This is a genomic window from Prevotella melaninogenica (genome assembly GCF_018128065.1).
Lineage (GTDB): Bacteria > Bacteroidota > Bacteroidia > Bacteroidales > Bacteroidaceae > Prevotella.
Map to the genome: position 1 here is coordinate 944,558 of NZ_CP072360.1, position 115,343 is coordinate 1,059,900.

The 115,343-nt window shown below is 41.3% G+C and carries 102 protein-coding genes and 3 pseudogenes (1 of these 105 cut by a window edge); 60 read left to right on the forward strand and 45 right to left on the reverse strand.

Going from position 1 to position 115,343, the window contains the following annotated elements; translation table 11 throughout:
- Window positions 1–474: the 5' end (the start) of a hypothetical protein gene (locus J5A56_RS09605; RefSeq protein ID WP_211815507.1), read on the reverse strand. The gene continues 876 nt to the left of window position 1, outside the view; the window shows 474 of its 1,350 coding nt (coding positions 1–474); the start codon lies at window positions 472–474; its stop codon lies beyond the left edge, outside the window.
- Between the two features lie 116 nt (window positions 475–590).
- Window positions 591–1,469, reverse strand: coding sequence for an ISL3 family transposase (locus tag J5A56_RS09610; RefSeq protein ID WP_081691306.1), 879 nt, complete (start codon window positions 1,467–1,469; stop codon window positions 591–593).
- Window positions 1,470–2,228: 759 nt separating this feature from the next.
- Here J5A56_RS09610 and J5A56_RS09615 point away from each other — a divergent pair.
- The 12 genes from J5A56_RS09615 to J5A56_RS09670 all read left to right on the forward strand — a co-directional run bounded on the left by J5A56_RS09615 (window position 2,229) and on the right by J5A56_RS09670 (window position 16,481).
- Entirely contained in the window at window positions 2,229–3,188 is a 960-nt protein-coding gene (locus J5A56_RS09615; RefSeq protein WP_021672815.1) for a DUF4468 domain-containing protein, read from the forward strand.
- 133 nt (window positions 3,189–3,321) lie between these two features.
- A complete protein-coding gene (locus J5A56_RS09620) occupies window positions 3,322–3,552 on the forward strand; it encodes a hypothetical protein (RefSeq protein ID WP_021672813.1) in 231 nt (76 codons plus the stop codon).
- Window positions 3,553–5,949 (forward strand): putative porin, encoded by a 2,397-nt coding sequence (locus J5A56_RS09625; RefSeq protein ID WP_021672812.1) that lies wholly within the window; start codon window positions 3,553–3,555, stop codon window positions 5,947–5,949. It begins immediately after the preceding gene.
- 24 nt (window positions 5,950–5,973) lie between these two features.
- Entirely contained in the window at window positions 5,974–6,915 is a 942-nt protein-coding gene (gene menA / locus J5A56_RS09630; protein WP_021672811.1) for a 1,4-dihydroxy-2-naphthoate octaprenyltransferase, read from the forward strand.
- A 72-nt stretch (window positions 6,916–6,987) separates the two neighbouring features.
- The gene (locus J5A56_RS09635) at window positions 6,988–7,632 is read left to right on the forward strand and encodes an HD domain-containing protein (protein WP_021672810.1); all 645 of its coding nucleotides are present in this window, start codon (window positions 6,988–6,990) and stop codon (window positions 7,630–7,632) included.
- A 16-nt stretch (window positions 7,633–7,648) separates the two neighbouring features.
- Entirely contained in the window at window positions 7,649–8,116 is a 468-nt protein-coding gene (locus tag J5A56_RS09640; RefSeq protein WP_021672809.1) for a nucleoside deaminase, read from the forward strand.
- A 92-nt stretch (window positions 8,117–8,208) separates the two neighbouring features.
- Complete coding sequence (locus J5A56_RS09645; RefSeq protein WP_036920335.1) at window positions 8,209–8,679, forward strand: hypothetical protein; 471 nt, start codon at window positions 8,209–8,211, stop codon at window positions 8,677–8,679.
- Window positions 8,680–9,274: 595 nt separating this feature from the next.
- Window positions 9,275–10,582, forward strand: coding sequence for a hypothetical protein (locus J5A56_RS09650; protein ID WP_021672136.1), 1,308 nt, complete (start codon window positions 9,275–9,277; stop codon window positions 10,580–10,582).
- Window positions 10,583–10,631: 49 nt separating this feature from the next.
- Window positions 10,632–11,996, forward strand: coding sequence for an imelysin family protein (locus tag J5A56_RS09655; RefSeq protein WP_021672137.1), 1,365 nt, complete (start codon window positions 10,632–10,634; stop codon window positions 11,994–11,996).
- A gap of 185 nt (window positions 11,997–12,181) precedes the next feature.
- A complete protein-coding gene (locus J5A56_RS09660; protein WP_021672138.1) occupies window positions 12,182–13,876 on the forward strand; it encodes a di-heme oxidoredictase family protein in 1,695 nt (564 codons plus the stop codon).
- Between the two features lie 78 nt (window positions 13,877–13,954).
- Complete coding sequence (gene ccsA / locus J5A56_RS09665) at window positions 13,955–16,120, forward strand: cytochrome c biogenesis protein CcsA (protein WP_021672139.1); 2,166 nt, start codon at window positions 13,955–13,957, stop codon at window positions 16,118–16,120.
- 190 nt (window positions 16,121–16,310) lie between these two features.
- Window positions 16,311–16,481, forward strand: coding sequence for a hypothetical protein (locus J5A56_RS09670; protein ID WP_211815508.1), 171 nt, complete (start codon window positions 16,311–16,313; stop codon window positions 16,479–16,481).
- A 172-nt stretch (window positions 16,482–16,653) separates the two neighbouring features.
- On the opposite strand, the pseudogene uvrB reads toward J5A56_RS09670, so the two are convergent.
- A pseudogene (gene uvrB / locus J5A56_RS09675) lies at window positions 16,654–18,698 on the reverse strand (excinuclease ABC subunit UvrB).
- 149 nt (window positions 18,699–18,847) lie between these two features.
- Here uvrB and J5A56_RS09680 point away from each other — a divergent pair.
- Genes J5A56_RS09680 through J5A56_RS09690 form a run of 3 tightly spaced genes read left to right on the forward strand, consistent with a single transcriptional unit; the run spans window position 18,848 to window position 20,501 of the window.
- Complete coding sequence (locus J5A56_RS09680; RefSeq protein WP_021672884.1) at window positions 18,848–19,672, forward strand: outer membrane protein assembly factor BamD; 825 nt, start codon at window positions 18,848–18,850, stop codon at window positions 19,670–19,672.
- Window positions 19,673–19,703: 31 nt separating this feature from the next.
- Entirely contained in the window at window positions 19,704–20,045 is a 342-nt protein-coding gene (locus J5A56_RS09685; protein ID WP_021672885.1) for a DNA-directed RNA polymerase subunit omega, read from the forward strand.
- Window positions 20,046–20,048: 3 nt separating this feature from the next.
- Entirely contained in the window at window positions 20,049–20,501 is a 453-nt protein-coding gene (locus J5A56_RS09690) for a DUF4293 domain-containing protein (protein WP_021672886.1), read from the forward strand.
- Between the two features lie 150 nt (window positions 20,502–20,651).
- Here the strand turns inward: J5A56_RS09690 and udk are convergent, their stop codons facing one another.
- Genes udk through J5A56_RS09705 form a run of 3 tightly spaced genes read right to left on the reverse strand, consistent with a single transcriptional unit; the run spans window position 20,652 to window position 23,016 of the window.
- Window positions 20,652–21,278, reverse strand: coding sequence for a uridine kinase (gene udk / locus J5A56_RS09695; RefSeq protein ID WP_021672887.1), 627 nt, complete (start codon window positions 21,276–21,278; stop codon window positions 20,652–20,654).
- A 52-nt stretch (window positions 21,279–21,330) separates the two neighbouring features.
- Window positions 21,331–21,915 carry a uracil-DNA glycosylase family protein gene (locus tag J5A56_RS09700; protein WP_021672888.1) on the reverse strand — a complete coding sequence of 195 codons (585 nt, stop codon included), beginning with the start codon at window positions 21,913–21,915 and terminating at the stop codon, window positions 21,331–21,333.
- Between the two features lie 57 nt (window positions 21,916–21,972).
- A complete protein-coding gene (locus tag J5A56_RS09705) occupies window positions 21,973–23,016 on the reverse strand; it encodes an endonuclease/exonuclease/phosphatase family protein (RefSeq protein ID WP_021672889.1) in 1,044 nt (347 codons plus the stop codon).
- Window positions 23,017–23,310: 294 nt separating this feature from the next.
- Here J5A56_RS09705 and J5A56_RS09710 point away from each other — a divergent pair, with 294 nt between their 5' ends.
- From J5A56_RS09710 to J5A56_RS09730, 5 genes are all read left to right on the forward strand, one after another.
- A complete protein-coding gene (locus J5A56_RS09710) occupies window positions 23,311–25,890 on the forward strand; it encodes a hypothetical protein (RefSeq protein ID WP_021672890.1) in 2,580 nt (859 codons plus the stop codon).
- Between the two features lie 20 nt (window positions 25,891–25,910).
- Window positions 25,911–27,146 (forward strand): DUF5689 domain-containing protein, encoded by a 1,236-nt coding sequence (locus tag J5A56_RS09715; protein ID WP_021672891.1) that lies wholly within the window; start codon window positions 25,911–25,913, stop codon window positions 27,144–27,146.
- A 23-nt stretch (window positions 27,147–27,169) separates the two neighbouring features.
- Window positions 27,170–28,513: a choice-of-anchor J domain-containing protein gene (locus tag J5A56_RS09720; protein ID WP_021672892.1), complete on the forward strand. Its 1,344-nt coding sequence runs from the start codon at window positions 27,170–27,172 to the stop codon at window positions 28,511–28,513.
- Between the two features lie 325 nt (window positions 28,514–28,838).
- The gene (locus tag J5A56_RS09725) at window positions 28,839–29,090 is read left to right on the forward strand and encodes a type B 50S ribosomal protein L31 (RefSeq protein WP_004361523.1); all 252 of its coding nucleotides are present in this window, start codon (window positions 28,839–28,841) and stop codon (window positions 29,088–29,090) included.
- 176 nt (window positions 29,091–29,266) lie between these two features.
- Entirely contained in the window at window positions 29,267–30,193 is a 927-nt protein-coding gene (locus J5A56_RS09730; protein WP_021672893.1) for a DNA/RNA non-specific endonuclease, read from the forward strand.
- A gap of 536 nt (window positions 30,194–30,729) precedes the next feature.
- Here J5A56_RS09730 and J5A56_RS09735 read toward each other — a convergent pair.
- The 9 genes from J5A56_RS09735 to J5A56_RS09775 all read right to left on the reverse strand — a co-directional run bounded on the left by J5A56_RS09735 (window position 30,730) and on the right by J5A56_RS09775 (window position 41,228).
- Window positions 30,730–32,619 carry a DUF349 domain-containing protein gene (locus J5A56_RS09735; protein ID WP_036920379.1) on the reverse strand — a complete coding sequence of 630 codons (1,890 nt, stop codon included), beginning with the start codon at window positions 32,617–32,619 and terminating at the stop codon, window positions 30,730–30,732.
- A gap of 156 nt (window positions 32,620–32,775) precedes the next feature.
- Complete coding sequence (locus tag J5A56_RS09740) at window positions 32,776–33,702, reverse strand: magnesium transporter CorA family protein (protein ID WP_021672896.1); 927 nt, start codon at window positions 33,700–33,702, stop codon at window positions 32,776–32,778.
- 543 nt (window positions 33,703–34,245) lie between these two features.
- Window positions 34,246–35,277 carry an AMP-binding protein gene (locus J5A56_RS09745; protein WP_021672898.1) on the reverse strand — a complete coding sequence of 344 codons (1,032 nt, stop codon included), beginning with the start codon at window positions 35,275–35,277 and terminating at the stop codon, window positions 34,246–34,248.
- 67 nt (window positions 35,278–35,344) lie between these two features.
- A complete protein-coding gene (locus J5A56_RS09750; RefSeq protein ID WP_036920386.1) occupies window positions 35,345–36,382 on the reverse strand; it encodes an o-succinylbenzoate synthase in 1,038 nt (345 codons plus the stop codon).
- A 9-nt stretch (window positions 36,383–36,391) separates the two neighbouring features.
- A complete protein-coding gene (locus J5A56_RS09755; RefSeq protein WP_021672900.1) occupies window positions 36,392–36,943 on the reverse strand; it encodes a four helix bundle suffix domain-containing protein in 552 nt (183 codons plus the stop codon).
- A gap of 155 nt (window positions 36,944–37,098) precedes the next feature.
- Window positions 37,099–37,926, reverse strand: a complete 828-nt coding sequence (menB, locus tag J5A56_RS09760; RefSeq protein ID WP_021672901.1) for a 1,4-dihydroxy-2-naphthoyl-CoA synthase — start codon at window positions 37,924–37,926, stop codon at window positions 37,099–37,101.
- Between the two features lie 83 nt (window positions 37,927–38,009).
- Window positions 38,010–39,671 carry a 2-succinyl-5-enolpyruvyl-6-hydroxy-3-cyclohexene-1-carboxylic-acid synthase gene (menD, locus tag J5A56_RS09765; protein WP_021672902.1) on the reverse strand — a complete coding sequence of 554 codons (1,662 nt, stop codon included), beginning with the start codon at window positions 39,669–39,671 and terminating at the stop codon, window positions 38,010–38,012.
- Between the two features lie 93 nt (window positions 39,672–39,764).
- Window positions 39,765–40,811: an isochorismate synthase gene (locus J5A56_RS09770; protein ID WP_021672903.1), complete on the reverse strand. Its 1,047-nt coding sequence runs from the start codon at window positions 40,809–40,811 to the stop codon at window positions 39,765–39,767.
- Window positions 40,812–41,228 (reverse strand): PaaI family thioesterase, encoded by a 417-nt coding sequence (locus J5A56_RS09775; protein WP_021672904.1) that lies wholly within the window; start codon window positions 41,226–41,228, stop codon window positions 40,812–40,814.
- 452 nt (window positions 41,229–41,680) lie between these two features.
- Between J5A56_RS09775 and lysS the strand changes: the two genes are divergently transcribed.
- The 4 genes from lysS (at window position 41,681) to J5A56_RS09795 (ending at window position 46,843) form a co-directional block, all read left to right on the forward strand.
- Window positions 41,681–43,417 (forward strand): lysine--tRNA ligase, encoded by a 1,737-nt coding sequence (gene lysS, locus J5A56_RS09780; RefSeq protein WP_021672905.1) that lies wholly within the window; start codon window positions 41,681–41,683, stop codon window positions 43,415–43,417.
- A gap of 150 nt (window positions 43,418–43,567) precedes the next feature.
- A complete protein-coding gene (locus J5A56_RS09785) occupies window positions 43,568–44,563 on the forward strand; it encodes an NAD(P)H-dependent glycerol-3-phosphate dehydrogenase (RefSeq protein ID WP_036920404.1) in 996 nt (331 codons plus the stop codon).
- A gap of 6 nt (window positions 44,564–44,569) precedes the next feature.
- The gene (locus J5A56_RS09790) at window positions 44,570–45,925 is read left to right on the forward strand and encodes a glucose-6-phosphate isomerase (RefSeq protein WP_021672907.1); all 1,356 of its coding nucleotides are present in this window, start codon (window positions 44,570–44,572) and stop codon (window positions 45,923–45,925) included.
- A gap of 180 nt (window positions 45,926–46,105) precedes the next feature.
- On the forward strand, window positions 46,106–46,843 hold the full coding sequence (locus tag J5A56_RS09795) for an HAD family hydrolase (protein ID WP_036920405.1): 738 nt from the start codon (window positions 46,106–46,108) through the stop codon (window positions 46,841–46,843).
- Window positions 46,844–47,165: 322 nt separating this feature from the next.
- On the opposite strand, the gene rsgA is transcribed toward J5A56_RS09795, so the two are convergent.
- The 4 genes from rsgA to rsmA form a co-directional block, all read right to left on the reverse strand.
- Window positions 47,166–48,110, reverse strand: a complete 945-nt coding sequence (gene rsgA, locus J5A56_RS09800) for a ribosome small subunit-dependent GTPase A (RefSeq protein ID WP_021672909.1) — start codon at window positions 48,108–48,110, stop codon at window positions 47,166–47,168.
- Window positions 48,111–48,308: 198 nt separating this feature from the next.
- Window positions 48,309–48,869, reverse strand: coding sequence for a ribosome recycling factor (gene frr / locus J5A56_RS09805; RefSeq protein WP_021672910.1), 561 nt, complete (start codon window positions 48,867–48,869; stop codon window positions 48,309–48,311).
- A 168-nt stretch (window positions 48,870–49,037) separates the two neighbouring features.
- Entirely contained in the window at window positions 49,038–49,517 is a 480-nt protein-coding gene (locus J5A56_RS09810) for a GAF domain-containing protein (protein ID WP_021672911.1), read from the reverse strand.
- A 7-nt stretch (window positions 49,518–49,524) separates the two neighbouring features.
- On the reverse strand, window positions 49,525–50,343 hold the full coding sequence (gene rsmA, locus J5A56_RS09815) for a 16S rRNA (adenine(1518)-N(6)/adenine(1519)-N(6))-dimethyltransferase RsmA (RefSeq protein WP_021672912.1): 819 nt from the start codon (window positions 50,341–50,343) through the stop codon (window positions 49,525–49,527).
- 78 nt (window positions 50,344–50,421) lie between these two features.
- Here rsmA and J5A56_RS09820 point away from each other — a divergent pair, with 78 nt between their 5' ends.
- The 3 genes from J5A56_RS09820 (at window position 50,422) to J5A56_RS09830 (ending at window position 54,055) form a co-directional block, all read left to right on the forward strand.
- On the forward strand, window positions 50,422–51,450 hold the full coding sequence (locus J5A56_RS09820) for a lysylphosphatidylglycerol synthase transmembrane domain-containing protein (RefSeq protein WP_021672913.1): 1,029 nt from the start codon (window positions 50,422–50,424) through the stop codon (window positions 51,448–51,450).
- Between the two features lie 65 nt (window positions 51,451–51,515).
- Entirely contained in the window at window positions 51,516–52,970 is a 1,455-nt protein-coding gene (locus J5A56_RS09825) for an aminoacyl-histidine dipeptidase (protein WP_021672914.1), read from the forward strand.
- Between the two features lie 209 nt (window positions 52,971–53,179).
- On the forward strand, window positions 53,180–54,055 hold the full coding sequence (locus J5A56_RS09830) for a hypothetical protein (RefSeq protein WP_021672915.1): 876 nt from the start codon (window positions 53,180–53,182) through the stop codon (window positions 54,053–54,055).
- 76 nt (window positions 54,056–54,131) lie between these two features.
- Here the strand turns inward: J5A56_RS09830 and J5A56_RS09835 are convergent, their stop codons facing one another.
- From J5A56_RS09835 to J5A56_RS09850, 4 genes are all read right to left on the reverse strand, one after another.
- Entirely contained in the window at window positions 54,132–54,710 is a 579-nt protein-coding gene (locus tag J5A56_RS09835) for a hypothetical protein (RefSeq protein ID WP_036920406.1), read from the reverse strand.
- Window positions 54,711–55,380: 670 nt separating this feature from the next.
- Entirely contained in the window at window positions 55,381–55,803 is a 423-nt protein-coding gene (locus J5A56_RS09840) for an RNA-binding S4 domain-containing protein (protein WP_021672917.1), read from the reverse strand.
- A gap of 31 nt (window positions 55,804–55,834) precedes the next feature.
- Window positions 55,835–56,407, reverse strand: a complete 573-nt coding sequence (pth, locus tag J5A56_RS09845) for an aminoacyl-tRNA hydrolase (RefSeq protein ID WP_036920389.1) — start codon at window positions 56,405–56,407, stop codon at window positions 55,835–55,837.
- Window positions 56,408–56,439: 32 nt separating this feature from the next.
- A complete protein-coding gene (locus tag J5A56_RS09850) occupies window positions 56,440–57,042 on the reverse strand; it encodes a 50S ribosomal protein L25/general stress protein Ctc (protein WP_021672919.1) in 603 nt (200 codons plus the stop codon).
- Between the two features lie 263 nt (window positions 57,043–57,305).
- Here J5A56_RS09850 and nusB point away from each other — a divergent pair, with 263 nt between their 5' ends.
- The 5 genes from nusB to J5A56_RS09875 all read left to right on the forward strand — a co-directional run bounded on the left by nusB (window position 57,306) and on the right by J5A56_RS09875 (window position 60,929).
- A complete protein-coding gene (gene nusB / locus J5A56_RS09855; RefSeq protein WP_021672920.1) occupies window positions 57,306–58,382 on the forward strand; it encodes a transcription antitermination factor NusB in 1,077 nt (358 codons plus the stop codon).
- Window positions 58,383–58,532: 150 nt separating this feature from the next.
- Window positions 58,533–58,862 carry a preprotein translocase subunit YajC gene (yajC, locus tag J5A56_RS09860; protein WP_021672921.1) on the forward strand — a complete coding sequence of 110 codons (330 nt, stop codon included), beginning with the start codon at window positions 58,533–58,535 and terminating at the stop codon, window positions 58,860–58,862.
- A 31-nt stretch (window positions 58,863–58,893) separates the two neighbouring features.
- A complete protein-coding gene (locus tag J5A56_RS09865; RefSeq protein ID WP_021672922.1) occupies window positions 58,894–59,904 on the forward strand; it encodes a CdaR family protein in 1,011 nt (336 codons plus the stop codon).
- Window positions 59,901–60,464: a dephospho-CoA kinase gene (coaE, locus tag J5A56_RS09870; protein WP_021672923.1), complete on the forward strand. Its 564-nt coding sequence runs from the start codon at window positions 59,901–59,903 to the stop codon at window positions 60,462–60,464. The genes J5A56_RS09865 and coaE overlap by 4 nt, the downstream gene beginning before the upstream one ends.
- Before the next feature lie 27 nt (window positions 60,465–60,491).
- Complete coding sequence (locus J5A56_RS09875) at window positions 60,492–60,929, forward strand: DUF5606 family protein (protein WP_021672924.1); 438 nt, start codon at window positions 60,492–60,494, stop codon at window positions 60,927–60,929.
- 709 nt (window positions 60,930–61,638) lie between these two features.
- On the opposite strand, the gene J5A56_RS09880 is transcribed toward J5A56_RS09875, so the two are convergent.
- On the reverse strand, window positions 61,639–62,469 hold the full coding sequence (locus J5A56_RS09880; RefSeq protein WP_036920407.1) for a DUF4846 domain-containing protein: 831 nt from the start codon (window positions 62,467–62,469) through the stop codon (window positions 61,639–61,641).
- A 518-nt stretch (window positions 62,470–62,987) separates the two neighbouring features.
- Window positions 62,988–63,395 carry an Hsp20/alpha crystallin family protein gene (locus J5A56_RS09885; protein WP_021672926.1) on the reverse strand — a complete coding sequence of 136 codons (408 nt, stop codon included), beginning with the start codon at window positions 63,393–63,395 and terminating at the stop codon, window positions 62,988–62,990.
- Window positions 63,396–63,768: 373 nt separating this feature from the next.
- Between J5A56_RS09885 and J5A56_RS13555 the strand changes: the two genes are divergently transcribed.
- A complete protein-coding gene (locus tag J5A56_RS13555) occupies window positions 63,769–63,927 on the forward strand; it encodes a hypothetical protein (protein ID WP_249112082.1) in 159 nt (52 codons plus the stop codon).
- Between the two features lie 83 nt (window positions 63,928–64,010).
- Window positions 64,011–66,548, forward strand: a complete 2,538-nt coding sequence (locus J5A56_RS09890; RefSeq protein WP_249112084.1) for a choice-of-anchor J domain-containing protein — start codon at window positions 64,011–64,013, stop codon at window positions 66,546–66,548.
- Window positions 66,549–66,858: 310 nt separating this feature from the next.
- Here the strand turns inward: J5A56_RS09890 and J5A56_RS09895 are convergent, their stop codons facing one another.
- Window positions 66,859–67,200: a DUF488 domain-containing protein gene (locus tag J5A56_RS09895; RefSeq protein ID WP_021672928.1), complete on the reverse strand. Its 342-nt coding sequence runs from the start codon at window positions 67,198–67,200 to the stop codon at window positions 66,859–66,861.
- A 4-nt stretch (window positions 67,201–67,204) separates the two neighbouring features.
- Window positions 67,205–67,729, reverse strand: coding sequence for a hemerythrin domain-containing protein (locus J5A56_RS09900; protein WP_021672929.1), 525 nt, complete (start codon window positions 67,727–67,729; stop codon window positions 67,205–67,207).
- A 143-nt stretch (window positions 67,730–67,872) separates the two neighbouring features.
- Between J5A56_RS09900 and J5A56_RS09905 the strand changes: the two genes are divergently transcribed.
- On the forward strand, window positions 67,873–68,544 hold the full coding sequence (locus tag J5A56_RS09905; protein ID WP_021672930.1) for a Crp/Fnr family transcriptional regulator: 672 nt from the start codon (window positions 67,873–67,875) through the stop codon (window positions 68,542–68,544).
- 50 nt (window positions 68,545–68,594) lie between these two features.
- The gene (locus tag J5A56_RS09910) at window positions 68,595–69,530 is read left to right on the forward strand and encodes a calcium/sodium antiporter (RefSeq protein ID WP_021672931.1); all 936 of its coding nucleotides are present in this window, start codon (window positions 68,595–68,597) and stop codon (window positions 69,528–69,530) included.
- Between the two features lie 263 nt (window positions 69,531–69,793).
- On the opposite strand, the gene J5A56_RS09915 is transcribed toward J5A56_RS09910, so the two are convergent.
- Window positions 69,794–70,630 carry a peroxiredoxin family protein gene (locus J5A56_RS09915; protein ID WP_021672933.1) on the reverse strand — a complete coding sequence of 279 codons (837 nt, stop codon included), beginning with the start codon at window positions 70,628–70,630 and terminating at the stop codon, window positions 69,794–69,796.
- Between the two features lie 254 nt (window positions 70,631–70,884).
- Between J5A56_RS09915 and J5A56_RS09920 the strand changes: the two genes are divergently transcribed.
- From J5A56_RS09920 to J5A56_RS09945, 6 genes are all read left to right on the forward strand, one after another.
- Entirely contained in the window at window positions 70,885–71,577 is a 693-nt protein-coding gene (locus tag J5A56_RS09920) for a queuosine precursor transporter (protein ID WP_021672934.1), read from the forward strand.
- A gap of 80 nt (window positions 71,578–71,657) precedes the next feature.
- Window positions 71,658–72,113, forward strand: a complete 456-nt coding sequence (gene queF / locus J5A56_RS09925; protein ID WP_021672935.1) for a preQ(1) synthase — start codon at window positions 71,658–71,660, stop codon at window positions 72,111–72,113.
- A gap of 1,026 nt (window positions 72,114–73,139) precedes the next feature.
- Window positions 73,140–74,750: a CTP synthase gene (locus J5A56_RS09930; protein ID WP_021672937.1), complete on the forward strand. Its 1,611-nt coding sequence runs from the start codon at window positions 73,140–73,142 to the stop codon at window positions 74,748–74,750.
- Window positions 74,751–76,682: a membrane protein insertase YidC gene (gene yidC / locus J5A56_RS09935; RefSeq protein ID WP_021672938.1), complete on the forward strand. Its 1,932-nt coding sequence runs from the start codon at window positions 74,751–74,753 to the stop codon at window positions 76,680–76,682.
- Window positions 76,683–76,684: 2 nt separating this feature from the next.
- A complete protein-coding gene (locus J5A56_RS09940; protein ID WP_021672939.1) occupies window positions 76,685–78,844 on the forward strand; it encodes a S9 family peptidase in 2,160 nt (719 codons plus the stop codon).
- A 160-nt stretch (window positions 78,845–79,004) separates the two neighbouring features.
- Window positions 79,005–80,627, forward strand: a complete 1,623-nt coding sequence (locus J5A56_RS09945) for an MFS transporter (RefSeq protein ID WP_021672940.1) — start codon at window positions 79,005–79,007, stop codon at window positions 80,625–80,627.
- 707 nt (window positions 80,628–81,334) lie between these two features.
- On the opposite strand, the gene J5A56_RS09950 is transcribed toward J5A56_RS09945, so the two are convergent.
- The 6 genes from J5A56_RS09950 to J5A56_RS09975 form a co-directional block, all read right to left on the reverse strand.
- Window positions 81,335–81,844 (reverse strand): Lrp/AsnC family transcriptional regulator, encoded by a 510-nt coding sequence (locus J5A56_RS09950; protein ID WP_021672941.1) that lies wholly within the window; start codon window positions 81,842–81,844, stop codon window positions 81,335–81,337.
- Between the two features lie 94 nt (window positions 81,845–81,938).
- Window positions 81,939–82,415, reverse strand: coding sequence for an ExbD/TolR family protein (locus J5A56_RS09955; protein WP_021672942.1), 477 nt, complete (start codon window positions 82,413–82,415; stop codon window positions 81,939–81,941).
- Window positions 82,412–82,957: an ExbD/TolR family protein gene (locus J5A56_RS09960; RefSeq protein WP_021672943.1), complete on the reverse strand. Its 546-nt coding sequence runs from the start codon at window positions 82,955–82,957 to the stop codon at window positions 82,412–82,414. The genes J5A56_RS09955 and J5A56_RS09960 overlap by 4 nt, the downstream gene beginning before the upstream one ends.
- Complete coding sequence (locus J5A56_RS09965; RefSeq protein WP_021672944.1) at window positions 82,954–83,469, reverse strand: hypothetical protein; 516 nt, start codon at window positions 83,467–83,469, stop codon at window positions 82,954–82,956. Before J5A56_RS09965 ends, J5A56_RS09960 begins: the two co-directional genes overlap by 4 nt.
- A 22-nt stretch (window positions 83,470–83,491) precedes the next feature.
- Complete coding sequence (locus J5A56_RS09970) at window positions 83,492–84,337, reverse strand: MotA/TolQ/ExbB proton channel family protein (RefSeq protein ID WP_021672945.1); 846 nt, start codon at window positions 84,335–84,337, stop codon at window positions 83,492–83,494.
- A 113-nt stretch (window positions 84,338–84,450) separates the two neighbouring features.
- Window positions 84,451–85,263, reverse strand: a complete 813-nt coding sequence (locus tag J5A56_RS09975; protein WP_021672946.1) for a hypothetical protein — start codon at window positions 85,261–85,263, stop codon at window positions 84,451–84,453.
- A 141-nt stretch (window positions 85,264–85,404) separates the two neighbouring features.
- Between J5A56_RS09975 and J5A56_RS09980 the strand changes: the two genes are divergently transcribed.
- The 3 genes from J5A56_RS09980 (at window position 85,405) to J5A56_RS09990 (ending at window position 88,849) form a co-directional block, all read left to right on the forward strand.
- Window positions 85,405–87,183, forward strand: coding sequence for an oxaloacetate decarboxylase (locus tag J5A56_RS09980; protein ID WP_036920393.1), 1,779 nt, complete (start codon window positions 85,405–85,407; stop codon window positions 87,181–87,183).
- Between the two features lie 90 nt (window positions 87,184–87,273).
- Window positions 87,274–87,807 (forward strand): HD domain-containing protein, encoded by a 534-nt coding sequence (locus tag J5A56_RS09985; protein WP_036920408.1) that lies wholly within the window; start codon window positions 87,274–87,276, stop codon window positions 87,805–87,807.
- A gap of 151 nt (window positions 87,808–87,958) precedes the next feature.
- Entirely contained in the window at window positions 87,959–88,849 is an 891-nt protein-coding gene (locus tag J5A56_RS09990; protein ID WP_021672949.1) for an RluA family pseudouridine synthase, read from the forward strand.
- A gap of 419 nt (window positions 88,850–89,268) precedes the next feature.
- Here the strand turns inward: J5A56_RS09990 and J5A56_RS09995 are convergent, their stop codons facing one another.
- Window positions 89,269–89,724 (reverse strand): DUF6078 family protein, encoded by a 456-nt coding sequence (locus tag J5A56_RS09995; protein WP_021672950.1) that lies wholly within the window; start codon window positions 89,722–89,724, stop codon window positions 89,269–89,271.
- A 602-nt stretch (window positions 89,725–90,326) separates the two neighbouring features.
- On the opposite strand from J5A56_RS09995, the gene J5A56_RS10000 reads away from it, so the two are divergent.
- The 4 genes from J5A56_RS10000 to guaA all read left to right on the forward strand — a co-directional run bounded on the left by J5A56_RS10000 (window position 90,327) and on the right by guaA (window position 93,898).
- A complete protein-coding gene (locus tag J5A56_RS10000) occupies window positions 90,327–90,875 on the forward strand; it encodes a glutathione peroxidase (RefSeq protein WP_021672951.1) in 549 nt (182 codons plus the stop codon).
- A gap of 184 nt (window positions 90,876–91,059) precedes the next feature.
- A complete protein-coding gene (locus J5A56_RS10005) occupies window positions 91,060–91,371 on the forward strand; it encodes an MGMT family protein (RefSeq protein ID WP_021672952.1) in 312 nt (103 codons plus the stop codon).
- A 151-nt stretch (window positions 91,372–91,522) separates the two neighbouring features.
- A complete protein-coding gene (locus J5A56_RS10010; protein ID WP_021672953.1) occupies window positions 91,523–92,329 on the forward strand; it encodes a nucleotidyltransferase family protein in 807 nt (268 codons plus the stop codon).
- A 24-nt stretch (window positions 92,330–92,353) separates the two neighbouring features.
- Window positions 92,354–93,898: a glutamine-hydrolyzing GMP synthase gene (gene guaA / locus J5A56_RS10015; RefSeq protein WP_021672954.1), complete on the forward strand. Its 1,545-nt coding sequence runs from the start codon at window positions 92,354–92,356 to the stop codon at window positions 93,896–93,898.
- 503 nt (window positions 93,899–94,401) lie between these two features.
- On the opposite strand, the gene mscL is transcribed toward guaA, so the two are convergent.
- Window positions 94,402–94,821: a large-conductance mechanosensitive channel protein MscL gene (gene mscL, locus J5A56_RS10020; protein ID WP_021672955.1), complete on the reverse strand. Its 420-nt coding sequence runs from the start codon at window positions 94,819–94,821 to the stop codon at window positions 94,402–94,404.
- A 274-nt stretch (window positions 94,822–95,095) separates the two neighbouring features.
- On the opposite strand from mscL, the gene gap reads away from it, so the two are divergent.
- The 6 genes from gap to J5A56_RS10050 all read left to right on the forward strand — a co-directional run bounded on the left by gap (window position 95,096) and on the right by J5A56_RS10050 (window position 103,361).
- Complete coding sequence (gene gap / locus J5A56_RS10025; protein ID WP_021672956.1) at window positions 95,096–96,124, forward strand: type I glyceraldehyde-3-phosphate dehydrogenase; 1,029 nt, start codon at window positions 95,096–95,098, stop codon at window positions 96,122–96,124.
- Between the two features lie 109 nt (window positions 96,125–96,233).
- The gene (gene miaA / locus J5A56_RS10030; RefSeq protein WP_021672957.1) at window positions 96,234–97,202 is read left to right on the forward strand and encodes a tRNA (adenosine(37)-N6)-dimethylallyltransferase MiaA; all 969 of its coding nucleotides are present in this window, start codon (window positions 96,234–96,236) and stop codon (window positions 97,200–97,202) included.
- On the forward strand, window positions 97,196–98,134 hold the full coding sequence (locus tag J5A56_RS10035; protein ID WP_021672958.1) for a diacylglycerol/lipid kinase family protein: 939 nt from the start codon (window positions 97,196–97,198) through the stop codon (window positions 98,132–98,134). The genes miaA and J5A56_RS10035 overlap by 7 nt, the downstream gene beginning before the upstream one ends.
- 518 nt (window positions 98,135–98,652) lie before the next feature.
- A complete protein-coding gene (locus tag J5A56_RS10040; RefSeq protein WP_021672959.1) occupies window positions 98,653–100,596 on the forward strand; it encodes a glycogen debranching enzyme N-terminal domain-containing protein in 1,944 nt (647 codons plus the stop codon).
- 14 nt (window positions 100,597–100,610) lie between these two features.
- The gene (locus J5A56_RS10045) at window positions 100,611–101,879 is read left to right on the forward strand and encodes a glycosyltransferase family 4 protein (RefSeq protein ID WP_021672960.1); all 1,269 of its coding nucleotides are present in this window, start codon (window positions 100,611–100,613) and stop codon (window positions 101,877–101,879) included.
- Between the two features lie 48 nt (window positions 101,880–101,927).
- Window positions 101,928–103,361, forward strand: coding sequence for a glycoside hydrolase family 57 protein (locus tag J5A56_RS10050; protein ID WP_021672961.1), 1,434 nt, complete (start codon window positions 101,928–101,930; stop codon window positions 103,359–103,361).
- A gap of 873 nt (window positions 103,362–104,234) precedes the next feature.
- Here J5A56_RS10050 and J5A56_RS10055 read toward each other — a convergent pair.
- Genes J5A56_RS10055 through J5A56_RS10065 form a run of 3 tightly spaced genes read right to left on the reverse strand, consistent with a single transcriptional unit; the run spans window position 104,235 to window position 106,092 of the window.
- Window positions 104,235–104,804 carry a UpxY family transcription antiterminator gene (locus J5A56_RS10055; protein WP_021672962.1) on the reverse strand — a complete coding sequence of 190 codons (570 nt, stop codon included), beginning with the start codon at window positions 104,802–104,804 and terminating at the stop codon, window positions 104,235–104,237.
- Window positions 104,805–104,828: 24 nt separating this feature from the next.
- Entirely contained in the window at window positions 104,829–105,398 is a 570-nt protein-coding gene (locus tag J5A56_RS10060) for an anthranilate synthase component II (RefSeq protein WP_021672963.1), read from the reverse strand.
- A gap of 28 nt (window positions 105,399–105,426) precedes the next feature.
- Window positions 105,427–106,092: a phosphoribosylanthranilate isomerase gene (locus J5A56_RS10065; RefSeq protein WP_021672964.1), complete on the reverse strand. Its 666-nt coding sequence runs from the start codon at window positions 106,090–106,092 to the stop codon at window positions 105,427–105,429.
- 253 nt (window positions 106,093–106,345) lie between these two features.
- On the opposite strand from J5A56_RS10065, the gene J5A56_RS13765 reads away from it, so the two are divergent.
- Both J5A56_RS13765 and rpe read left to right on the forward strand, forming a co-directional pair.
- Window positions 106,346–106,474 (forward strand): hypothetical protein, encoded by a 129-nt coding sequence (locus tag J5A56_RS13765; RefSeq protein ID WP_021672965.1) that lies wholly within the window; start codon window positions 106,346–106,348, stop codon window positions 106,472–106,474.
- Window positions 106,475–106,481: 7 nt separating this feature from the next.
- A complete protein-coding gene (rpe, locus tag J5A56_RS10070) occupies window positions 106,482–107,138 on the forward strand; it encodes a ribulose-phosphate 3-epimerase (RefSeq protein WP_021672966.1) in 657 nt (218 codons plus the stop codon).
- A gap of 102 nt (window positions 107,139–107,240) precedes the next feature.
- Here rpe and J5A56_RS10075 read toward each other — a convergent pair.
- Window positions 107,241–107,836, reverse strand: a pseudogene (locus tag J5A56_RS10075) (sigma-70 family RNA polymerase sigma factor).
- Window positions 107,837–107,955: 119 nt separating this feature from the next.
- Complete coding sequence (locus tag J5A56_RS10080) at window positions 107,956–108,444, reverse strand: DUF6359 domain-containing protein (protein WP_021672967.1); 489 nt, start codon at window positions 108,442–108,444, stop codon at window positions 107,956–107,958.
- A gap of 439 nt (window positions 108,445–108,883) precedes the next feature.
- On the opposite strand from J5A56_RS10080, the gene J5A56_RS13560 reads away from it, so the two are divergent.
- Both J5A56_RS13560 and J5A56_RS13565 read left to right on the forward strand, forming a co-directional pair.
- A complete protein-coding gene (locus J5A56_RS13560) occupies window positions 108,884–109,207 on the forward strand; it encodes a hypothetical protein (RefSeq protein WP_021672968.1) in 324 nt (107 codons plus the stop codon).
- Window positions 109,208–109,234: 27 nt separating this feature from the next.
- Window positions 109,235–109,381, forward strand: coding sequence for a hypothetical protein (locus J5A56_RS13565; protein ID WP_021672969.1), 147 nt, complete (start codon window positions 109,235–109,237; stop codon window positions 109,379–109,381).
- Window positions 109,382–109,838: 457 nt separating this feature from the next.
- Here J5A56_RS13565 and J5A56_RS10090 read toward each other — a convergent pair whose 3' ends face one another.
- The 4 genes and pseudogenes from J5A56_RS10090 to J5A56_RS10105 all read right to left on the reverse strand — a co-directional run bounded on the left by J5A56_RS10090 (window position 109,839) and on the right by J5A56_RS10105 (window position 113,753).
- Window positions 109,839–111,407, reverse strand: coding sequence for a peptide chain release factor 3 (locus J5A56_RS10090; RefSeq protein WP_021672970.1), 1,569 nt, complete (start codon window positions 111,405–111,407; stop codon window positions 109,839–109,841).
- Window positions 111,408–111,537: 130 nt separating this feature from the next.
- Window positions 111,538–112,422, reverse strand: coding sequence for a dTDP-4-dehydrorhamnose reductase (gene rfbD / locus J5A56_RS10095; protein WP_021672971.1), 885 nt, complete (start codon window positions 112,420–112,422; stop codon window positions 111,538–111,540).
- 12 nt (window positions 112,423–112,434) lie between these two features.
- A pseudogene (locus J5A56_RS10100) lies at window positions 112,435–113,042 on the reverse strand (DUF4924 family protein).
- Window positions 113,043–113,066: 24 nt separating this feature from the next.
- Entirely contained in the window at window positions 113,067–113,753 is a 687-nt protein-coding gene (locus J5A56_RS10105; protein ID WP_021672973.1) for a LysE family translocator, read from the reverse strand.
- A 129-nt stretch (window positions 113,754–113,882) separates the two neighbouring features.
- Here J5A56_RS10105 and J5A56_RS10110 point away from each other — a divergent pair, with 129 nt between their 5' ends.
- Window positions 113,883–114,884 carry an ROK family protein gene (locus J5A56_RS10110; protein WP_021672974.1) on the forward strand — a complete coding sequence of 334 codons (1,002 nt, stop codon included), beginning with the start codon at window positions 113,883–113,885 and terminating at the stop codon, window positions 114,882–114,884.
- Window positions 114,885–115,343 lie beyond the last annotated feature (459 nt).

Here is a 115,343-nt window from a genome sequence, read left to right on the forward strand (position 1 = left end):
ATTAAAAACTCCTTTTTCAAGAACAAGATGATATTGCTGAACGCATATACCAAACTTTATTTGCAGCAACTTATAATCGTCATCAGTGTCCAATCTATGATTATATAGATAGTCGTGGATTAAAAGTAATTGTTCTAATGATTCTTTTCTTTGATTGTTCTCCCAGTATGTAACGGCCAATTCTCCTCGCATTTGCATCTGTTGATATTCTGTCAATGCTGTATCAAATGAAGGATCATTGATGACATTCTGAAGACAACAAACAGAATCAGGATGGTCTTCCTTTTGAGAATATATATTAGCCGTCGCTGTACTTGCAAACATTACTTCATCAGGACAAAGTGACAATGCGCCGTTTGAACATACTGTTGCCCAACATTTAATAGCATTTTTGTATTCTTCTATATCATCATAATAGCATGCTAAGGCATTATTTATGATTCTTCCGGAATTTGGAGTGATATCATTTAACATCTGATTATCAATAACTTTTGTGAGTTCTATTCTTCCAAATCCCTTTGTTTACTGAATATTAAAGAATATAAAGTGCTAAAATAAAGGCTACAAAATCTATACTTATCTTACATGGGCTATCCACACCACAAAAAGCTTATATTTAAGGGTTTACAACTCTTTTCATCAACAAGGAAGCCTGAAAAGTATAATGCCATCACTCGAAATTCCGGAAGACGCTTATTTATATCTTTCTCCATGCTATAGACTTTACGTCTGATATCGTCAAGTCTCTCGTTCATTAACTTCACTACATGGAAATGATCAAACACATGTACTGCATCGGGACAGTTCTCCATAACAGAGGCTATGAAAGCCGCAGACAGGTCTGTTGCCACATGTTTTATCTTTATATTCTTACGTTTGACTTTCCGCCAGAATTTCTTCAGAGCTTTCGTACCCTTTCCATTGCCAACATAGATTACCCTGCCACTGTCCAAATCCACGACTATTGTCTTATAGACATGTCCTTTCTTAACAGCAAACTCATCTATACCAATATTCTCTACACCATCTAAAGATGGAGGGCTATAATGACGCTCAAGGTAAGAGGAGTGTATTTCCTTTACCGTATCCCATGACACACCCAGATGGTGCGATACATCCTGAAGCGTCATGCCACGAAGTAAATCCACTACATACTTGGCAAAGCGATGAGTATAGCTGCGACTGCCAGTAACAAAGGGAATATTCTCCTGCTGATCGAAATCACATTCCTTACATTTATAGCGTTGCACCTTCATGCGGATAGTTACTCGCTTGCCATTTATGGGAAGTCCAACAAAGTCCCGCAGGCGATACCCATTTTTCACAACAGAGCAAGCCCCACAACAAGGGCAACATCTTATTCGCTCTTTTGCTTGTACATGCAAAATAATTCTGTTACCTTTGTATTTTTCACAAGTGCATTCGTGGGTGTAAAGCCCCCAGGCATGATATAGGAAACTGCTGTTCATCTTTGTACATTTGTTTGTGCTTATTCAAATATACAATATTTACAGCGGTTTCTTTTTTATTTTATCTGTTTATCACTCCAAATTCCTGAAGAACCAAAAATCTTTTGTAAAAGCCGATAACAGGAAGTAGTTCCTCCCTCTTACCGCTCCCTCAGGGGGGGAGAATGCGAGATACTCCAATCTTTTAATGTAGAAGATGGGTGAAAAGAGGGTGAAAAAGTTTGCTTAGTTTGTATGGGTCATGACTAAAAAATCGCAGCAAAGGGTTGAAAAAACATTACAATTTTTCGAGTATAATCCCTTTAATAAAGGCGAAAAATACGTATAAAAGTGAGTTTGTAACTGTTAGTAAATCAGTATGTTATAAAACAGCTTTTCAAAAGGTGCTTAGTTGGATTTCAAAAGGGCGTTACTAAGGGTCTTAAAGGGCATCTTTTGCAAACCAATTAGGCGTCTTTAAGAAGCTAAAAGAGCATGAATTGCGAAAGTTGGAATATGAAAATATAGGACAAATTATGCCTCTATAAATATTCGTTCTTTTGTTACTTTGTCTTTGTATTACCCTATTTTTGTTCTTTTGTTACTTTGTCTTTGTAATACCTTGTCTTCCGTTTCATCTGTTATTTTGTCTTTATAATACCTTGTCTTCTATTATTCTGTCTCAATAAAAAAGATAAAAACTTATCGAAAGGTTCGATAAAGCAAACAATATTTTGTATCTTTGCTTGTTAAATTATCATTAGATAAAAGTTTGTGATTATGAAGAAATATTTGATATTCTTGTTTTTGTGCCTTCCTATGATGGCTGCGGCACAGACAACGCTAACTCCAGAACAGAAGTTGGAACAGGCACAACGCCAGTTAGAGGAGGCTAAGGCAGCTTTGGAACAGGCGAGGGCAAATGCTGCAAAAGCGAAGGCTGAGGCTGAAGCAAGAGCCAAGAAAGAAGCTGAGGATAAGGCGAAAGCAAAGGATATAGAAAAGAAGATTGCCGATATGAAGGCTGAGGCTGAACGCTTGTCACGTGAGGCTGCGGCACTCAGTGAGGCTGCTAATAAGGCGCAGACGACTACGGCTGCACCTGCTACAAAGGCAGAGACTAAGCCTACCACTCCTGTTGCAAATACTTCTTCAGATGCGTGGGTGGTTCCGTCTACACCAGCTACGGCTGCTGCTCGTGCCAATAAGAGCATGAATACAGACAGCAAAGCAAACAAGGATATTTATCTTCAGAAGGGAATCATACCTGAGGTGAATGGTCAGGTGGTATGGTCTGAAACCATTAACGTACCGGGTGCTACGGCAGACGAGCTTTATGACAAGGCGTTTGCTTATCTTACAGAACTCACGCAGGGCGACAATCAGTTGAGTGGTAGTAAGGTTGCCTTGGTCAACAAGGGTGAGCATAGTATCGTGGCAACGATGCGTGAGAAATTGATTTTCTCATCTTCGTTCCTTTCTTTGGACTATACTCAGTTCAATTATGTACTTCAGGCAACTTGTCGTGACGGACAGGCAACATTGACAATGAACCGTTTGGTTTATCATTATGATGTTCAGGGCAATGTGTCTGATTTGTCAGCAGAGCAGTGGATTACCGATACGTATGCTGTGAACAAGAAGCACACGCGCCTTTTGCCAGTGTCTGGTAAGTTCCGTCGTGCTACGGTTGATCGTAAGAATAGTATCTTTGAAGGCTTCGCTCAGGCTTTGAAGTAAGACAAAGAAAAGATTTTTTGAGGGCGTGTCGGTGGTGATTGATAAGGATAACCGAAGCATGTATGCATGGCTGTTGCCTGTTGAGCCAAACGAGATAAAGACATAGCCCTTATAACACAATAAAGAATAGAAAATGGAAATGCAGAATAGTACGGCGCGTCGTCCTGAACGTCGTCGTAATAAACGTGAGGTAACAGATAGATTCTTGCCCATTCGTCAGTGGCTTAACATCATCTTTATGTTAGGGGCGATAGTAGGTGTAGCAATCTATTTCTTATCTGATAATACAACGATTGGTATCATTATTATTCTTGTTTCGATGGTCTTTAAGATGGTCGAAAGTATACTCCGTATTATTCGTTAGATGAAGAGATATACCTTCTTACTTGCCCTCTTTGTATTAGTGGCGAATGCTGCTATGGCACAGACTGATGATACCTCTACCTTTGACGATGGTACTTTCACTGCTGATGGATATAGAAACAACAGGAAAGCAGGTCGCTCTGATTCTATACAAAGTCAGCATAAAGAGATTCCACGTGGACTAAAGGTGTGGACAATAGATGAACGTTTCGGTGACCGCAAGCCTGCTGTTCCCGATACGTTGTCGTATATGTATATGAATGCCGACCTCACTTATGGAAAGCGAGGACAGTATAACACTTTGGGAAACCTTGGGTCTCCACGTCAGAATCGTATCTTTATCGATCGTCGTGCGACATCAGAATTCTTCTTTCTCGACCCGTATGATATGTTTATCGTGCAGCCACAAGACTTTCAGTTTACTTCAACGCTTTCGCCAATCACGATTCTTTCCTATAATAGCGCTGGTGACAGAAATAACGGAGAGGACCGATTTAAGGCAATCTTTGCGGTGAATGCAGGTAAGGAATGGGGCTTTGGCTTTAAGTTCGACTATCTGTATGGACGTGGATATTATAGCAATCAGAGTGCTTCTCACTTTAACTATTCAATGTGGGGAAGCTATTTAGGTGAACGCTATCAGGCGCATTTGCTACTTTCTCTGAATCATCAGAAGGTGACGGAGAATGGTGGTATTGCCAATGATGCTTATATAACACATCCAGAGTCATTCCGTGAAAACTTTAGTGAAGATGAAATTCCAACCGTCTTGAAGCAGAATTGGAATAGAAATGATAATCAGCATGTGTTCTTCAATCATCGTTATAGCCTCGGTTTCTTCCGTAAGGTGGCAATGACAGAAGAGGAGATTAAGGCAAAGCAGTTTGCTCTTAAATCTCATAAAGCACAAGAAGCACAGCAGGATAAAGATAAAGCTCGCCGTCGTGCAAAGGCAAAGGGCGAGAAGTTCGATGAGGAAGCTTACGATAAGGAGAAGCGTTCTGCGGGGCGTCCTGATGATGCTGTCGTCGCTGGTGATGTGTCACAAGCTAAGTCGTCTGCTGAAAGGACGAATGTTAGTGATCGTATGACGGTCAATTTAGAGGACTCTACTCAGATGGCAGATCTCAAGAAGCAGGATGCTTTGGCTAAGGATTCGACCCAGAAATGGATGAAAGATGAATATGTTCCAGTGACAAGCTTTATCCATACAGCACGTTTCGATAATTATCGTCGCACCTATCAGGCATACAATACTCCGACAGATTTCTATGCACAAAACTACTTCAACTATGGCACAGCAGTTAATGATACTATTTATGATAGAACAAAGCATTGGTCATTGAAGAATACCTTTGCGGTTGCTTTGCTTGAAGGATTCAACAAGTGGGCGAAAGCTGGATTGAAAGCTTTCCTTTCCTATGAGCTGCGCCATTATACTCTTCCTTCAATGATAACGCCAAGTGGCTCTACTGTTGCCTTCTTTAATGGCGACCAGACATGGAATCAACACGATGTTTCTGTGGGTGGTCAGTTGTTGAAGACCTTGGGTAAGACGTTCCATTATGACGTCAGTGCTGAGGCTTGGTTGGCAGGAAGCAAGGCAGGACAGTTCCATGTTGATGGGCATGCCGAGCTTGGTTTCCCACTCTTGGGTGATACTGTTCAATTAGCTGCAACAGCTTTCTTCCATCGCTCTGCCCCATCGTTCTATATGGAGCAGTACTATGGTAAGCATTACTGGTGGGATAATAGCCTTGACCAGCAGATACACTCTCGTATTTTAGGTGAGTTCTCTTTGAAGAAAACACGTACCAAACTGCGTGTGGGATATGATGTTCTCAAGAACTATACTTACTTTGGAATACAGAACGACCGTGTGAAAAGCGGTGATAACTACCTTGTTCAGCATAACGACTTGAATGTACGTCAGTCAAGTAGTCCTATCAACTTGCTTACATTACAGCTCCAACAAGACTTCCGTTTGGGTATTTTAAACTGGCAGAACGTACTGACTTTGCAGAAGTCAAGTAAGGAAGATATACTCCCAGTGCCGACTTTCAATGCTTATAGTAATCTGTTTATACGATTCAAGATAGCACGTGTGTTGGATGTTGATCTTGGTGTTGACGGCCGTTACTTCACAAGTTATTATGCTCCAGAGTATATACCGGGAATTGGTGCCTTTGGAATACAAGAGACGGATGCGAGCCGTACAAAGATTGGCAACTATCCACTTCTCAACGCTTATGCAAACTTCCAACTCCAGCATACTCGCTTCTTTGTGATGTTCAGTCATGTAAACAGTGGAGAAGGAGGTAGATATTTCTACACACCTCACTATCCGTTGAACCAGCGTGTATTCCAGTTCGGTATTAGCTGGAACTTCTTTAACTAATCAAATAGATATTAATATAATACGGTGATTTCAGAAAACGACAATATAAAGACTAACAGCCTTTCGGCATGGATACTTGCTGCGCGTCCAAAGACGCTCACGGGAGCAATGGTACCCGTAATGATTGGAACTGCTTGGGCTTGGAAGCTAAGTGGCGGAGAGAACTTTCGAGTACTCCCTGCCATTCTTTGTTTTCTCTTTGCCTTTCTGATGCAGATAGACTCCAACTTCATCAATGACTACTTTGATTGTCTGAAAGGAAATGATGATCGTGCCACTCGTTTAGGTCCGAAGAGGGCTTGTTCAGAAGGTTGGATAACCCTCCCTGCTATGCGTATTGGGCTTGTCGTCACTTCGTTGTTGGCTTGTCTTATTGGTATTCCGCTCATCTTCTTTGGCGGTTGGCAGATGATTGTCATCGGTTTCCTCTGCGTTCTCTTTGCTTTTCTTTACACCACCTATTTCTCTTATCTTGGTTTAGGCGATGTCTTGGTGCTTGTCTTCTTCGGTATTGTACCAGTCGTCTTCACCACTTATGTCATCCTTCCAAACCACTCTCAGGCTATTTGCTTTGATGTCATTATGTCAGGTGTTATCTGCGGTTTGGTGATAGATACGCTGCTTGTTGTTAATAACTATCGTGATAGGGACAATGATAAACGTGACGGAAAGATGACCCTCATTGTGAGAATAGGTGAGGAAAAGGCAGAAAAGCTTTATTTAGCTTTGGGGCTTATGGCATTTATTCAGTTGTCTCTCCTTCTCTCTTTAGAAGATAGGCATAATCTTCTTACCTTTATTCTCTTGGTCATCATCTTTGCACCTTATAATATCTTACATTACAAGACAGCCATGCAGATGAGGAGAATAAAGAAAGGTAAGGATCTAAATCTCATCTTGGCACAAACCGCTCGGAATATGCTAATCTATGGTATAGCAACCACGATTGCGATAATTGTTTCATAAAACCTTCCTCAATCCCCTCACTCAACCCCTCATTTCATCATCACCCAACATTTAACACCTATCACCCACTCTATGCAACAGCCAAATCTCGAAATAATGAACTTTGTGGAGCGGCAAATTCTCCCACGCTATAATGACTTTGGTAAGAGCCACGGACTTGGACACGTGCAGCGTGTCATTAAGAGTTCGCTTGCTTTGGCAGCTGTGACGGGTGCTGATGTAAATATGGTATATATTATTGCTGCCTATCATGACCTTGGTATGGCAGGACCACGAGCCATTCATCATATCACCAGTGGAAAGATTCTCATAGCCGATGTACGATTGCGGAAATGGTTTTCAGCCGAACAGCTAAAGATAATGAAGGAAGCTGTTGAAGACCATCGTGCCAGCAGTTCACGTACACCACGCAGCATCTATGGCAAGATAGTTGCTGAGGCTGACCGTGACCTTGAGCCTGAGGTAGTCTTCTCACGTGCTATTCTCTTTGGTATTGAGAACTATCCAGAGAAGAATGACGAGCAGATGTGGCAACGTTTCCGCAACCATATGAAAGAGAAATATGGTAGGTCTGGCTATCTAAAGCTTTGGATTTCAGGCTCACCGAATGCTAAGAACCTTGAGACAATCCGCAAGACGATTGACGATGAAGCGGAGCTGCGAAAGGTGTTTGACCGAATTTATCGACAGATATGCGAACAAGACAAAAATAACTAACAAATAATCAATTGAAATGACAAAAGAAGAATTAATGCGGAGAGCGATAGAACTCTCTGCTAACAGTCTACGTAATGGCGGTGGCCCATTTGGTGCTGTTATTGCTCGCAAGGGCGAAATCATTGCAGAAGGGAGCAATGGTGTGACAATCTACAACGACCCTACAGCGCATGCGGAGGTTTCTACAATCCGTAAGGCATGCCAAAAGCTTAACACCTTTGATCTCACAGGTTGTGACATCTATACCTCCTGTGAACCTTGTCCGATGTGTCTCGGTGCCATCTATTGGGCACATCTCGATAAGATTTACTATGCCAACGACCGCAAAGATGCTGCCGACATCGGCTTTGATGATGACTTTATCTATCAAGAGATAGAGGTAAAACCACAATATCGCAAGAAACCATCTGAAATCCTTTTACGTAATGAAGCGATAGAAGTCTTCAAGCAATGGACTGCAAAGACTGATAAAACGGAATATTGATAATTCCTAAATAAGAAAGTCAATGTAAACACATTATGGTTTACATTAGCTTTTTTGTTTATAAGAGTACCACTACAAGCAAGTTTTTGAAGATGAAGATAAGAATGTGGAAGACAAGGAAGATGGCACTGTTCGTCACGGTGTTTCTCTCAACGTTGACAATAGAATTCTTCTTAGTATTTATGCATGGCTGTTCTGATGGCGAAGGACTTGCCTTTGACATAGATAAACAAGCATTCTTTGTGAAGCAAGGTTGTGTCTGTGGAGGTAACTTATCACTTCTTGGTGAAGGTGATGTAGATGAACTCTGCATCGTTTACAACAAGAATGTACATGCCTTTTGGTATGACAGTTACAATCCATCTGTCCTTGAGATAAATAATCTCCCCTCTTGCTGTAATGTCGTCTTACGTGGCGACACTTTGTCTCTTCGTCGCCTTCCCTTACGACCAAATACCTCCTATGACGTTTACCGCATGTCAGGTTGCCGCAGTACTTATCCCCTTACTATCAAGACAGACAGACAGGGTAAAGTAGTCAGTGCAGGAAGAGAATTACAATAAAATAATATTGATAGGTCAATAATTCACACAAACCTTTGTCATTTGTATCTAATAATATCTGTTTAATACTCGCTCTTTGTTTGAGCTAAACAAGTTTCTACACACCTCCTGCGTATTCTTAGTATTACAACATTTTGCTCACAATTCATCCCCTGTCATCCTTATATCATGGTGAATTTTACCCTCCGCACATGTGGTGTTAACCCTCCGTACCATATGTGCTAAGTATCAGCACAACATGTGCAGAGTATCAGCACAACAGCAAATGATGGTAAACATTCACGAATGTTGTATGAAATAAGACCTTAAAACATCCTTTTCCGTTGGCTAAAGTGTTAAAGAGTAAACCTAAACTGACCAAATAACTTCTTTTTATGAATACAACAGATATTATTCTAATCGGGGCAAACAACCCACACGATTCGTTATAGAGCCAAAATTATTATCATTTTACCTAAAAATAACGACCCATATACCAAACAAGAGAAATATAAAACACAACGAAAGGAATAATATCACTAAATATGGGTATTGCGAATTTCTGCGGTTACCATTACTTTTCTACCCACATTATTAATATTACAATTAGATGTCAATGAATAATTTTACGCTCGGATTGTTTTTAGGAGTTTCCTTACTTGCAAATAACACTAATGTAAGTGCCCAGGTTAATGCAGCAGACTCAGTAATGAACCATGCAAAAGGGAACAAGCTTAGCCTTGGTGGATATGGCGAAGCAGCTTATTCACGCAACTTCTATAGTGACAATGGTAATCGTTATACTACACCAGGGCTCTATAAAAAAGACCCCAGTCACGGAAGATTTGATATTCCACATGCAGTAATCTATTTGGGTTATGACTTCGGTAAAGGATGGTCACTGGGAACCGAGATAGAATTTGAACATGGGGGAACAGGTTCAGCAATTGAATACGAAGCCGATGAAGCCATAGAGTTTGAACACGAAACAGAGAAAGGTGGAGAGGTTGAACTTGAACAATTCTGGCTGCAAAAATCATTCGGAAAAGCTTTTAACATCAAGGCTGGACATATCGTTGTACCTTTTGGACTCGTAAATGCTCATCATGAGCCTCTAAACTTCTTCACCGTATATCGCCCAGAAGGTGAGAACACCATTCTCCCATGTACATGGCATCAAACAGGTGTATCTTTCTGGGGACGCTCTGGCGACTTACGTTATGAGGCACAGATGATTGCAGGATTAGATGCCTACCACTTCAGTCGTGCCAATTGGATAAAAGGAGGAACCTCAAACCCATTTGAATTTGAGGTTGCCAACAAGTATGGTTTCCTCGCACGTGTAGACAACTATACCATTCCAGGACTTCGTATTGGTATTAGTGGATATGCTGGTCAGGCCATGCATAATAACGTACCACACGACAGTGAGAAGGGAGAAAAGAAGAAGATTAAGGGTAATGTCTATTTGGGTAGCTTAGACTTCACCTATAACAAGTATAACTGGATAGCACGTGGAAATGTCGATTATGGCTATGTTAGCAATGCTAAACAGATTTCACAACTATCTTATCCAAATGTACAATACGTGAAGCCTTATGAGTCTGGTAATGGGAAATACTTTGGTAGCCATGCTATGGCTATGATGCTTGAGGTGGGATATGATATCTTCTCACAGATTCACAAGATGCGAGCAGACAATCAGAAACTTTATCTCTTCGGTCATTTTGAACATTATGATTCATACGTTCATGGCACAACCAAGAAGTGGACCAATAAAACTATTCTTGCAACGGGTATCAACTACTATCCTATTCCACAGATTGCTATCAAAGCAGAATATAACTACCGCAACCTGAAAAAGGGATATAATGACGAACCATCAATTAATATTGGTATCGCCTATGAAGGTTTCTTCCTCTAAAGGAGTTTAAACAAAGGATAACATAAGTATCACATAAAGTATATTTACAATGAAAAAGGTAACAAAACTTGCGATGTTCTTTCTTGCAGGAACATTGGCTATGGGATTCGTTTCATGTGGTAGCGATGACGAAGAATCTTATGATTACTCATCGCTTATTACAGATGTAGAGCAAGCAAATCTCGAGAAAGCTCAGAGTGAAAGTAGTGCTAATGCTAACAAAACAGAAATGGGTCGAGTGGTTGCCAACTACCTCGAAGCTGTTGTGAAGCCAACCTATTTGGACTTAGCAAAGAAGACGGATGACCTCTATAATGCATGTCAAAACCTCTACGCAAAGCGTAAGGCTGGTACACTGACCCAGAATGACATTGATGCAGCTTGTACAGCTTTCAAAGAAGCACGTAAGGATTGGGAGCAGAGTGAGGCTTTCTTATATGGTGCAGCTTCTGATAACGAAATTGACCCACATATTGATTCATGGCCACTCGACCACGATCAGCTCACAAAGGCACTGAACGACGCCAAGATAATTGCAGGTATCAATGGCGAGAACCCTACGAAATTTATCTATGACAATAATGGTAATTTCGATTCAGTATTGGGCTTCCACGGATTAGAGTTCATTCTCTTCCGTGATGGAAAGAACCGTACAGTGGCTTCTTTCAATGCAGAGAAAGAAACTGCAGCTGGTTTGACAAGCGTGACAACAGTCAACGAAGCAGCTTTTGCAGCAGCTGTTGCTGGTGACCTTCGTAACATGACCTATCTTCTTGAATATGGCTGGTTAGGAATAAGCATACCAGCTGCTCATTTGCAACAGCTTTCTAATGCAATGTGGGTTATCAATGGAACACGTCACAAGGGACTATCTTCAAAGATGATACCTTATCGTGATTATTCTAAGTTTACAACAACAGAAAAAGGTTGGTTCTCAACGTGGCACGAGACACTGAACAATATCTTTGTTGGTGGTTGTTCAAATATCTGTGAGGAGGTTGCTTCTCAGAAGCTCGGTCAGGCTTATCGTAAAGCAACAGGAACAGGAACTGATGAAGATGCTGCCAACTATATCGAGTCTCCTTATAGCAAGCGTTCTTTCCAGGATTATCAGGACAATATCTACTCTATCAAGAATAGCTTGTATGGAATGCGGGGCACAGAGAATGTTTCAACTCCTGCAGCCAACTCTATCATGACTTTCTTAAAGAACAATCGCTATCCTAAATATGATAACTTGAATAATGCTCTCAACGAGGCTATTCAGGCTTTGGAGACTGCAAAGAAGAGTGGCATTGCCTTCATTGACAACCCTGGTCATGCACAGGTAAAGAACTGTATAGAAAAGGTTGAAGCACTCAATCAAGCACTCAGTGAAGCTGCTGAATGGATTCATAAGCAATCAGATAAGTAATAAGCCAAACATACTTTGTCTTAACATATAGTAGACAATAAATAGTAGACAATAAAAGGAGGGTGAAACTGTATCGAAAGCATATTGATAATAGTATCTACAATGTGAATAGTTTTACAAGAAGATGATATAATATGAACTTCGATACAGATTCAGACCTCCTTTTAATCATAACTTAAAACATTATGAAGTACTTCAATTACAGTAAACTGTTATTTACTTCAGCTGCGTTTTGCATGTTTGCAGCCTGCTCTGACGATAATGTCAGTCCAGATATGCCACCGTCTAAAGAATCTGAAGCAAAATATGTTGGTCAAGCTGTAGGTAACTTCTCTGCAGAAGAATGGTATCCAGGTGGTAAGTTAGGAACAACAGAGAATACATCTTCTAATTGTTATGAAGATAATACGCCTGCCATCGACGAACAGGGATTGACAGATCTCTTTAATCAAGGCGACCTCATGGCAAGTGCCAAATACACCCTTAACACTGAGCCATATAAAGGATGGGGACCAGTCGCATCTCGTCGTTCTTGCGAGTATTGCCATTCTGGAGGCTACGCTCACGGACATAGTCGCGATAACATGGATCCAGTAAAGGGCAATGGCTACATTGTTTCGGTTTATACTCCAGATGCTCCAGGCAGCAACAATGGTACACCTATTGATCAGCTGACAACTTTCACAATGTTACAAGCTGTAGAGCCATTCCTTCCCCCTGTTGATCCAAAACAGATAAAGATTACATGGCATGATGTAACATCTATGGAAAGTGGACTTCCCATGCAGTTCCCTGACGGTGAGAAGTTCAGTCTTCGCTACCCTTCTGTTGCTATCCCACAATCAGCCTTTAATACAGATCCTAAGCCAAGCAACTATGAAGTAAGACTGATTGCTTCTTGTAATTTCCAGGGACTTGGTCTGATTGACGCTATCTCTAATGAAGATTTGAAGAAGCAGTATGAGGCAGAAGGAAAATATGTAGAGTTAAATCCAGAGTTCTGGGACAACACAACGAAGACGCTGAAGGACGATGCCTGGGCAAGCGATTACTTTGGTAACAAGTTTATCAAGCGTTTCAACTATGACTTATTGGATGGTTGTCTTGAGAATGATGTTGCTTTATGGGACGAGTTGAACGTATTGCGTTCAGATATCAAGCACATCTGTTCTACTGAGGCATGGGCAAAGGCTATGTCTGAAAACAACAATGTGATTGACTACATACAGCAACATGGTAGCAACCCATTATCTTATGTACATCCATACTATAACGATGGTACTCGTGAAGGTATCAAGAAAGCTGTAGGTTATCTGCTTTCTCCAAGCGATGATGTTGATTTGTATAACAACCCTTACTTCAACTTTAAGCCAGAGATGACCGATGATGCTTATCATGCATTCATGGTATGGCACAGAGGTATAGCCATTCCGAGAGCAAGAAACTTGAATGATATGGATGTTCAGAGAGGTAAGGAACTCTTTACAGGAAACTTGGGTTGTGCAAGCTGTCACCGTCCTTCATGGACTACAGGTGCAGATAACCATGGTTCATCAAAGATTATTGGCAATAAACAGCTGCCTAAGTATGCTAATCAAAAGATCTATCCATACTCTGACTTCATACAGCATAAGCTCGACATGAAGAATGATATACATGGTTCATGGTGCCGTACAACACCATTATGGGGTAGAGGACTTTCACTCATCAACTCTGGTGCAGAGGACCGATTGCATGATGCTCGCGCTCGCAATGAGATAGAAGCTATCATGTGGCACGCTTACAGCAAGAACAGTCAGGCTTACAAAGCTGCGATAAAGTTCTATAATCTGTCAAAAGCAGACAGAGATGCTGTGGTTAAGTTCATCCGTTCAATCTAATAGAACTTAGTTAACAAAAACAATTATAGAAGGAGATGAGCCTATACGAAAGACTCATCTTCTTTTATCATTTTACAAATGCGAACAAAAAAGATACTTGCAGTTATATACATCCTCCTTGTCATAGTGATGGCAATGGCGACTATCTTAGGAAAATACACAAGTTTGGAATACGTTTCAGACAATATCTTCGGAGCGTGGTGGTTTTGCCTACTATGGGCGGCAGGAACTGCTGTGGGAATCGTTTATTTCATCCGAAGGAAGATTCGGCGCCCAATCATTGTGACGTTACATCTCTCATTTGTCATCATACTACTGGGAGCGTTGCTTACTCACCTTACCGCTCATAGAGGTATGATTCATCTACGTCAAGGAAAGACCACTCAGACCTATATTACTAAGGAAGGAAACAAGGCTGAATTGCCGTTTGGCATTCTTCTTAACAAGTTCAATGTCACTTATCATGCAGGTAATATGGCTGCAATGGATTATGCCTCGCACATCACAATTATTCATAACAGAAAACAAGAACAGTACCAAGTCTCTATGAATAATATCTATTCAGGATATGGAACACGCCTCTATCAAAGCAGTTATGATGAGGATTTGAAAGGCAGTTATCTGTCAGTTAATTCTGACCCGTATGGTATTCCCATGACATATACGGGCTATAGTCTACTCTTCTTTGCACTTATCGCTATGCTCGTTGACTCTAAGGGAAAATTCCGTCGCTTATTACGCAAAGAGACCATGGTGCTATTGATGCTCATAGCAGGATATGTCTCAGTGCAAGCACAGCCCTCATTGCGACGTCAAACAGCCGACGAATTCGGAAAAATATTGATAGTGTATAATGGCAGAATCTGCCCTGTGGAAACCTACGCTATTGACTTCACCAAAAAGTTGTACGGTAAAAAGAATTATAAGGATTTTACACCTTGTCAAGTCTTAACGGGTTTTATGTTCTGGGGAGAAGAGTGGATGAAGGAACCAATCCTACGTTTGAAAGGAAGCGAACTACGAAGTAAACTGAATATGAATGAGTATATTGCACCTATCAACCTGTTTGGGAAACAGGGTTACATACTCGGTCCATATCTTCAAGATGCACAGGGGCAGGAAAATGATAATGTATCGAAACAGCTTCTTGATACAGACGACAAGATGATGCTTCTGATGAATCTGACACAGGCGAAATCACTAAAAATATTTCCTTATATGGAAAAAAATGAGTCTGTTGACTGGTTCTCACCAAACGACAAATTCCCTGCTTCTATGTCAAAAGCACAACAACAATACATCCGCTCTATTCTCCCTTTAGCAGCACAGCTGGCTAAACAAGGGAAAACGGATATGGTTAACGAACTCATTCAGAAGTTGAGGAAGTATCAATATAGATACGGTGGCAATACTATCCCATCAAACAATGCTATCCGTGCAGAAAATATTTACAACAAATATCCATTTACCACCTTACTATTCATCTTCAATCTGACGGCTGGATTGCTTTCCATCCTCTTTTTTACAAAGAAAAGGAGGTATAAGGTTTTCACATGGTTAATGGCACTATCGTGGATATTTCTAACCTTTACGATGGCTCTCAGATGGATGATTAACGGAACCATCCCTCTTGCCAACGGCTATGAGACCATGCTACTACTTTCTTGGATAATTATGCTTGTGGCAGTCCTCACAACACGAAAGATGCAGCTCATGACAACCTTTGGCTTGCTTATGAGTGGTTTTATGCTCCTTGTAAGTCATCTCGGAGAAATGGACCCAAGCATAACACCGCGTATGCCTGTATTGAACAGTCCACTACTTAGCATACATGTTAGTATCATCATGATATCATATGCCTTACTATCGCTAACATTTATTTGTGCCATTACTTATTTCTGTACCTATAATAGCAAGCGAGAAGGAATTAAATCTGTTAATAGACAACTGACATCGCTCTCCCAGATATTCCTTTATCCTGCTATCACAACATTAGGATTAGGAATCTTTATCGGTGCAATATGGGCAAACATCAGTTGGGGAAATTATTGGGGATGGGACCCTAAAGAAACATGGGCGTTGATTACTTTCATGATCTATGCTATTCCTATACATAGCGATAGTTTTTCTTCTTTGAGAAATCCCAAGCGCTATCATCTATTTATGTTATTGTCATTCCTCAGTATCCTTATGACTTATTTCGGCGTAAACTATATTCTTGGAGGTATGCATTCCTACGCCTAACCACTTATGGATGCTTACGAAGCAAAGATAGAACCTAATGTGTGGTTAAGGCAGGTATTAGCAAAACCCTTGCTGGACATGGAGGATGAGGAATTGATTAAACTGCTCCCCATAAACTATAAATAGCATAGAACCCTTATATGAAACCAGTCATATAAGGTTTTTTTGTAAAGTGGCAAGACGGTGAATTTTGGATGCTTACCATTCTCTTTATAAAAACCCGATTGAGGAATTAGAAAGAGTTTTTAATTCTGAACTTAGAGATATTGAGACTGCAAAGAAAATGATTAAATTATTAGTAGCTTACTCAAAAGAGGAGATACCGCTAACAAAAGAAAATGAAGATTTTATCGGATTATAATATATCACTGCAAAATGGAGTCATCTTTATTTATTAATCTAATAATCATCTATTTAGAGTTTAAGTACACTATAATTTAGAATTTAAAAGAAAGTCTATCTTTTACATTAAAACTTCGGGGGTATCTCGCATTCTACTCCCCTCTCCACTCGGAGAGGGACTGGGGGTGAGGCTATTTCCCCTCCAACTCCTTCTGCAAACGTATTATCTCATCACGATACTGCGCTGCCTGCAGGAAGTCGAGGTCTTTTGCAGCCTGCTTCATAAGGGTAGTTGTATTAGCAATACTCTTCTCCAACTGCGCCTTGCTCATCTTCGCAACAATTGGATCAGCAGCAAAGAGAATACCATTGTTTGGTTCAACATATGCCTGTCCGACATTCCTACCGATAGCAGCAGTCTGTGCAGTAAGAATCGATTCACCACCCACTGGCAGTGTTCCCTTGATAGCCTTGACAATCTGCTTCGGCGTAATATGATGCTCTTCATTATACTTCAACTGTTTCGTACGCCTACGCATCGTCTCGTTGATGGTCTTCTGCATACTCTCCGTGATGTTATCGGCATACATAATCACCTTCCCATTCACGTTACGCGCTGCACGTCCTGCCGTCTGTGTCAAACTTCTATGACTGCGGAGGAAACCTTCTTTGTCGGCATCGAGAATGGCAACCAAAGAAACCTCTGGCAAATCCAATCCTTCACGCAACAAGTTGACACCCACAAGGACATCATATACACCCGCACGGAGGTCGTTAATAATTTTAATACGGTCAAGGCTGGCTACATCACTATGAATATAAGCCGTACGAATATCGTGATTCAGCAAGTATTCGGTCAATTCCTCCGCCATTCGTTTGGTCAGTGTCGTCACTAACACACGCTCTTCCTTCTCTGCACGGATAACAATTTCGTTCATCAAATCGTCAATCTGATTCTCCGATGGACGTACATCAATCTCTGGATCGAGCAAACCAGTAGGACGGATAAGCTGCTCAACGACAACGCCTTCAGACTCTGCCAACTCAAAGTCAGCTGGGGTTGCCGACACATAGATAATCTGATGAATTAAAGCATGAAACTCTTCAAAACGCAGCGGACGGTTGTCAAAGGCTGCAGGAAGACGGAAACCATATTCCACAAGATTTTTCTTTCGGGCACGGTCGCCACCATACATGGCAGAAATCTGCGGTACACTCACGTGGCTCTCATCAATCACCATCAGGTAATCCTCTGGGAAGAAATCCAACAAACAGTAAGGGCGCATTCCCGCCTCTCTACCATCAAAGTAGCGTGAATAGTTCTCAATACCAGAGCAATGACCGAGTTCCTTAATCATCTCAATGTCATACTCTACACGTTCCTTGATGCGTTGTGCCTTGATGTTATCCCCAATCTCGGTGAAGAAGTCTACCTGCTTCACCAAGTCATCTTGTATCTGTCGGATAGCTCCTTCGGTCTGTTCCTTAGACGTAACAAAGAGGTTGGCTGGATATATTTCGTAAGCATCAAAGGTAGCAAGGCGATGAAAGTCGACAGCATCCACCTCTTCGATTGAGTCTATCTCATCATCCCACCACGTGATACGCAGAACATTGTCATTATAAGCCATCGCAATATCCACCGTATCGCCCTTCACACGGAAGTTTCCACGCTGTAATTCGATGTCATTACGCATATAAAGAGCATCTACCAAGCGCCTTAAAAATCATTACGATCGATGACTTGCCCCTTCTTGATAGAGATAACATTCTCCTTCATCGCAATCGGTGCTCCCATACCATAGATACACGAAACGGAAGACACGACAATAACATCCTTACGACCTGACAACAAAGAAGATACAGCAGACAAACGCAGCTTATCAATCTCGTCATTAATAGCAAGATCTTTCTCAATATAGGTATCCGTCACTGGCATATACGCCTCTGGTTGATAATAATCATAATAGGAAACATAATACTCCACGGCGTTATCAGGAAAGAAAGCCTTCATCTCCTCATAAAGCTGTGCAGCCAAAGTCTTGTTATGCGACAAGATAAGTGTGGGTTTATTGACATTTGCAATTACGTTAGCAACAGTAAAAGTCTTACCCGAACCCGTCACACCCAACAGCACCTGACTCTTATCGCCACGCTCCAATCCGTCCGTAAGTTCTCTGATTGCCTCAGGCTGGTCGCCCGTTGGTTTATATTTCGATGTTAATTTGAAGTTCATTTTCTACACGTCAAGTGAATCAATCTTTGATTGCAAAGATACAAAAAACCGCTGATAGTATATAATTAATAGTGATTTTTTGCTAAAAATGCAAACCACCTTTGCGTATTTATAGAATAATATGTAACTTTGCACTTCAAAGTCAAATTATGAAGAAAAGAATTCTTATTGGCCTTTGTGCCGTTTTACTGTTGACAAGTTGCGCACACGAATATAATCAAGTCTACAAGACAACAAACAACGATTATAAATACGAATTTGCAAAGGAATGCTTTGCAAAAGGAAAGTATGGCTTTGCCGTACCTCTTTTGCAAGACCTTGTGACTATCGAGAAAGGTACTGATAACGCACAGGAATGTCTCTATATGCTTGCTATGGCGGAGTATGGTTTGAAAGATTATCAAGCTGCTTCAGAAACATTCAAGAAGTATTACCAGACCTATCCACGTGGTCAGTATGCTGAAATGGCATCGTTCTACATCGGACAGAGCCTCTTTGAAGGTACGCCAGAACCACGTCTCGACCAGACTCCTACCGTTGCAGCCATCGCAGCTTTCCAAGAGTATTTGGACATTTTCCCAAATGGCAAGATGAAAGGAACAGCCCAGCAACGTCTCTTTGCTTTGCAGGATAAACTTATTCGCAAGGAGTATCTCAATGCAAAGTTATATTATAACCTCGGCTCTTACTTTGGTAACTGCACCAGCGGTGGTAATAACTATGAGGCTTGTATCATCACTGCACAGAATGCTTTGAACGATTATCCTTATAGCGACTTACGCGAGAACTTCGCTATCCTTGTTATGAAGAGTAAGTTTGAACTGGCGCAGATGAGTGTCGAGGAGAAGAAGATACAACGTTTCCAGGATGCTGAAGACGAGTGCTACGGATTTATCAACGAGTACCCAGAATCAAAGGAGCGTAAGACTGCTGAGGAATATATCAAGAAGTGTAAGCAAATTACAAAAGATTAAAGAATACAGATTTATAAAATATAAATAAAGAATGGATTACAGGAAGTCAAAAGCACCGTCAAATACGGTAACCCGAGATGTTCAGGAACTTTGGAAAGATACTGGTAACATCTATGAGAGTGTTGCTATCATAGCAAAGAGAGCAAACCAAATCTCGGTTGAAATAAAGCAGGACTTGAGTAAGAAACTTGCCGAATTTGCTTCTTATAACGATTCTCTTGACGAGGTATTTGAGAACCGTGAGCAGATTGAAATTAGCCGTTATTATGAGAAGCTGCCAAAGCCAACTTTGTTAGCTACTCAGGAGTTCATTGATGGTGACGTTTACTGGCGCGATCCTTCTAAGGACGCAATGAATGAGGAAGAAGATTAAACCATGATACAAAGGAAACAAACGGTATTCCTGTTTCTTGCATTGCTCACGACGATCGCTTGCCTCTGCCTACCTGTGGGTAGCTTTGAACCAAAGGGTATGGGTGCGGAGAATATGTTAATGAATCTCTGGATAAGCGATGCAAACGGTGGAAAGGACTTTAACGTATGGGCGTTGTTTGCCATTCTCTTAGTGACCTGCCCTATCAACCTCTTCGCCATCTTCGACTATCATAACCGCAAGCGTCAGGCTCGTTTCTGCGCATTCTCCATGCTGATGATTATTGGCTGGTACGTGGTCTATGGTGTGTTCAGCCAAGTGTTGATGACTGGCTTCAACTTCCATATTGAGTTTGCAGTCTGTCTTCCAGCCGTTGCTTTTATCCTCTTGTGGCTTGCACGTCACTCCATCCTTGCTGATGAAGCTTTGGTAAGAGCAGCTGACAGAATCAGATAAAATAAAATATTCTAATAAAAAAGCGACAGCATCAAAGGTTATTCCCTTGATACTGTCGCTTTTTTATTATTAGGCTTATTTGCCTAATTGGACTAATAAGCCTAATAAACTCGAAAAAAAAGACAGGCAATCGCCTGTCTTTACTTATTCTTAATCCTTTGGCATTAAGCCTTCTATATACTTACAAAGGATATTGATACCCTTTACATTCTCACCTCCTTGTGGAATGATGATATTAGCATAACGCTTGGTCGGCTCAATAAACTGTTCGTGCATTGGCTTCAACACTTCCAAATAACGGTCGACAACCATCGATACCGTACGACCACGGTCTATCGTGTCACGCTGAATGTTACGAATAAGACGCTCGTCGGGGTCACAATCAACGAAGATCTTTAGATCCATCATCTCACGCAAACGTCTGTTGCTCAAAGCCATAATACCCTCAACGATAATTACTGGTTTTGGCTCAACGTGGATTGTCTCTGGCAAGCGGTTGCTGAGGATATAACTATAAGTAGGCTGTTCAACAGCTCTTCCCTCACGCAGCTCATTTACTTGCTTAATCAGTAGCTTCCAATCGAAGGCATCTGGGTGGTCGAAGTTGATTGCCTTGCGTTCTTCATCAGTGAGTCCTGTTGTGTCATTATAATAGGAATCTAATGGTACGACAGCTACATAATGAGGAGGAAGACTATCAACTATTTTCTTCACAACGGTGGTCTTCCCAGACCCCGTACCACCAGCTATTCCTATGATTGTTACTTTATTCTTCATCTTTGTTTTTTTATTATTGGACTGATTGGGCTAATAAGGCTAATAAATCCAATTACTCTAAAATCCCTAAATCTCTAAACATCTTTTCGTAATACTCTGCTTTCTTCTCAACCTTCATCGGATAAGCACGGCTACTACTTGGCTCACGGTAAAGGCGTAGCGTACGATTCTCAAAGCAGAACTCCTTATGGTCGCCCATCTTCATTTTACGTGCATCAATGCCATAATGCTCTGTAAAGACCGTTGTTGCCAACTGACCAGCTGCTAATACAGCCTTACAATCTGGCAAAACTCGAAGCATTCCATCAAGGTCAGCTTGCTCTATGATTTCCAAATCTTTATCAGAAGCCGTACCCGTTGTACGATGAATTCGCAAGGCTGTATCAAAGATTGCAATCCCTTTCTCCTTTAAGAACGGCTTAAGCAAGTTGAGCTTATAAGTTTTTCTTTCCTCATCCACAAAGTAGAGCTTATCCCCGAAGAAGATGTAACCAAAAATACGCCACATATCATTTGTGTAATTAGGATAATACCACTCCATACACCAACGTTTTGGTGCTGGTGGGAAGGTTCCTAACAGCAGCAACTTTGCGTTAGAAGGGAGCCACGGATCAAAAGGATGTACTTCAATTTCCATTGTTTTATTATCAAATTGGGCCAATTAGCCTAATTGGTCTAATTAGCCTAATAATCCTTACTGCTCCTTAACAAAATAAGTTACAACAGGCAAGTGGTCTGAATAACCATCAAGCCACACACCTCCTGCCGTGGTACGCTTGGTATTACCCTTATATTTACCAGACTCCTGCATAAGATAGTCGCGACGGAAGATTTGGTTCTTCCAGTACTTCAATCCAGAGAAGTCTTTTTTGCCATCTTTATTCAATAGGTTTGGACTTAAGATAATCTGGTCGAAGAGATTCCATTTACCTTGATACTGCAAGGTTCCTGTTCCCTCCTTCACAAGGATATTATACCAAGGATTATACATATCGTCTGGACCAACTTCGTTAATTTCTGCCTTTGCAGACAGGCACTCATACATACTTTTGTTGGTTGGGTCATCATTCATATCACCCATAACGAGCACCTTCACCTTTGGATCTTCACGAAGCAGCGAGTCCTTCAACGCTTTTACCTGCTTTCCACCAATCTCACGATAGTGAGAACCTGCACCACGACTTGGCAAATGACACACAATAACTGTCACGTGTTCGCCAGCCAACGTACCACTAACCGTGAGGAATCCACGAGTTGCACGAGCACTATCCTGAGGAAGGTCGTAGATATAAGGCACCAACTTTGTGTCTCTTACAGTAAAGAGTTTTGGATTATAGATCAAAGCGCAGTCAATACCACGATGGTCAGGACCTTCAATATGCACATACTTATAGCCACGTGCAGCCAACTCTGGCTGGGCTGTAAGGTCACGCATGACATGGTCGTTCTCAACCTCGGCTAAGCCAATGACGGCACAACCAACTTTTGGGAGGACATCCGTACCCATCTCTGCCAATACCGTTGCCATATTATGCAACTTATGGTTATACTTCATCTCGTTCCACTGATAACTACCATTTGGTGTGAAATCGTGGTCATTTTTCCCTTTATCATGTGTTGTATCAAACAAGTTCTCCACGTTATAGAAGCCTATAGCATAAACAGAAAACTTCTTCTGGGCAGAAGCTGACGTACCGAAAAGCACGGCACAGAAAAGAAATAATAGTAACTTTCTCATTATTATTTTATGTTGTTATTTTTATCAAAGGATTAAAACGAGGGCTTGTATTTTCCTGTAAATCAGCTATAACACACATAAAAAGCATAAGCAAGCATGCCCTCCAATCTAAATTACGGACACACAGCACCTATAACTGAACTACTTCACACAGTCACGTTTATTTTGCAAATATCGGTAAATAATCCGACATTTACGCATAATTCTCGAAAAAATCATCAAAAAGACTTTCTATTTCCAAATTTATTTCGTTACTTTGCAAACAAAGTATAACACCTAATTAATGTAATAACTATGCAGAAAAAGCTAAAACTTGCCGTTTTAGCACTATGTAGTTCGTCTATGATGGTTGCGCAAAATACTGACCCCAAGACGAACCAGCAGGCGCAGACGGCGAACGCTATGGATGAATCGGCATTCACCTTCACTGAAGCGCAGTTAGGTGAGAATAATGACATGAACGAAAATGTAACGATTCTCAACTCAAACAGTAACGTCTATGCTTCACAAGTAGGTTTCTTGTATTCACCTCTACGTTTTCGTTATCGTGCACTGAACCAGAAATATAACGATGTTTATATCAATGGTGCACCTATGAACGATATGGAAACAGGACAGTTCCGTTACTCTATGGTTGGTGGCATCAACCAACAGACACGTAACGTTGACTATGCACTTCCTTTTGAGAATAATAACTTCTCAATGACAGCTTTGGCAGGAAGTAATAATTATGACTTCCGTGCTGGCTCAATGGCAGGCGGACATCGACTTACGCTTTCTGCTGCAAACCGCAACTATACCCTCCGTGGTATGTATAACTATGCGAGTGGATTCAATGCTAAGGGATGGGCTATTGCTGCCAGCGTCGCTTATCGTTGGGCAAACCGTGGTTACGTTGAAGGTACTTTCTACAACTCATTATCTTACTACTTCGGTGTTCAAAAGAAGTGGAACAATGGTCACTCATTGGCTTTGTCAACATGGGGTAACCCAACTGAACGTTCTACACAGGGTGCAAGTACAGACGAGGCTTATTGGCTTGCTAATGACTATCAGTATAATCCTTATTGGGGCTATCAGAATGGTCATAAGCGTAACAGCCGTGTTGTAAACGATTTCGCACCTTCTGCCATCCTTTCTTGGGATTGGGATATCAATAAGAGAATGAAGTTGACAACAAACCTTTATGCTCAGTACTCCATGTATAAAAGCACTAAGCTGAACTATAATAACAGCGAGAATCCACAGCCTGACTACTGGAAGAACCTTCCAAGTAGCTATTATAACGTGTGGGACCAGAGCGATGCGCGCTATCGTTCAGCACAGGCTTTCTCTGATTGGCAGACTGCTGTTAATTGGTGGGGCAACAAGGCGAACCGACAGATTCAGTGGGATAGACTCTACTATGCTAACCGTCAGGCTGCTGCTAACGGAGAGGATGCACTTTACTACTTGCAGGCTAAGCACAATGATGCGCTGACAACAAGATTTTCTTCTACTCTTACAAATCGTATTGGCAAGAACAACGTTTTCAATGTTGGTCTTTCACTTGGTCAGACTTTTGCCCGCCATTATCAAACAATGGAAGATCTCTTGGGCGCAAAGAGTTTCCATAACATCAATACTTACGCTCTTGGTACCTATGCAGCTACTGACCCACGTGTACAATATGATCTCAACTCACAGGGTACAGAAGGCTTAGGTAAACTCGTATATGAGGGCGATAGGTTCGGTTACGATTACAATATCAACGTTCGCCGTGGTCAGCTCTGGGCAAACTACGCTGAAACATTTGGCAAACTTCACTATATGGTAGCTGGTAAGATCGCCTATGACAATATGTATCGTGTTGGTCACATGCGTAATGGTATGTTTGCAGACAACTCTGCAGGCAAGAGCAAGCATGCAGACTTCCTTACAGGTGGTTTGAAGTCAAATGCAACGCTTACACTCGGTGGTGGCAATACACTCTCTCTCGGGATGGGTTATGAGCACCGCGCACCAAACGCTAACGCTGCTTTTGCGGCACCAGAGATGAATAACGACTTCATTCTTAACCTTCGTAACGAGCGTGTCTTCTCAAGCGAACTCAGCTATCAGTATGCTGGCAGCTGGCTTCACGCAAACGTCAGTGGTTACTACAACCACATGACAAACGTAACCGAGTGGCAGAACTTCTACTTTGATGATGTTAACTCTTTTACCTACGTTAGCATGACAAATATGAAGAAGAATTACTATGGCATTGAGTTAGGGCTCGATTTCAAACTCACAAGTTTCCTTAACTTCAAGACACTCGGTACTTGGAGCGAGGCTAAGAATGCTAACAATGCTGACGTTGTCTACTTGAACTCTACTAAGAGTACCTACAACAAGGATGTGGTTTACAACAAAGGTATGCACGAGTCAAGCACTCCTCTGAGCGTTTACAGCGCAATCCTCAGTTATCACAAGGGTGGTTGGTTCATCGATTTGAGCGGAAACTACTATGATCGTATCTACCTCTCTTACGCACCAAGCCTCCGTTATGGCAACACACTCCGCACAATGGGTACTGCGCTTGGCGGAATGGATGCTAATGGCAACTATACTCCTTACGCACAGACTGAGGGACATGGTGGCTTTATGCTCGATGCTTCTATCGGTAAGAGTCTTTACCTCCGCCATGGAAGTTTGTCAATCAACTTGATGATTACCAACTTACTGAACAATCAGAAGATTGTAAGTGGTGGTTATGAGCAGGGCCGCAGCAACTACACTGTCAATAAGACGACTGGAGCTGCTACAACTCGTGCTTACGACTTCTACCGCAACCCTAAGAAGTATTACGTAAATGGTATCAATGGTATGTTGAACGTAGCTTACAAATTCTAAGACTAAATATAGAAACGATTATGAAGAAACTTAAATATTTAATAATGGCAGCAGTCTGCGTCCTCTTCGCATCTTGCATGGGTGAGAGCTATGCAGAGCCAGCAGAAACAGGTTCTGCTCCATACGGCAATAAAGAACTGACCGAAACAAATGTCATATCTATTGCACAGCTGAAGAGTAACTATGCTAACTATATCGCTACTGATTACCGTAATGGTATCAGCTATGCAAAGGTGACGGACGATATCAAAATAAAGGGTGTCGTCACAAGTTCTGACGCTGCTGGAAATATCTATCAAGAGATAGCATTGCAAGATGCAACAGGTGCTATTATCGTAAGTGTCGCACAGGGTGGTCAGCATGGTCCTCTCCCAATTGGCACCGAGATTCTTGTAAGCCTGAAAGATCTTTACGTAGGCAACTATGGTAAGCAGGCGCAGATTGGTGTTCCTACGGTCAACGCTGCTGGTGCAACATCTATTGGTCGTATTAGCCGTGCTACTTGGGATCAGCACTATAAGATTCTCTCAACGGGCAATAAGGTTGAACCAACGGAGTTCGCTTCTGGTTCCACCCCAACAACTTGGAATATTGATACTGATGGGGGTAAACTTGGTATTATTCGCAACGTAAGTTTCAAGAGTAGCAACAATAGCAAGGTTACTGACACCTTTGCTGACGCTAATGGCGGTGCTGGTAGTGTAAGCTGGACTTTGAATGAGCAGGATGGCAAGAAGGTAATCGTCTACAATAGCAACTTTGCTAAATTTGCTAATAATAAAGTTCCAACTGGTAAGGTTGATATCGTTGGTATCTTCAAACGTTTTAATAACCAGTGGGAAATCATTATTCGCTCTCTCGATGATATTAAATCTGCTGAGAAAGTCGACCCATTCAAGGGACTTCCTGGTAAAGGGGATGGTACACAGGCTAACCCATTAGACATCACACGTGCATTGGCTTATGCTAAGTTGAACAAGAAAGATGCTACTACTTACTATATCAAGGGTATCATCTCACAGATTGATGAGGTCTCAACCCAATATGGTAACGCTCGTTACTACCTCTCTAACGATGGCACTTCTACTGAGCAGTTGCAGGTATTTCGTGGATTATACCTTAATGGTGATAAATTCACAGACCCTTCACAGATAAGTGTTGGCAAGAAAGTGGTTATCCTCGGTACCTTGGATTTCTACGAAGCAACCTCAACTCCACAGGTTGGTCGCAACAGTAAGATTATCTCAATTAATTAACAAGACAAATAACAATACAGAACATGAAAAAGATTTTTTATTCAATGATGGCGCTGGCGATGACAGCAACAGTCTTCACAAGTTGTGAGAATGTTCCAGCACCATACAGCGTTAATTTCGAAGAGAACAATAATAATACGAATACACCTACCACTCCAGCTTCTGGGACGGGTGTAGAGGCTGATCCATTCAACGTTGCTGCAGCTTTGAAATATATCGATGCTGGACAGGACCTTGACAAGCAGGTTTATGTCTCTGGCACTATTGTTAGCGTAAAGGAGATTGATGCTGCCAACTATGGTAATGCTACTTATCTTATCTCTGACGACGGAACAACTAACGGACAATTGACTGTATACCGTGGCTTTGCGCTTGGTAACAAGAAGTTTACTGCTAACGACAAACTCAATGCAGGCGACAAGGTTGTTGTCTATGGTAAGCTTGTAAACTACAAGGGGCAGAAGCAGTTTGCACAAGGTAGCTATATCTACTCTCTTAATGGTAATAAGGCTGCTCAGCCAACACCTACAGCTGACTTGAACACTGAGTCTACCGCATGGACTGTTACTGAAGCTGTACAGAAGATTCAGGCTAACCAGACTGCTACGGGCGAGGCTTATGTAAAGGGTGTTATCTCTGAGGTAGTCTCTTATAACGAAAACTATAAGAGTATCACTTACTATATCTCTGATAACGGTACAGATAAGACGCTCCAGGTATTCTCTGGTAAGGGTCTCAATGGTGCTGACTTCGCTGCAAAGACTGATCTTCAGGCTGGTCAGACTGTAATTGTGAAGGGTAACCTTAAGGCTTTCACCAATAAGCAGGGAAAGGTTATCATGGAGATTGACAAGAACAATAAGATTATCTCTATCAGCGGTGCTTCTACTCCTCAGCCTGCTGCTACTGGTATTACCGCTAAGTTTGAGACTGGTATGGATAACTTTACTATCAACAACATTACACTCCCAGCAGACCTTTCTTTCGTATGGAAGCATGATGCAAGTAACAAGTACATGAAGGCTTCTGCATTTAAGAAGCCTAACAACTATGCTGCTGAGAGCCGTCTTACATCTCCTGCTTTCAGTCTTGCTGGTAAGACTTCTGCTACACTTTCTTTCAAGCATGCAGCAAGATACTTTGCAAATGCTGCTAATGAGTTTAAGGTACAGGTGTCTACAGATGGTACAACATGGCATAACGTTGCTGTTTCAGCTTATCCTACAGGTGCTGACTGGAATTTCATCGATGCTACATGCGACCTCTCTGCTTATGCAGGCAACGCAACGGTTTACATTGGCTTCCTCTACACAAGCACTGCTACTAAGGCGGGTACATGGGAAATCAAGGACGTAGAAGTTAAGTAAATTCCCTTATCTTATCTACGTGCGAAGGCTCCGCACCAATGGTGCGAATGGTAAACACCAATGGTGCGGAGGCTTATGACACACGGAATTACTAAGTATAAGGAAACTTATTGGTTACGAAATGACCTAAAGGGAAGCAAAAATTTATACCGTAGATATTTTTAGTTGTATCACTCGAAATGACGAATGAGCCTAAAAAACAGCTTAAAATATTTGGCTACCTACAGAATTATTCGTAATTTTGCATCCTGAAAAGTGTCTGTATCCTTTTTAGTTAAAGGAAAGACTACAGCAAGTATATTATTAACAATTAGATAACAATAAAATGAAACAAGGTATTCATCCAGAAAACTATCGCCCCGTCGTATTTAAGGATATGTCCAACGGCGATATGTTCCTTACAAAGTCTACATGCAAAACTTCAGAGACAGTAGAATTTGAAGGCGAAACTTACCCAGTGGTAAAAGTCGAAATCTCAAGCACCTCTCACCCATTCTACACTGGTAAGAGTAAGCTTGTCGATACAGCAGGTCGCGTTGACCGCTTCATGAGCCGTTACGGTAAGTTGAAGAAGTAATCGATAATACCCTTCGACATTATTACATACAAAGTGCGAACAAACGTAGTTGCATATACGTTTGCTCGCACTTTTTCTTTCAACAAGACTATATTGTATAGCCCTTATTGAAAACTTAAAATAAAGAGAAAACCCAAAGATACTAAAACTTATCATACCCTGTCAAAGACAAAAGAATGAATAAAATAGCACGAAATAAAACAGTATGGGCATTAATAGCCCTTATAGCCGTTACTTTCACTTCCTGTAACAAGGAAGATGATTCTACAGACACGAGAAGAACAGAAGTTACAAGAAATAACACAAACTCAAATTTCAAAGACATACGTACGGCAACACATCGATTGGAATTCCCGAAACTAAAAGGCGGTAGTAGTACTATTCTTACCCATAAACTAAACAATGGGGAAATAAACTATAGTGTAGAATGGGACATTGAGAAGAAATCAAATAGATGGACTTGCTATCAGATATATGCTAACAATGCACAACACGTTGTCAAAAGAAAGGACCAGCAGAGTGCAAACCTGTACCCAATGGACCCACTATGGACAATTAACTCCTTTTTTAGTTTCGACCCATACCGTGGCTCTGGTTATGACCATGGACATCTATGTCCCTCACAGGATAGAGTGAATAGTCGAGAATCTAATGACCAGACTTTCTATCTTAGTAATATGCAACCGCAAGTCCACGGCTTTAATGCGGGTATATGGGAACTGATGGAGAGAAAAATGAGATCTTATATAGCCTATACAAGTGGATTAAAGGATACCTTATTCATCTGCCGTGGCGGTACGATTGACAAGCAAGAACAATATATCTATATCAGAAGCAAGTTTATAGTTCCTAAATATTTTTTCTCCGCTGCCCTGATGAAATACAAAGTTAGAGGACAAGGTGACTGGCAGTATAAAGCCATCGGGTTCTGGTTTAAACATGAGAGTAACAATAGTACATCTCTAATACCATATGTTGTCAGCATCAAAGAACTTGAAGAGTCAACAGGAATCGACTTTTTCTGTAACTTACCTGACAACATTGAACGTGAGGTAGAATCAAAGACAAAAGAGCAGATGATTCTCACCTGGAACATTAGATAGATTGCCCATCTGTTTAAAATGTAAAGAGTACATTAAGAAAGCATCTTAAGCCATCCTTAATATGTTCTTCTTTTTGTTCTACAAAGTCTTGACCAACACAAATAATGATACATCTATCTGAGATTTGTTTAATGCGTAGTTTATTAACCTCATTGACAATAACAGTCCTATTATCGTATGTATTCAAAATTAGCCGTTTTTGACTCAGTAGGAAAAAGATGGAGAAAATAATACACAAAAAGCTAATTATAAAAAATCCTTCCAAACATTGGAACGAAAAGTATTCCAAATAAGTGAGATGTTATTAAAGATAATCAAAGAATAGTTTTATTTCAGCTTGCTGTCACTTTTAACATTTCAGGTATCTTACTGTAATTCTTCTACGATGCAAATGACAGGAAATATTTCAATTAAAGAAATTTGGAGATAAAAAGAAAGGGGGCAATTCTGCAATGAATTGTCCCTTTTCTTGAATCTATATTTCCTCAATCAAACCTTATATTATAATGGATTGAAATTGATAGGATGATTCTGTTTTATTTGTTTTCAGCATCGATAGCCTTAATCTTCTGCTTCACCTCATCCATATCATCTTTGAGTTTCTGGATACGGCGATTCATTTCGTCAATAAGAGTATTACCCTTCTTTGAACTGATGTTAAGGAAGCCAAGATTGTTCTCGTAAGTGTTTACTTCCTGCTTCAACTGCTCATAGCGGCGGAGCAGACGACCACGCTCGTTATCGAGTGCGTCAACACCACGGTCGGCAACCTTCTTGAGGTTGTTGCGGAAGTTGTCAACTCGTTTGCGTGTCGCAGATATATGAAGATCTTTATAAATCTTATCCAATACCTCGTGGTACTCCTTGTAGAGTTTATCTTTCTCTTTATAAGGAACATGCCCAACCTTATTATATTGCTCAGTCAGCTGCTGTACCTTCTCGTGAAGATTTTCGCCAGTCTGCTCAACGAGTTCTTTAAGTTGGCTAATAATGTCACGTTTTTTACTTAGATTTTGATGCTCCTCATTGCGAGAATCGGCGTGAACAGCGTTACGAGCTTCAAAGAAGTGGTTGCAGGCAGCGAGGAAGTCGTTCCAAAGCTGGTCACCAATTTTCTTAGGAACCATACCGATAGTCTTCCACTCTTTTTGCAAAGCAATGAGTTTATCGGATGTTGCTTTCCAATCAGTAGAATCGCTCAATGCTTTAGCCTTTTCAACAAGCACCTTCTTCTTCTCTGCATTCTCTGCAAATTGTTCTTTGAGTTGCTTGAAGAATTCACCCTTACGACCAAAGAACTCGTCACATGCTGCACGGAAACGCTCAAAAATCTTAACGTTCATCTTCTGTGGAGCGAAACCAATGGTCTTCCACTCCTGCTGGATAGCAATGATTTCCTTAGTGAGTTTCTCCCAATCAGCTGATGTCTTATTCTCTTTTTTGGCAATTTCTTCAGCCTTTTCACAGAGGATAGTCTTCTTTTTCAGGTTCTCCTCCTCGCGTGCTCGAAGTGTTTCAAAATGCTGTTGGTGACGTTTGTTGATAACTGTGCTGGCTGCTTTGAAGCGTGTCCAGATTTGTTCACGAAGTTCCTTAGCGACAGGACCAGTCTCACGATATTCCTGATGAAGTTCCTGTAACTGGTGGAATGCACTTATAATATCTGTTTCATCTGCCAACTTCTCGGCTGCCTCACAGAGTTTTGTTTTCTTCTCAAGATTCTTCTTGAAGTCGTATTCGCGTGCCTCACGGTTAAGGTTCAGCATATCGTAAAACTGCTCAACATAAAGCTGAAAGTTACGCCAAAGTTCGTTAGCCTTCTCAGCAGGGATCGTTTTGATTTCTTTCCATTCATGTTGAAGCTTCTTGAATTGGTCAAAGTTCTTGTTAGCCTCATCAGGAGTAGTAATCATCGCTTTTATCTGTTCGATGATTGTTTCTTTCTTCTTGAGGTTCTGCTGTTTCTCCTCCTCAAGTGCGAGGAAAGCTTTCTGGCGTTTTTCCTTGATGATAGTCATCTCTGCCTTGAAGATTTCTTCGTCCTCGTCAGGTAGTACCTGATATTTCTCCGGGTCACCACCATTGTCAAGATAAGCCTTCTGCTGTGCTTCACGTTCAGCAAAATGTAACTTGTAGAAAACTGTTTTCAAGTGTTCTACTTCTGCCTTCTCTGGCGTTTTGTCACTGTCAACGATAGCCTTTAGACGCTCTATAATCTCCTTCTTAGAGTTATAAGCTTTTGTCGCAAGGTCTTCTTCCTCATTTTTAGGCTGTGTCTCAACTGGCTGATTGAGGCTTTCTGCTGCTGCATCAGCATTGATATTCTGCGCTTCACGGTTATCCGTTGTAGCGTTGGTAGTAGCTTTCTCAGACAGCTTAACTTCTTCTGTACCCTGATTCAGGGCATTCTCTTGAGAGTCCATCATTTCACTTTTTGTTTGTGATTTGGGTTTTTCCACATTTAAGGTTTCAGACTATTGCATTGATGTGCAGTAGCCTTCTACCAATAACATATCAACTGCAAACTTAGATAAAAAGTTTGAAAGTACCTAAATTTTAGGTTGTTTTTTTATTTCTTTCTGCTAAAGTAGGCGTTTACGGCGCAAAATCCACCATGATGCAGCCGAAACAACAACTGATAAGAACATCGCCACAGGGAATCCCCATGGATTTGTTTCCATACCATTGACAAGGTTCATACCGAAGAGTGAGGATATAAGCGTTGGCAACATCATTACAATTGACACCGAGGTAAGCGTACGCATCACAGTGTTCATATTGTTGTTGATAATGCTTGAGTAGGTATCCATCGTAGATTCAAGAATGTCAGAGTAGATACTCGTTGTTTCTCGTGCCTGTGACATCTCAATGTTTACGTCTTCAATGAGGTCGGCATCTAATTCATCAATCTGCAACTTAAACTTTAGCTTTGCTAACAGGTTCTCATTGCCACGAATAGATGTGATGAAATAGGTAAGCGAATCCTGTAGACGACTCAGTCCAATCAGACTTTCGTTGTCTACGCCTTTATCTAAGTTGCGCTTAGCTTTTTCAATCAAAGTGTTGATTTGCTTCAATCGTTTCAAGTACCAAACAGAAGAAGAAAGGAAGAGGCGGAAGATAAGATCTACATAGTCTGTAAAGCCCTCATTTCTCTTTTGCTGATAGCTGACGAAGTCGAGCATCATATTCGTCTCGAAGTTGCAGACCGTGATGGTCACATCTTTCTTGTGAATGATACCTAAAGGTACTGTCGTATAAGGTGTTCTTGATCGAATTTCCTTTACGTAAGGGATACGGAGGATAATCAGCATCCATCCATCATCATATTCATAACGTGCTCGCTCATCGGTATCGCTAATGTCCGATAAGAAGTAGTCGGGGATATGAAAAGTGTCTTCGAGTTCTTGCTGATCCTGCTCTGTTGGGCAAGTTACCTGAATCCAGCAGTTTGGCTGCCATTCTTTAATGGTATTCAGGGTTCCGTTAATGTTCCAATATGTCTTCATTAGCTAATCTCCATAGTTAAACAATAGTGTGGGGATTAGCAACTTTCTGTTGTAATCCTCACGCTTACAGATTGTAATTTTCCGCGTGATAATCGTCCATTTGATAATTACGTATTGGTTTTGTGACTGCAAAATTAGCTAAAAAAATCGGTTGTGGCAAACAAAAGGGTAAGTTTTTCTTTGGTAGCGAAAAGCTGAGAAGCATGTGGAGAAAAAGATGTTTAGAAATACGGTCGCGAGTAGGCTGTTAATGATTTGGTTGTTAAGTGTTATCTGCAGATACGATAGTCTGCTCTTTACGAAACTTGATGGTTTTGTCTTTATTCTTACCTTACATTTTGAGTTAGTGCTGTTTAGCAGAAACCTTATACATCGTTTAGACCTTACTGTCTTATTTATTCAATACGTTGTAGTGTCTATGATGAGTGTCTTACTCCCTTTATAAGTGATGTGTTGATGCTTAGCACATGTTGTGCGCACCGTATGCACGTGTTGTGCTTACGATGAACACCATTTGTGTATATTGTTAGTGTGGGTGTTAGGTTATACTTTTAATTTACATAACTGACGTATTAAAGTCTTTATCTCGGCTCTTGCTGGTTTTCCGTTTCCTGTCTTGGGAATAGAAGAAGTGTAGAAGATGAAACGAGGTTGCCAGAACTTTGGAAGACATCGTTGGCATAGTGTTTTGATAGCCTCGGTATCGGTTTGTGTAGTAAGTAAGACAACAGCTTCTCCAAAACGCTCGTCTGGGCAGCTCGTTATGGCAAAGTCGGTTGTAAGGAAAGACTTTAGGCGGTTTTCTACTTCCTCAATCTGAATCTTTATACCACCAGAGTCAATCACATTATCTTTTCGTCCAAGGATACGGAAACAAGCCGTTTCAATTCCCTCTTCCGTTTGAGAACGTCGAATTTCAGCCCTATCGTTAGTTACTAATGGATGAGAACAAACGGCAGGAGCATCAATAACAAGGCAATCTTCCTCATTGAGCCATACTTTCACACCGTCAAAGGGTTTGTACCATTCGTTAGCTTCGCATCCATTCAGACGTCGGAGTGCAATATGTGAGAGTGTTTCCGTCATTCCGTAGGTACTCCATACGGCATTGGGAAAATCCTGTAAAGCAGCTGACAGTTTATCATCAATAGCACCACCGCCTATAATAAGATGACGGATTTGGCGTAAACGCTCACGCTCTATAGGTATTTGCAGAGAGTTATAGACCTGCAGTGGCACCATTGCAGCAAAGGTTATCTCCTCGTTTTTGCTGCCTGCTTCAGCTAAGGAAGAATCAGCGAGAGGGTGACCAGAGGGCGTAACGCTTAGCAGATGTAGGTTTCGTTCAATGCTTCTTACCACTACCATCTTTCCTGCAATGTAGTCGAGTGGCATGCAGAGTAGGGCGGTATCGCCAGTCTTCAAACCAAGGAAATCGCAGGTAATGCGGGCAGAATTGAGCATACGTTGCTTCTCTACCCACAGCGGTTTGGGTTTACCAGTTGAGCCACTGGTGTGGACAAGGAGTTGTGGATTATCATTATGCCATTCTGAAAGGAATTCCTGTAGTGTCATTGTTGTTTTATTTTATACTATTAGGCTAATTAGGTTAATTGGGCTAATTAGCCTAATAATAAATTTCTTAATCGCTTATCCAAAGCTGGTCGCCTCTGATTTCTAATGGCATTGGAATGTTGTCAGTGAAGAGTTGTCCTGTACCTAAACCCTGAGGTGTGGTGATATTTGGACCATAGATGTCGGCAGTGAGTTGGGCGATAGCATTCAGTCCGATGTTACTCTCAAGTGCTGAGGTTATCCATGAACCTATGTTACGTTCCTTTGCCATTGCAATCCATTCTCTTGTACCTATCATACCGCCATGCAGACTTGGCTTGAGAATGATGTATTGAGGGCGAATAGTATCGAGTAATAACGCTTTTTCTGTAGGGTTATTGATACCGATAAGTTCCTCGTCAAGGACTATTGGTAGGGGAGTATCGGCACATAATCGTGCCATCTCTTCCCATTGGCGTTGGCGGATGGGTTGCTCAATGGAGTGGATGTCATATTTCGCTAATGCTTCCAGACGCTGCATGGCATCCTTAAGGGCAAACGCCCCATTTGCATCAACACGTAGTTCGACCTGCTCTCGTGTAAAGGCTTGACGGATATGGCGTATAAGGTCGAGTTCTTTCTCAAAGTCAATCGCACCAATCTTTAGCTTTACACAGCGGAAACCAGCCTTGAGCTTCGCTTCTAATCGCTGATACATCTCCTCGAAAGTTCCCATCCATACAAGTCCGTTGATAGTTATTCCTTCCTCACCTCGTCCGAAAGGTGTGTTGAAAAGATTAATACTACCTTGAGCATCTAACTGAGCTTTAGCCGTTTCTAATCCAAAGAGCATTGAAGGGTAAGGGCGCATCGCCTCGAAATCAATGACGCCTGTACGGCAGAAGACATCACAAAAGCCACGTAACCTCTGCTCATAATCCTCGTCAGGCATAGCATCGCAAGATAGGTCGGGGAGTGTTGCGCATTCCCCAATGCCTGTCACTCTTGGCTGATTGCTATCAGTCATCGTGATGTAATAACTTTTCCTCGTTGTGTAGATACCACGTGAGGTGCCCGCAGGGTGTAGGAAGTGGAGGGTGCGGGAGGAGATATTGATGTTGTACATTATTTCTTCTTATTGTTTATTTCTATATTCAATCCTTGCTCTTGTCATTTGCTCGCGTATTCCACCATGCTTAACGAAATCATCTTTTATATGATTTAAATACTTTCTTAGTAGTACATCCTCTTGATAAATCAGTGTTATGGCAATATTTGCTATCGTTTCATCTGTACGTATTTGAATGGCATTGCGATAAAAAGCAGACTCGTTATGCTTGGCACATACACGTCGTGTAATGATTGCATTCTTATCATTTACATTCCACTTTATAAGATTTCGTACGCGAAGATAATCTTCGTAATCAATTAAAAGTTCTTGAAGACTGGCACGTGCAACATTTACTAACTTTATTTCTGTTTCTGCAGAGGTTGTAGATGCTGCACATCCTTCTGCAATATTTTGCTTCCCTGAGTGGGCTGCTTGTATCATTTGATCTATCGTTCTGTCGTTTCTATCTAAAAAATGGTGGGCAAAGTAATAGGTAATATCATAAATGCATTCTGCTTTCTGATAAGCTATCAGGTTGCGATAGTTGCCCTTTTGTGACAAGAAAGATGTTTCCATGATTGTTTCTTAGTTGTTGGTAATAAAGGTTCTGTTAGAGTTATTGGCCTAATAAGGCTAATTAGCTAAATTGTTGATAAGTTCTATAGTCTTTGTTTACTAAATGGTTTCATTGGGCTTATTAGCCTAATTAGGCCAATAAGTCCAATAACTAATTATGGGAACTGCGGATACTTATCAAAGTCTGGCTTGCGTTTTTCAAGGAAAGCCTTGCCGCCTTCCTGTGCTTCGTCAAGTGTGTAGTAGAGCATAGTAGCGTCACCTGCAAGCTCTTGGATACCAGCTTGACCATCAAGTTCGGCGTTAAAGCCAGCTTTCATCATACGGAGTGCTAATGGAGAACGCTCTATCATCGTCTCAGCCCAGTCTATACACTCATCTTCGAGACGGTCGAAAGAAACCACCTTGTTGACCAATCCCATTCGTTCTGCTTCTACAGCAGAGTACTGACGACACAAGAACCATATCTCACGAGCCTTCTTCTGCCCCACGATACGAGCTAAATAAGATGCACCGAAACCAGCATCAAAGGAACCAACCTTTGGTCCAGTCTGTCCGAAGATGGCATTGTCTGATGCTATTGAGAGGTCGCATACTACGTGAAGAACGTGTCCACCACCAATTGCATAACCGTTTACCATTGCGATGACAGGCTTTGGAAGACGTCGAATCTGCATCTGTAAGTCAAGCACGTTGAGACGTGGAACACCGTCAGTACCTATATATCCGCCATGTCCCTTTACGTGCATATCACCGCCAGAGCAGAATGCTTTGTCACCTGCGCCAGTGAGAATGACAACTCGTATATCAAGGGCTTCACGACAATAGTTGAAAGCCTGCGACATTTCCCACACTGTTTTTGGTGTGAAGGCATTGCGGTAACGAGGGCGATTGATTGTTACTTTTGCTATGTGGTTATACTCCTCAAAGAGGATTTCCGCAAAGTTAAAGCCTTCAATAGGCTTCCATTCTCTTTTCTCCATAGGGTCTTTTTGTTTATGATTAAATATAAGGAACTTGCCAAGTCAGCTCTAAAATGAATATAGACTGTGGCAAGTTCATTTTGTTAAAATGCTTGATAATAATCTTTCAGGGCTTGGGCATCCTCCTCTGCGTTTGTGAATACTTCTAAAAGTACTGGTCCTTCCTCTGAATTGAAGAACTTATCAAGATTCTCGTAAAGTTCTTTCTCGTTACGTGCAGAGAGATAGACGATGTCGTGTGTTTGACAGATTCCTTCTGCAGAGGTTGTGTGTTGGGCAGCAATAGCACTATCTCGATAAGGTGAAAGCTCCAGTCCAGGGAGCTGATGGAAGATACCTCCACCGCCATTGTTAAGTAAGAGGATAGACAGGTTAGGCGAAAGAGATTCGTTCCATAATGCATTCTGATCGTAAAAGAAGCTCAAGTCGCCAATAACACAGTAGACATCCTCTTCTTCTTGGTGGGCAATGGCATAGCCAACAGCCGTTGACAACGAGCCTTCAATACCATTCACACCTCGATTGACATAGAGATATTGATCAGAGAAGATGTTGCCAAGGCGTACAGCCGAGCTGTTGCCATAGAAAAACTCTCCATCAATAGCTTCTTCTCTCATCTTCTCGTGAAAAGCCTTAACAGCTAACATTTGTGAGAAACGTGGTTTTATTGTCCCTCGAATCGCTAAGGCTTTATCGAAAGCCTTGCTCCAAAGCGAAACAAAGTCTTTCTTTTGAACGTCTTCAGTTTCATAGGCAAAGATACCGATAACATCTTCGACTCGTCCTTGGATAATGTCAGTAGCGTTCATAAAAGTATCACAACATGCGCCACTCTCATTTACGATGATTGATGTTTTGCACGTACACTTACGCAAGAACTGACGGAGTCGTTTGCTAACGATGGTTCCGCCTATATATAAAAGGTGGTCAGGGCGATATGCTTCATCTTCCCCAATCATCTTCAGTACTTCATCGATGGGTTGTGCAGGACCGATATCGTCATCTGCCAACTTCTCTTGAATAACGACAGCAACCTTTTTCAATGTCTCAATTGCCTCAATCAAATTGCCCACAACTTCAGGAATTAGCTGACCAAGAACAATCATTGGTTTCGTTCCACTGAAGAAGTTTGTAGCCATTTCATAGACATAGGTATCATCAGTTGAAGCTGGATGCAGGGATATCATGCGCTCATCAGGAAGTTGAGGAACATTATATTCAAAGAGGGGCTCGCTGATGGGTACGTTAATATGCACTGGACCACCACCATTCAGACGTGTTGCATGCAATGCTTCATTGACCAAACGGTTACAATACCAGCGTTCCTCCTCGTTGTGCGGTTCAGGCAGTGTAACACTCTTGCGGACGTTTGGTTCCAAGACCCGATGTTGTTGAATTGTCTGTCCATCCTGTTGTTCAATCCATTGTGCTGGTCTGTCGGCTGAAATGATAATCAACGGACGGTTCTGATAATAGGCTTCAGCAGCAGCAGGTGCCAAGTTGAGTAAGGCAGAACCCGATGTGACACAAACGGCAACAGGTTCATTATCAGCCAGTGTCATACCTAAAGCGACGAAACCAGCTGTCCTTTCATCAGTGACGGGATAGCACTCAATATCAGGACAAGCACAGAGGTTGTGCACAATAGGCGAGTTACGAGAACCCGGACATACAACGGCTTTCTTGACACGTTCCTTTACGAGTAAGGCTGTGAGGATGTTAACGTTTTCTTTGTTGCTATACATTTGGGTGGTGGGTGTTGAATGTTGGGTGTTGAGGGTTTGGGTTATTGGGCTAATAAGACTAATAAGCCTCATAAGCCCAATATGCCTATAAATCTAATTATGCTTTAACAACTGGCGAATAGTGTCAAGTTTGGCTTCTGTTTCCTGCCATTCATTCTCTTCAATACTTTCCTTTAAGAGTCCGCCACCAGCATAAAGGCGACAAGTAGAACGAGAGAGTTGCATACAACGGAGGGTGACATAAAGTTTTGCCGTACCATTATCGCCGAGCAAGCCACTGAATCCACTGTAATAACTGCGGTTCAGTTGTTCGTTATGAAGGATAAACTGCTGTGCCTCATCCTTTGGCATACCGCATACTGCAGGGGTAGGGTGGAAGGCTGTAAGGAATGTTCCGAGCCTCTCTGTGTCCTCCAAACGGAAAGTGAAATCAGTCCGAAGATGTGCTAAATGTGCTGTGCGTGCAGTATAAGGTTTGCTTTCTGTTATTTCAGCTGCAAACGGTTGCAAGCAAGCACGGATATAGTCAGCAACGAGTTGTTGCTCTTCTTGATTCTTAGTAGACCACTTCATATCCTCACCTTCATACTTCATCGTACCTGCTAACGCCATTGTCTGGTAGCCGTCGGCATCGCCACAGAGCAGAATCTCAGGGCTTGCGACAAGCCACATGCCAGTCTCTGCGGTATAGAAAAGGGCGATATAAGAGTGTGGATATTTCTCGCAAGCTTTGAGGAAAATGCTTCGAGGACTTGCGCTCTCGTCTTTTGTTTCTACAACCGAGCGTGTCAGTACTAATTTACGAAATGTATTGAACTCTAATTCTTTATGGAAACGACAGAATGCATCGTGATAAACCTCGCGAAGCGATGACGTTTCATCAGTCAGCACCGTCTCGTCTTGCCATTCAGGAATAGCCTCAAAGCCCTTGCTACCGTCTAATGGAAGAACAGTAGAAGAACCCTTCTGTCCGTTCAGCAAGTAAAGTGTGTTGCTATCGTCGCAGTAGAAAGGAGCAATAACGAACCCCTTGCGCCCATTAAGGGATGCAAGTGAAAGGATAGCCGTTGGCTTTTCTGGTTGTGAGTAGCAATGACAAACCTTCTCGAAAGGCTCACGATAGATAAAGAAAGAATCCATTTACTTCTCTTGTGGGGCTATGACGTAGTTGGTAACTTGTACGCTTGAGATGAGTTCGTCTTCACCATTCTTGATATCAATATTCCATACGTGTAGCGTATGCCCTTTGTGAATCAGTTTTCCGTAAGCCGTAACTGTTCCACCGTATGGCATCGCCTTGACGTGGTTGCCATGTACATTGATGCCCATTGCCATTTTCCTAGGGCATAACGCCATCGAGCCGATACCTGCAAGGTTCTCTGCCAATGCCAATGAAGCACCCCCTGCGAGGAAGCCGAAAGGTTGTTTGTTACGGTCGTCGACAGCCATTCTTGCCTTCAACGTGTCGTCTTCTGGCGTAGAAATGAACTCCATACCGAGTGTGCGGCTCAGCCCGTCTTCTTGATGAATACTATTTATGATGTGCTCTATGTTCATAATCTAATCAACTTAATGTTATGCAAAGATAATAAAAGTTGGATAGATATCAAAATCATAGTAGGTTTAATAGGTAGTTAAATATAGGCAAAAGTCATGTTTGGATGCTTTTGAGTTTAGCTATAGACTTCTTTAAGCTAAGCGATAGACTTTTAAATGATAACATTTCCGTTTTTTGCGAGTGTATTAACGCTCCGCACGTATGGTGCTAAGGCTTTGCACATGTTGTGCTGTTGGTTAGTACCCTATGTGCTAACGGCTAAATAGTTTGCAATAAACAGTCAAGAAAGGAGCAAGTGTTGGGATGTAATACCGATATAGATGTAATAAGCGACATTATGATTTGGGTTTAAGAAAACTCTAATGCCATAAAAAAGAAAAAACCAGCCATAGTTTGCGAATTATTTAGTAAATTTGCAAACTATAAGAATATATTCGATTTAATAATAAATATGAACGTTTTAGAATTATCTGAGCAGGAAATTGGTCGCCGCCAAAGCCTGCAGGAATTGCGTGAGATGGGGATTGATCCTTATCCAGCAGCAGAGTTTCCAACGAATGCTTACTCTACTGATATTAAAGAGCAGTTCAAAGAGGACGAACAGCGTGAGGTTGTAATCGCTGGGCGTATGATGGGACGCCGTGTTATGGGCAAGGCTTCCTTCGCAGAGTTACAGGATAGCAAGGGTAGAATCCAGGTTTATATCACTCGTGACGACATCTGTCCGGGTGAGGATAAAGAATTTTATAATAAGGTCTTCAAGAAGTTGCTTGACATTGGTGACTTCATCGGTGTTAAGGGTGTAGTGTTCAAGACACAGATGGGAGAAATTTCTGTTCATGCGAAGGAGATTACTCTTTTGTCAAAGAGCTTGAAGCCACTGCCTGTTGTTAAGTATAAGGACGGTGAGGCGTACGATAAGTTTGAGGACCCAGAGCAGCGTTATCGTCAGCGTTATGTTGACCTCGTTGTGAACGATGGTGTGAAAGATACTTTCTTGAAGCGTGCTACCGTATTGCGTACAATGCGTAAGTTCTTCGATGAGGCTGGTTATACTGAGGTAGAAACTCCTACCTTGCAGAGTATTGCTGGTGGTGCAAGTGCGCGCCCATTCATTACTCACTTCAATGCTCTCAACGTTGATATGTATATGCGTATCGCAACAGAGCTTTATTTGAAGCGTCTGATTGTTGGTGGCTTTGAGGGTGTATACGAAATCGGTAAGAACTTCCGTAACGAGGGTATGGACCGTTTCCATAATCCAGAGTTTACTTGTATGGAGCTTTATGTACAATACAAGGACTACAACTGGATGATGTCTTTCACTGAGAAACTTCTTGAGAAGATTTGTATAGAGGTAAATGGTAAGCCAGAGGTACAGGTTGGTGACAAGGTTATCAGCTTCAAAGCACCATTCCGTCGTCTACCTATCCTCGATGCAATCAAGGAGAAGACAGGTTTCGATCTCTATGGTAAGACAGAGGAGGAAATCCGTAATATTGCTGTTAACGAGTTGAAACTCGAAGAAATTGATGAGAGCTTCGGTAAGGGTAAACTGATAGATGAGATCTTCGGTGAGTTCTGTGAGGGTACATATATCCAACCAACCTTCATCACTGACTATCCAGTTGAGATGTCACCACTGACAAAGATGCACCGTTCTAAGCCAGGACTGACAGAGCGTTTTGAGTTGATGGTAAATGGAAAAGAGTTAGCTAATGCTTATTCAGAGCTGAATGACCCAATTGATCAGGAAGAACGTTTCATCGAACAGATGCGTTTGGCTGACAAGGGTGATGATGAGGCGATGATTATCGACCAAGATTTCCTCCGCTCTTTGCAGTATGGTATGCCTCCAACTTCTGGTATCGGTGTTGGTATTGACCGTTTGGTAATGCTGATGACTGGTAAGGAATACATCCAGGAAGTATTGCTCTTCCCACAGATGAAGCCAGAACCAAAGATTCCACAGTCTTCTGTTAAGGAATGGGCTGAACTCGGTGTTGCTGAAGACTGGGTATATGTTTTGCGTAAGGCAGGCTTCAACCTCATCTCTGATATCAGAGACGAGAAGGCACAGGGCTTGCAGCAGAAGCTCGGAGAAATCAACAAGAAGTATAAGCTCGGTTATGAGAAGCCTTCTGTTGATGAGATTCAGCAGTGGATTGATAAAGCTAAGGAAATGTAAAAAGTAAAAGGGTAAAAAAGTAAAAAGGATAGGAAGGAGGAAAGAGAAGAAATAATATGGGAAATATTATTGATGCAAGGGTGTTAAGTTATAATACATTGCTCATATCTTTTACCTTATTACCTTTTTACTTTATTACTTTTAATGACTATGTTCGACATCGGTAAAATAGCAATCATTGGAAGCGGTAGCTGGGCAACGGCTATCGCCAAGATTGTTGTAGAGCAAACGCATCATATCGGTTGGTACTTCCGACGTGACGATAAGATAGAGGAGTTTAAACGGAGAGGACACAATCCATCTTACCTTACAAGCGTGAGGTTTAATTTGAATGAGGTGATGCTTACTTCAGATATCAATAAGATAATTCAGGAGTATGACACCTTGGTGTTTGTTACTCCTTCTCCTTATCTGAAAGCGTTACTGAAGAAGGTGAAGACAAAGCTTAATACAAAGCTAATCTTGACGGCGATAAAGGGTATTGTTCCTGATGAAAACCTTGTCTGTTCAGAGTATTTTCACGAGGCATACGATGTGCCATATGATAATCTCGCAGTCATTGGAGGTCCGTCTCATGCAGAGGAGGTGGCAATGGAACGCCTCACCTATCTTACTGTTGGCTGTTCTGACGTTGAGAAGGCACGTGCCATTACGGAGGTGTTAATGTCAAGCTATGTCAAGACGAAGACTTCTCCAGATGTCATTGGAATTGAGTATGCATCCGTTCTGAAGAATGTTTATGCCATTTCAGCAGGTATTTGTTCAGGCTTGAAGTATGGTGATAACTTCCAGGCAGTATTGATGTCGAATGCAATGCAAGAGATGGAACGATTCCTCAATACTATTAATCCAATTCAACGGTCCATTATTGACAGCGTATATCTTGGTGACCAGTTGGTGACGGGATATAGTAAATTCTCGCGAAACCATACCTTTGGTACGATGATAGGAAAGGGGTACAGCGTTAAGTCGGCACAGATAGAGATGGAGATGATAGCTGAGGGTTATTTTGGAACAAAGTGTATGAAAGAGATTAATCGTCGTCTGCACGTTAATATGCCAATTCTCGATGCTGTATATAACATCCTCTACGAGCGTATCAGTCCACAAATAGAAATAAAATTATTAACAGATTCATTTAGATAAACACAAATGGAAAGTATTAAGTTAGACATCACAAAAGCCGCCCAGTTTTTGAATCCGGGCGCAGTAGAGGCTTATGCCCCACACGTTGCTGCAGCTCAGGAAGCTTTGGAAAAAGCTACTTGTCCTGGTAATGACTTCCTTGGATGGTTGCATTTGCCATCAAGTATTACCCCAGCGTTCCTTGCTGAGATTCAGGCGGTTGCCAATACACTCCGTGAGAAGTGTGAGGTGGTTGTTGTAGCAGGTATCGGTGGTTCTTACCTCGGTGCTCGTGCAGTCATCGAGGCTTTGGGTAACAGCTTTGCTTGGCTTGTAAATAACAAGAAGAACCCAACGATTCTCTTTGCAGGTAACAACATCGGCGAGGATTATCTCGCTGAGTTGACAGACTACTTGAAGGATAAGAAGTTTGGTGTTATCAATATTTCTAAGTCTGGTACAACAACAGAGACAGCACTTGCATTCCGTCTTTTGAAGAAGCAGTGTGAGGAACAGTTGGGTAAGGAGGCTGCAAAGGATGTGATTGTTGCAATCACTGACGAACATAAGGGTGCTGCACGTGCTGCCGCAACGAAAGAAGGGTACAAGACATTTATCATTCCTGACAACGTTGGTGGTCGTTTTTCTGTACTTACTCCAGTAGGTTTGTTGCCAATCGCAGTCGCTGGTTTCGATGTGCAGAAGCTTGTTGAAGGTGCACAGGTAATGGAGAAAGAGACTTTTAACGATGTTCCTTTCGCAAACAACATTGCTGCTCGTTATGCTGCTGTTCGTCAGGGTCTCTACTCACAGGCAGGTAAGAAGATTGAGATTGTTGCTAACTTCCAACCAAAGCTCCACTTCTTTGCTGAGTGGTGGAAGCAGCTCTACGGAGAGAGCGAGGGTAAAGATCATAAGGGTATCTTCCCTGCAGCTTGTGACTTCACAACCGACCTTCACTCAATGGGTCAGTGGATTCAGGAAGGTGAGCGTTCTATCTTCGAGACTGTAATCTCTATTGAAGAGCCTAATGCAAAGGTACTCTTCCCACACGATGAGGAGAACCTCGATGGCTTGAACTTCCTCGCAGGTAAGCGTGTTGATGAGGTGAACAAGATGGCAGAACTTGGTACACGTCTTGCACACGTTGATGGTGGTGTTCCTAACATCCGTGTGAGCGTTCCTAAGTTGAACGAGTATTATCTTGGTCAGCTCATCTACTTCTTTGAGAAGGCTTGTGGTATTAGCGGTCTTATTCAGGGAGTGAATCCTTTCAACCAGCCAGGTGTTGAGGCTTACAAGAAGAATATGTTTGCGCTCCTCAATAAGCCAGGCTATGAGGCTGAGAGCAAAGCGATTCAGGAAAGACTGACTAAAGAATAAGTAGCCCCACTCAACCTCCCCGAAAGGGGAGGAGTACTTAGCGGAATATAGTTAGAGGTCGCGTGGGTAGGTTTCAAGGGGAGTACTATTTTTATAATATTCTTAATGTATCCTCAAGTTCTTCACATTGTGTAGAGGGACTTGAGGATAATAATATATAATAAGGTGAAGAAAACAGCTATGTCGTCTCAATCTCAACAAAACATACAGTCCGTAGAGGGTACACGGAGAAATCCAAAAGTTGTCCTCTTTGATATGGATGGTGTCCTTTACGATTCAATGCCCAACCATGGTGTTGCATGGCAGCGTGCAATGAAGGAGTTTGGTATTCATTTTACGCTTGAAGATTCTTACGCAACAGAAGGGGCACGTGGTGTTGATACGATTCGTAAGTATGCGAAGGAGCAACTCGGCAAGGAACTAACGGAGGAAGAGGCACAGAAGGTTTATGATGTGAAGGCACATTACTTCCACGAAATGCCTGAAGCAAAGGTGTTTGACGGTGTGATTGATCTTATGCAGAATATTAAGGCGAGCGGATTGAAGATAGGTATTGTGACAGGTAGTGCGCAACTCCCATTGATTAAGCGTGTCACTCGTGATTTCGGCGACTTTGTTTCTGCTGATCAGATAACAACGGCTTACGATGTGAAACGAGGTAAACCTAATCCCGATCCTTACCTCATGGGGTTGCAGAAGGTTGGTAATTATTTGCCTTCAGAAGGTATTGTCGTTGAAAATGCACCACTCGGTGTTCATGCTGGTGCGGCAGCAGGCTGCTATACGGTGGCTATCAATAGCGGTCCATTGGATGATTCAGTTCTTTTGAATGAAGGTGCCGACATCCTTTTCCCTACCATTCGAGAGTTGGCTGATAATTGGGAGTGTGTCTTGGATAATCTTTCAACAGGTTTATGAATACTTTTTAGTGTTTAAACAGCCGATTTCGTTTTGCTGCGTAATCCGTAAATTGGATTTCCTGTCATTCCTGTCATTTGGAGTAGATGCTCAATTTGTTGGTTTACAGAGAGATATGTGAAATGTTAAAAATGACAGCAAACGGAAATGAAACTATACTCTTGTTTTCTATGATAATATATCACTTATTTGAAAATGCTTATCATACACGGGAAGTTTTTTATCATTAGCTCTCTGAGTGCCTATCTCATTACTTTTCTTCTATTGGGCAAATAATCCCGTTTTCTCATGAAAATGATTTGCAACAAAAAAAATCGTAAAGCTAAAAAGCCTCACGATATTTATTCTCATCCTTGTCTTCGAGCATTGATAGGTAACTATTATATCGACTTTCAGCGATATAATGATCTTCAACAGCCTTTCTTACTGCACAGCCAGGCTCATGTGTGTGCGTACAGTTTGAAAATCTACAATCTTTTGAAAACTTAAATATCTCACGGAAATAGCTTGTCAACTCTTCACGTTCTATATCAAAGGTTCCGAAACCTTTAATGCCCGGTGTGTCGATAAGATATCCACCCATAGGCAATTCCAGCATCTCACTGAATGTTGTCGTGTGCATTCCTGTATTATGTGCATCGGAAATCTCTGCTGTGCGGAGGTTGACGTGGGGTAGGAGGGCATTGATAATCGTTGATTTTCCTACGCCACTATTACCACTCAAAAGGGTTACTTTTCCTGCTAATAACGGCTTCATTTTCTCTACGCTGAATTCATCTTCAGGTTCGGCACTTGCTTGTATCTCTATGCACTGATAACCGATTGTTTCATAGAGGTGCATTACGGCATGTTGATAACGTAGCTCATCCTCATCGAGCAAGTCGTGCTTATTGAAGACGAGTGTCACGGGAATACGGTAAGCCTCAGCACTGGCAAGGAAACGGTCAATGAATGTTGTAGAGGTTTCCGGATAGTTTGTTGTAACAATCAAGAATGCTTGGTCAATGTTAGCTGCGAGGATATGGCTCTGCTTGGAGAGGTTAGGGGACTTACGGATAATATAATTCCTACGGTCTTCTATCTCTGTAATGAAAGCTGTCCCTTCCTGATTAGGCGTGATGACGACATGGTCGCCAACAGCCACAGGGTTAGTAGAGCGAATCCCCTTCAGACGGAAATTGCCCTTAATCTTGCAGTCTATCGTCTTGCCTTCCTCAGTTTTTACTGTGTACCAACTGCCTGTGCTCTTTATTACTAAGCCGCGCATAAAAATAAAAAAAAACCTCCCCCAACCCCTCCGAAAGGAGGGGAGTGCCTGACGGAAGCCAGTTAGAATAATATTTTATCGCTTATAAACAGTTTATTATAATCGCTCGTATGTTTTCGTTTGAGTGAGGTATTGATAATATACCAGAAACATTTGCCTATTACATCCCCTCCTTTCGGAGGGGCTTGGGGAGGCTTCCTAAACGGTCATAATCTCTTTCTGCTTCTCTTCAAGCAGTGATTCAACCTGCTTAATATACTTGTCGTGAATCTTCTGCAAGCTTTCTTCTGCATCTTTCTCATTATCTTCTGAAAGACCATCCTTGATAGCTTTCTTCAGTTTTTCCTTAATGTCAGAACGCACATTGCGAATCTCAACTTTTGTACGCTCGCCAATCTTGTTACACTGCTTTACCAAGTCGCGACGACGCTCCTCTGTTGGTTGAGGCAAGTTCAAACGAATAAGTTCACCATTGTTTTCTGGTGTAATACCAACATCTGAATCCATGATGGCTTTCTCAATATCTTTGATAGCTTTCTTATCCCATGGCTTGATAGCAATGGTACGGGCATCAGGCACCATCACAGTGGCAACTTGATTCAAAGGAACCTTTGAACCATAAGAATCTACTCGTACACCATCAAGGATGGCTACGTTTGCGCGACCAGCACGAATGCGCTGCAACTCATCGCTGAGATACATCGTTGCCATTTCCATGCGCTCGCTGGCATCATTTAATGTCTGCTTAACGTCTAACATATATTCGTAATATTAAATTTCAATTTTACAAAAATAGGTATTAATTCGGATATGCACAAGATTTTACTTTACTTTTTTGTTAAAATAAGGTTTTCTCGTTGTGCACTATCCTTACTGGTGGGATGTTCCTTGAAAAAGCCCTGTTTCAAACAGTAATCTTTATCTTTTTTATTGGAAAAGGTTTTGCGTCTCTTCTATCAATAGGGCAATGACACGTTCTAACCCCTCTTTATCATCTTCATTAAAGTCGTCGAGGTGGGTGCTGTCAATGTCAAGAACGCCACGGAAAGTGCGTGAGGAATCAAACATCGGGACGACGATCTCGCTTCGAGAAAGACTACTGCAGGCAATATGTCCGGGGAAATCCTCAACATCCGGGACAATAAGTGTGTGCCCTTCTTCCCATGCCTTGCCACATACACCTTTGCCGTAGGGAATGGTGTAGCAGGCTACCGAACCTTGGAAGGGTCCTAAACTTAACGCCTTACCTCCCTCATGAAGGTAGAAGCCTGTCCAAAAGAAACGCTCAGGAAAGGCTTCGTACAGGGCTGCTGACACGTTTGCTAAGATTCCTATAAAGTTTGTCTCACCCTTGATAAGTCCAGCAATCTGCGGTATTAGTTGGTTATATTGTTCTTTTCTTGTCATAAGGAACTCAACTTATATTTGCTTTTTGTCCAATAATCTTCAATTGCTCTTCAACCATATTGGTCAAGTTAACAAACTGAGCGATAGATAATTGTTCAGGACGTTTGGTCATAATGTCCTGCTCATAGAAACCATCTGTCGGTTTAGTTACGTTGAAGATCTGTCGGAGACTGACACGCAACATCTTACGACGCTGGTTGAAGACTGTTTTTACGACGCGTTTGAAGAGTATTTGGTCACAACCAATATTCGTCACTTCGTTACGAGTCATGCGGATAACGGCACTCTTTACCTTTGGAGGTGGGTTGAAGACGTCTTCATCTACGGTAAAGAGATACTCCACGTTATACCATGCTTGTATCAATACTGATAAGATACCATAGGTCTTAGAGCCAGGACCTGCAGCTATACGTTGTGCCACCTCGCGTTGTATCATACCCGTACAGCAAGGAATAAGGTCTTTGTTGTCAAGCATCTTAAAGAAGATTTGTGACGAGATGTCGTAAGGGTAGTTGCCTGTCAACACAAACTGCTTTCCACCAAAAACCTTGTTCAAGTCCATAAGTAGGAAGTCTTCTCCAAGAATATTCTCACGAAGTTTAGGAAACTTTTCATTGAGAAAGGCAACACTTTCGGAGTCTATCTCTACAGCTTTCACTTCACGTGGCTTCTCAACAAGATATTGCGTAAGGACACCCATACCTGGTCCAATTTCTAAAATAGGGATGTCAGGACAGACATCAACGGTGTCAGCAATCCGACGGGCTATGCTTAAGTCGGTAAGGAAGTGCTGGCCCAAATTCTTCTTTGGCTTGACTAATTTCATAATTTTTCTTTATTTGCCTACAAAGATACTCATTTTATTTTGCATTAAAAAACATTTTAATTATCTTTGCTCCATTATATGAGGACGAAGAAACTGTTCAACAATACTGTGAAGATTGCATTGCCTTTACTACTTGGAAGTGCAATCCTTTATTGGATGTATAGGGGATTCGACTTCTCCAGTATCAAACATGTACTTCTGCATGATATGAACTGGACTTGGATGATTCTCTCACTCCCTTTCGGCATACTGGCGCAGGCTTTTCGTGGATGGAGATGGAAGCAGAGTCTTGAGCCTATCGGTGAGTACCCTCGCTCATCGGTCTGTGTTAACTCAATCTTCTTGTCTTACGCTGTTAGCTTGCTTATTCCACGCATTGGTGAGTTTGCGCGTTGTGGGGTGTTGAATAGATATGATAAGGTTCCCTTTCCGAAAGCTATTGGTACGGTGGTAACTGAGCGAGCAGTAGATACGCTCATCGTTCTGCTTATCAGTGCAACAGCCTTTTTGATGCAGATACCAGTGTTTACCAACTTCTTTTCACGGACAGGGACACGTATTGATGATATCTTCGTGATGTTCTCGCCAATGGGCTGGCTGGTAACAGCTATCTGTGGTGTTGCATCTATTATCCTCTTCTATTATGTGCTACGTCACCTATCTTTCTATAAGAAGGTGAAGGAGATGTTTAGTGGTATATGGCAGGGAATAAGTTCTTTGCGTAAGGTGAAGAATATCCCTTTGTTTATCTTCTATAGCATAGCAATATGGGGAAGCTACTTCCTACATTATTATTTGACGTTTTTTTGCTTTGATGCAACAGCAAACCTCGGTCTTTCTTGCGCACTTGTAAGCTTTGTCGTTGGCTCAATAGCTGTTATTGTACCAACGCCTAATGGAGCAGGACCTTGGCATTTTGCAGTCAAAACAATGCTGATACTTTATGGGGTGGCAGACAATCAGGCACTCTATTTTGTACTGATTGTACATACCATTCAAACCTTGCTGGTTATTCTCTTAGGTGTTTACGCATGGATGACACTGAGCTTTACGAAGACACCAGTGGCATTGGGTGGTCCAGCTGGACTTACTCGCCCTGCAAAGTAATTGTAGAAGAAGATAGTTTTGAGCGAATCAATAAACAATGATAATAACCTTTTAAAATCAACATTATGAGTGAAATCAGAAATCTTAAGCCAGAAGGCCTTTGGAAAAACTTTGATGATCTGACACAGGTTCCACGTCCTTCGGGATTGCCAGAGAAAGTACAGAAATTCTTGTTAGACTTTGCTACAAGAGTTGGTGTTGAATCATACGTAGATGCTGGTGGCAATGTTGTAATGCGCAAGCCTGCTACACCGGGATTTGAAAACCGTAAGACAGTTCTGTTGCAGGCTCACATGGACATGGTTCCACAGAAGGCTCCAGATAGTAATCATAACTTTGAGACTGATCCAATTGTGACACACATTGTGGATGGATGGGTCTATGCGAATAATACAACACTTGGCGCTGATGATGGTATTGGTGTCGCGGCTATCATGGCTATTATGGAAGATAAAACCTTGAAGCATGGAGTTGTCGAGGCTATCATCACTCGTGACGAGGAGACAGGTATGTATGGTGTCAACGAAATGCCAAGTGGTGAACTACATAGTGACATCCTTATGAATCTCGACTCTGAGACATGGGGCAAGTTTGTGATTGGTTCTGCTGGCGGTGTTGATATTACTTCTACCTTAGAATATAAGGAAGTTCAGAACGATGAGGAAGCTGCTGTTAAAGTAACTTTGAAGGGCTTACGTGGTGGTCACTCTGGTCTTGAAATCAATGAGGGACGTGCCAATGCCAATAAGGAGATGGTTCGCTTCGTTCGCAATGCCGTTACCGAACTCGGTGCGCGCTTGGCTTCTTGGGAAGGTGGTAATATGCGTAATGCTATCCCATTCAAGGCAGAGGTTGTCTTGGCTTTGCCACAGGAGAATGTTGCTGCTTTGAAGGAAATGGTTGCTCGTCAAAAGGCACTCGTAGAAGATGAATTCAAGGGTATTGAACCAAATGTTGAGTTCTTCGTAGAGGATGTAGAGAAGCCAGAAAGTCTTGTTCCAGTTGATATTCAGGACAACCTTATTGATGCTATCTATGCTTGTCACAATGGCGTTTTGCGTATGATTCCATCTTATCCAAACGTTGTTGAGACTTCGTCAAACCTTGCAATTATACATATTGAGCCAACTAAGGCCTCTATTATGATTCTTGCTCGTTCAAGCCGTGAGGACATGAGAGATTATATCTCTGCTCAGTTAGAGAGCTGCTTCAATATGGCTGGTATGAAGACAGTCTTCAGTGGTCAATATGGTGGTTGGGATCCAAACCCAGACAGTGAAATCCTTAACCTCTTGAAGAAGGTTTATAAGGAGCAGAACGGTGTAGAGGGTATTGTGCAGGTAGACCACGCTGGTCTTGAATGTTCAGTCATCCTCGGTAAGTATCCGGGTATGGATGTTGTAAGTCTTGGTCCAACTCTCCGCAGTCCACATACTGCAAAGGAGCGTCTTGAGATAGCAACAGTTGAGCCTTTCTGGAAACTTCTTGTTCAGACTTTAGAGGAGATTCCTGTTAAGTAGAGCCGATGAGGCTGACAAACAGCTGAATAGAGGATAAATATAAAGAATAGATAATAGAACTGCTTTCCTTCTTTTTATATGAAGATGGGAAGCAGTTCTTTTTTTATCTATATTATTTAAGGTATAAACTTGCAATGTTAATCTTTTTATTTACTTTTGTGGGCAAATCAATGAATCAGATTTGTTGCTAATTATAAAAAAGAAATACGATGAGAAAAAATAGAAATACAAAGTCTTTTAAAGCTTTGTTACTTATCGCTTTGGGTATGGGTATTCTGTCTGCTTGTTGTGCACCAGAAGTTCGGAAAGCTCCTACCACTGCTCAGGTTGAGGATACATCTGCTGTTCAAGAGGATAAAACCTTGAAGAAGGAAGATATCTCTAACGAGAATGTGATGATGGATACAGTCTATGGAGACTGGCATGTTCGGGTTGATATTATTGGTAGTAAGACTAAGGTGAAGAATTCTGACGAGTTTGTAAAGAAGTTGGTCGTGACGATTTCAAAGGGTGGTAAAGTTTTGTTTGATAAGAAAGTCTTTACACGAGAAGATATTTGGAAAGGTGCAGACGAGGAATTTCAGGTTTATGCTGGTTTAGTTTCCGACATAACTAACACTTCTGTTTATTTGCCAGTTTCTATCTGTTATCCAGAAACGGATGATGGTTTTACCTTCTTGTTGGCGTTCTCTAAAGATGGGAGTAGTAAGGTCTATCCTGTTCCTATAGCGTGGGACGAGTCAGATATGGTAACAGATTTTTATGTAAGATACACCCACGAGTGTCAGCAGAAGCCTGTAGATAAGGCTTCACTATTGAAACTTGCTCGTGACTATGGCTCACCTGAGTTCGTAGAGCAGCTGACAGAGGGAGGGACACAGATTGTCTTTCCTGCAAAGGTGCTTGCTCGAAAGAATATGAAAGTCGTTCCAGAAGCTGAACTTGTGAAGGGTGGATGTCTGGTAAGATTCTATACTTCATACGATAATACCCAGCCTTTTGATTCAATACGTGTAGAGTTGAAGAAGCGTTCGGTGAAGAAAGATTACGATTATGAGTATATGATAGATAAGGTGAATCACTAATTTCTCAGTGTTTGTAAACACAAAGCAGGGGCGCACGCTACGTACGTCCCTGCTTTTGTTATTATCTGTTTCTTAATTAAAATGCCCAACCGAAGCCGAGGTATGGATAGAAGAACGCTTTCTTAACTGCATTCTTCTCCCCAATAGTAAAAGAAGGACTGAAACCTGCACGGAACAGGAAACCCTTGTTAGATACGTGACGATAGCCGATGTTTCCAAAGATATAGTAGCCGAATTTGTTACGACTCTCATTGTAAGCCAGCCAGGTCTTTGTTCCTTCTGGAGTGTTATACTCTCCCACAGCATGCTTCTGTTGGTCAGCTGACAACGAAGACTTAGGACCATCTACAGACTCCACAAAGATACCGTGTATATTGTATATACCCACACTGGCACCCACACCAACCTCAAGGTTGTTCTTTTGGCTACCCAAGAGATAGTTAACTTCCAATGGTACAGCATAGCCACGTACGTCTGAACCTTCCCAGAAAATGCTGGAATTATGACCATAACCGAAGCTCAATCCGGCTCTCCAACCAAAGCGTGTGTGGTCGTTGAAACGTGCATCATAGTTGATACCTGCAAGGTTTGACGGACCCAATAGCTCCAAGTAAACGACCCTGTTCTTTTCCAATCCATTAGATTCCTGTGCCATAGCTGCTGTGTGCAAGCCAAGAAATAGTGCAAAAATTAGTAATTTCTTCATTCTTTTAGTTGTATATGATTATTTGTTACAAAGGTATAAAAAAACTAACAACAACAAGCAATATGCTGAAGTTTTATAGCAATGGGATAAGTATGTGAACGTTGTGTGAGTTTTTATAGATGTAAAGGGAGGCGGATTAGGATGTTTATATTCGTGTGTTTTGTAATAATATTTCACATCCTCTATTTTTATTGATGCTTAATTGGCTTCTAAAAGATGCTCTTTTAGCTTGCAAAAGGTGCCCTTTTGAAGTCTTACTAACGCCCTTTTGAAGTCCTACTAAGCACCTTTCAAAATGGTGTTTTGTAATCGATTGATTACTTGATATTTATAGATGTGTGTAAAAAGGGACTTTTCAACCCTTTTTAGACAATATAATATGAAATTTTTGTAATAATATTTCGTAGTCTTTACGTTGTAGTAGAATATGCTTTTAAGTTAAGATAATGAGCTGCTTTTATATAAGAATGCACGGCTCTTACATCCGTTTATAATTATTATTAGCGGAGTATGAGTCGTGCATTCTTATATTTTTACAATAGCATTTGTTGCAATGTCAGCGGGATATAGCCTTTGTCATGCTGTCTATTAGTTTGTTTTAACCTATCAGACAACGATTTTAGAATGTTTCATCCTCGTCATCGTCCTCATCGAAACCAAATAGAGTAGGGTCGACAAAGGCATCCATCTGACGGCGATCCTTCTTGGTTGGGCGTCCTGTACCACGTGCTCTGTCAACGAAACCACTGATGCGGCTCATCTCTAAGAGTTCATACTGCTTAGCATCGGTCACATTCTCATAGACTTCAGGGATGAGTTTTGCGCCAACACGTTGTTCAATTGGTTTGAGAACCTTGAACGAATAGGTGATAGGCGACTTCTTTACACTTACCACTTCACCCGCTTTGATTGTGTGGGAAGGTTTTACGTTGATACCTTTTATCGTGACACGACCATTCTTGCAGGCGTCTGCAGCGATGGAGCGGGTTTTATAGATGCGGGCTGCCCATAGCCATTTGTCAATTCTTGCAATATCGTTCATAGTCTCATAATATATTAAAGAGAATGCTCGATTACTTCTTTCCGAGTTTATTAAACTGGTTCATTGTGATGTCGATACCAGCAAGGGCAAAACTCTTGATGATATCTACGCCCAAGTCGATAGCTGGCTGAAGTTCTTTCATCTCCTCGTCAGAGTAGCGACCCAGTACCCAGTCTACCTGTCCACCACGTGGATAGTCGTTACCAACACCCATACGCAGACGAGCATAGTTCTGTCCGATGAGTTGTTGGATATGTCCCAATCCGTTGTGACCACCATTTGAACCATTTCCTTTCAAGCGGAAGGCTCCTAATGGCAGAGCAACATCGTCAGAGATAACCAAGAGTCGGCTTTGGTCGATATTCTCTTTGTTGAGCCAGTAGCGTACGGCATTTCCAGAGAGATTCATGAATGTCGTAGGCTTCAAAAGAATAATCTTGCGACCCTTGACCGTTGTCTCTGCTACGAAACCATAACGCTTATCCTCAAAAACAATATTGGACGCTTTAGCGAAAGCGTCCAATACCATAAATCCTGTATTGTGTCTGGTTCCCTCGTATTCATAACCGGGGTTACCCAATCCACAAATCAAATACTTGTCCAATTCTTATATTGAATTAATTGTTGTCGTAGAGATTACTCTGCCTCAGCCGCAGCAGCCTGCGCAGCCTGAATAGAGTTACGTGTAGCCTTGATAGAGCAAACTACAACCTCCTTTGGAGTTACCAACTCAAGACCCTCGAAGCTCAGCTCGCCAACCTTGATACTCTTACCAAGACGAAGCTCAGTAACGTTGATGTCGAGGTGCTCTGGAATCTGCTGATAAGGAGCCTTGACGTTAATCTTACGGATAGACATGTTCATACGACCACCATCGCGAACACCCTGTGCCAAACCTACGAGCTTAACTGGTACACCCATAACGATTGGCTTCTGATCGTTAACCTCATAGAAGTCTACGTGAAGCAGAGCATCTGTTACTGGGTGGAACTGAAGTTCCTTAAGAACTGCTGTGTGTCTCTCGCCGTCGATAATCAACTCTACAACATAGATGTGTGGAGTATAAACCAATTTACGCAACTCTGACATAGGAGCTGTGAATGAGAATGCTACTGGCTTGCGGTCATTCTGTGCCTCACCATAGAGGTTACATGGAATTAAACCTTCCTTACGGAGCTGCTTTGAAGCTTTCTTTCCAAGGTCTGTACGCTTCTGACCTGATACTTTAATTTCTTTCATAATTTTGTGTTACTCTAAATTAATACGAACTTTAATTCGCCATCACACACTGAGAGACTAAGGAATTGGAAATCTAATTAATATCACAACTTTCAATCCTCAATTTGCAAAAAGCGCTGCAAAGTTACTTTTTTTCAATGAATTGAGCAAGTATTCTAATAAAAAACTATAGAAAAAGATACTAATGCTTGCATGTACGGAGGAATTTTCCTACATTTGCAAAATAAAGAATTCAATACGAAACACAATCTTTAGAATAGACAATGATCAATAGGGAATTAATAAGAATTAAGATTGTCCAGTTAACCTATGCATACTATCAGAACGGTAACAGGAATATGGACAATGCTGAGAAAGAGTTGCTTTTCAGCTTGGCGAAAGCGTATGATCTCTACAATTACCTCTTGGCCTTAATCGTATCAATCACGCAAGAGGAGCGCCATCGCGTGGAGATTGCTGCTACTCGTGCTAATCGTGAGGGGACAGAGGCTCCCTCAAGTCGTTTTGCAACCAATAAGTTCGCTGTGCAGTTGGAAGAGAACAAGCAGCTCAACCTTTTCATGGAATCACAAAAACGTCGTTGGGAAGATGATATGGAGGCTGTGCGTAAACTTTGTGATCAGATTGAACAAAGCACTATCTATCAAGAATACATGGCGAGTGATGATGATTCATACGAGGCAGACCGTGAGGTGTGGCGTAAGATTTATCGTACACTCATACAAGAGAATCCTGAATTGGATGCTATCTTGGAGGAGAAGAGTCTTTATTGGAATGATGACAAGGAGGTTGTTGATACCTTCGTTATCAAGACCATCAAACGATTTGACCCTGCTAATGGGGCAGATCAAGAACTTCTGCCAGAATATCGTGACGAAGAGGATCGTGACTTTGCACTGAAACTCTTCCGCTCAACAATCCTCAATGCTGATGAGTATCAGCGTTACATGAGCGAGTCGAGTCGTAATTGGGATTTCTCTCGTTTGGCTTATATGGATATTGTCATCATGCAGATTGCTATTGCAGAGATGCTCACATTCCCTAATATTCCAGTAACGGTGACAATCAATGAGTATGTTGACCTGGCTAAATTGTATAGTACACCACGAAGTGGAGGCTATATCAATGGTATGCTTGATACGATTGCACGTCATCTCATACAGATGGGTAAGATGATGAAGACAATGCCAGAGCCTCGTCCACATCGCTCTCGCAATGAGCGCCAAGATGTTAGAGCACCTCGTCGTGAAGGACGTCGCCCAACAATTGCGCAGACTTCTGCTCAACGAGTAGCCTATCGTCAGCAACAAGAGGGAGAGCAAGCAGAGGATGAGGAATAAACGTATAGGTATAAGGGTTTAAAATCGTTGCAGAAGGTAGCTTCGTGAGTGCGTAATGATATGTGCTTATAATAGTCTTTCAATGGTTATATTTGCCTATCGACTCCTAACCCATTTCTATAAATTAAGAATATAACAACTGATAAATAAATGAATACAACATTAATCCTCGCAGCACAGGCTGCAAGCCAAGGCAGTCCAATGCCTATGATAATCATGATGGTAGCTATCTTTGCCATCATGTGGTTCTTTATGATTCGTCCACAGCAGAAGAAGCAGAAAGAAATTCGTGCTTTCCAGAATTCTCTTTCGGTAGGTGATTCTGTTGTAACAGGCGGTGGTATCTATGGAACTGTTAAACACATTGACATGACAACCAATAAGGTTGAAGTAGAGATAGCACGTGGCGTTGTTATCACTGTTGATAAAAACTACGTGTTTGCAAATGTACAGGCTTCTCAGCAGGGACAAACAAAGTAGTTCTTATTAGCCTAAAGAAGGAAAGCCTTTGATGAAAACAAGCAAATCGCTTCATACATTCAGTACGTTCAGGAACTTCTTGTTGAGGATATTCAACAAGGAGTTTCTGATTTTTTTGTTTTTCTTGGTATTGAGTGGTGGGTTCTGGTTGATTATGACACTGAACGAAACATATGAGCGTGAGTTTAGTATGCCTTTTCGTATGACTGACGTCCCTCGTAATGTGGTTATAACCAGCGAGCCTGATTCCGTTGTCCGTTTTACTGTGCGTGACAAAGGATATATGATTGCTTTTTATGAACTTGACAATACTTTTCATCCTATATATGCTGACTATCGGCTTTATAGCGACGGACAAAGCAAGGGACAGATACCAGTTGGTGACATCCAGCGTCAGATTTATCCTCAACTGTCTAAGAGTTCAAAGATAACTATGGTCAAGAACGGTAAGTTCTCTTTCTCTTTCAATTTTGGTCGTCATAAGAAAGTACCTGTACGGCTTTTAGGAACAGTATCTCCTGGTGATAACTATTATCTCGCTCGTGTTGATTTCACTCCAGATAGTGTTCAGGTTTATGCAGCTCGAAACGTGTTGGATAGTATTCAGACTGTCTATACAGAGCGACAGCAGATAACCAATTTTACGGATGTTAAGGAGCTGACTGTAGATCTCCGTAAGTTTACGAATGCCAAGTGTGTTCCTTCTACGGTGAAAATGAAACTCTATCCTGACGTGCTAACAGAGGAAAGTGTTGAGATACCGATTGAGGCTATCAATATGCCTAATAATAAGGTGATGCGTACCTTCCCAAGTAAAGTAAAAGTAAACTTTGTTGTGGGTGCCTATCGTATGCGTTCAATGCCGAAGAATGCTGAAACAAAGGAACTTCTTCCTGTTGGTTTCCGTGCTGTGGTCAATTATGAGGATGTACAGAAAAGTCATTCAGAGAAATGTCCTATCTATATTCTTAGTTCTCCCAATGGCGTACGTAATGTACGTCCAGCGATAAACACTGTTGATTACTTGATAGAACAGAGATGATTATAGCGTTGACAGGTGGTATTGGTAGCGGAAAGTCTTACGTCTGTAAGCTACTTGCTGAGCGGGGAATCTCCGTTTACGATTGCGATGCGCACGCCAAAAAGCTAATGCGAACCTCTAAGCCACTACAAAAACAGTTATCTGAACTTGTTGGTGACGATGTCTTTCATGATGGTGTCTTGCAGAAAGCCATTCTTGCTGCCTATCTTCTTCAGAGTGAAACGCACGTTCAGGCTGTCAATGCAGTTATACATCCTGCTGTAGCTCGTGACTTTGAACAATCGGGACAGACGTGGCTTGAGAGTGCAATACTCTTTGATAGTGGCTTTGATAAGCGTACCCATATAGATAAAGTGGTATGTGTTACGGCTCCAGAAGAAGCGCGTATCCGCCGAGTGATGGCACGCGATGGTATCAGCAGGGAAAAGACACTTGAGTGGATGGCACGTCAGCTACCGCAAGAAGAGGTATTACGACGTAGTGATTATGAAATCATCAACGATGGAATACGACCTCTCGCTCCGCAGGTAGACCACTTGCTTTCCGTTATTTCAGAATAATTAAATTATAAACAAGAATAAATTAAAATGTTACAGACAATCCTTTCAATCGCAGGTAAGCCAGGTCTTTATAAACTGGTAAGCCGTGGTAAAATGAATCTTATCGTTGAGTCGCTTGATGAAACCCACAAGCGTCAGCCAGCATTTGGCACAGACCGTGTTACGAGTCTTGCTGATATCGCTATGTTCACCGAGACCGACGATGTTCCATTGGGTGAGGTGTTGGCAAAAGTGCGCGATAAGGAAGATGGTAAATTGCCTTCTCTGAACTGGCGTAAGGCATCTGCTAAAGATCTGCAAGACTACTTCGCAGAGGTCCTTCCTGACTTCGATCGTGATCGTGTACATACAAGCGATATCAAGAAACTCCTCCAGTGGTACGAAATCCTTGTTAAGGCTGGTATCACCAACTTCGAAGAAGATATGAAGCCAACAGAAGGTGATAATATTGATGACAGATTGTAATATTGCTTTCAAGTCAGAAAACAAAACAATAAAAGCGCTGTGAGTTTGCTCGCAGTGCTTTTTTCTTGTTCTTCTGTTAAATGTATAGATTGAAAATAGAATAAATATTTTATACTTACACGATATGACTATCCAAAATCAGATGGTCTTATAAGAGGATAAATTATAAGATAAAATGTATAAAAGGCAAATAAAGACTATGTCTATTCATTACTATGTCCTTCCGCTTTCACGAACAACTTATTCCCATTTCGATTGATGTTTGTAAATAATTTTCGTGCAGTTCAAAACCAACACATGCTCTTTTGGCTTTGAAAAGATGCCTAATTGACTTGCAATAAATGCCCTTTTGAGGTCTTACTAACGCCCTTTTGAAGTCCAATTAAGTACCTTTTCTTGCACGACTTTATAACCGATTGATTTACTGTTGGTTGCATTCTCGCCTTTTACACGTGTTTTTCTGCTTTGTTTTAGGTGTTTTACATGAATTTATGTAATGATTTTTCAAGGTCTTATCTGCTGTTTTTTGACGTGTTAAAAGAAACAGTTCTCAGTGTCGGAGGATGAATAAAATAGACCGCCAAGATAGTCTTGGCGGCCTATTTGTTTAATCTATATCTTTGGTTTTTCCATTAAAACTATACGAAAAGTGTCTATGTGTTTACCAGAAGAACTATTTTTCTTGTCCTATTCTGATGAAAGTCTAACGCTATTTAAATCGTTTTGCATAGTTTCCACGGAAATACCAGTCTGGAGTATCAAGATACTTTATTTGTGGATTGATGCAGAACCACTGGTTGAAAATCTCAATTTCTTGTGCTGGGGTGTATCCCTGTGCAAGCAGATAGGCGGCTTCTCCTGATTTATTAACTGCCTTGTCTACAACAATGACCGTATGTCCGGGGTGCCCGCCGTTGATAATTACATCTCCAACCTGCAATTCTTTTCCTGTGATAGTGGTCAGTTCCTTCTCCAATGATGCCGTTCCTGCATACGTGAAGACGAGATTTAGATACTTACGGAAAGTCTTGTAAGAATAATCTGCACCTGTGTCCTTACTATACCAGCACCCCCATGTTTTCTTATCAATATGGATTCGTTCTCCTTTTGCCCAACGAGCGTAGTCGGCTCGAAATCCATTGGTAAAGTTAAAGTGAATCTTGTCATACTGTTTCGTCTGCCAAAGCCATAAGGCTCTGAGGTAGATAACAGCATCGGCACACTGTTCAGCTTCTCCATGACCAAAGTCGATGTCTACAACCGCACCTGCATAATTTCGTCGCTTGATGCTACCATTATAATAATGTAAGTCACTCCCAGCAGGTTTGAGTGGTAAGCCTCTCAGGAATGAACCGAATGTACCCGCTGTTAACTTCACTTTCTCATAGCCCGGAGGAGGTGCTAAACGTTGTTGTTTGGCAGTGTGCGGTTGTTCAACAATAGCTTTCTCTGTGGGCTGCTGCGGCTGTCCGTTGCTCTTTCCTGTGCAAGAGAGTAGGAATGCAGCCAGTATTATGGGGATTGTATGGCCTGTCTTAATCATTTTTCAATATGGTTTTTATAGTTTTCAACTGCAAATATACTTATAATTTGCAAACTTGTCAAATCGTTGTTCTTAAAAGCTGTTTATGTGTTCTCTTGTTTTTAAGCCGAAATGATGTGTCTTTTCCTATTCTTTTCAGCTGGTTTTATGTATGTTTATCTTTCTTTTTCAAGGGCAAAAGGTCATCTGTATAGATTTATTTTCACGAGTGAAAATATTTATTTACGTGAAAGTAAATATTTATTTTCATGAATAAAAATATTTTTTTCATGAAAATAAATTGCGAGGAGGTTCCTACTATTAGAAAAGGATTGCCTATTAAGGCTTATTTTCTTGTACTTTTAGTGCCTAATAGATGGTAGAAGGAAGTAGGTGAAGGTGGCTTGTAGAAACGAAAAAGCCCCCAGACAACTTCTGTCCGAGGGCACATACATCAATAACTAATCCATTTCATCAAAGTTCCTCAGCTTATAGCATCAGAACAAAAACTTTTCATCAGGGGAGTGGGGGATTGTTTAACCCACTGTTATTTGGCGTGCAACCTTCTGCTCCTCAACCTGAATCTTAGGTAAGGTGATGGTGAGCACTCCGTTTGCTACGCGTGCTGCAATACCGTCCTTCTGAACATCATCTGGCAAAATCAGGGTCTGTTCATACTTGCTGTATGCGAACTCGCGACGAAGGTAATGAGCCTTCTGCTCGCTCTCCTCAGCTTTCTTCTCCATCTTGATGGTCAAATCGCCATCGCTGTTGATGTTCACATCGAAATCTTCCTTGCTCAACCCTGGTGCTGCAAGCTCAACTGTATAATTGTTATCTGACTCCAAAACGTTGATTGCTGGTGCTGTTGGATTTGCCTTAGGCATATTTGCTGTGTTCAAAAAATCATTGAAAACCTCTGGTAACCATGAATTTCTATACATAATTTTATCTCCTTTATTTTAATATTTTTGTTAATGTTTTGTACTGACTAATATGCAAGGAGTATACCATTGATGGTTTTGTGTCAAATTGTCGGTTGTGTATGACAGTTTGGCTTGTTGGTTTGGTTGGACTGATTGGGCTAATAAGGCTAATGAATAATCCTTTTGGTTATAATTAGTGTGTGTTTATACACTATTTGGTTCGATTTGATGCTTTTATGTATGGAAAATAGAAGAAAATGTAATCATCTTTTGTTTTTTGTGTATATATTTTCTATATTTGCGAGATATTAATCAAAATTAGATGTCAATGAAACATTTTTACTTATCTTCAAAGCTAATTGTAAGTCTTTTTTTAGCTGGTCTTACAAATATGGCAGATGCACAAAACGGAACTTCCCGAGTGGATAGTCCTTTGGGTCAGCCTACTGCTGCAAATACGACGGTTGAGTTGTTGGAAGACCCTTTTTCTATTCATTTAATGATGGTAAGCCTGTTCAGTGGGAGACTGCAGGAACTGTTACGCAGCTGAAGGCTGGCGACCGATACAGTAGTGATACTGGTTTCGGTGTTGGTATTGAGACAGCTGCCAATGTTGAGGGATACCTTAAGCAGGTGATTGACCTTAAGCGTGTGGGAAAGGAGGTAGTGCAAGGCGATGAGTTGGAATGTCTTGTACATTATTGTACGGTGGAGAGTAAGCGTCCAGAAGGTCCATTCTGCCTTGCCTTGCGTTGGTTGGATGCTGCAGGCAATGAGCTTGTTTCTGCAGAAAAAGACTTTATCAATAATCCCGATGTCTATTTTGGGCGTATGAAGGCGTATGGAAACTTGAAGTTCCGTACGATTTGTCCAGCAGGAGCAGTGAAGTTAGAGTTTGCTCTTTTGGTGGCTCCAGGGAGTCAGGTGCGCATGGACGACTTCAGTGTGTTACGTCTGGCAGACAAGGATAAGACTCCGCTTGTAGCCATTCTCCCACAGTATCGTACGATGATGGGGGAGGTTGGGCTGCCTACAACCTTCCCCATCGCATTACAGGGTATGCACCTTAGTGCTGATCAGACACCAAACTTTGGGGGTACTAAGTCTTCTTCTGTAATGAAGTTAGATGTTGAGAAATTACCAAAGAATAGTACTATTAAAGCTAATCTGACAATTACGCCACAGGTAGCAGGCGTTTATGTGGGTAGTAATACCTATAAACTCCGCTTCTCTGGTGCTGATGCAGAAAACAGTGGTTCACTCAATTTGACTGGTTATTTTAAGAAAGCAGGTACTACTCCAACGATAAAACTTAAGTCGGGACAGGTTCGTGAGATGAGTGCAGCACCTAACAAGACTGACGAACAGTCACTTGAATTTGAGATTAATGATGTTATTACGAACGTTAACCTTGCTCTGAAACACGATGCAAATTCTCCTTTCCGTATTGATGTGGGACAGTATTACTATGCAACAAGTTCTGGTAAGCTCTATCAGCGTCCTGTAAAAGTAACCTTTGCACCACGTAAAGCGGGAGTCTATGAGGCAGAGTTGAGGGTTTCAAGTGTCTTGGCAGATACGTTGGTTATCAAACTTAAGGGTGTTTCTGAGGCTGCTACTTCAGCTGAATTAGTTGAGAATTTCACGGATAATCGTGCGATGGACAGTCGCTTTACTGGTGATGCTTGGAAGGGTTATCATAAGTTCGACTTAGGCTACTGGAAACTTAGTGGAACATGGAACGGTGCATGTAATGTTACGTTGGTAGCAAAGGATACCCTTTATTATGACGAACTGGTTGCTGATGGTGTTAATACACTTCAGCTAACTCCAGCAGTTAGTGCACCAAAGTGTAAGGCTGAATATTCTATTGATGGTGGTGGTCACTGGACTTCACTTGCAAAGGCTGATGGTGAGGGTAAGTATGTTGTGGGTACTCATCGTCCTACACTCGTACGCTTCGTTACTTCTGAGGAAGCAAAGGTGCAGAGTGTTACCATCACTCCAAACACAAAAGAAGAACGTCAAACCTGTGATAAGATAGAGGATGCTATGTTGAAGAATGCTGATAGTAAATCATTATCTGTCCTCAACGAAACTTTCTCAGGTTTACGTCATACACGTATTCTCGGCTTGAAAGGTTGGCAGAACCTTACTGTTCGTGGTGAACGTCCATTCTATGCATGGCAACAGAAGAATGCTGATCAGTCGGTTGTAGAGAACGAGGTAGCACAGATTTCTTTCTTAAAGTATGGTGCTATTGACAAGCGTGAGCATGAAAGCTGGCTAATCTCACCAACTCTCTCATACAAAAATGCACAAAGTAAGGATTTGACTTTCAGTTTGATGTATCGTAATCAAACAACCAATGGTGAGGAGCGGTTCGGTTTCTATATCATTGCGGAGGAGAATGGGAAGATTAAACCTTATTATCTTGACCTTTCTGCATACGTTCCAGCAGGTGTTAAGTTAGAGCCTGATATGTGGTTTGACTATCGTATAGACCTTTCTAAGGTGGAAGGACTGAATCTTGAGGATAAATTCCACGTGGCTTTCTCTTACTATAGTCCTGTGGGAGGTAATGCTACTTCCCTGAACTTTATGATTGATGATGTAACCTTCGGGCGTACTGACCTTCCTGAACTGAGTGTTGACAATGATTTCATTCAGTTTGTATTCCGTCCAGGACAAGAGATGACACCTCAGCCACTTAATATATATAGTGATCGTACAACGGCACCTGTAACAGTTACCTTGGCACCTTCTGCTCAGAAGAAGTATTTCAAACTTTCACATGAGAAGTTGCCACTTGAAGGTGGTTCGATTGCCGTTGGCTTCAAAAGTAATGACTCAAAGACACATGCAGCAGCTTTACTCGTTCAGACACGTGGTGCAAAACCTATCATCGTGAAGTTGCTTGCACAACCTATCACTGCAGGTATCAATAATGTTGCTGGTGATGATGAGAGTACATTGCAGCCTGCTATTACTGGCTCTGATTTGACGGTAAATGGCAAGTATTTGAAGTATCAGATCTTCTCAACAGACGGTAGTCTCTTGCAGCAGGGCATCTATCAGCAGCATATAGACTTGTCGGGTGTTCAGCTAAAGGTTTTCATCTTGAAGCTTAGTACAGATGAAGGTATGAAGTCTTTCACCTTAAAGCGTTAAGGAATTAGCATCTGACACTTGAATACGAGTGTCAGAAGACGAATCAAGAGAGGGGATAGACGTTGAAGCTTACCCCCTTTCTTGTTTCGTAGAATGCTATACAATGTTTCTTCCTATTCCGTCGTATTGTAGCTATAGCCTCGTTATTCTGACACCATAGTCTCATCACTCGGTCACCATAGTGAGAAAGTTCAATCACCATAGTGACAGAATAACAGAATTAGGGCAATTTGTGATTAGTATTTGTCACCTATCCTAATTTGCTTATTCTCTTTGAGCCTTTGTTACTTCTGGTAAATAGAATAAATATCTATTTTGTTTGAAGTAGTTCTTGTAACACGACGGCATTGTTATGTTCCTCGTCGTGTGCTGCATAGAGTAGGGTAGCGATGGGATGTTCCTTGATAACAGAGCGCAGTTCATCTAAGGCTCCACTCTCTGCTAACTCTGTACGATATCGTTCTGAGAATTCAGCAAATCGCTCTGGCTCATGACCAAACCACTTACGTAGTTCGTTACTTGGCGCAACCGACTTTAACCAAAGGTCGATTTGTGCCTTTGCTTTACTGATACCTCTCGGCCATAGTCGGTCAACGAGGACTCGATAGCCATCGGTTTCTTCTATCGGCTCATAAACACGTTTGATTTTCATTGTCTTATTCCAACATTAAAGCTCTCGGGAACATTATCTTGTTTTCAACGTAGATATGCTCAAGGAGATGATTACGGAATTCGCAGAGGTCAGCAAGTGCCTTCACGTATTCTGGTTCAGCACCTTCGGGAGCTGTGTAATCATTTGTCAATTCTGCAATACGCTCATGACGTTCCAGCTCGTCGCTATGGTCAGCCATCATAGCATTGATAGGAAACTGAATCGAACCACAATGGAAAGGTGCATGCTCTTGTCCATACTCTGCTGCATTGAAAATGTCAATAATGTATGGGAAGAGGATGTTTTCCTCCTTTTGGCAGTGAAGGTCAAGGTCGGCAACGCTATTGCGGAAATGATCTACTACACGGTCGAGTTCAGGATGATTAGCTGCAAGTGAGTTTAGTCTGATTGCAAGTTCCTCCCCCTGCTTGCGAATGTAACGATGATGATTCTTCAGTACATAGTCAATAAGCAGGTCGAGGTCCCATGCCTCAAAAGGGATTGAACTTTTTGGAAATGTTTGTGTCATTGTTATCTCTATTTTATCTTATTCTTTTTTTATGCGCAAATTTAAGTAAAACAACTGAGAGTGAGGGGTAACAAATGTGTCCAATATGGGTTAAAACGTGTTAAACTTGAAGAGTTAGCGATATTCTTTGTAACTTTGTGGCCATGGAAAATAATGTAATGAAAGCACTCCGTTCCTGTCCGCTTTTCGCAGGAATGAGTGATATTGAGATAGAATTAACGTTAGGTAATGTCAGCCATCAGCTTGTTTCCCTGCCTTCTCATGAGATATATGCTTTGGCAGGTATGCCTTGTAAGTATGTTGATGTCGTGGTAAGTGGACGACTTATTTGCCGTATGGCAGCGTTGTCGGGTAAGCAGGTGGAGGTAAGTCGATTGCATTGTGGTAATATGGTTGCGCCTGCTTTTATCTTTTCTAAGGATAGGAGTCTGCCAGTGAGTGTTGAAACAGAGGGAAAAGTACAACTTTTTCGTATGCGACCAGAGGAATTGAAACGTCTATTAGATGTGGAGGAGACTATTCGTATGAATTTTATCCGTATCCTCTCAAACATAGATGTATTCTTGACGCAGAAGATGAAGGTGCTTAGTTTGTTTACAGTGCGTGAGAAGGTAGCTTATCTTTTGATGGAACGTGCAGGCGAGCAGGGTAGCAATGAGGTGCACTTGGAGCGTTCTCGACAGGAAATAGCCGACTCGTTTGGTATTCAGAAGTTCTCATTGCTTCGTGTTCTTTCTGACTTTGAGAAAGAGGGGGTGATAGAGATTCATGGTCGTACCATCAAGATTCTAAATCGTAGGAAAATGTTAAAGTGAGCAGCTTTGCTCATCAATTTCATTTTATCTGTTCTATATTTTAAGGTTTAATGTTACTGAATATTTTATTTATTGTCGTGGGTATAGCACTTGTTCTGTGGGGTGCTGATCGTTTGACAGATGGTGCAGTGGCTGTTGCTGAGAAGATGAAGATGCCACAGGTTGTAATAGGATTAACCATTGTTGCGATGGGGACAAGTATGCCAGAGTTCTGTGTGAGTCTCATCTCAGCATTGAAGGGAACGACTGACTTAGCGGTGGGTAATATCGTTGGCTCAAACATATTTAATGCTTTGCTCATTGTTGGCGTATCGGCATTGGTTGCACCGATGACAATTCTCGAAACAACGGTAAGAAAGGATATACCTTTTGCCCTTGCCGCATCAGCTTTGTTACTGATAATGTGTCTTGATGGAAACATTAGTAGACTTGATGCAGGTGTTCTCTTTGCAATGTTCCTCGTCTTTATGTATATAACGCTTAAAGGGGCAAAGAAACAAGGTGCACAGGAGACGGCGGCTGTTGAGGCTGAAGGAAAGAAGCCGATGGCAACTTGGCTATCTGTCGTATGGATTCTCGTCGGACTGCTTTGTTTGATAGGAGGTAGCAATCTGTTTGTAGAAGGTGCTACAGCTGTCGCAACAAACCTTGGCGTTTCAGAAGCTGTCATAGGTCTTACCATCGTGGCGGGAGGAACCTCGCTCCCAGAGTTAGCAACAAGTGTTGTGTCGGCTCGTAAAGGAAATAGCGGTATTGCTATAGGAAACGCACTCGGTTCAAATGTTTTCAATATTCTTGCTATCCTTGGTATTACAGGTATGATAACGCCAATGACACTAAAGGGTATTACTTCAATCGATCTTTCAATGCTGGTTATCTCTATTATGCTTGTATGGCTCTTCTCTTTTACAAAATATAAGATTGAACGTTGGGAGGGAGCTGTGCTAATGGCTGTATTCGTAGGTTATATCTACTCCTTACTATAATCTCTTTTAGGTCTTTAGTAAATAAGGGCATCTCTAAGTAAGAATAAAGACGAAAGAAACTTTTGAGTAGAAGTTTTCTTCTCTTTAATTGTAAAAACAGAGCCATATCTGAACTCTTCATTAGCGTCAGATATGGCTCTGTTAATGTTTATAGTTGTTGTCAATTCTCGGAGTGTCCGCAATGGACTTTATCACTCCTCGAAAGAGTAGAAAGGTAAATCTATACGAACCTTTTACTTTTTTACTCTTTTACCTTTTTGCTTTTATTTCAGTTTCTCAGCCAATACTTCCTGCAATTTGTTCTCTCTGAGATCCATTGCAACAATCTTTCCTTGTGGATCAATAAGGATGTTAGAAGGAATGCTGCGAATACCATATACAGCTGAAGCAGTTGATTCCCAACCCTTGAGGTCTGACATCTGAGGCCAAGTCATGCCCAACTTCTCAACAGCTGCTGACCATTGCAATTTCTTGTTGTCGAAGCTAACACCAATAATCTCAAGTCCTTTGTCCTTGAAACGCTTGTATGCTTCAACGACATTTGGCATCTCCTTGCGACAAGGACCACACCAGCTTGCCCAGAAGTCTACCAATACATACTTACCTTTACCAACCCAATCGCTAAGTTTTACCTGCTTGCCATTGAGGTCTTCCATTGTGAGGTCTTTGTATATTGACCCTGGTTGACGGAGCTTGTAAGAGTCGAACAATTGTTTAGGCTTTGTCATTTCTGGCTCATTGTAATAGCCAGTCTTTGGGTCGCAAAGTTCTTTCAGCTCATCAAACTCAAGGTCATACATGATTTTCGCAACGTATTTCGCTGGGAACTTTGTGTCTTTAAACTTCCTTGCAATCTCTATCGCAGTATTCTTCTGTGCGTTATAAAGCGAGTCAGCTTTCCCCACAACCTCGTTTAACTTAGCTTTCTCTGCGTCTGTGAAAGTTGCTGGGTCTTTCTTTCCAAAAACTTGAAAATCAGCTTCAAGCTTTTTATACTGTGCCTCAATTTGAGACATTTTCTCTTCGTATGGCTTGATATCCTGCGCATTTACAGTGAAAACAGTTGTAGCCAACGCTGTCATTAAAATAATCTTCTTCATGTTATTTTTTCTTTTGATAAGACTACAAAAGTAATGATTTTCTGCTTATCACAAAGGTAAATTATGTTTTTTTTAGATAGAAAGCTTTATTTCTTTCGATATAACTTGAGGTAATGTTTTTTCTTATCAATCTGTATATGTATAGCCAGCCTTTTTTGTTGTTTTGTTACGTTTATTTAGATAAAAATGTGTACCTTTGCAGCCACTTTATTGAATAGGGGTACTTGATTAACCCCCTTTAACAAAACAAGATAATGACAAAAAGTAAACAACAAGTGAGTGTGCTGTTTATGCTTTTCAGCATCCTCTTCTGTGTTTGCCTTATCGCAGCAAACATTCTTGAGACAAAGCAAATTTCAGTGTTAGGTATTTCATTGACAGGTGGATTGATTGTTTTTCCAATCTCTTACATCATCAACGACTGTGTCTGTGAGGTATGGGGCTTTCAGAAGGCTCGTCTTTTAATATGGACAGGCTTTGCGATGAACTTCTTCTTCGTTACAATGGGTGCATTGTGTGATTGGATACCAGGTGCTCCCTATTGGAATAACGATGCTGGTTTCCATGCTATTTTTGGTTTGGCTCCGCGTGTGGCGGCAGCCTCTTTCGTTGCTTTCATCGTAGGCTCATTTGCTAATGCTTATGTGATGAGTAAGATGAAGATTCGTGACAAGGGACGTAACTTCTCATTACGTGCTATTCTTAGTACTGTTGTAGGTGAGAGTTTCGACTCTATTTTTTTCTTTCCCTTGGCGTTAGGTGGCGTTGTCCCAACTGACGAACTTCCAAAGTTGATGTTGTGGCAGGTTGTCTTAAAGACGGTTTATGAGGTAATCGCTCTTCCTATCACCATCCGTGTCGTAAAAGCTTTGAAATCGCATGAGGGAGAAGATGTCTACGATAATGATGTGAACTATAGTATCTGGAAGATATTTGCATTAAGTTAAACAAAATAAATAGTTAAGCCAATAAGGTTTACTACCCTGTGAGTAGCAAACCTTATTGGCTTAATTTCATTAAAAAGAATATGGAAAGAGAGCAAGAAGGGTTAAAGTCATTAGGTTCACAAACCCAATATAGGATGGATTATGCACCCGAAGTATTAGAAACGTTTGAGAACAAACATCCCGATAATGACTATTGGGTACGTTTCAACTGCCCAGAATTTACGAGTCTGTGTCCTATTACAGGTCAACCAGACTTTGCAGAGATTCGTATTTCATACATCCCAGACGTACGTATGGTTGAGAGTAAGAGCTTAAAACTCTATCTATTCAGCTTCCGTAATCATGGTGACTTCCATGAGGATTGTGTGAATACGATCATGAAGGACCTTATCAAATTGATGGACCCTAAGTATATTGAGGTGACAGGAATCTTCACTCCACGTGGTGGTATCAGCATCTATCCTTATGCCAACTATGGTCGCAAAGGAACGAAGTATGAGAAAATTGCGGAGCAACGCTTTATCAATCATGAGTAACGAAGCAATATAAGGTAGGCTCTATCAAATGCCATCGAAATCAAATCATTAAATCATGAGTTACGTTTTGTTATCTTTCGGACTCTCTTCGACTTAAAATGCCAGTTAACTCAGTTGTTATGCTCGTATAACTTCTTCGGTCACTATCAATTTGCTCTCGAAGATAGCAACGAAATATGACAAAGCTAATTAATAGAACCGACCTAAACTTAACAACGTTTTATTATCTTCTTAATGCTTCTCAAGCCTTGTTCTTCTTTGTTCGGATGTCTCGGACAATTGTTCCCAGCCATTCGGACAACTTGTCCGAGTACTTCGGACAGTCCCTAATCGGTCTTTATACAATAAATTTCTGGTTTATCCAGGATAAAAATGGTAACGTTTAGGCAGGTTCTAAAAAACACCTTTGCCATGTTTTTAGCTTTTAGTAAATCTGATTTTGCTTACTTCTTGAAGAAGCATGGCGGACTATACGACTGAAAGAGTAAGCGAAAGATACCAGATAAAAGCAAAAAAACAGTGAAGAACAATACAAGGAACCATAATTGAACGTTAGTGGGGGGAGAGAATATGCCTTTGCTAAGTCTCATGGAAGTTATTTGTTTACCGTTTTTTGTGAGAAAGAAAATCCCCAAGGCTTATAGGTACACGGAGAAAGTTTGTTTTTGATATTTGACCTATGTGCATTGACTTTTCTTTCCGCTATTTGTTTCTCTATGTACCTTATACAGTGGTAAGTCTTCTTTATCACCCCCTTTCACCTTAAGAGCCTTTTACGAAACGCTCTTCTTGCCGTTTGTAATAGGAAGACCGTTATAGTTGACTGGATGGGTTATGATGAGGCGGTCACATGGTCTATACGAACTAAGGTCTCTCCAATTTTTTAACGGACTATTGTGTAGAAAGAAATACATATAAAATTATGCCTTATCATTGACCTAATTCATGGAAAATTAGTATCTTTGCATTTTAGTTTAGAACCGACGATATTCGTTTTGAAAGATAATAATTAAACATACATACATCGTGGCTGAAACAAAGTACATTTTCGTTACGGGCGGCGTAGTTTCTTCACTTGGTAAAGGAATTATCTCGTCATCAATCGGTAAGCTTCTTCAAGCAAGAGGTTATAACATTACCATTCAGAAATTTGATCCGTACATCAACATTGACCCAGGTACGCTAAATCCTTACGAGCATGGTGAGTGCTACGTAACAGAGGATGGTATGGAGACCGATCTCGACCTCGGTCACTATGAACGCTTCACAGGTATTAAGACCACGAAAGCCAACTCAATGACTACAGGACGTATCTACAAGAGCGTTATTGATAAGGAGCGTCGTGGTGATTACTTGGGTAAGACTATTCAGGTGGTTCCTCATATTACGGACGAAATTAAACGTAATATAAAGCTTTTGGGGCAGAAGTATCACTATGATTTCGTGATTACTGAGATTGGTGGTACTATTGGTGATATTGAGTCAGCTCCGTTCCTTGAGGCTATTCGCCAGTTGAAGTGGGAATTGGGCAAGCGCGCCATTAACCTACATCTGACTTATGTGCCTTATCTTAAGGCAGCAGGTGAGTTGAAGACAAAGCCAACTCAGCATAGCGTAAAGGAGTTGCAGAGTGTGGGTATTCAGCCTGATGTGCTTGTGTTACGTACAGAGAAGCATCTTGATGATGATATCCGTAAGAAGGTAGCAGCGTTCTGTAATGTAGATTTCGACTGCGTCGTGCAGAGTGAGGACCTTCCAAGTATCTATGATGTTCCTGTAAATATGTTGGAGCAGGGTTTGGATGCAGCTATTCTGCGTAAGTGTGGTGAGGAAGTTGGTCCTAAACCAGCACTTGGTCCTTGGAAAGAGTTCCTCGATCGTCAGCGTAAGGCAACCAAGGAGGTACACATCGGACTTGTAGGTAAATACGACTTGCAGGATGCTTATAAGAGTATTCGTGAAGGTTTGTTGCAGGCAGGTACCTATAATGACCGCAAGACAGTTATTACCTTTATCAACTCTGAGGAACTGACAGAGGAGAATGTGGCTGAGAAACTCAAGGGACAGGATGGTATTGTGATTTGTCCAGGCTTCGGTCAGCGTGGTATTGAGGGTAAGATCATTGCAGCTCACTATACTCGTACGCACGATATTCCAACCTTCGGTATCTGTCTTGGTATGCAGATGATGGTGATAGAGTTTGCTCGCAACGTCCTGGGTTATGAAGATGCTAACTCGCGTGAGATGGATGAGAAGACAACTCATAATGTGATTGATATAATGGAAGAGCAGAAGAATATCACCAATATGGGGGGTACGATGCGTTTGGGTGCTTATGAATGCGTTCTGCGTCAGGGTTCACATACTTTCAATATCTACAAGCAAGAGCATATACAAGAGCGTCATCGCCATCGTTTTGAGTTTAATAACGACTATGAGAAAGAATTTGAGAAGAATGGTATGATGTGTGTTGGGCGCAACCCTGAGAGCGACTTGGTTGAAATCGTTGAGATTTCAAGTCTGAAGTGGTATGTCGGAACACAGTTCCACCCAGAGTATCAGTCAACTGTACTCCATCCACATCCTCTCTTCCTCGACTTCGTTAAGACATCAATTGAAAATCAGAAAAACAAATAAATGGATAAAAGAACAATCACAGGGTTTGTACTTATCGCCCTGATTCTCTTTGGATTTGCTTGGTGGCAGCAGCCATCAGCTGAACAGATAGCACAGCAAAGGGCTGAATTTGTAAAGGACTCTATCGCTGCAGCCAAGAAAGCACAGAATGCAAAACTTGCTGCTGCGAAGCAGGAACAGCAGAAAGCTGTACAGGCGGCTGACACTACAGCACTGTTCTATGCAGCGTTGAATGGCAAGGCGCAGGATATTACATTGAAGAATGGTAAGGTTGAATTGACTTTGAGCACCAAGGGTGGTGTTGTGACGAAGGCGATTATCAAGAATTATGTTGGTCATGATATTGCTGTCAAAGATGGCTCAAAGGATCAGAAAGATGTTACCTTGTTTAGTGGTAATGACCAGAGTCTTAACTTTATGTTGGCTGCAAAGAATAGTAATATTGAGACAAAAGACCTTATCTTCACTCCTTCAAATGTGACAGATTCTACCGTTACACTTACAGCTACGGCTGGAGCGGGTAAGATACTCACCTTGAACTATACGCTTGGTAAGGATTACTTGCTTAATATGTCATTGCGTGCTGAAGGTATGAATGGACTCTTTGCTCCAAACTATAACCAGATGGATATCAATTGGCAGGACCGTTGTCGTCAGCAAGAACGTGGTTTTACGTTTGAGAACCGTTATGCTACGCTTACCTATAAGAAGCACGATGGTGGTACGAGTTATTTGAGTGAGACATCTGAAAAGGAAGAAACAACAGAGGACCCAATGGAATGGGTAGCTTTCAAAAATCAGTTCTTCTCTGCTGTGATGATCGCAAAGGATAACTTTGCTACGGGTGCAAAGCTTAAGAGTACACCGCTTGAGAAGTCTTCGCATTACCTTAAGCACTATGAAGCAAATATGAAAGCAGGCTTCGATCCAACTGGTAAGCGTCCTTCTGAGTTCGAGTTCTACTTCGGTCCAAACGATTTCCGTTTACTTCAGTCTGTAGAGAAAGAGAGCAAGTTTAATAAAGAACTTGATATGGAACGCCTTGTTTATCTTGGTTGGCCATTGTTCCGCATTATCAACCGTTGGTTTACGCTTTATGTATTCGATTGGTTGAGTAAGGTTTTCCCAATGGGAGTTGTGTTGATTCTCATTACCTTATTATTAAAGCTGATTACCTTCCCTATGGTGAAGAAGAGCTATATGAGCTCAGCTAAGATGCGTGTGTTGAAACCGAAATTGGATGAGGCTACCAAGCAATTCAATAAGCCAGAAGACCAGATGCAGAAGCAACAGGCTATGATGCAGAAGTATTCAGAGTATGGAGTGAGTCCTTTGTCAGGCTGTCTTCCTATGTTGATACAGATGCCAATCTGGATTGCGATGTTCAACTTCGTACCGAATGCTATTCAACTTCGTGGTCAAAGCTTCCTTTGGATGAAAGACCTCAGTACGTTTGACCCTATCTTCTCATGGAATCATGACCTTTGGCTCATAGGAGATCATATCTCATTGACATGTATTCTCTTCTGCGGTGCCAACCTGCTTTATACATGGTTTACAATGCAGCAGCAGAAAGATCAGATGGTAGGGCAACAGGCTGATCAGATGAAGATGATGCAGTGGATGATGTTTGGTATGCCATTGTTCTTCTTCTTCATGTTCAATGACTATTCATCAGGTTTGAACTTCTACTACTTTATCTCTCTCTTCTTCTCAGCTGCTATTATGTGGACATTGCGTAAGACTACCAATGAAGAGAAACTTCTTTCAATCCTTGAAGCACGTCGTGCAGAACGAAAGAACAACCCTAATAGCAATAAGGGTGGTGGACTCTTTGCTCGTATGCAGGCTTTACAAGAAATGCAGCAGAAGCAGCAAGAAGAACTTCGACGTAAGCAAGATGAACTAAATAAGAAAAAGAAAGGTCTATAACTATGAACAAAAACTTAACCATGGCAATGACTGCGGCTCTGATGATGAGCGGCGGTGTTGCACAAGCGCAAGATGTAAACATCGGACGTAACAACATTACGCTTACAAGTGATCTCATGACTCCTGAGGCGCTTTGGGCTATGGGACGTATCGGTGCTGCACAGGCTTCACCTGACGGCAAACGGATTGTCTATCAGGTAGGCTACTACAGTATTAAAGAAAACAAAGGGCATCAGGTGCTACGCGTGATGGATGCTGATGGCAAGAACGACCGTCTGCTTACTACCTCTGCAAAGAGTGAGAGTGATGCAGCGTGGCTCGACAACAACACATTAGCCTTCCTAACGGGTGGACAATTGTGGACAATGAATGCTGATGGTTCTAACCGAAAGCAGTTGACAAAGTCGGAGATTGATATTGAAGGCTTCCGCTTCTCACCAGACCGTAAGCGTGTTGTTCTCATTAAGAGTATCCCTTACTATGGCACTATCAAGAAGAACCCAAGTGACTTGCCAAAGGCAACGGGTATGGTTATCACCGATATGAACTATCGTCACTGGGACCATTACGTTACAACAAATGCACATCCTTTTGTTGCAGACGTAACAGCTGAGGGTGTTGGTGCAGGTGTTGACGTACTTGAAGGAGAACCTTATGAGAGTCCGTTGGCTCCATTCGGTGGTATTGAACAGATTGATTGGAGCAAAGACTCTAAACTTATGGCTTATACCTGTCGTAAAAAAGAAGGTACACAATATGCTATCTCTACCGATGCCGACATATATATATATAATGTAGAAACTCGCCAAACAAAGAATCTCTGCAAGCCAGCTGATTATGTTGAACCAAAGATTGATGCAACAAAGAGTATGCGCAATCAGGCTGTGAACCATCAGCCTGGAGATATGAATGTAGGTTACGATGTGAATCCTAAGTTTTCCCCTGACGGCAAGTACATTGCATGGCAGAGTATGAAGAACAATGGTTATGAAAGTGACCGCAATCGTCTCTGTGTTTATGACTTGGCAACAGGTAAGAAGACTTACGTAACAGAGAGCTTTGATTCAAATGTAGATGATTATACATGGAGTCCTAATTCCAAGGATCTTTATTTCATTGGAGTATGGCATGCTACGGTAAATGTCTATCAGACCAACCTCAAAGGTGAGGTAAAACAGTTGACAGAAGGCGACCATAACTATGTAAGTATCTCACTGCTTGGCGATAAGAAGTTACTTGCTATCCGTCAGAGTATCTCTCAGGCTAATGAAATCTTCGCTGTTACTCCTGCTAAGAAGGAGAAGGCAAGCGTTCAGACACAGCTTAGCTTTGAAAATAAGCATATCTATGACCAGTTGGCTATGGGTGACGTCAAGTCTCGTTGGGTAAAGACAACCGATGGCAAAGAGATGATGGAATGGGTAATTACTCCTCCACATTTCGATCCAAATAAGAAATATCCTACATTGCTCTTCTGTGAAGGCGGTCCACAAAGTCCTGTTTCACAGTTCTGGAGCTATCGTTGGAACTTCCAGATAATGGCGGCTAATGGCTATGTTATTATTGCTCCAAACCGTCGTGGTTTGCCAGGCTTTGGTAGTGCATGGAACGAGGAGATTAGTACTGATTGGACTGGTCAGTGTATGAAAGACTATCTCTCTGCGATTGATGATGCAGCAACCAATCTTCCATTTGTAGATAAGGACCGCTTGGGTGCCGTTGGTGCTTCCTTTGGTGGTTTCTCTGTTTACTATCTTGCAGGTATTCACAACAAGCGTTTCAAGTGTTTCATCTCACATGATGGTGCTTTTAACCTTGAGAGTATGTACACCGATACAGAAGAAGCTTGGTTTAGCAACTGGGAGTATGATGATGCCTATTGGAATAAGGATAAGACCGAGGCTGCTAAGCGCACATACGCAAATAGTCCTCATTTGAAGGTTGATAACTGGGATACTCCAATCCTTTGCATCCATGGCGAAAAGGATTATCGTATCAATGCCAACCAGGGAATGGGTGCTTTCAATGCAGCACGTCTGCGTGGTATTCCTGCAGAGTTGCTTCTCTATCCTGATGAGAATCACTGGGTATTAAAGCCACAAAACGGAGTTCTTTGGCAGCGTACATTCTTTAATTGGCTTAATCGCTGGTTGAAGAAGTAGTTGGTAAGTAGACAAGTGAACGAGTTTACAAGTAAACAAGATGCTTGATAGTATTAACTCGTTCACATGTTAACTGTAAACTTGTTCACTTTTAACTTATAATCTAACAAACAACTCGTTTACTTGTCAACTCGTAAACTTGTTAACTAATAAATTCATCATGACTGATAAAATTCAAACAACACTGAGAGATTCAGCAGCAATGCGCTGGACGGCTCTCCTCCTTTTATCCCTGGCAATGTTCTGTGCCTACATCTTTGTTGATATCCTCTCTCCAATTAAGGAGTTAATGCAGGAGCAGAGAGGTTGGGACTCAACAGCATTCGGTACTATGCAGGGTTCAGAGACATTCCTTAATGTCTTCGTTTTCTTCCTCATCTTCGCAGGTATCATCCTTGACAAGATGGGCGTTCGTTTCACTGCTATTTTGTCTGGTGCAGTGATGTTAGCAGGTGCTTTGATTAAGTACTATGCTGTTAGTGAAAGCTTTGCTGGTAGCGCACTTGACGTATGGTTTACTAATCATCTTAACCATATTCCTGTCTTTGAGCAGTTAGGCGTTTCTCCTTTCTATGAGGGGATGCCAGCATCAGCAAAGGTTGCAGCCTGTGGCTTTATGATCTTTGGCTGCGGCGTTGAGATGGCAGGTATCACCGTTTCACGTGGTATTGTAAAGTGGTTCAAGGGGCGTGAGATGGCGTTGGCAATGGGGTCAGAGATGGCTTTGGCACGTCTTGGCGTTGCTACCTGTATGATTTTCTCACCTTTCTTTGCTAAGCTCGGTGGTCATATTAGCGTATCTCGTTCAGTAGCTTTCGGTGTAGTACTCATCTGTATTGCATTGATGATGTTCGTCGTTTACTTCTTTATGGATAAGAAACTCGATTCGCAGACAGGTGAAGCTGAAGAGAAAGATGATCCATTTAAGATTAGCGACCTTGGAAAGATTCTTACCAGTATGGGCTTCTGGCTCGTAGCATTGCTCTGTGTACTTTATTATTCAGCTATCTTCCCATTCCAGAAGTATGCGGTAAATATGCTTCAGTGTAACCTTACTTTCCATGAGCCACCTGTAGGTTCATTCTGGGCTTCATCAAGTGTGACCATCGTTCAGTACCTTATTATGCTCGTTGTAGCAGCAACAGCTTTCATGTTCAACTTTATGAAGAATAAGGCTTTGAAGAACGCTATGCTCTTCTTGTCAATTCTGAGTCTTGTTGTTTACTGCTACATGGGTTATATGCGTCAGTCTGCAGAGTCTATCTTTGCCGTGTTCCCATTGCTTGCAGTAGGTATCACACCTATCCTTGGAAGCTATGTTGACCATAAGGGTAAGGCTGCATCTATGCTCGTTTTGGGTTCATTGCTACTGATTATCTGTCATCTCACCTTTGCTTTCGTTCTTCCACAATTCAAGACAAGTCAGGTAGGTGGTGTTATCGTTGCTTATGTAACCATCCTCGTTCTCGGTGCTTCGTTCTCACTTGTTCCAGCATCACTGTGGCCAAGTGTTCCAAAGCTGGTAGATGCAAAGATTATCGGTTCAGCTTACGCACTTATCTTCTGGATTCAGAACATCGGTTTGTGGTTGTTCCCATTGCTTATTGGTAAGGTACTTGATAAGACAAACGTTGGTGTTACCGACCCAACAAAGCTCAACTATACAGCTCCGCTGGTTATGTTGGCTGGACTTGGTGTAATAGCACTTGTCATTGGTCTTACTTTGAAGGTTGTTGATAAGAAACGTCATCTTGGTTTGGAAGAACCAAATATCAAAGCATAATAAGGCTGTAACAAAGGACGAAAATGCGATTATCACATATAATAATGGAATACTTGTAAGTCGATCTACAGCATAAAGATATTTAATTGGATTGTCCTCATAAGTGATTTTTTGCTTGTGAGGACATTTTTTAATGTGACGGAATATTGCATTGTTCCGTTAATGACGCTTCTTTTAGTTCATCCCAACAAGGGATTGAGGCATACCAGTCTCATCATTCCAAACTTATGATTAGCTCATCCACTGAGCTTTTGGACTCCTTTGATTTGCTTAAAATGTAAAGAAAAATCACAACTTGTTTTTCAATAGATGCTTTATTGGAGTTGAATTAACGCCCAATTGAAGTTCAAAAGATGCCCTTTTGAGGTCTTACTAACGCCCTTTTGGAGGCTAACTAAGCACCTTTTGTCACATGCTTTTGTAACTTTCTGGTTGATAGGTGGTTGCGACGATGTGAAAAATGACTTTTTTGAGCATTAAATTGACTCAATTAGAAAGTCTCTTTGTTAATATTTTTCATAATCTTCGATGGTATATAATTGGATAGACTTGAAGTTAACTAAGTAGGGTATATCGTGCGTAAAATAGATGTTGATAGTATGAAAACGAAGAAACTCGTACAGTGATTGTGCGGGTTTCTCCGTATGGACTATCCTTTGTTAAAGGGTTTTGTGTGTTTCTACGCTATAAATAGGTAGAAAGTAGTTTTACTCTCCATCCTCTTCTTCATCCTCCAGAACGATGTCATCCACCTTCATACCCTCGATAGGTAAGGTGCGGTCGATAACAGCATTGTAAGAGATAGAACTCTCGCTGCGTGACAGACCAAGTGGCATCAGCTTGTCGTGAATAACAGACATAAGGTGATGGTTGTTGTAAGCGTAAATCTTCAAGAAGAGGTCATACTCACCTGTGGTGTAGTGACACTCTACAATCTCTGGGATCTGACGCAAAGCTTCAACAACATCATCAAATTTTTCTGGGTTTTTAAGGTTCAAACCAATAAAAGCACAGGTCTCATAACCGATACGTTCAGGGTCAATAATAAATTGTGAACCTTTTATTACTCCAAGGTTTGTTAGCTTCTGAATACGTTGATGAATAGCTGCACCGCTAACATTACAAGCACGTGCAACCTCAAGGAATGGAATTCGTGCATCCTCAGAGATGAGGTGCAGAATCTTTTTGTCAAGACGGTCTAAACTTCTATGTGCCATTATTATCTATGTTATTTTGCATACAAAGTTATTAAAAAACTTCTAATTAGCAAAATGAAATGTTGTTTTTTACAACGAATTACAACTTTATGGCTTACTTCAGTTTATTATTTCTACTCATAGTAGCAGTAAAGTTGACATTCAATACGTTAGCCTCTCTCAAAGCTTGTTTGAGATCCATAATCGTACCCATATCAGCATTACGGTCTGCCTTAATGCTTATGCTGAGTTGTTTGCGCTGTTCTTGAGGTAATGCGGCTGAGAGTTGAATAAGATATTTTTTAATTTCAGGGATGGTCGTGATATTGTCATTTAACTGTATCACCATCTTTTCCCCTTCTACTTGACCCAGCTTGTTGATTGGCCGACCGATATAGATGTGTTGTATACTTGAATTGTTATACATTCGTGAGAGTTCTGTTGCCATTGGCACTTGATACTTTACGTGTACAGTTGTTTTCCTCATGTGAACAACTAACATGAAGAAGAAGAGGATAGAGAATATAAGGTCGGGCATTGAAGCTGTGTTCAATGCTGGGATTTCATGATTTCTGCCACGATAGAATTTCATTTCGGACCTCCTTTATCTGTTTTGTCAGCTGTAGTAACATTATAAACTTCTGATATACGCATGGGTATTTCATCTGTTATTTGTTTCTGCTGTTCATGACTACATAGCTCAAATTCTTTGCCAAAAAGATTGAACGCTTGTTGGTTGCGTAGGGTGTTGTAGGCTGCTACTAACTGATTTTGTACGTGGAGATAAGTATCGTATGAAGCATCGCGATCACTTTGTAATTGGATAAGGTGTCCTTTTCCATTGGTTTGAATGAACTGTGTTACTCGTTGTAGAAGTTCTTTCATCGTCACAACTTTGCCATCAAGTGTAACTTGGTTTTTGGCATCAATAGCAATACGGATAACCTTTTTGCTATCAACGGCAACTGGAGGTGTTTTCGTTTTGTCTATGGCTGGCAACTGGCGTGATAATCCTTTGTCAAGGTCCATTGAAGAAGCGACAAGGAAGAATATCAACAGCATAAAAGAGATGTCAGCTGTTGATGTTGTATTTAGTATAGGCACTTTTCTTCGTTCTCTCTTACGAAACATCATTTCCCACGTCCCTTTCTGTAATAACGTGTCGCACCAAAGGTTACAACTCCTGCTGCAAGGATGAGAAGGAGTAGTGAACTGTTTACAAACATATCTGTCATTCGAAGCCAGAAACTGTCGGTGAAATTCTGCCCATTGACCATCATTGTCTGCGTTGAACCAAAGATAAATGTCAAGAGGAGTATAAGTGCTGTCACACCATAAATGATGTAGGTTATCTTTCTGGCAGGAATACCATTCGTAACTCCCTCGTTTTTGTTAGCGCGTTGTATACCACGAATAACGGCAAAAATAGAAGCTAAAGTTGTAATAACAAGCAATCCCCACATAAATCCAAGTAAGACATCGGTAAGCATAGGTGCATTGAAGGAGGTGTTGCCAGCATAAGGTGTGTCATAACCAATAAGATAGAACGCCAAAAAGACAATAGCTGATAAGGCTACTATCATGTAGAGAACGCGTTGTGATATGCGCTCTTCGTCCATCTTTGCTATTCCTTTTATATTTTTCATACGACCTGTTTTAATTCAGAAGTTATAATTCTGAATTACCATTATGGTTTGTTTTCAACTTGTATTTCATTATCGCATCTAACAGTGAGATGGCTGATTCCTCCATCTGTGCTGTGATATGGTCAATCTTTGAGAGGATGTAGTTGTAGAAGATTTGCAAAACAAGTGCTACAATGATACCGAAGATAGTCGTAATCAAAGCTACCTTCATACCTGATGCAACAATTGTTGGACTGATGTCTCCAGCCTCTTGTATCTGGTCGAATGCCATTACCATACCGATAACAGTACCAAGAAATCCAAGTGATGGAGCCATTGCGATAAAGAGCGTTATCCATGAACATCCTTTTTCAAGGTTTGCACTTTGTACACTACCATATGAAGTGACGCTGCGTTCGATGTTTTCAATAGAATCGTCTATTCGTAGTAAACCTTGATAACAGATGGATGCTACTGGTCCACGTGTGTCACGGCTCAAGGCTTTTGCTTGCTCAATCTCGCCAGCGACAATCATATCTTCCAGTTTACCAACAAATCGTTTAGCATCAATCTCCGAAAGACTTAGGTAAATAATACGCTCTATGCAGAACGCCAAGCCCAACACTAAAGCTAATGCTACCAGCGACATAAATCCCGCATTACCCTCAATAAACTTTCGTTTCAGCGACTGATGTATGCCTGTGTCCTGAGGAGTGGATGTTTTAACGGTTGCGGTGTCAGCAACGCCAGTCTCATTTAGGGCTTCATCCGAAAGTGTATCAGCAGTAGCTGTAGCAGCTGCTCCTGTCGTCGCTTGGGCTGAAACAATAACCGAACAAGAGAAAGTTAGAATCGTTATGAATGAAAACAGTGTTATTAATCTCTTCATGTTAAATACCTATAATAGTCTCCTTTATTAAAATTTTATCGTTTCTTGATTGATTAAAGATAAATCAATCTAAACGATTTTAGCATTGAGAATAACTTGTTATTTATTTCTTTTTATTTTCTGACAGATGTCGAAATATTCTTTTCTTCAGCTTTTTGGGCTTCTTTATTCGCTTCTATAGCATTTTTCTTGCGATGATATTGCATCACTTTTTTGCCAAAGAGGGCAGCCATTGAGTCTGCAGAGAGATAACGCATTGAGCCAGAGTCAAATCCAACAGAGTCTTGTGGAATACGATGTCCCTTTTCATCAATCGTGTCTTTAAAGATGTAGAGTCTGCCATTGAAGATGTGCCAGCTTGTGTAAACAGTCACCTTGGGGTATTCAACAGGACTTTCATCTTCCAAAGAGTTGGCTTTCATAATATAACCTACTGGTGAAGCCTGATTGTAACTCTTTAGTGTAAAACCGTATTCACGTGGTATAAAGAGTGCTTTCTTCATCGAATCACTCATTTCAGCCAAAATCTCTTCTTCTGTTTTCGTTGGGTTTGGCTTTAACTTCGGTAGAACTTGGAAAGTCCAAGTACCCTTCATCTGTTCAAGGTCAATAACCATTACGGCCTCAAGTGAGTCAATGGGGTTAGGTACGATTGCCAATGCATCGCCGATCTGCGGTGTTCCGTAGACCATACCATTACGTTTAGCCGTTACAATGTCAAACTTTATTGGGTCGCCTCCCTCGTTAGGTAGGAGAACAATCACAGAGTCAGAACAGCCGTCACACGCCAATCCATAGCGTGTGCTATCACCTTTTAGTTGGACTTCCACATCAATCGCTCTGCTGTCTCCTGTCGATACCTGATTGTAGCAAGCCGTAAGAAGAAGTAATGTAAAAGCGATGAGAGGAAAAAACAATTTCTTCATGTACTAACTTTTAGACTGCAAAGATAGTCAATTATTGCAAAAATGTTAGCTGTCAGTCGTTTTTTGGAAATTTTTATCTAATTTTGCAGGTCAGATTGCATGTTGCAATCCCTTTATTTAGATAATATATTGAATATATATATGGGAAAGAAAATTCAGTTCAGTCTCATTTATCGAGACATGTGGCAGAGTTCTGGTAAGTTCCAGCCACGCAAGGATCAGTTGGTACGTATTGCACCTATCTTTATTGAGATGGGTTGTTTCGCACGTGTAGAGACCAATGGTGGTGCTTTCGAGCAGGTAAACCTTTTGGCAGGTGAAAACCCTAATGAGTCTGTACGTGCCTACACCAAGATTCTGCATGAGGCTGGTATCAAGACTCATATGCTTGACCGCGGTCTGAACGCTTTGCGTATGTATCCTGTTCCTGATGATGTTCGTGCGATGATGTATCGTGTAAAGCATGCTCAGGGTGTGGATATCACTCGTCTCTTCGACGGTCTGAACGACATTCGTAATATTGCGCCTGCATTGAAGTGGGCTAAGGAAGCTGGTATGACTCCACAGGGTACACTCTGTATCACTACCTCTCCTGTTCATACAATTGAATACTACTGTAAGTTGGCTGACGAGGAAATCGCAGCTGGTGCGGAGGAGCTTTGCTTGAAGGATATGGCTGGTATCGGTCAGCCTGCATTCCTTGGCGAGTTGACTCGTCGCATTAAGGAGAAGCACCCAGACGTACTCCTTGAGTATCACGGTCATTCTGGTCCTGGCTTGTCAATGGCTTCTATGCTTGAGGTAGCTAAGAACGGTATTGATATCCTTGACGTTGCTATTGAGCCATTGTCATGGGGTAAGGTACATCCAGACGTTATTTCTGTACAGAGCATGTTGAAGAATGCAGGCTTTGATGTACCAGAAATTAACATGGATGCCTACATGAAGGCTCGTGCTATGACTCAGGAGTTCATTGATGAGTGGCTCGGCTACTTCATTAACCCACAGAATAAGATTATGAGTTCATTGCTTCTTAGCTGTGGTTTGCCAGGTGGTATGATGGGTTCAATGATGGCTGACCTCGGTGGTATCCGTTCAACTATCAATAACCTCCGCAAGAAGAAGGGCGAGGCAGAACTTTCTGTAGATGATATGCTTGTTAAGTTGTTCGATGAGGTAGCATACGTATGGCCACGCGTTGGTTATCCTCCATTGGTAACTCCATTCTCACAATACACAAAGAACATTGCTCTTATGAACCTCCTCACCCTTGAGCAGGGTAAGGGTCGCTTCGTAATGATGGATGATTCTATGTGGGGTATGATTCTTGGTAAGAGTGGTCGTGTCCCCGGTGAGATTTGTCAGGAGTTGAAAGACCTTGCTAAGGAGAAGGGTCTTGAGTTCACTGATGCCGACCCTCACACCTTACTTCCAAACGCTCTTGACGACTTCCGCAAGGAAATGGATGAGAATGGATGGGATTACGGACAGGATGATGAGGAACTCTTCGAGTTAGCTATGCACCCAGAGCAGTACCGCAACTACAAGAGCGGACAGGCTAAGAAGAACTTCCTCGCCGACCTTCAGGCAGCAAAGGATGCTAAACTCGGCGCAAAGGTAAGTCCAGAGGAAGCCGCAGCATTCAAGCATGCTAAGGCTGATGCTATTGTTTCTCCTGTTAAGGGTCAGCTCTTCTGGGAGTTCCAGGGTGATGGTGAGGCTGCTCCAGCTATTGAACCATTCATCGGTAAGGAGTATAAAGAAGGTGATGTGTTCTGTTACATTCAGGCTCCTTGGGGTGAGTTCGTAACTGTTCCTGCTGCCCTCGGTGGCAAGTTGGTTGAGATCAACGCAAAGCAGGGTGCTAAGGTAGATAAGGGCGAGGTTATCGCTTACATTGAGAGAGCACACGAAGAATAAGAAAAGAATATCCTAAATGGTAGGGCCACGGTTCCTCATTCATGGCGATATAAGTCGTTGGAGTGGGGAAGTGTGGCTTTTTTAATGAATATGGATTATCAGGCAATTATCGATAAATACTATCCTGAGGATAACGAATTAAGACGAATCCTTCTTGTTCATAGTCGTTCTGTTGCAGATAAGGCTCTTGCTATTGCCGACCGTCATCCAGAGTTATCGCTTGACCGTCAGTTTATAGAGGAAGCTGCTATGCTACATGATATTGGTATTGTTCGTTGTAATGCTCCTGGCATACAATGCTTTGGTACCGAGCCTTATATTTGTCATGGTCGTATTGGCGCTGATATGTTGCGTGCAGAAGGCTTCCCTCGACATGCCCGTGTTTGTGAACGTCATACGGGAGCAGGTATAACGCGCAGCCAAATTATCGCACAAAAGCTACCACTTCCAGAACAAGATTTCCTTCCTGAAACAATGGAAGAAAAGGTCATTTGTTATGCAGATAAGTTCTTTTCTAAGACACATCTTGATAAAGAAAAGACTGTTGAGCAAGCAATGGCAAGCCTTTCTAAGTTTGGAGAGGAAGGACTTGCTCGTTTCCGAGCGTGGGTAAAAATATTCTAAGCCTTTTGATGGGTGTCACCTTACGTGCGTTAATGCTTCAAACGCTTTTGTTCTTTTTTCAGAGTTGTCAAGCCCATAGTGATGCATAACACATTATTTATTTATTATATTTGGAATAGTTTAAGTCATTATTTCTTTGTACTTTTGTCGTATGATAAGAAAGAATCCCTATACAGAGGAGAAATACAAGCATTATAAGGTGACGGAATCTGCTCTGTTGCTTGAATGGTTGTTGGCTAATCTGAATGAGAGCAAGAACAAGGTGAAAGCAACGCTACAGAACCGTGGTATCAAGGTGAACAGCAAGTGCGTTACGCAGTTCGATCATCAGCTGAAAGCTGGTGACAAGATATCAGTCAGCAAGAGCAAAAAGAACGATTTGTTCCACAGTCGCTATGTGAAGATTGTCTATGAAGATAAATTCTTGGTTGTGGTTGAAAAGAACATTGGTATACTTTCGATGGCAGCAGGTCATTCCTCGTTGAACGTGAAGACTGTTCTTGATGATTATTTCCGCAAGACAAAGCAGAAATGTTCTGCTCATGTTGTGCATCGCCTTGATCGTGATACGTCGGGATTAATGATTTATGCAAAGGATATGCAAACCGAGCAGTTGCTGGAGCATGACTGGCATAATATTGTTTACGATCGCCGTTATGTGGCTGTTGTAAGTGGTGAGATGGAAAACGATGAGGGGACGATTGCCAACTGGTTAAAGGACAATAAGTCATATATTACTTATAGTTCACCTGTGGATAATGGCGGAAAATATGCTGTCACGCATTTTCATGTACTTGACCGTACGGTTGCGCATAGTCTCGTGGAGTATCAGTTAGAGACAGGTCGGAAGAATCAGATTCGTGTACATTCAGCCGACATGGGGCATCCTGTCTGCGGTGACATCAAGTATGGAAATGGCGATGATCCGCTGCGCCGACTTTGCTTGCACGCATACGTGCTTTGTTTCTATCATCCTGTTACACACCAGCGCATGGAGTTTGAAACACCAGTGCCGGCCTTGTTCAAACATTTATTCAAGTAATAGAAAAACTCCGCTGTAGGAAACAATATTCTCGTATTTTGATATCTTTGTCATGTCGTGTAGATTTATACTACTTTTTTTGACATTAAAAAGTTAGTGAAAATTCTGCAAACGCAAAACTCTGAGGAACTTTATTGTTCCTCAGAGGCTTATAAATATGTTGACAAGAAATTGTGTATCTGGTTGTGGAATTAAGGATACTCATAAGGAAAAAATAAGAAAAAAGATATGAATCCAAGGCTGATAACCCCAAATGTTATCCAAGATTAATATAGATTTGTGTATTTTTCTTCTGTTATATAGTATAACGATTTGATACGAAAAGAGTATCTACAGAATATTACAAAGCCTTTGTAATCTCTCTACAAGCGCCTTGTAATTTCTCTACAAAGCCTTTGTAATGTTCTGTAATGCCACCTCTACCATTCCCGTTCGTCCTTGTAATTATCGAAACAGGCTCCTTCTGCGTATCCATAAGCTATGAAGATGCTGTTGATATATTCCTGTTCAGCAGGTGTAATGCCTTTTTTACCATTACGACGAACGTAGTAAGAGCCATTCCCGAAGTGCCTAACAAGCGTTCCTCGTATCCTCGCAATATCGGTTGCCAGTACTTTGTCGAACGTATGTCCCATTCCGTAAGCTATGCGTACAATACGGTCCGCTTTATAGTAGTCACAGTTTTCTCCACCGTTTACAGACGGATTTACGCATTGTACGATTTTCTCTTTATTGATGTTTTCGCATGCAACGATCTGGCGCAGGCATGTCTTAGCCTTCTTGCAGGCTGTGTTATAGCATAAAAGATAGTGTTTCGGGGCATCTTGATACTTGTTCTTGTTTTCCATTTCGGTTGTAGTTTCTTGAAATTTCATATTATTCACGGTGTTTCCTTTTCATGTATGGGATTACAGAATACAAAAGTAATAAATTCAGTTTGTATTCGAGTGAATATAGAGCGATAATCTTTCAGAAAGGTAGAGCTTCTGTTAAGATGGTTTAATAGTGATTAGTTATTATATAGGAGCTGTAAAATGATGTTAAAATCAAGGTGCGGTCGTTTGCGATATAAGTTTCTTTTTATATCTTTGCAATAAAAAGTAATGGTTTAGTCGATTTTAGGTAAAAAAAGATTGTAAGGATAAGTAGTTCGTAATAGTATGATAAGGGGGCGTGGCACGGATAATAGTTGATGATGGAAGGAAGTGATGCGCCCCTTATGAATATTCATAGGATGAACAAAGTAAAGATTATTTTCTACTATTCAAAGGTGTATTATGGCTCTATACAGATGTAGCTCATCTTGCGTTTAGCCGTTTGACTGCTTGAAGTTTGTGGCGAAAATGCCTATAAGGCTTCGTTTCTCTGAAGAATTCACGAATCTTTGTGGTGCTATCTTTTGGCGTGGTAGAGTAGGTAGATATAGTCTTTACGTATTAAAAATAATATTGTAGAATTTAATAAAGAATTAAGAATTATGGCAACAGTTTATGATTTCAGTTTGAAAGACAAGAAAGGTAACGAGGTAAGTCTCGAGGCATATAAGGGTAAGGTACTCCTTATCGTAAACACAGCAACAGGTTGTGGCTTCACTCCACAGTATGAGGATTTGGAGGCAATGTATCGCAGTCTGAAGGAGAAGGGTCTTGAGATTCTTGATATCCCATGTGATCAGTTCGGTCATCAGGCACCAGGTACAGACGAGGAAATTCACGAGTTCTGTACAGCAAAGTTTGGTACTGACTTCCCACAGTTCAAGAAGAGTGAGGTGAACGGTGCTAACGAGCTTCCTCTCTACACTTGGTTGAAGAGTCAGAAGGGCTATGCTGGTGGTGCTTATGAGGAGAAGTTGGCTGCTATCATGGAAGACCTTTACAACAAGGCAAACACAGAACCACGCAAGCAGAACGACATTCAGTGGAACTTTACAAAGTTCCTCGTTAACCGCAATGGTGCGGTTGTTGCACGCTTCGAGCCAACAGTTGACCTTAAGGAGGTTCAGAAGGCTGTTGAGGCTGCATTGTAATCAGTACTGACAAGTAAGTTTTTATAGCCCTAAATGGGGTAATGGTTAAGGATTTGTAGTTCTTAGTGGGGTTAAACTATAAATGAAATCTTCCCATAAAGCAGATAATGCAGGGAGGTGAAGTTTTTGGTTTAACCCCATCTAAATTCACTTATCCTTTTTTATATAAGTTCAATGGGTAAAAATGTCTGTAATTATTGATGAATTCCGCAAAGAGGTCTATGAAGTCGTTTCATCTATTCCACGTGAACGTGTGCTGAGTTATGGACAAATAGCGTGGCTTATAGGCTATCCAAGGCATGCTCGCTTGGTAGGAAGGATACTACGTGAGGTCGCTGAGACAGAAGCCTTGCCTTGTCATAGGGTGGTGAGTAGTTCTGGACGTATGGCTCCTTGCTGGTTTGAGCAGCGTGGATTACTTGAAAGAGAGGGGATTACATTTCGTCCTAATGGCAGTGTCGATATGAAAAAATGGCAATGGAGACTTGAAAAATAATGTTTCTATTGTCATTTTTGGATCTATGGATAGAACAAAGGAAAAGAAGAGCAAAGTCAAAGTGAAGTATATTTCTTTTTGATTTATGTCCGTCATTCCTTTGTAGACTGAAATAAAAGCATTAATTTTGTAGGCATAAAAAGAAAAGCAAATGCAGGCAATGATTTTTGCAGCCGGACTCGGTACCCGTTTGAAACCGCTTACTGACACAATGCCAAAAGCGTTGGTAAGGGTAGGCGGTGCGTCACTGCTTGAGCATGTAATCAGGAGATTAATAGATGCTGGATGCAGTCGTATGGTTGTCAATGTACATCATTTTGCAAACCAGATAACAGACTATTTGGATGCACACAATTATGGTGTGGATATCCATGTGTCTGATGAAACAGAGCAGCTCCTTGACACTGGTGGAGGTATCAAGCGAGCTGCTTCGCTTTTTGATCAGCATCAGCCAGTGCTGATTCATAACGTGGACATATTAAGTAATGTGGATTTAGCTGCCTTCTATCGTCATGCTTTAGAAACAAAGGCAGATGCTCTGCTATTAGTAAGCTGTCGTGTGACCCAACGTTATTTAGTATTTGATAATGATATGCGTTTGGTAGGCTGGACAAATGTGGCTACAGGCGAGGTAAAGTCACCTCATGCTGAGATACGTCAGTTGCATTTCGTATCACCAACAGAGGAAGAAAGTTCTTATTATCAGAACAACTGCTACCTCTGTGCCTTCTCTGGTATACACGTGTTAGCTCCCTCTGTGGTACAAACTGTTGAGGCTGTTGATAAGGATAAGTTCCCAATTATGGACTTTTATCTCAACAACTGCGACACACTTGATATCCGTGGCGAACTAAAAACCGACCTTCATCTACTTGATGTAGGCAAACTCGACAGCTTGCAAGCTGCTGAAGACTTTATTGCAAATTCAGAGTATCGAAGCTCTAAGACGGAGAACTGATATTCTTAAAATACATTCATTTACATGCAACAGAAGATTATCATTTTGGATTTCGGCTCACAGACGACACAGCTTATTGGTCGTCGTGTGCGTGAGTTGGATACCTTCTGCGAGATCCTCCCTTACAACAAGTTCCCGAAGGATGACCCATCTGTGATTGGTGTGATTCTTTCTGGCTCACCTTATTCCGTACATGACCCAGAGGCTTTCAAGGTAGACCTCAATCTGTTTATCGGTAAGATTCCTGTTCTCGGTATCTGCTATGGTGCTCAGTATATCTCTTATTCAAATGGTGGTAAGGTAGAACAGACGGGCTCACGAGAGTATGGTCGTGCCAACTTAGAGCGTATCGACCTTAACAACCCACTTTTCGCAGGCTTTGAGAAAGGCTCGCAGGTATGGATGAGTCATGGTGATACGATTACTGCTATCCCTGAGGATTACGATATTATCGCCTCAACAGGTGATGTTAAGTATGCTGCTTTTGCATCAAAGACACAGCCAGTATGGGCAGTTCAGTTCCATCCAGAGGTTTACCACTCATTGCAGGGTAAGCAGATGTTGGAGAACTTCGTTGTGAATATCTGTGGTAGCAAACAGGAGTGGAGTGCAGCTTCGTTCGTAGAGAGTGCTGTTCAGGAAATTCGTGAACAGGTAGGTAACGACCGCGTTATCCTTGGTCTTTCAGGCGGTGTTGACTCTTCTGTTTGTGCAGTATTGCTCAATAAGGCTATCGGTAAGAACCTTACTTGTATCTTCGTAGACCACGGTATGCTCCGTAAGAACGAATTTACAAAGGTGATGGATGCTTATAAGGGACTCGGACTGAACGTTATCGGTGTTGATGCATCAGATAAATTCTTTAAGGATCTTGAAGGTGTTACTGACCCAGAGCAGAAGCGTAAGATTATTGGTCGCGACTTCGTTGAAGTGTTCAATGCTGAGGCAAAGAAAATTACAGATGCTAAGTGGCTTGCACAGGGTACGATTTATCCTGACCGTATTGAGAGTTTGAGCATTACGGGTATGGTTATCAAGAGTCACCATAACGTGGGTGGACTTCCAGAGGAGATGCACCTGCAGCTTTGTGAGCCACTTCGTTGGCTCTTCAAGGATGAGGTTCGCCGTGTCGGTTATGAGCTTGGAATGCCAGAGCGTCTTATCAAGCGTCATCCATTCCCAGGTCCAGGTCTTGCTGTTCGCATCTTGGGCGATATCACTCGTGATAAGGTTCGTATTCTTCAGGATGCTGATGATATCTATATAGAGAAGATGCACAACTATACTATGTCAGATGGTTCAAGTCTTTACGACCACGTTTGGCAGGCAGGTACAGTGTTGCTCTCTACGATTCGTTCCGTAGGAGTGATGGGTGATGAGCGTACGTATGAGCATCCAGTTGCTTTACGTGCTGTTACGTCAATGGATGCAATGACAGCTGACTGGGCACATCTTCCTTACGATTTCATGGCAGATGTTTCCAACGAAATCATCCGTAAGGTGAAGGGTGTTAACCGTGTATGTTATGATATCTCTTCAAAACCACCTTCAACAATCGAGTGGGAGTAAGATAGAATATTGACAATATCGAATGATAGGGGTGCGCTTGCGTCCCTATTTTTCTTTATACAATATCATAAAGGAAAAAGAGTGAAGAAATGATTTTAAGCTTTGTTACACTGCAATATGTCGTTTGTTCTATTAATAATCAGGGTGTAAAGCTTTGTTTTTGTTGGTTAATTCTATCATAGTTCCCTGTCTATAACAAATTATTTACGTGAAAGAAAATATTTCTTTTCATGAAGAAAAATATTTATGTTCATGATAATAAATATTTCTTTTCATGAAGAAAATTCGGAGATAACACTTTGTTGATAGAATAACGGATAATATTCATGGTATAAAAAGCTGTTTTAGTCATTTTATAAGGCTGATATTAGATAAACAGGGGGTGGAAAGTTCAAGCTATTCAGTTATGTTAAAGAAGGAGAGTTGTTGCTGTTGTCAATAAAAAAAGCCGAAGACTCATTGCGATTCTTCGGACTTATTATATTTGTTTTTCAGATAGTTACTTACTTGTTCTTTAGCAAATCACGTATCTCAGAGAGTAGTTTCTCCTCGTTCGTTGGTTCAGGTGCTGGAGCAGCTGGCTCCTCTTCTTTTTTCTTAGAGAGCTTGTTGATGCCTTTTACCATCATGAATACACAGAATGCGATGATAAGGAAGTCAATCAATGTCTGCAGGAAGTTTCCATAGTTAATGGTTGCTGGAGCTGATGCAGTTATACCAGGGATGTCTACTTCGGGAAGAGTCCATTTTAGGTCTGAGAAGTTAACACCACCGATAAGCCATCCGATAGGAGGCATGATGATGTCGTCAACAATAGATGAAACAATCTTGCCGAATGCACCACCGATGATTACACCGACAGCCATATCAACGGCGTTACCCTTTACCGCAAAGTCCTTGAACTCTTGAATAAGTTTGCTCATAAAAATTTATTTGTTGTTAATTTATTGATTCGACCCGCGTTTCAATATCCTAAATACCCTTTCTTTTGTCACATAGATATTGCAAACTTGCATTGTTATTTTGCATCTTGTTATCCATGTATATGACATGACTCATTTTTTATAATATTTAAACGCTAAGCGACTGCAAAAATAAAAAAAAAATTGTATCTTTGCAATCGTAAGAAAGGAAATCTTCTATAAGAAGGTAAAAGGGAATTGTTTTTATAAACTTTTATAAATAATTTAAAGTAAAATGGTAAATGTAGCTATTAACGGCTTTGGCCGTATTGGTCGTCTCGCATTCCGTCAGATGTTCGAGGCTGAAGGTTATGAGGTTGTTGCAATTAACGACTTGACAAGTCCTAAGATGCTTGCTCATCTGTTGAAGTATGATACTGCTCAGGGTGGTTTCGCTGGCAGGTTCGGTGAGGGTAAGCACACTGTAGAGGCTACTGAGGATTCTATCATTGTTGATGGTAAGGAAATTAAGATTTCTGCTGAGAAGGATGCTGCTAACTGTCCATGGGCTGCTAACAAGGTAGACGTAGTTCTCGAGTGTACTGGTTTCTATACATCAAAGGAGAAGGCTTCTGCTCACCTCCAGGCAGGTGCAAAGAAGGTAGTTATCTCTGCTCCAGCAGGTAATGACCTCCCTACAATTGTATTTAATACAAACCACAAGACTTTGAAGGCTGAGGATACAGTTATCTCTGCAGCTTCTTGTACAACAAACTGCTTGGCTCCAATGGCAGCTGCGTTGAACGCATACGCTCCAATCCAGTCAGGTATCATGTCAACAATCCACGCTTACACTGGTGACCAAATGATTCTTGATGGTCCACAGCGCAAGGGAGACCTCCGTCGTTCACGTGCAGGTGCTTGCAATATCGTTCCTAACTCAACTGGTGCTGCTAAGGCTATCGGTCTCGTTATTCCAGAGTTGAATGGTAAGTTGATCGGTTCTGCACAGCGTGTTCCAACTCCAACAGGTTCTACAACTATCCTTGTAGCTGTTGTTAAGGGTAAGGACGTAACTGTTGAGGGTATCAACGCTGCAATGAAGGCTGCTTCAACTGAGAGCTTCGGTTATACTGAGGATCAGATCGTTTCTTCTGATATCATCGGTATGCGTTTCGGTTCTTTGTTCGATGCAACTCAGACTATGGTAAGCAAGATTAGCGATGATTGCTATCAGGTACAGGTTGTTTCTTGGTACGACAATGAGAACTCTTATACTTCTCAGATGGTTCGTACAATCAAGTACTTCGCAGAGTTGAAGTAATACCAACCGAAAGGCCATCTGCAATCCTCTCTTGCGTAGAGACTGATTGACGGATAAATATTAGTCCCTGTCAGCTTGCTGGCAGGGATTTTTTTGTTATCTTTGCGACATGAAGAACGAACAGATAGGTGAGGGTACGGCTGCAGGTATAGCTCTTGACAAGCGAATGATAACCATTCTTGGTCCTACGGCTTCAGGAAAGACTGATCTTGCAGTTCATTTAGCAGCTCGGCTCAACGCTGAAATTATCAGTGCTGATAGCCGTCAGGTTTATCGTGGCATGGATATCGGTACGGGTAAAGATTTGGCCGATTACACAGTTGAAGGACATGCAGTACCTTATCACCTTATAGATATATGTGAACCAGGTACGAAGTATAATCTTTTTCGCTATCAGCAGGATTTCCTTGATAGCTATGAGAATATACGGAGTAGGGGAGTGCTGCCTATTCTCTGTGGCGGTACAGGTCTTTATATTGAAGCCGTATTGAAGGGTTACAGCCTTTCTCCAGTGCCGCAGGATCCTGAACTGCGTAAGGCATTAGAGGAGAAATCGCTTGAGGAACTAACGGCAATGCTCGTTGATTTGAAGGCAAAGAATCATTCCGTCATGCACAACAAGACAGATGTCGACTCTTGCCAGCGTGCTATTCGTGCGATAGAGATAGAAACCTATAACCTCACAAAGCCGACGGAAGAACGGCAATGTCCACCAATTGACTCTTTAATAATAGGTGTAGACATAGATCGTGAGGCGAGAAGAAAGAAGATAACTAATCGTCTGAAAGTACGTCTGGAGGAGGGAATGGTTGACGAGATAGCTGGACTATTGAAGCAGGGAATACCTGCGGAAGACCTTATCTATTATGGTTTGGAATATAAGTTTGTGACGGAATACCTCATAGGGAAGCTGTCTTACGACGAGATGTTCCGACAGTTAGAAATTGCCATTCATCAGTTTGCTAAACGGCAGATGACGTGGTTCCGTGGTATGGAACGTCGTGGTTTTACGATTTATTGGGTAAATGCTGCACAAAAGATGGAGGATAAAATTGAAGAAATATTGAGCTTATGGTAGAGGAAGGAAGATGGGGCATCATTTATTGTCCAAAGGGAGGATTGTTTGCTAATCCTGTAAAGCGTTGGGAGCAAACCGAACGCTGTTTGCAAGCACACAATATACAATATGATATGGTGCAGAGCGAGAAACCACGTAGTGTGGACAGACTCGTGCGAATGCTGATTAGTAATGGTTATAAAACGATTATTATCTATGGCGGTGACTCCGCATTAAACGATGCTGTCAACTATCTCATGCTTTTAGACCCAAAAGAGCGTGAGCGTATTACGTTGGGAGTTATTCCGAATGGCGTGTTAAATGACTTTGCTCACTTCTGGGGTTTTGATGAGTCGCGCTTGGAACAGACAATCGCTTGGCTTAAACAGAAACGTGTAAGGCGGATAGATATTGGCTGTATTCGCTATGAGAATAAGAAAAATGAACGTTGCCGTCGATATTTCCTTAACTGTGTAAACATTGGCATGGTGGCCAATATTATGAGTCTTCGTCGTCGTATGCGCCACCTCTTCGTATCTCGTACAATCTCCTTTATCCTTTCTTGCTTCCTACTTCTGTTCCAGCGCATGGATTATTTGATGTCACTGAAAATCAATACAGATAGTATTAAAGAGCGTTTGATGACGGTTTGTATAGGTAATGCTCAGGGCTATGGGCAGACTCCAAACGCCGTTCCTTATAATGGTTTGTTAGATGTTTCAATTGTTTCTCAGCCAAAGATGTGGCAAGCAATGGAGGGAATGTATCTTTTGTTGCGGGATAAAATACTAAATCATCGTAATGTGATGCCTTATAGAACGCAGGAATTGAGTGGGCAGATAGCTGAGCACACACCAGTCAGTGTAGATGGTCGACTATTGAATGGTACGCCTGTTGGTACGTTCACAGTGAGTGTTGAGAAAGAAATTGTTAACTTCCTTATTCCAGATTAATCATCTTACTTATAATTAGTTATAGAGATTATCTAAACTACTTATAAAGATGTTGAACGCTGCCTATGAGTGTTTAGCAAAGTGCTCTTGTGTAAGTAGATTTTAATGGCTTTTTCTCTTTTATTTTAGAATTAGTAACGTTCTCTTCTTTCCCCTTCTGTTAGTGTGTTATTGTTCCGCACAATATGTGCGGAGGCTTAGCACGAATGGAGTTGGTGGTTAACACGTATGGTGTTTATTAGAATGATAGTAACTGAAACTAAAAAGTAAACTTGTTATAAGAAAAGGACTGTATTACTTTCTATGTGTTATTACTTCAAACATAGGAAACCAAATATTTCTAAGATAGGAATGGAAAATTCATAGGGGAAAGTTTATTGTACATTAATAATTGAAAATATTATCTTACTTTTAATGCCATTATGAAAAATATTTGTATCTTTGAAGTGCCAAATGGCAATGTCTGTAAAGACTTATACCAGAAATAAATAAAAACCAAACAATAAACCTTAAAAGACATGAGCTACTTAAAATTTGAAAAAGCTCTGATGACCAATCTTCAAGATTCGCTTCCCAAAGAGTTGTTGAGAACCAATCGCTCTGGTGCCTATTCTTGTTCGACGGTTGTTGATTGCAACACACGTAAGTATCATGGATTACTTGTTGTGCCAGTTCCCGAACTGGACGATGAAAATCATGTTCTGCTGAGTTCGCTTGACCCTACCGTCATTCAGCATGGTGCATCATTCAATTTGGGTTTGCATAAGTATCAGGGCAACAACTTTAGTCCACAAGGACATAAGTATATTCGTGAGTTTGACTGTGATACAGTGCCTACAACGCTTTATCGAGTAGGTGGTGTCCTGTTAAAGAAAGAGGTTGTCTTCCAGCACTATGAGGACCGTATATTAATTCGCTATACCTTATTGGAGGCACATTCAAAGACAACTTTACAGTTCCGTCCGTTCTTGGCATTCCGTAGTGTTCGTCAATTCACACACGAGAATGGTGCTGCTGACCGCTCGTATGAGGTTGTAGACAATGGAATCAGTACTTGTATGTATGCAGGTTATCCATCGCTTTACATGCAGTTCTCAAAGAAAAACGAGTTCCACTTTGAACCTTATTGGTATCGTGGTTTGGAATATCCAAAGGAGCAAGAGCGTGGTTATGCTTCTAATGAAGACCTGTATGTTCCTGGTTATTTTGAGATGAACATCAGTAAAGGTGAAAGTGTGGTATTTGCTGCCTCAACAACAGAATGTCATACATCATCATTGAAGAAATTGTTTGAAAAGGAAGTAGAATCACGTAGTCCACGTGATAACTTCTTCCATTGTCTTGTCAATGCTGCTCATCAGTTCCATAATCGTACGAAGAACGATGAACGTTATATCCTTGCAGGCTATCCATGGTTTAAGTGTCGTGCTCGTGATCAGTTTATTGCTTTACCAGGACTGACTTTGAGCATCGAAGAACAAGACTACTTTGAACTTGTGATGAAGACTGCAGAGAAGGGTCTACGTGAGTTTATGGAAGGCAAACCGCTCACAGTGAAAATCTATGAGATGGATAAGCCTGATGTCCCACTCTGGTGTATATGGGCTATTCAGCAGTATGCAAAGGAAGCTGGTAAGGAGCGTTGTAGAGAACTCTACATGAACTTGGTACGTGACATTGTGGATTATCTCATAGCAAGCAAGCATCCAAACCTCACTTTGGATGATAATGGATTGCTCTATGCTGATGCGAAGGGAGAAGCAATTACATGGATGAACTCCACAGATAATGGTCAACCAGTTGTCCCACGCTCTGGATATATAGTAGAATTCAATGCCCTTTGGTATAATACGCTGCGCTTTACAGCAGCCATGGAAATGGAATGTGGCAACGAGGAGCGTGCAAAAGAACTTGAAGCACTTGCAGAGAAATGTAAGACTTCGTTTGTTGAAACATTCCTCAACGAGTATGGCTACCTTTATGATTATGTTGATGGGAAGATGATAGATTGGAGTGTACGCCCGAATATGGTGTTTGCGGTCGCACTTGATTATTCTCCACTTGACCAAAAGCAGAAAAGAAGTGTGTTGGATGTATGTACACGTGAGCTACTTACGCCAAAAGGACTACGTTCCCTCTCTCCAAAGAGTGGTGGATATAATCCGATGTACACGGGTCCACAGCATCAGCGTGACCTTGCTTACCATCAAGGAACAGCTTGGCCATGGTTGGGTGGCTTCTATCTTGAAGCCTGCTTGAAACTTTATAAGCAGACACGTCTTAGCTTCGTTGAGCGTCAGCTGGTAGGTTATGAAGACGAGATGATTAACCATTGTCTTAGTACACTACCTGAACTTTTCGATGGAAATCCACCATTCAGTGGTCGTGGAGCTATCTCTTTTGCCATGAACGTAGCTGAGGTACTCCGTACGTTAGAATTACTTGAGAAGTATAAATTTTAATAGGAGGAACCAGTATGAAAGTTTTAATGTTTGGATGGGAGTATCCTCCTCATGTATATGGTGGCTTAGCTACTGCTAACTTTGGTATTTCAGAAGGTCTTCATGCGCAGGGCGACATCGAGACAATACTCTGTTTGCCACACCCTTTTGGTGATGAAGACCGTACATACGCTGAGATTGTGGCAATGAATCACGTGCCAATCGCTTATCGTGAGCTTAGCTATGATTATGTAAAGAATCGTCTTGGCAACATTATGTCGCCAGAACTTTACTTTAAGTTGCGTGAGCACATCTATGCAGACTTCAATTATATGCACGTCAACGACCTTGGTGCAATGGATTTTGCTGGAGGTTATCCTTCTAATCTGCACGAGGAAATCAATAATTATTCGATTATTGCAGGTGTTGTTGCACGTACATACGATTTTGATATTATTCATGCACACGACTGGTTGACTTATCCTGCGGGTATTCACGCTAAGCGTGTGTCAGGCAAACCTTTGTGTATCCATGTGCATGCAACTGACTTTGACCGTTCGCGTGGTAAGGTTAATCCAACCGTATATGGGATAGAAAAAGATGGTATGGATAATGCTGATTGCATCATGTGTGTGTCAGAGCTTACTCGTCAGACGGTTATCAATCAGTATCATCAAGACCCACGCAAGGTGTTTACGGTACATAATGCCGTTTATCCATTAGCAAAGGATATTGCAGATATGCCACGACCCGACCATAAGGGTAGGGAGAAAGTCGTGACATTCCTTGGTCGACTGACAATGCAGAAAGGTCCAGAGTATTTTGTTGAGGCTGCCAATATGGTGCTTCATCGTACACGTAACGTACGTTTCTGTATGGCGGGTTCAGGCGATATGATGGATCAAATGATTTATCTTGCAGCTGAACGAGGTATTGCCGACCGTTTCCACTTCCCTGGTTTTATGCGTGGAAGTCAGGTTTATGAATGTCTAAAAGCCTCTGATGTTTATGTAATGCCATCTGTGAGCGAGCCTTTCGGAATCTCTCCTTTAGAAGCAATGCAGTGTGGTACACCAAGTATTATCTCAAAGCAAAGCGGTTGTGCGGAAATTCTCAACAACTGTATTAAGGTAGACTATTGGGATATCCATGCGCTTGCGGATGCAATCTACTCTATTTGTCATAATGAGAGCTTTTTCGATTACCTCTCTGTAGAGGGTAAACGAGAGGTCGACCAGATTACATGGGAGAAGGTAGGAGCATGGATTCGTGAACTTTATCTTCGCACCTTAGGCTGGCAATAAATGCCATGAGAGTACTAATAACCTTTTTAAAACTAAAACAAAAAGATAATGAAAACAATCTGTTTATATTTCGAAATACACCAGGTAATTCACCTGAAACGCTACCGCTTCTTCGATATTGGTACCGACCATTATTATTATGATGATTTTGAGAACGAACGTTCAGTATCAGAAATCGCGGAGAGAAGCTATATGCCAGCATTGGAGACACTGCTGCAGATGATTAAAGACAATGGAAAGGCGTTTAAGGTAGCCTTCTCACTTTCGGGTGTAGGTATTGAGCAACTTGAGATGCATGCCCCACAAGTTCTTGACAAACTGCAGGACCTGAACAATACTGGCTGTGTTGAATTTCTTGCAGAACCTTATTCTCATGGTTTAGCATCATTGGCTAACGAGGAAAGTTTTAGGTCAGAAGTGAAGCGTCAGGCTAAGAAGATTAAGGAGTATTTTGGACAGACACCGAAGGTGTTGCGTAACTCCTCACTTATCTATAGTGACGAGATCGGTTTGATAGCTTCACAGATGGGCTTTAAGGGTATGCTGACAGAGGGTGCAAAGCATGTCTTAGGTTGGAAGAGTCCACATTATATATATAATTGTGCGCTTGCTCCTAACCTAAAACTTCTGTTGCGTGATGTAAGGTTGAGCGATGATATTTCTTTGCGTTTCAACAATTCAGATTGGGAAGGTTATCCTCTATTTGCCGATACATATGTGGCTGAGATTGCGGCTCTCCCAAAGGAGGAGCAGGTAATTGGTCTCTTTATGAACCTTTCAGCACTCGGTATTGAGCAGCCATTGTCAAGTAATATTCTTGAGTTCTTCAAGGCGTTGCCAGCTTGTGCTAAGCAGTGTGGCATCACTTTCTCAACACCAACAGAGATTTGTATGAAGTTGAAGAGTGTTGACAGCCTTTATGTACCAGACACATTGAGTTGGATGGACGAAGAACGTGATGTCAGCACATGGTTGGGTAATCCGATGCAGCGTGAGGCATTCAATAAGTTGTATAGTATTGCAGACCGTGTACGAATAGCTAATGACCCACGTATCAATCAGGATTGGGACTATCTGCAGGCAAGTGATAACTTCCGCTTTATGTCAACCAAACCTTCACGTGTGGGTATGGACCGTGGCATCTATGATGGTCCATTTGATGCTTTCACTAATTATATGAATATTCTTGGCGACTTCTTGAATCGTGTCAATACGCTTTATCCTGCTGAGATTGACAATGAGGAGTTGAATGGTTTGCTCACGACCATCCGTAACCAAGGCGATGAGATTGAAATGAAATCTAAGGATATAAGCAATCTTCAGGCAAAGGTTGAGAAATTGGAGGCAGAAGGTGACAAACTTCGTGCACTGTTAGAGAAGAAGACTGCTGCAAAGAAGGCTGCTGTTCCAAAGACTACAGCTAAGAAAGCTTCTGCAAAGAAGGTTGTAAAGACAGTTGCTGAAGAAGTTAAGACTAAGTAAGTTTCTTATATAAACATATATATAATGCTCATATAGCATGCTGATGGTTTCATCGGATGTGCTATATGAGCGTTTTTTTAGTTCTTTCGTTAAATGCGTTGATGCTTGTTGTGTATTGTAGAGTTGATGACTTATGCTTTTTTGTTGGAGACAATTGATTGATACTAATTCGAAAAACCTTTACAAAACTCAAGGAGGACAACCTATATACAGGGGATAAAACATGTGAAAAAATCAGCTTTGTAACTAACAGGAAATCAGGGGGTTATAAATCCACTTGCAAAAGGTGCTTAATTGGACCTCAAAAGGGCGTTAGTTAGACCTTTAAAGGGCATCTTTTGCAAGCCAGTTGGGCATCTTTTCAAAGCTAAATGAGCATATATAGATTTTGCAGTGTGCGAAAATGTTTTACATATCTATGGGATAACAAGGATGATTTAGACTGTTGTAAGATTCGAAAATGATTATGAATAGCTATGAAATCATTTCCTTTTTTAGTTTTGTCAGCTTGTTGTTTATTTCTTCTCTGTGACCATCTGACTTACATTGTCATATCATAACAGCATATAAGACTATATTTTCCTATCTATGCATTTAACGAGAGATTCTTTTCGATCTTTTAAGTTCATATATACATAACCTAAAGGAGTTCTAAAGATCATTGAAATCCAAGCTTGTTAGCAAACCTTTGCGTATTATTTATGTGATAAATAAATGAGAAAAGGCTGTTGATGATGTTCTAATTAGGCTTGTTTTAGTGTGTTATTTAAAGTTATTAGTGCTATTCATAACTGTTGTTAGAAGTGTCTTATTAGGGAGTGGGGGTTGTTATTATTTTGTTTTATCAGCAATGTTGTGAAACCAATATGAAAGTTATTTGTTCTCTATGGGTACACAACACCAGCGAGAAACCTTGAGCATTACGCCTATTCCAGGGATTTCTTTAAGGAGATAATACTTTTTACTTGAGCGAACCAATCGTCCAGTCAGACCCTTTAATGGTCCGAACTTTACAAGAACTTCATCTCCAGCTTTCATTTGTGCTTCCTCAGAAGAAAGGAATTTGCGCATCGTTATTTCAGGATTACACATCAAGCGAAATTCATACATCTGGTCGTGAGGGATGAGAGCATGGTCTCGTGATTCCTTAGATTTCCTTACGATGCTAACCTTATAGTTCGCTTCTTGAACAATCTTTTGAAAAGATACGTTTTCTTCTGGTTGTTTTATAAAGAGAAGATTTCTAACAACAGGACGTAAAACAGAAATAGGTCTACCACCATCTCCTTCCACGTCAACATATTGTTCTGGAACAAAACATTCCAAACCATGACTTGTAAAGTAGTTTTTTACCTCTTCAAGCTTTAATGTGAAAAGCCTTAATGCATACCAAGGTGCTCCATCATCAATGATTCCTTCCATGTAGCTTTCCGCTTTTGTCATAGTATGTGCAAAAATGTTTACTTGTTAAATGTGTAACCAATTGGCTATAATTGTTCTCCCGTCTGGTGTTAGTACACTCTCTGGGTGAAACTGAATGCCATAAATGTTATGTGTTTTGTGACGTAATGCCATTATTAATCCTTCTTTGCTCTCGGCTATTATTTCCAAGCAATTAGGGAAGTTAGTTCTTTCTATAACCCAACTATGATATCGCCCTACTGGGAATTGTTTTGGTACACCTGCAAACAACAGTGTATCAATAATCTGTGTTATTTCTGTAGTTACGCCATGAAAGACGTCAGACAGATTCCTTAATTTTGCTCCGAAAACCTCACCAATAGCTTGATGCCCTAAGCATACTCCTAAAATGGGTTTTACACCAGCATAATGCTTTATAACCTCTAATAGTAATCCCGCTTCCGAAGGAATGCCTGGTCCAGGACTCAAGAGAATGCGATCGTAGGCATTTAAATCTTCAAGATTGAATTGATTGTTACGCACCACTGTCACATCAGCTCCTAATTCTTTTATGAGATGAACAAGGTTATAGGTGAAGGAGTCGTAGTTATCAATGACAACACAATTTGTTTTCATTTGTGTCTTAAGCCTCTAACTAATTGATTTACCTTGTTTTCTCAAGAAAATCCTTTAGTAATGTTACATCCTTTACAGCAGGTGCTGTCTCGAATTTCTCATTTATACTGATGCCATAGAACTGAGGATGAGTAAAACGTTTGATTTCATCAGCCTCTTCAGTACCAATATTCCCACTTACAAGGAAAGGAACCTTACCATCATAAGCTTTCAAAACGCTCCAATCATTTGAATTATTTTGGATGTCAAAGAGGAAATAATCAATCCCGTCTTCATACTCCTTGTATTTCTCTATATCCTCACGCTTTGTTATAACAAGACGCTTCATGATTTTAATTCCAGCATGAATGTCTGGGTCAAGGGTGTGACGAAGGTTGTTTACCATCACCATACTCTCTTCTCCGTTAAGCTGAACGATATCAAGTTTGAAGTTGAAGACGCGTGTAACAATATTCTGTGGCATGTCATCGGCAAAGACACCACAAAGAATTGGTCTTTTACTCTGTTGGGATGGCTCATTTGAAGATAAGTCAGACAAGCTGCTATAATCTGGGATAATACCAGCACATGATGAAATCTGACTGACATAACGTTCGCTCTTAGCTTGGAAATCCAGTCCTATCCAGTCTATACCAAGCTGAGAAACTTCGTGAATATTGTGGGCATCACGCATGCCGCATACCATTATAATCATATTGATATAGAATTCTCAAATACTTTTACGCTACAAACTTACATAAAATTATCGAATTATACGCCTGTGAAATGAAGAAAAGCTCTTTTCTTGAGGGGAATGATAGATAAAAAGGAGTGATATAAATGCATTCCTATAAAATCAGAGACTAATAATACATAGAAAGTGGAAATATTCTTGTCGAACGATATAATAATATCTCTTATGTAGCGTTTAGAAGACATGATAACTCTCATTAATACTCTTTTGGCCTATGGTTAGAATATTTACTTCTGAAGAACTTAAGCCGTCTGAAAAGACGCTTAATCTTATCCGACAGATAGCTTATACCTATCGTGTTATTAAAATCAATGAGAAGATGCAAACCTTTTGCTTGAACTAATATTTATATGGGAATAATAGTATCACCTTCTTTGCTCTCCGCTGACTTCCTTCATTTGGATAAGGAGATTGAAATGATTAATGAAAGTGAGGCTGATTGGCTTCATATGGATGTTATGGATGGCGTCTTCGTTCCTAATATTTCTTTTGGCTTCCCTATACTTGAGGCGGTTGGTAAAGCCTGCAAGAAGCCTATGGACGTACACTTTATGATTGTTCATCCAGAGAACTATATCCAACAGACTGCTGATACAGGTGCAGCTATTATGAATGTGCAGTATGAAGCTTGTGTTCACTTGCATCGGACGATACAAACAATTCATGCTGCAGGGATGAAAGCTGGCGTGACGCTTAACCCTTCAACGCCTGTCAACGTTCTTGAGGATATTATTTGTGATGTAGATATCGTTCAGCTTATGAGTGTTAACCCTGGCTTTGGTGGACAAAAGTTCATTGAGAGCAGTATCAAGAAAGTGCAACGTCTACGTCAACTGATTGAACGTGAAGGTAGTAATGCATTGATAGAAGTAGATGGAGGGGTACAAGCTGATACGGCTCCTCGTCTGGTTGAAGCTGGTGTTGACGTTCTTGTTAGTGGTAGTTATGTCTTTAAAGCAGCTGACCCTAAGGATAAAATTCACTCACTCAAGCAATTGCATAGATAAACTTAATCATGAGATACGAAAATACCCTCACTTGTTTCTTAACAATTTTGTTGAAACAAGCGAGGGTACTTTGTGTAATTAAGAAACGAACTGTTTTTGTTCTTATGTTAATTGCAGGCTTACCTTATGTTCGCGAACCATTCTTCTCAAGTTGAATATGGCATAGCGCATACGTCCAAGACTGGTGTTAATGCTAACACCTGTTGTCTCTGCAATCTCTTTAAACGACATCTCTTGATAAAAGCGCATAAACACTACCTCACGCTGGGTTGCTGGTAGAAGGTTCATCATTCGCTTTACGTCAGAGAGTGTCTGACTGTTAATAAATTGACACTCAATGTTGTCAATAACAGTGTCATCGCCACCAACGTTTGATAAATCGTTGTCCTTAGGTGCATCAATCACCTTGTCGGCACGCTGCGCACGATACCAATCCATAATAACATTATGAGCAATGCGCATAATCCATGCAGAGAATTTGCCAGTTGGTGAGTATCTTCCCTGTTGCAACTTCGTGATAATCTTCACGAAAGTCTCTTGAAATAAGTCGTCAGCAGCATCCCTATCACGCACAACGAACAGAATATACGAAAAAGTTTCGATTGATTGCGTGATAGCAACAAATCGAAAGCATCGTTGCTTCCTTCAATGTATGACAATGCCAACTGCTCGTCGGTCATCTCATTCAGATTCTTCATTTTCAATTTTCTTTCTTATGAAGTAGAAGTATGTCGATAGGCTTTTCTAATTTTATATCTATTTGGGATTGCAAATATAATCAATTTTCTTTTTTGCTGCAAATCTTTTATATAAAAACTCACTCTTCCAGCCAATCGCTTGCCTGTACGTGCTTTTTCATTCCAGGTATTCCTAAGTATTTCTGCTTAAGACCAAAGAAAGCAATATGTTTGCCATAGTTCTGGGGATTATTGCCCAAAGCAATCTCTTCTTTCATTTGTTTGTTGACCATCTGAATGGAAATAACATTTTCAGGGTCAGTTTCTTCAGGACTGTCAGCTAACAGGATAGCAGCGTCATAGGTGAAAGGCGGTTCCCATTCAGCCTGTTTAATACTTCGTTTGCATGCACCAACGATATAACCATGTACCCAAACTTCATTATTACCGAAGTTTCCATTAATGAATTCTTCGACTGTATAGATTTGCGAATGGTCATCAGGTGATTGGGTAGGGGAGTGTTTCTCTGTTTCTTTCCTATGTTCATCATCAGATGGTAAAATCGTTTTACCACAGCTAAATGGAAATATGACCACTAAAAACGTGAGAAGGAGTTTAGATATCTTCATAGAATTAAGTTTAATAATTTGGTACAAAGGTACGTAAGATTTGTAATATGTCAAGTCTGTGTTCTGTTTTCTATATTGTTAGGGATACAAAAAAGAGGTTGGTGCAGGAAGCTACCAACCTCGAAAATGATTTAGCAAAATATCTAAATCAATGAAAAACACTTCGCAAATATAGAATAAATAATAGAACAAAGCAAATTTTATCAACAAAAAAAATAGTATTTAACATTGTAAGCGTACACATTTAGCTATTTGTCAAGGTACGTGTACTTTCAAGAAGAACAAATATAAAATTATACATTGAATTATAATTGCATATATCATAATATTTGTCTAAATTTGCATAGTGATAAAATCTTTTTATTAATTAAACAAAATTATCAAAATTCTACGATTTGCTTTTATTGCAGTTAGTTCTTTATCTTTTGCACAGAAGACTGTGACCTTTGAGGCAGGAAAGGATAAGGGAACTGGTCTGACCGTTGTGAAAGATGGTGTTACTATCACTCTCAGTGCAGGTAAGGTAGACGATAAGTTTTCTTATCGCTTGTACAAGAATGCTACAACAACAATCACTTCGTCTGCAGCAAACATTACCAATGTTGTCTTTATATGTGATACATATAAACAAAAGGATGGTAAGACATTCTTAGGTGATGGCTTCGATTCATCTATGGCAGGATTGACAATATCTGCTGACAAGGTTAACGTAACATGGACTGGCGATAAAAATTCTGTAGAGTTCAAGACCCCTAATCATTAAGTACGTGTTAAGAAGATTACTGTTACTTTGAAGAATGATCCTACAGGTATTAACGAAGTTAGCAACGGTGCTGTGAATGAGAGTGCACCTATCTATAATCTCGCAGGTCAGCGTGTAAGTAAGGATTATAAGGGTGTAGTTGTACAAAACGGTAAGAAGTTTATCAAGAAGTAAACTGCTTATTAGTGCTGTTTGGTTAATCTCTCCCATAGAATAGAGCCTCATTAGTTTCTTATCATATAAATGGAGACATTTTTGAACGCGTCTTCTAATCTTTAACCGATGTGTTGAGTGTCCGCACATATGGTGTTGATGCTTAACACAGGTGGTGTTAATGCTTAGCACACATGGTGCGCTTGGTGAATACCAATGATGTTATGCTCAACTACTATGCAATATACTTATTAGGTAGAAGCTGTTAGTGGTTAGGGCAAGGAAATAGTCTCTTCTAAGATGAAACGATATAGTTTGTTGATAGAGAGATAATTTGGAGGAGTTTGCGGATTAAGTGATAGCATAACTTGTTTAGAATAAGTGAGTAGTAAAGGCTTTTGTTATTCGTTTAATCATATAAAAATGCACCAAAGAAGCGATATGTTCTTTGGCACATTTATTTTGTCTTATTCTTAGATTAGAACTCACTTGTAAAGTGGAAGCGGATATGCTCAAAGTCTTGTTGAGCCATACTTAGCACATAGCCAGAGTCTGCGAGGAAAACGTCGCGTCCCTCAATATCCTTTGCCATATATTGATACTTACGCTTCTTGAAGTTTTCTAATTCTTTCTCGTCATCAGCTTCAATCCAACAAGCTTTGTAGAGGTGTACTGGTTCCCAACGGCACTTAGCATTGTACTCATGTTCCAATCGGTACTGGATAACCTCAAACTGGAGTTGTCCAACGGTTCCTACAATACGACGGTTGTTGAATTGGTTGACAAATGATTGTGCCACACCTTCGTTCATCAGCTGTTCAATACCTTTCTGGAACTGCTTAGACTTCATTGGGTCGTCGTTCTCAATGTATTTGAATAGCTCTGGTGAGAAGCTTGGTAAGCCACGAAAGTGAAGAATCTCTCCTTCTGTCAGTGTGTCGCCAATCTTAAAGACGCCACCGCTATCTGGCAAACCAACGATATCACCAGGGTAAGCCTCTTCTACTGTACTCTTACGTTGTGCCATGAACTGAGTAGGGGAGGAGAAGCGCATTGTCTTACCATTACGAATATGGAGGTAAGGCTGGTTACGTTGGAACTTACCCGAACAAACCTTACAGAAGGCGATACAACTGCGATGGTTAGGGTCGATATTGGCTGTAATCTTGAAGATAAAACCAGTAAACTTAGGCTCAGTTGGTTCCACCACACGTTCTTCTGCCTTAGTAGAACGTGGGTTTGGTGCTATCTGAACGAAACAGTTAAGAAGCTCTTGTACACCGAAGTTGTTCAATGCTGAACCGAAGAAAACGGGTGCAACCTCCGCACGACGGTAAGCTTCAACTTCAAAGTCTGAATAAACACCATTAACTAATTCGAGGTCATTGCGTAATTGTTCTGCAAACTCTGCACCCACTTGTTCATCCAATTCGTTGGAGTTGATATCTACCTCAACTTTCTCTGTCACACGCTGTTTGTTTGGTGTGAAGAGGTTCAACTGATGTTCGTAGATGTTATATACACCCTTAAATCGTTGCCCTTGACCGATTGGCCATGAGAGAGGGCGTACGCTGATTTGAAGTTCTTCTTCTAATTCATCCAATACTTCAAAAGGATCACGACCCTCACGGTCCATCTTATTGATAAAGATGATAACAGGTGTGTTACGCATACGGCACACTTCCATCAGCTTACGTGTCTGTGCCTCTACACCCTTTGCAGAGTCCACAACGATGATTGCAGAGTCTACAGCCGTCAGTGTGCGATAAGTATCTTCGGCAAAGTCCTGGTGACCAGGAGTGTCGAGAATGTTTACCTTGTACCCTTCGTAGTCAAACTCCATCACAGATGTTGATACCGAGATACCACGCTGCTTCTCAATATCCATCCAGTCGGATGTAGCTGTCTTGCGTATCTTATTGCTCTTCACCGCACCAGCAACCTGAATCTGACCACCAAAGAGAAGGAACTTCTCCGTCAGCGTAGTCTTACCAGCATCTGGGTGAGAGATAATGGCGAACGTTCGCCTGCGTTCTATTTCATTCATTTGTTTTATAATCTTTGGGAGTACAAGAATAGTTTGTTATTGTTTAAGTGCAGCTAACAGATTCCTCTTTATATTTTTGAGAAAGGTTAGGTCTTAACACTTTCTGACTAATCTTGTTTTTAAGTCCCTATTATTTATCTTGTTCTTGTAAGCCTTTCATACACTTCTTTAGCGAGTCAACCCAATAGGGAATCTTTATGCCGAAGGTCTCTTTAATCTTTGTCTTATCAAGGACTGAATAGGCTGGGCGTTTAACTGGTGAAGGGAACTCGTCACTGTGGCAAGGCAGGATCTCACAGTCCTTATTTCCTGCAAGTTCTGCAATCTTTATCGTGAAGTCATACCAGCTACATACACCCTCGTTAGAGAAGTGATAGATACCACTGTTACCTTCATACTTACGATGCTCAATGATGTCATAGATGACCTCTGCTAAGTCGCCTGCATAGGTGGGAGTACCACATTGATCAAAGACAACCTTCAATTGAGGTTTTGTTGCTGTGAGATTTATCATTGTCTTAACGAAGTTATGACCGAACTCACTATAAAGCCATGCTGTACGAAAGATGATATGATCCACACCCGTAACCTGAATCTTCTCTTCACCATGTAGCTTTGTTTGGCCGTAAATACCAGTCGGAGTACCCTTCATGTCTTCTTTACAAGGAGTGTTATATGGGTCGCCACCAAAGACATAGTCTGTGCTGACATGAACCAGTAAGCCATCTACTTCTTTCATTGCCTTGGCAAGGTTTTCTGGTGCAACAGCATTAAGCAATTCAACAATCTCGCCTGCTGTTTCTGCTTTGTCCACATTAGTCCATGCAGCGCAGTTGATGATACATTCTATCTGATTGTCATGTACCATCTTGCGGATATCTTCCAAATTAGTTATGTCTAACTTTGTATACCCCTCACACACGTCAGTGAAGATATAGTGGTCTTTACTCTGCTTAGATGCGAGCTGTATCTCGTTGCCAAGCTGTCCGTTGGCTCCTGTAACTAAAATATTCATAAGCAATCTCTGTTATTCTTCGCCGAAGTTTAAGCCTTCAGTCTTGTCCTTTATATAGTAGTCTGATAACATACCTATGAAGGTTGTTATCTCGTTAAGTGCACGAGTCGTCTCGGGAGTAATCTCCTTTTTCTGCAGGCGGAGCATCATCACTCCATAAAGAAGGTCGAAACAAGTTTCGATCTCACTCTTTCCTAACTGCGCAGCAACACTCTTTAAGCGTTCATCATTTGTACGTGCCATCTTGTCTGCTGTACGTTTTGTCTTACCTCTTAGTTCAACAATGAAAGGCAGAATACGATAATATTCAGCAGAGTAGAACGGAAACTTTGAAGATTGCAGTAACTGTGTGTGCAGTTCAGTAAGGTCCTGCATGAGTATCTTGTTTATCTGTAAGTGTCCACCTTCACGACAACCTTCCTGATTCATCATTCGTACGAGGTCACCAAACCAGTCTTCCTCTTCCTCTTTTGTTCTTCTGTATACTGAAACTGATCGATATATTCTTTACGGATTCGTGCCAATGAACAGTCGTACGCACGGATAGTATCTTCAATCTGCCACATATAAAGCAGATATTCTGCTATGCTCTTTTTTCTTAATTCCTTTGCAACAAACATAAAATCTTTCTTTGAAAGTTATCCTTAGTCCATCAAGTTGTCAATAGTTGGTAAATGATAGAGATTAAATACTGTTCCTAAAAGCATAATGATAGAGAACAGGATGACAACAGAGCCTATAACCTTATTTATAATAAGAATACCATTATCATCAAACTTACCTCTGATCTTATCAATCAACCATGATAAGCCATACCACCATAGTAATGCACCAGCTGGAATACATGCAAAACCGATAATCATTTCTAATGGTCGGTCGGGCTGAACAAATGCAAACTGTGCGTATGAGGCAATAAAGAGGAAGATAATCAATGGGTTGGAAAGTGTTACTAAAAAAGCAGTTACGCCATTATGAAAAAGAGTCCCCTTTTCTTTTCCACTTTTATGAGCTTTCTTCATAGGGTTGGATTTGAAACTATAGATTCCGAATAATAAAAGTAGTATACTACCTGAAATCTGAATGCCAAGCTTGTAGGTCGGGTTTTCTAAAGGTCCCATAATGAAACCCATTCCTAACCCTACGATGAGTGCGTAAATAGTGTCACTTACAGCTGCTCCGATACCAGTTATAAAACCATACCAACGACCCTTGTTCAAGGTTCGATGTATACATAATATTCCTACTGGACCCATGGGGGCTGAAGCAATAATACCAATGAGTAGTCCCTTAAAAATGAAATCCAGAATATCTAATTGAATGGGAAATTGCATGCCTCTTATTTTGGGTGCAAAATTGCAAAAATAATATGAGATAAGCAAATTTACCTAACAAAACTTTGTAGAATACCACTTTTTTCATAACTTTGCCCATAGTATATTAAACTAAAAACTTATTATATCATGGATATATTAGAGCAGAAGCCAGTTGTTGCTGGATTGGATAAGCCTTTTGTTATTGGCTTGGACTTAGGTGGAACAAATGCTGTGTTTGGAGTAGTTGATCAACGTGGTCAGGTACTTGCGACAAACTCTATAAAGACACAGGCTTATAAGACTGTTGACGATTTTGTAGAGGCAGGTGTAGAGGCAATAAGACCTCTCGTTGTAAAATACGGTGGAATTAGCCAGTTCCGTGCTATGGGTATTGGTGCACCAAATGGTAATTTCTATCGTGGAACGATAGAGTTTGCACCGAACCTTTCGTGGGGTCACGATGGTGTAGTGCCATTGGGAGACATGTTTTCAAAGAAGTTAGGTATTCCTGTTGGACTTACCAATGATGCAAATGCGGCAGCCATTGGCGAGATGCAGTATGGTGTAGCGCGTGGTTTGAAGGACTTTATCATGATTACCCTCGGTACGGGCGTAGGATCTGGTATTGTGATCAACGGTCAGATGGTATATGGCTCTGATGGCTTTGCTGGTGAGTTGGGTCATGTCGTAATGGTACGTGATGGAAAGGGTCGCACTTGTGGTTGTGGCCGTAGAGGTTGCTTGGAGACTTATTGCTCTGCTACTGGTGTTGCACGCACTGCTCGTGAGTTTTTGAAGGAAAGCAAGGAAGAATCTTTGTTGCGTGAGATTAAGTCAGAAAATATAACATCTTTGGATGTTTCTATCGCGGCTGGTCGTGGTGATGCACTTGCTAAGCGTGTTTACGAGTTCACTGGTAAGATGCTGGGTGAAGCTTGTGCAGATTTCGCAACTTTCTCTTCTCCAGAGGCGTTTATCTTCTTCGGCGGTCTGACTAAAGCTGGCGACTTATTGATGGAACCTATCATACGTTCTTACAAAGAGCATGCATTAGAAATCTTCAAAGATAAGCCTAAGTTCTTGATCAGCTCACTTGACGACGCTGCAGCTGCTGTTCTTGGTGCTTCAGCTATCGGTTGGGAATTGTAAATTAAGATAAAAAGTTTAAGATTTACATAGGTTTATACATACAGTTTGTTTGTATATATGCTGGATAGAATCTGAAACTTATAGATTATAAAGTAGGGACAAACGCCCTTGTGAGTCGCTCTTCATAACGAAGATTTAATGATTTGCGAGGTTGTTTGTCCCTATTACGTTTTATGATTTCTCCTAATAGTAGGTAGTTTAGTGCTCAATGCTATTGGTGTTTACCATTCACACCATTGGTGTTAACCCTCCACACCATTTGTGTTTTCCATCAACACCACAGGTAATGACTAACAATACATTGACTAAAGATGAGAAATGAGATTCATTACAAAGATGTATTCGGAGGCTATTTGTCAACTTGCGCAGTGAGTTTTTACAGAACATTGCTATCTTTTAGGTGGGTTCTATTGATTACGATCGAACTCAAATCATTAAATCATGGATTATGTTTTGTAA

Bases quoted from the DNA above. Each gene is read 5' to 3' on its own strand.
- J5A56_RS10080 (WP_021672967.1), bottom strand. From the start codon at position 108,444: ATGAAGATATCTAAACTCCTTCTCACGTTTTTAGTGGTCATATTTCCA.
- J5A56_RS09635 (WP_021672810.1), top strand. From the start codon at position 6,988: ATGCAACAGCCAAATCTCGAAATAATGAACTTTGTGGAGCGGCAAATT.
- J5A56_RS10010 (WP_021672953.1), top strand. From the start codon at position 91,523: ATGCAGGCAATGATTTTTGCAGCCGGACTCGGTACCCGTTTGAAACCG.
- frr (WP_021672910.1), bottom strand. From the start codon at position 48,869: ATGTTAGACGTTAAGCAGACATTAAATGATGCCAGCGAGCGCATGGAA.
- J5A56_RS09985 (WP_036920408.1), top strand. From the start codon at position 87,274: ATGGATTATCAGGCAATTATCGATAAATACTATCCTGAGGATAACGAA.
- J5A56_RS09745 (WP_021672898.1), bottom strand. From the start codon at position 35,277: ATGACACTACAGGAATTCCTTTCAGAATGGCATAATGATAATCCACAA.
- J5A56_RS09810 (WP_021672911.1), bottom strand. From the start codon at position 49,517: ATGACAAGAAAAGAACAATATAACCAACTAATACCGCAGATTGCTGGA.
- mscL (WP_021672955.1), bottom strand. From the start codon at position 94,821: ATGAGCAAACTTATTCAAGAGTTCAAGGACTTTGCGGTAAAGGGTAAC.
- J5A56_RS10105 (WP_021672973.1), bottom strand. From the start codon at position 113,753: ATGCAATTTCCCATTCAATTAGATATTCTGGATTTCATTTTTAAGGGA.
- gap (WP_021672956.1), top strand. From the start codon at position 95,096: ATGGTAAATGTAGCTATTAACGGCTTTGGCCGTATTGGTCGTCTCGCA.
- J5A56_RS09795 (WP_036920405.1), top strand. From the start codon at position 46,106: ATGTCGTCTCAATCTCAACAAAACATACAGTCCGTAGAGGGTACACGG.
- J5A56_RS09625 (WP_021672812.1), top strand. From the start codon at position 3,553: ATGAAGAGATATACCTTCTTACTTGCCCTCTTTGTATTAGTGGCGAAT.
- J5A56_RS09955 (WP_021672942.1), bottom strand. From the start codon at position 82,415: ATGAAATTCTATCGTGGCAGAAATCATGAAATCCCAGCATTGAACACA.
- J5A56_RS09995 (WP_021672950.1), bottom strand. From the start codon at position 89,724: ATGAAATTTCAAGAAACTACAACCGAAATGGAAAACAAGAACAAGTAT.
- J5A56_RS09915 (WP_021672933.1), bottom strand. From the start codon at position 70,630: ATGAAGAAGATTATTTTAATGACAGCGTTGGCTACAACTGTTTTCACT.
- J5A56_RS09785 (WP_036920404.1), top strand. From the start codon at position 43,568: ATGTTCGACATCGGTAAAATAGCAATCATTGGAAGCGGTAGCTGGGCA.
- J5A56_RS10110 (WP_021672974.1), top strand. From the start codon at position 113,883: ATGGATATATTAGAGCAGAAGCCAGTTGTTGCTGGATTGGATAAGCCT.
- J5A56_RS09770 (WP_021672903.1), bottom strand. From the start codon at position 40,811: ATGGATTCTTTCTTTATCTATCGTGAGCCTTTCGAGAAGGTTTGTCAT.
- J5A56_RS10005 (WP_021672952.1), top strand. From the start codon at position 91,060: ATGTCTGTAATTATTGATGAATTCCGCAAAGAGGTCTATGAAGTCGTT.
- J5A56_RS09640 (WP_021672809.1), top strand. From the start codon at position 7,649: ATGACAAAAGAAGAATTAATGCGGAGAGCGATAGAACTCTCTGCTAAC.
- J5A56_RS09645 (WP_036920335.1), top strand. From the start codon at position 8,209: ATGAAGATAAGAATGTGGAAGACAAGGAAGATGGCACTGTTCGTCACG.
- J5A56_RS09700 (WP_021672888.1), bottom strand. From the start codon at position 21,915: ATGGAAATTGAAGTACATCCTTTTGATCCGTGGCTCCCTTCTAACGCA.
- J5A56_RS09775 (WP_021672904.1), bottom strand. From the start codon at position 41,228: ATGAACATAGAGCACATCATAAATAGTATTCATCAAGAAGACGGGCTG.
- J5A56_RS09680 (WP_021672884.1), top strand. From the start codon at position 18,848: ATGAAGAAAAGAATTCTTATTGGCCTTTGTGCCGTTTTACTGTTGACA.
- J5A56_RS10055 (WP_021672962.1), bottom strand. From the start codon at position 104,804: ATGACAAAAGCGGAAAGCTACATGGAAGGAATCATTGATGATGGAGCA.
- J5A56_RS10060 (WP_021672963.1), bottom strand. From the start codon at position 105,398: ATGAAAACAAATTGTGTTGTCATTGATAACTACGACTCCTTCACCTAT.
- J5A56_RS09705 (WP_021672889.1), bottom strand. From the start codon at position 23,016: ATGAGAAAGTTACTATTATTTCTTTTCTGTGCCGTGCTTTTCGGTACG.
- J5A56_RS09655 (WP_021672137.1), top strand. From the start codon at position 10,632: ATGAAAAAGGTAACAAAACTTGCGATGTTCTTTCTTGCAGGAACATTG.
- J5A56_RS09710 (WP_021672890.1), top strand. From the start codon at position 23,311: ATGCAGAAAAAGCTAAAACTTGCCGTTTTAGCACTATGTAGTTCGTCT.
- J5A56_RS09650 (WP_021672136.1), top strand. From the start codon at position 9,275: ATGAATAATTTTACGCTCGGATTGTTTTTAGGAGTTTCCTTACTTGCA.
- J5A56_RS09790 (WP_021672907.1), top strand. From the start codon at position 44,570: ATGGAAAGTATTAAGTTAGACATCACAAAAGCCGCCCAGTTTTTGAAT.
- J5A56_RS09735 (WP_036920379.1), bottom strand. From the start codon at position 32,619: ATGATGGACTCTCAAGAGAATGCCCTGAATCAGGGTACAGAAGAAGTT.
- J5A56_RS09750 (WP_036920386.1), bottom strand. From the start codon at position 36,382: ATGTACAACATCAATATCTCCTCCCGCACCCTCCACTTCCTACACCCT.
- J5A56_RS09875 (WP_021672924.1), top strand. From the start codon at position 60,492: ATGTTACAGACAATCCTTTCAATCGCAGGTAAGCCAGGTCTTTATAAA.
- J5A56_RS09960 (WP_021672943.1), bottom strand. From the start codon at position 82,957: ATGATGTTTCGTAAGAGAGAACGAAGAAAAGTGCCTATACTAAATACA.
- J5A56_RS09850 (WP_021672919.1), bottom strand. From the start codon at position 57,042: ATGAAAGAAATTAAAGTATCAGGTCAGAAGCGTACAGACCTTGGAAAG.
- J5A56_RS10040 (WP_021672959.1), top strand. From the start codon at position 98,653: ATGAGCTACTTAAAATTTGAAAAAGCTCTGATGACCAATCTTCAAGAT.
- J5A56_RS09755 (WP_021672900.1), bottom strand. From the start codon at position 36,943: ATGGAAACATCTTTCTTGTCACAAAAGGGCAACTATCGCAACCTGATA.
- J5A56_RS09830 (WP_021672915.1), top strand. From the start codon at position 53,180: ATGAGAAAAAATAGAAATACAAAGTCTTTTAAAGCTTTGTTACTTATC.
- J5A56_RS09615 (WP_021672815.1), top strand. From the start codon at position 2,229: ATGAAGAAATATTTGATATTCTTGTTTTTGTGCCTTCCTATGATGGCT.
- ccsA (WP_021672139.1), top strand. From the start codon at position 13,955: ATGCGAACAAAAAAGATACTTGCAGTTATATACATCCTCCTTGTCATA.
- J5A56_RS13555 (WP_249112082.1), top strand. From the start codon at position 63,769: ATGGCAGATGCACAAAACGGAACTTCCCGAGTGGATAGTCCTTTGGGT.
- rsmA (WP_021672912.1), bottom strand. From the start codon at position 50,343: ATGAAATTAGTCAAGCCAAAGAAGAATTTGGGCCAGCACTTCCTTACC.
- queF (WP_021672935.1), top strand. From the start codon at position 71,658: ATGGAAAGAGAGCAAGAAGGGTTAAAGTCATTAGGTTCACAAACCCAA.
- J5A56_RS09820 (WP_021672913.1), top strand. From the start codon at position 50,422: ATGAGGACGAAGAAACTGTTCAACAATACTGTGAAGATTGCATTGCCT.
- J5A56_RS10045 (WP_021672960.1), top strand. From the start codon at position 100,611: ATGAAAGTTTTAATGTTTGGATGGGAGTATCCTCCTCATGTATATGGT.
- J5A56_RS10000 (WP_021672951.1), top strand. From the start codon at position 90,327: ATGGCAACAGTTTATGATTTCAGTTTGAAAGACAAGAAAGGTAACGAG.
- J5A56_RS09660 (WP_021672138.1), top strand. From the start codon at position 12,182: ATGAAGTACTTCAATTACAGTAAACTGTTATTTACTTCAGCTGCGTTT.
- J5A56_RS09970 (WP_021672945.1), bottom strand. From the start codon at position 84,337: ATGAAGAGATTAATAACACTGTTTTCATTCATAACGATTCTAACTTTC.
- miaA (WP_021672957.1), top strand. From the start codon at position 96,234: ATGAAGAACGAACAGATAGGTGAGGGTACGGCTGCAGGTATAGCTCTT.
- yidC (WP_021672938.1), top strand. From the start codon at position 74,751: ATGGATAAAAGAACAATCACAGGGTTTGTACTTATCGCCCTGATTCTC.
- J5A56_RS09945 (WP_021672940.1), top strand. From the start codon at position 79,005: ATGACTGATAAAATTCAAACAACACTGAGAGATTCAGCAGCAATGCGC.
- J5A56_RS09620 (WP_021672813.1), top strand. From the start codon at position 3,322: ATGGAAATGCAGAATAGTACGGCGCGTCGTCCTGAACGTCGTCGTAAT.
- J5A56_RS09965 (WP_021672944.1), bottom strand. From the start codon at position 83,469: ATGAAAAATATAAAAGGAATAGCAAAGATGGACGAAGAGCGCATATCA.
- J5A56_RS09715 (WP_021672891.1), top strand. From the start codon at position 25,911: ATGAAGAAACTTAAATATTTAATAATGGCAGCAGTCTGCGTCCTCTTC.
- menB (WP_021672901.1), bottom strand. From the start codon at position 37,926: ATGGAGAAAAGAGAATGGAAGCCTATTGAAGGCTTTAACTTTGCGGAA.
- J5A56_RS10090 (WP_021672970.1), bottom strand. From the start codon at position 111,407: ATGAATGAAATAGAACGCAGGCGAACGTTCGCCATTATCTCTCACCCA.
- J5A56_RS09990 (WP_021672949.1), top strand. From the start codon at position 87,959: ATGATAAGAAAGAATCCCTATACAGAGGAGAAATACAAGCATTATAAG.
- J5A56_RS10050 (WP_021672961.1), top strand. From the start codon at position 101,928: ATGAAAACAATCTGTTTATATTTCGAAATACACCAGGTAATTCACCTG.
- J5A56_RS10065 (WP_021672964.1), bottom strand. From the start codon at position 106,092: ATGATTATAATGGTATGCGGCATGCGTGATGCCCACAATATTCACGAA.
- coaE (WP_021672923.1), top strand. From the start codon at position 59,901: ATGATTATAGCGTTGACAGGTGGTATTGGTAGCGGAAAGTCTTACGTC.
- J5A56_RS10035 (WP_021672958.1), top strand. From the start codon at position 97,196: ATGGTAGAGGAAGGAAGATGGGGCATCATTTATTGTCCAAAGGGAGGA.
- J5A56_RS09740 (WP_021672896.1), bottom strand. From the start codon at position 33,702: ATGAAGACATATTGGAACATTAACGGAACCCTGAATACCATTAAAGAA.
- J5A56_RS09840 (WP_021672917.1), bottom strand. From the start codon at position 55,803: ATGAACGATATTGCAAGAATTGACAAATGGCTATGGGCAGCCCGCATC.
- J5A56_RS09865 (WP_021672922.1), top strand. From the start codon at position 58,894: ATGAAAACAAGCAAATCGCTTCATACATTCAGTACGTTCAGGAACTTC.
- J5A56_RS09895 (WP_021672928.1), bottom strand. From the start codon at position 67,200: ATGAAAATCAAACGTGTTTATGAGCCGATAGAAGAAACCGATGGCTAT.
- J5A56_RS09725 (WP_004361523.1), top strand. From the start codon at position 28,839: ATGAAACAAGGTATTCATCCAGAAAACTATCGCCCCGTCGTATTTAAG.
- guaA (WP_021672954.1), top strand. From the start codon at position 92,354: ATGCAACAGAAGATTATCATTTTGGATTTCGGCTCACAGACGACACAG.
- J5A56_RS09900 (WP_021672929.1), bottom strand. From the start codon at position 67,729: ATGACACAAACATTTCCAAAAAGTTCAATCCCTTTTGAGGCATGGGAC.
- J5A56_RS09610 (WP_081691306.1), bottom strand. From the start codon at position 1,469: ATGAACAGCAGTTTCCTATATCATGCCTGGGGGCTTTACACCCACGAA.
- J5A56_RS09975 (WP_021672946.1), bottom strand. From the start codon at position 85,263: ATGAAGAAATTGTTTTTTCCTCTCATCGCTTTTACATTACTTCTTCTT.
- J5A56_RS09885 (WP_021672926.1), bottom strand. From the start codon at position 63,395: ATGTATAGAAATTCATGGTTACCAGAGGTTTTCAATGATTTTTTGAAC.
- menD (WP_021672902.1), bottom strand. From the start codon at position 39,671: ATGTATAGCAACAAAGAAAACGTTAACATCCTCACAGCCTTACTCGTA.
- J5A56_RS09980 (WP_036920393.1), top strand. From the start codon at position 85,405: ATGGGAAAGAAAATTCAGTTCAGTCTCATTTATCGAGACATGTGGCAG.
- udk (WP_021672887.1), bottom strand. From the start codon at position 21,278: ATGAAGAATAAAGTAACAATCATAGGAATAGCTGGTGGTACGGGGTCT.
- J5A56_RS09685 (WP_021672885.1), top strand. From the start codon at position 19,704: ATGGATTACAGGAAGTCAAAAGCACCGTCAAATACGGTAACCCGAGAT.
- J5A56_RS09825 (WP_021672914.1), top strand. From the start codon at position 51,516: ATGAGTGAAATCAGAAATCTTAAGCCAGAAGGCCTTTGGAAAAACTTT.
- J5A56_RS09905 (WP_021672930.1), top strand. From the start codon at position 67,873: ATGGAAAATAATGTAATGAAAGCACTCCGTTCCTGTCCGCTTTTCGCA.
- J5A56_RS09835 (WP_036920406.1), bottom strand. From the start codon at position 54,710: ATGGCACAGGAATCTAATGGATTGGAAAAGAACAGGGTCGTTTACTTG.
- rpe (WP_021672966.1), top strand. From the start codon at position 106,482: ATGGGAATAATAGTATCACCTTCTTTGCTCTCCGCTGACTTCCTTCAT.
- yajC (WP_021672921.1), top strand. From the start codon at position 58,533: ATGAATACAACATTAATCCTCGCAGCACAGGCTGCAAGCCAAGGCAGT.
- nusB (WP_021672920.1), top strand. From the start codon at position 57,306: ATGATCAATAGGGAATTAATAAGAATTAAGATTGTCCAGTTAACCTAT.
- J5A56_RS09950 (WP_021672941.1), bottom strand. From the start codon at position 81,844: ATGGCACATAGAAGTTTAGACCGTCTTGACAAAAAGATTCTGCACCTC.
- rfbD (WP_021672971.1), bottom strand. From the start codon at position 112,422: ATGAATATTTTAGTTACAGGAGCCAACGGACAGCTTGGCAACGAGATA.
- J5A56_RS09910 (WP_021672931.1), top strand. From the start codon at position 68,595: ATGTTACTGAATATTTTATTTATTGTCGTGGGTATAGCACTTGTTCTG.
- lysS (WP_021672905.1), top strand. From the start codon at position 41,681: ATGAACGTTTTAGAATTATCTGAGCAGGAAATTGGTCGCCGCCAAAGC.
- J5A56_RS09730 (WP_021672893.1), top strand. From the start codon at position 29,267: ATGAATAAAATAGCACGAAATAAAACAGTATGGGCATTAATAGCCCTT.
- rsgA (WP_021672909.1), bottom strand. From the start codon at position 48,110: ATGCGCGGCTTAGTAATAAAGAGCACAGGCAGTTGGTACACAGTAAAA.
- J5A56_RS09940 (WP_021672939.1), top strand. From the start codon at position 76,685: ATGAACAAAAACTTAACCATGGCAATGACTGCGGCTCTGATGATGAGC.
- J5A56_RS09690 (WP_021672886.1), top strand. From the start codon at position 20,049: ATGATACAAAGGAAACAAACGGTATTCCTGTTTCTTGCATTGCTCACG.
- J5A56_RS13765 (WP_021672965.1), top strand. From the start codon at position 106,346: ATGGTTAGAATATTTACTTCTGAAGAACTTAAGCCGTCTGAAAAGACG.
- J5A56_RS09920 (WP_021672934.1), top strand. From the start codon at position 70,885: ATGACAAAAAGTAAACAACAAGTGAGTGTGCTGTTTATGCTTTTCAGC.
- J5A56_RS09720 (WP_021672892.1), top strand. From the start codon at position 27,170: ATGAAAAAGATTTTTTATTCAATGATGGCGCTGGCGATGACAGCAACA.